118 protein-coding genes, 1 other RNA gene and 1 other annotated feature are annotated in these 109,770 nt (G+C 32.2%); of the genes, 9 read left to right on the forward strand and 110 right to left on the reverse strand.

Annotated features, from left to right (window positions below; genetic code table 11):
• Window positions 1–101: 101 nt before the first annotated feature.
• From ABG79_RS07535 to ABG79_RS07565, 7 genes are all read right to left on the reverse strand, one after another.
• The gene (locus tag ABG79_RS07535; protein WP_057978752.1) at window positions 102–1,682 is read right to left on the reverse strand and encodes a DEAD/DEAH box helicase; all 1,581 of its coding nucleotides are present in this window, start codon (window positions 1,680–1,682) and stop codon (window positions 102–104) included.
• 106 nt (window positions 1,683–1,788) lie between these two features.
• Complete coding sequence (gene uraA / locus ABG79_RS07540; RefSeq protein ID WP_057978754.1) at window positions 1,789–3,033, reverse strand: uracil permease; 1,245 nt, start codon at window positions 3,031–3,033, stop codon at window positions 1,789–1,791.
• A gap of 66 nt (window positions 3,034–3,099) precedes the next feature.
• On the reverse strand, window positions 3,100–3,636 hold the full coding sequence (gene pyrR, locus ABG79_RS07545) for a bifunctional pyr operon transcriptional regulator/uracil phosphoribosyltransferase PyrR (RefSeq protein ID WP_057978756.1): 537 nt from the start codon (window positions 3,634–3,636) through the stop codon (window positions 3,100–3,102).
• Window positions 3,637–3,783: 147 nt separating this feature from the next.
• Window positions 3,784–4,701, reverse strand: a complete 918-nt coding sequence (locus ABG79_RS07550) for an RluA family pseudouridine synthase (protein ID WP_057978758.1) — start codon at window positions 4,699–4,701, stop codon at window positions 3,784–3,786.
• Window positions 4,702–4,713: 12 nt separating this feature from the next.
• Window positions 4,714–5,160 (reverse strand): signal peptidase II, encoded by a 447-nt coding sequence (gene lspA / locus ABG79_RS07555; protein ID WP_057978760.1) that lies wholly within the window; start codon window positions 5,158–5,160, stop codon window positions 4,714–4,716.
• A 69-nt stretch (window positions 5,161–5,229) separates the two neighbouring features.
• Window positions 5,230–5,835 (reverse strand): TraR/DksA C4-type zinc finger protein, encoded by a 606-nt coding sequence (locus tag ABG79_RS07560; RefSeq protein WP_057978763.1) that lies wholly within the window; start codon window positions 5,833–5,835, stop codon window positions 5,230–5,232.
• Window positions 5,836–5,847: 12 nt separating this feature from the next.
• Window positions 5,848–6,126: a DUF5665 domain-containing protein gene (locus ABG79_RS07565; protein WP_057978765.1), complete on the reverse strand. Its 279-nt coding sequence runs from the start codon at window positions 6,124–6,126 to the stop codon at window positions 5,848–5,850.
• Between the two features lie 133 nt (window positions 6,127–6,259).
• Here ABG79_RS07565 and ABG79_RS07570 point away from each other — a divergent pair, with 133 nt between their 5' ends.
• Window positions 6,260–6,823, forward strand: coding sequence for an ECF transporter S component (locus ABG79_RS07570; protein ID WP_057978767.1), 564 nt, complete (start codon window positions 6,260–6,262; stop codon window positions 6,821–6,823).
• Window positions 6,824–6,949: 126 nt separating this feature from the next.
• Here ABG79_RS07570 and aroA read toward each other — a convergent pair whose 3' ends face one another.
• From aroA to aroB, 4 genes are read right to left on the reverse strand one after another with little or no spacing between them, the layout of a single operon-like run.
• The gene (aroA, locus tag ABG79_RS07575; protein ID WP_057978768.1) at window positions 6,950–8,254 is read right to left on the reverse strand and encodes a 3-phosphoshikimate 1-carboxyvinyltransferase; all 1,305 of its coding nucleotides are present in this window, start codon (window positions 8,252–8,254) and stop codon (window positions 6,950–6,952) included.
• A gap of 4 nt (window positions 8,255–8,258) precedes the next feature.
• Window positions 8,259–9,032: a 3-deoxy-7-phosphoheptulonate synthase gene (gene aroF, locus ABG79_RS07580; RefSeq protein WP_057978770.1), complete on the reverse strand. Its 774-nt coding sequence runs from the start codon at window positions 9,030–9,032 to the stop codon at window positions 8,259–8,261.
• Between the two features lie 8 nt (window positions 9,033–9,040).
• On the reverse strand, window positions 9,041–9,730 hold the full coding sequence (locus ABG79_RS07585; protein WP_057978772.1) for a 5'-methylthioadenosine/adenosylhomocysteine nucleosidase: 690 nt from the start codon (window positions 9,728–9,730) through the stop codon (window positions 9,041–9,043).
• A gap of 3 nt (window positions 9,731–9,733) precedes the next feature.
• Complete coding sequence (aroB, locus tag ABG79_RS07590) at window positions 9,734–10,801, reverse strand: 3-dehydroquinate synthase (RefSeq protein WP_057978774.1); 1,068 nt, start codon at window positions 10,799–10,801, stop codon at window positions 9,734–9,736.
• 104 nt (window positions 10,802–10,905) lie between these two features.
• Between aroB and ABG79_RS07595 the strand changes: the two genes are divergently transcribed.
• The gene (locus ABG79_RS07595) at window positions 10,906–11,178 is read left to right on the forward strand and encodes a hypothetical protein (RefSeq protein WP_057978776.1); all 273 of its coding nucleotides are present in this window, start codon (window positions 10,906–10,908) and stop codon (window positions 11,176–11,178) included.
• A 131-nt stretch (window positions 11,179–11,309) separates the two neighbouring features.
• Here the strand turns inward: ABG79_RS07595 and ileS are convergent, their stop codons facing one another.
• The 6 genes from ileS to ABG79_RS07625 form a co-directional block, all read right to left on the reverse strand.
• Window positions 11,310–14,105: an isoleucine--tRNA ligase gene (ileS, locus tag ABG79_RS07600; protein WP_057978778.1), complete on the reverse strand. Its 2,796-nt coding sequence runs from the start codon at window positions 14,103–14,105 to the stop codon at window positions 11,310–11,312.
• Between the two features lie 45 nt (window positions 14,106–14,150).
• Window positions 14,151–14,344: a binding site (T-box leader), on the reverse strand.
• A gap of 57 nt (window positions 14,345–14,401) precedes the next feature.
• Window positions 14,402–14,878, reverse strand: a complete 477-nt coding sequence (locus tag ABG79_RS07605; RefSeq protein ID WP_057978780.1) for a DivIVA domain-containing protein — start codon at window positions 14,876–14,878, stop codon at window positions 14,402–14,404.
• Between the two features lie 11 nt (window positions 14,879–14,889).
• Window positions 14,890–15,648, reverse strand: coding sequence for a YlmH family RNA-binding protein (locus tag ABG79_RS07610; RefSeq protein ID WP_057978781.1), 759 nt, complete (start codon window positions 15,646–15,648; stop codon window positions 14,890–14,892).
• 8 nt (window positions 15,649–15,656) lie between these two features.
• Window positions 15,657–15,923 (reverse strand): YggT family protein, encoded by a 267-nt coding sequence (locus tag ABG79_RS07615; RefSeq protein WP_057978783.1) that lies wholly within the window; start codon window positions 15,921–15,923, stop codon window positions 15,657–15,659.
• Window positions 15,924–15,943: 20 nt separating this feature from the next.
• A complete protein-coding gene (locus ABG79_RS07620) occupies window positions 15,944–16,378 on the reverse strand; it encodes a cell division protein SepF (protein ID WP_057978785.1) in 435 nt (144 codons plus the stop codon).
• The gene (locus tag ABG79_RS07625; protein WP_057978787.1) at window positions 16,378–17,079 is read right to left on the reverse strand and encodes a YggS family pyridoxal phosphate-dependent enzyme; all 702 of its coding nucleotides are present in this window, start codon (window positions 17,077–17,079) and stop codon (window positions 16,378–16,380) included. The genes ABG79_RS07620 and ABG79_RS07625 overlap by 1 nt, the downstream gene beginning before the upstream one ends.
• Window positions 17,080–17,540: 461 nt before the next feature.
• Between ABG79_RS07625 and ABG79_RS12745 the strand changes: the two genes are divergently transcribed.
• Window positions 17,541–17,666, forward strand: coding sequence for a hypothetical protein (locus ABG79_RS12745; protein WP_278287119.1), 126 nt, complete (start codon window positions 17,541–17,543; stop codon window positions 17,664–17,666).
• Between the two features lie 32 nt (window positions 17,667–17,698).
• Here ABG79_RS12745 and ABG79_RS07635 read toward each other — a convergent pair whose 3' ends face one another.
• The 30 genes from ABG79_RS07635 to ABG79_RS12260 form a co-directional block, all read right to left on the reverse strand.
• Window positions 17,699–18,181, reverse strand: a complete 483-nt coding sequence (locus tag ABG79_RS07635) for a 4Fe-4S binding protein (protein WP_057978791.1) — start codon at window positions 18,179–18,181, stop codon at window positions 17,699–17,701.
• Between the two features lie 75 nt (window positions 18,182–18,256).
• The gene (gene spoIVA, locus ABG79_RS07640; RefSeq protein ID WP_057978792.1) at window positions 18,257–19,738 is read right to left on the reverse strand and encodes a stage IV sporulation protein A; all 1,482 of its coding nucleotides are present in this window, start codon (window positions 19,736–19,738) and stop codon (window positions 18,257–18,259) included.
• A 90-nt stretch (window positions 19,739–19,828) separates the two neighbouring features.
• Window positions 19,829–20,350: a chromate transporter gene (locus ABG79_RS07645; RefSeq protein ID WP_057978794.1), complete on the reverse strand. Its 522-nt coding sequence runs from the start codon at window positions 20,348–20,350 to the stop codon at window positions 19,829–19,831.
• 2 nt (window positions 20,351–20,352) lie between these two features.
• Window positions 20,353–20,883 (reverse strand): chromate transporter, encoded by a 531-nt coding sequence (locus ABG79_RS07650; protein WP_057978796.1) that lies wholly within the window; start codon window positions 20,881–20,883, stop codon window positions 20,353–20,355.
• Window positions 20,884–20,892: 9 nt separating this feature from the next.
• Window positions 20,893–21,900 carry an NAD(P)H-dependent glycerol-3-phosphate dehydrogenase gene (locus ABG79_RS07655; RefSeq protein ID WP_057978798.1) on the reverse strand — a complete coding sequence of 336 codons (1,008 nt, stop codon included), beginning with the start codon at window positions 21,898–21,900 and terminating at the stop codon, window positions 20,893–20,895.
• Between the two features lie 2 nt (window positions 21,901–21,902).
• Entirely contained in the window at window positions 21,903–23,222 is a 1,320-nt protein-coding gene (gene der, locus ABG79_RS07660) for a ribosome biogenesis GTPase Der (RefSeq protein ID WP_057978800.1), read from the reverse strand.
• Window positions 23,223–24,539, reverse strand: coding sequence for a DUF512 domain-containing protein (locus ABG79_RS07665; protein ID WP_278287120.1), 1,317 nt, complete (start codon window positions 24,537–24,539; stop codon window positions 23,223–23,225).
• Window positions 24,540–24,632: 93 nt separating this feature from the next.
• The gene (gene pnpS / locus ABG79_RS07670) at window positions 24,633–26,360 is read right to left on the reverse strand and encodes a two-component system histidine kinase PnpS (RefSeq protein WP_057978802.1); all 1,728 of its coding nucleotides are present in this window, start codon (window positions 26,358–26,360) and stop codon (window positions 24,633–24,635) included.
• Window positions 26,361–26,368: 8 nt separating this feature from the next.
• Window positions 26,369–27,058 (reverse strand): response regulator transcription factor, encoded by a 690-nt coding sequence (locus ABG79_RS07675; RefSeq protein WP_057978803.1) that lies wholly within the window; start codon window positions 27,056–27,058, stop codon window positions 26,369–26,371.
• 5 nt (window positions 27,059–27,063) lie between these two features.
• A complete protein-coding gene (gene pgeF, locus ABG79_RS07680) occupies window positions 27,064–27,798 on the reverse strand; it encodes a peptidoglycan editing factor PgeF (protein WP_057978805.1) in 735 nt (244 codons plus the stop codon).
• Between the two features lie 190 nt (window positions 27,799–27,988).
• Window positions 27,989–28,444: a transcriptional regulator NrdR gene (gene nrdR, locus ABG79_RS07685; RefSeq protein ID WP_057978807.1), complete on the reverse strand. Its 456-nt coding sequence runs from the start codon at window positions 28,442–28,444 to the stop codon at window positions 27,989–27,991.
• 69 nt (window positions 28,445–28,513) lie between these two features.
• Entirely contained in the window at window positions 28,514–28,810 is a 297-nt protein-coding gene (locus tag ABG79_RS07690; RefSeq protein ID WP_057978809.1) for a YlmC/YmxH family sporulation protein, read from the reverse strand.
• A 138-nt stretch (window positions 28,811–28,948) separates the two neighbouring features.
• Complete coding sequence (gene sigG, locus ABG79_RS07695) at window positions 28,949–29,722, reverse strand: RNA polymerase sporulation sigma factor SigG (protein WP_057978811.1); 774 nt, start codon at window positions 29,720–29,722, stop codon at window positions 28,949–28,951.
• Window positions 29,723–29,817: 95 nt separating this feature from the next.
• Window positions 29,818–30,543, reverse strand: coding sequence for an RNA polymerase sporulation sigma factor SigE (gene sigE, locus ABG79_RS07700; protein WP_057978813.1), 726 nt, complete (start codon window positions 30,541–30,543; stop codon window positions 29,818–29,820).
• 11 nt (window positions 30,544–30,554) lie between these two features.
• Window positions 30,555–31,448 (reverse strand): sigma-E processing peptidase SpoIIGA, encoded by an 894-nt coding sequence (spoIIGA, locus tag ABG79_RS07705; protein ID WP_057978815.1) that lies wholly within the window; start codon window positions 31,446–31,448, stop codon window positions 30,555–30,557.
• Between the two features lie 175 nt (window positions 31,449–31,623).
• Window positions 31,624–32,715 carry a cell division protein FtsZ gene (gene ftsZ, locus ABG79_RS07710; RefSeq protein ID WP_057978817.1) on the reverse strand — a complete coding sequence of 364 codons (1,092 nt, stop codon included), beginning with the start codon at window positions 32,713–32,715 and terminating at the stop codon, window positions 31,624–31,626.
• A 20-nt stretch (window positions 32,716–32,735) separates the two neighbouring features.
• A complete protein-coding gene (ftsA, locus tag ABG79_RS07715) occupies window positions 32,736–34,013 on the reverse strand; it encodes a cell division protein FtsA (protein ID WP_057978819.1) in 1,278 nt (425 codons plus the stop codon).
• Window positions 34,014–34,094: 81 nt separating this feature from the next.
• Entirely contained in the window at window positions 34,095–34,811 is a 717-nt protein-coding gene (locus ABG79_RS07720) for a DUF881 domain-containing protein (RefSeq protein WP_057978821.1), read from the reverse strand.
• Window positions 34,811–35,170 (reverse strand): small basic family protein, encoded by a 360-nt coding sequence (locus ABG79_RS07725; RefSeq protein WP_057978823.1) that lies wholly within the window; start codon window positions 35,168–35,170, stop codon window positions 34,811–34,813. Before ABG79_RS07725 ends, ABG79_RS07720 begins: the two co-directional genes overlap by 1 nt.
• A gap of 7 nt (window positions 35,171–35,177) precedes the next feature.
• Window positions 35,178–35,885: a DUF881 domain-containing protein gene (locus ABG79_RS07730; protein WP_057978825.1), complete on the reverse strand. Its 708-nt coding sequence runs from the start codon at window positions 35,883–35,885 to the stop codon at window positions 35,178–35,180.
• 13 nt (window positions 35,886–35,898) lie between these two features.
• Window positions 35,899–36,642 carry a cell division protein FtsQ/DivIB gene (locus tag ABG79_RS07735; protein ID WP_057978827.1) on the reverse strand — a complete coding sequence of 248 codons (744 nt, stop codon included), beginning with the start codon at window positions 36,640–36,642 and terminating at the stop codon, window positions 35,899–35,901.
• Between the two features lie 5 nt (window positions 36,643–36,647).
• On the reverse strand, window positions 36,648–37,751 hold the full coding sequence (murG, locus tag ABG79_RS07740) for an undecaprenyldiphospho-muramoylpentapeptide beta-N-acetylglucosaminyltransferase (protein ID WP_057978829.1): 1,104 nt from the start codon (window positions 37,749–37,751) through the stop codon (window positions 36,648–36,650).
• A 14-nt stretch (window positions 37,752–37,765) separates the two neighbouring features.
• Window positions 37,766–38,854, reverse strand: a complete 1,089-nt coding sequence (spoVE, locus tag ABG79_RS07745; RefSeq protein ID WP_057978831.1) for a stage V sporulation protein E — start codon at window positions 38,852–38,854, stop codon at window positions 37,766–37,768.
• 9 nt (window positions 38,855–38,863) lie between these two features.
• Window positions 38,864–39,823: a phospho-N-acetylmuramoyl-pentapeptide-transferase gene (gene mraY, locus ABG79_RS07750; RefSeq protein WP_057978833.1), complete on the reverse strand. Its 960-nt coding sequence runs from the start codon at window positions 39,821–39,823 to the stop codon at window positions 38,864–38,866.
• Window positions 39,824–39,856: 33 nt separating this feature from the next.
• A complete protein-coding gene (locus ABG79_RS07755; RefSeq protein ID WP_057978835.1) occupies window positions 39,857–41,296 on the reverse strand; it encodes a UDP-N-acetylmuramoyl-L-alanyl-D-glutamate--2,6-diaminopimelate ligase in 1,440 nt (479 codons plus the stop codon).
• Window positions 41,297–41,381: 85 nt separating this feature from the next.
• Window positions 41,382–43,538: a stage V sporulation protein D gene (locus tag ABG79_RS07760; protein ID WP_057978836.1), complete on the reverse strand. Its 2,157-nt coding sequence runs from the start codon at window positions 43,536–43,538 to the stop codon at window positions 41,382–41,384.
• 11 nt (window positions 43,539–43,549) lie between these two features.
• On the reverse strand, window positions 43,550–44,008 hold the full coding sequence (locus ABG79_RS07765; RefSeq protein WP_152978226.1) for a septum formation initiator family protein: 459 nt from the start codon (window positions 44,006–44,008) through the stop codon (window positions 43,550–43,552).
• A gap of 34 nt (window positions 44,009–44,042) precedes the next feature.
• Entirely contained in the window at window positions 44,043–44,972 is a 930-nt protein-coding gene (gene rsmH / locus ABG79_RS07770) for a 16S rRNA (cytosine(1402)-N(4))-methyltransferase RsmH (protein ID WP_057978841.1), read from the reverse strand.
• A gap of 18 nt (window positions 44,973–44,990) precedes the next feature.
• Complete coding sequence (gene mraZ, locus ABG79_RS07775) at window positions 44,991–45,419, reverse strand: division/cell wall cluster transcriptional repressor MraZ (protein WP_057978843.1); 429 nt, start codon at window positions 45,417–45,419, stop codon at window positions 44,991–44,993.
• A 239-nt stretch (window positions 45,420–45,658) separates the two neighbouring features.
• Window positions 45,659–45,826, reverse strand: coding sequence for an aspartyl-phosphate phosphatase Spo0E family protein (locus tag ABG79_RS12260; protein ID WP_083490375.1), 168 nt, complete (start codon window positions 45,824–45,826; stop codon window positions 45,659–45,661).
• Window positions 45,827–46,074: 248 nt separating this feature from the next.
• Between ABG79_RS12260 and ychF the strand changes: the two genes are divergently transcribed.
• The gene (gene ychF / locus ABG79_RS07780) at window positions 46,075–47,172 is read left to right on the forward strand and encodes a redox-regulated ATPase YchF (RefSeq protein ID WP_057978845.1); all 1,098 of its coding nucleotides are present in this window, start codon (window positions 46,075–46,077) and stop codon (window positions 47,170–47,172) included.
• 130 nt (window positions 47,173–47,302) lie between these two features.
• Here the strand turns inward: ychF and ABG79_RS07785 are convergent, their stop codons facing one another.
• Both ABG79_RS07785 and deoC read right to left on the reverse strand, forming a co-directional pair.
• Window positions 47,303–49,639: a Lon protease family protein gene (locus tag ABG79_RS07785; protein WP_057978847.1), complete on the reverse strand. Its 2,337-nt coding sequence runs from the start codon at window positions 49,637–49,639 to the stop codon at window positions 47,303–47,305.
• A 119-nt stretch (window positions 49,640–49,758) separates the two neighbouring features.
• The gene (deoC, locus tag ABG79_RS07790; RefSeq protein WP_057978849.1) at window positions 49,759–50,436 is read right to left on the reverse strand and encodes a deoxyribose-phosphate aldolase; all 678 of its coding nucleotides are present in this window, start codon (window positions 50,434–50,436) and stop codon (window positions 49,759–49,761) included.
• A gap of 57 nt (window positions 50,437–50,493) precedes the next feature.
• On the opposite strand from deoC, the gene ABG79_RS12400 reads away from it, so the two are divergent.
• Window positions 50,494–50,643, forward strand: a complete 150-nt coding sequence (locus ABG79_RS12400; protein WP_152978227.1) for an FAD-dependent oxidoreductase — start codon at window positions 50,494–50,496, stop codon at window positions 50,641–50,643.
• Window positions 50,644–50,702: 59 nt separating this feature from the next.
• Here the strand turns inward: ABG79_RS12400 and orr are convergent, their stop codons facing one another.
• The 21 genes from orr to hypF all read right to left on the reverse strand — a co-directional run bounded on the left by orr (window position 50,703) and on the right by hypF (window position 66,091).
• Window positions 50,703–51,770 (reverse strand): ornithine racemase Orr, encoded by a 1,068-nt coding sequence (orr, locus tag ABG79_RS07795; RefSeq protein ID WP_057978851.1) that lies wholly within the window; start codon window positions 51,768–51,770, stop codon window positions 50,703–50,705.
• A 16-nt stretch (window positions 51,771–51,786) separates the two neighbouring features.
• A complete protein-coding gene (locus tag ABG79_RS07800) occupies window positions 51,787–52,632 on the reverse strand; it encodes a DMT family transporter (protein WP_057978853.1) in 846 nt (281 codons plus the stop codon).
• Between the two features lie 150 nt (window positions 52,633–52,782).
• Window positions 52,783–53,214, reverse strand: coding sequence for a 4Fe-4S binding protein (locus ABG79_RS07805; protein ID WP_057978855.1), 432 nt, complete (start codon window positions 53,212–53,214; stop codon window positions 52,783–52,785).
• On the reverse strand, window positions 53,211–53,654 hold the full coding sequence (locus ABG79_RS07810; RefSeq protein WP_057978857.1) for an NADH-quinone oxidoreductase subunit B family protein: 444 nt from the start codon (window positions 53,652–53,654) through the stop codon (window positions 53,211–53,213). Before ABG79_RS07810 ends, ABG79_RS07805 begins: the two co-directional genes overlap by 4 nt.
• Before the next feature lie 15 nt (window positions 53,655–53,669).
• Complete coding sequence (locus ABG79_RS07815; RefSeq protein ID WP_057978859.1) at window positions 53,670–54,632, reverse strand: respiratory chain complex I subunit 1 family protein; 963 nt, start codon at window positions 54,630–54,632, stop codon at window positions 53,670–53,672.
• 13 nt (window positions 54,633–54,645) lie between these two features.
• A complete protein-coding gene (locus tag ABG79_RS07820; RefSeq protein WP_057978860.1) occupies window positions 54,646–56,535 on the reverse strand; it encodes a proton-conducting transporter transmembrane domain-containing protein in 1,890 nt (629 codons plus the stop codon).
• The gene (locus tag ABG79_RS07825) at window positions 56,535–56,876 is read right to left on the reverse strand and encodes a sodium:proton antiporter (RefSeq protein WP_057978967.1); all 342 of its coding nucleotides are present in this window, start codon (window positions 56,874–56,876) and stop codon (window positions 56,535–56,537) included. Before ABG79_RS07825 ends, ABG79_RS07820 begins: the two co-directional genes overlap by 1 nt.
• A 25-nt stretch (window positions 56,877–56,901) precedes the next feature.
• Window positions 56,902–57,360 carry an MnhB domain-containing protein gene (locus ABG79_RS07830; protein WP_057978862.1) on the reverse strand — a complete coding sequence of 153 codons (459 nt, stop codon included), beginning with the start codon at window positions 57,358–57,360 and terminating at the stop codon, window positions 56,902–56,904.
• A gap of 1 nt (window position 57,361) precedes the next feature.
• Complete coding sequence (locus ABG79_RS07835; RefSeq protein ID WP_057978864.1) at window positions 57,362–57,691, reverse strand: hypothetical protein; 330 nt, start codon at window positions 57,689–57,691, stop codon at window positions 57,362–57,364.
• A complete protein-coding gene (locus ABG79_RS07840) occupies window positions 57,688–57,939 on the reverse strand; it encodes a Na(+)/H(+) antiporter subunit B (RefSeq protein ID WP_057978865.1) in 252 nt (83 codons plus the stop codon). Before ABG79_RS07840 ends, ABG79_RS07835 begins: the two co-directional genes overlap by 4 nt.
• A complete protein-coding gene (gene mnhG, locus ABG79_RS07845; protein ID WP_057978867.1) occupies window positions 57,932–58,270 on the reverse strand; it encodes a monovalent cation/H(+) antiporter subunit G in 339 nt (112 codons plus the stop codon). The genes ABG79_RS07840 and mnhG overlap by 8 nt, the downstream gene beginning before the upstream one ends.
• Window positions 58,267–58,521, reverse strand: a complete 255-nt coding sequence (locus ABG79_RS07850) for an MrpF/PhaF family protein (RefSeq protein WP_057978869.1) — start codon at window positions 58,519–58,521, stop codon at window positions 58,267–58,269. Before ABG79_RS07850 ends, mnhG begins: the two co-directional genes overlap by 4 nt.
• Complete coding sequence (locus tag ABG79_RS07855) at window positions 58,518–59,036, reverse strand: Na+/H+ antiporter subunit E (RefSeq protein ID WP_057978871.1); 519 nt, start codon at window positions 59,034–59,036, stop codon at window positions 58,518–58,520. Before ABG79_RS07855 ends, ABG79_RS07850 begins: the two co-directional genes overlap by 4 nt.
• Before the next feature lie 11 nt (window positions 59,037–59,047).
• The gene (gene hypB / locus ABG79_RS07860; RefSeq protein WP_057978873.1) at window positions 59,048–59,707 is read right to left on the reverse strand and encodes a hydrogenase nickel incorporation protein HypB; all 660 of its coding nucleotides are present in this window, start codon (window positions 59,705–59,707) and stop codon (window positions 59,048–59,050) included.
• A complete protein-coding gene (gene hypA, locus ABG79_RS07865) occupies window positions 59,707–60,048 on the reverse strand; it encodes a hydrogenase maturation nickel metallochaperone HypA (protein ID WP_057978875.1) in 342 nt (113 codons plus the stop codon). The genes hypB and hypA overlap by 1 nt, the downstream gene beginning before the upstream one ends.
• Window positions 60,049–60,055: 7 nt before the next feature.
• The gene (locus ABG79_RS07870; protein WP_057978876.1) at window positions 60,056–61,138 is read right to left on the reverse strand and encodes a hydrogenase large subunit; all 1,083 of its coding nucleotides are present in this window, start codon (window positions 61,136–61,138) and stop codon (window positions 60,056–60,058) included.
• A gap of 4 nt (window positions 61,139–61,142) precedes the next feature.
• Window positions 61,143–61,532 (reverse strand): NADH-quinone oxidoreductase subunit C, encoded by a 390-nt coding sequence (locus ABG79_RS07875; RefSeq protein WP_057978878.1) that lies wholly within the window; start codon window positions 61,530–61,532, stop codon window positions 61,143–61,145.
• A 17-nt stretch (window positions 61,533–61,549) separates the two neighbouring features.
• Complete coding sequence (gene hypE / locus ABG79_RS07880) at window positions 61,550–62,551, reverse strand: hydrogenase expression/formation protein HypE (RefSeq protein ID WP_057978880.1); 1,002 nt, start codon at window positions 62,549–62,551, stop codon at window positions 61,550–61,552.
• 9 nt (window positions 62,552–62,560) lie between these two features.
• The gene (hypD, locus tag ABG79_RS07885) at window positions 62,561–63,646 is read right to left on the reverse strand and encodes a hydrogenase formation protein HypD (protein ID WP_200956807.1); all 1,086 of its coding nucleotides are present in this window, start codon (window positions 63,644–63,646) and stop codon (window positions 62,561–62,563) included.
• Window positions 63,621–63,854 (reverse strand): HypC/HybG/HupF family hydrogenase formation chaperone, encoded by a 234-nt coding sequence (locus tag ABG79_RS07890; protein WP_057978884.1) that lies wholly within the window; start codon window positions 63,852–63,854, stop codon window positions 63,621–63,623. The genes hypD and ABG79_RS07890 overlap by 26 nt, the downstream gene beginning before the upstream one ends.
• Window positions 63,845–66,091 (reverse strand): carbamoyltransferase HypF, encoded by a 2,247-nt coding sequence (gene hypF, locus ABG79_RS07895; protein WP_057978886.1) that lies wholly within the window; start codon window positions 66,089–66,091, stop codon window positions 63,845–63,847. The genes ABG79_RS07890 and hypF overlap by 10 nt, the downstream gene beginning before the upstream one ends.
• Before the next feature lie 233 nt (window positions 66,092–66,324).
• On the opposite strand from hypF, the gene ABG79_RS07900 reads away from it, so the two are divergent.
• Window positions 66,325–66,735, forward strand: coding sequence for a hypothetical protein (locus ABG79_RS07900; protein WP_057978888.1), 411 nt, complete (start codon window positions 66,325–66,327; stop codon window positions 66,733–66,735).
• Window positions 66,736–66,749: 14 nt separating this feature from the next.
• On the opposite strand, the gene ABG79_RS07905 is transcribed toward ABG79_RS07900, so the two are convergent.
• Window positions 66,750–69,350, reverse strand: coding sequence for a calcium-translocating P-type ATPase, SERCA-type (locus ABG79_RS07905; RefSeq protein WP_057978890.1), 2,601 nt, complete (start codon window positions 69,348–69,350; stop codon window positions 66,750–66,752).
• Window positions 69,351–69,489: 139 nt separating this feature from the next.
• Between ABG79_RS07905 and ABG79_RS07910 the strand changes: the two genes are divergently transcribed.
• Complete coding sequence (locus tag ABG79_RS07910; protein ID WP_057978891.1) at window positions 69,490–71,112, forward strand: putative manganese-dependent inorganic diphosphatase; 1,623 nt, start codon at window positions 69,490–69,492, stop codon at window positions 71,110–71,112.
• Window positions 71,113–71,149: 37 nt separating this feature from the next.
• Here the strand turns inward: ABG79_RS07910 and speD are convergent, their stop codons facing one another.
• The 10 genes from speD to surE form a co-directional block, all read right to left on the reverse strand.
• Window positions 71,150–71,530, reverse strand: coding sequence for an adenosylmethionine decarboxylase (gene speD, locus ABG79_RS07915; RefSeq protein ID WP_057978893.1), 381 nt, complete (start codon window positions 71,528–71,530; stop codon window positions 71,150–71,152).
• 351 nt (window positions 71,531–71,881) lie between these two features.
• Entirely contained in the window at window positions 71,882–73,813 is a 1,932-nt protein-coding gene (locus tag ABG79_RS07920) for a bifunctional 4-hydroxy-3-methylbut-2-enyl diphosphate reductase/30S ribosomal protein S1 (RefSeq protein ID WP_057978895.1), read from the reverse strand.
• Window positions 73,813–74,403: a lysophospholipid acyltransferase family protein gene (locus ABG79_RS07925; RefSeq protein ID WP_057978897.1), complete on the reverse strand. Its 591-nt coding sequence runs from the start codon at window positions 74,401–74,403 to the stop codon at window positions 73,813–73,815. The genes ABG79_RS07920 and ABG79_RS07925 overlap by 1 nt, the downstream gene beginning before the upstream one ends.
• A 1-nt stretch (window position 74,404) precedes the next feature.
• A complete protein-coding gene (cmk, locus tag ABG79_RS07930; RefSeq protein WP_057978899.1) occupies window positions 74,405–75,073 on the reverse strand; it encodes a (d)CMP kinase in 669 nt (222 codons plus the stop codon).
• A 36-nt stretch (window positions 75,074–75,109) separates the two neighbouring features.
• Window positions 75,110–75,472 carry a chorismate mutase gene (aroH, locus tag ABG79_RS07935; RefSeq protein WP_057978968.1) on the reverse strand — a complete coding sequence of 121 codons (363 nt, stop codon included), beginning with the start codon at window positions 75,470–75,472 and terminating at the stop codon, window positions 75,110–75,112.
• An 11-nt stretch (window positions 75,473–75,483) separates the two neighbouring features.
• Complete coding sequence (locus ABG79_RS07940; RefSeq protein ID WP_057978900.1) at window positions 75,484–76,707, reverse strand: BaiN/RdsA family NAD(P)/FAD-dependent oxidoreductase; 1,224 nt, start codon at window positions 76,705–76,707, stop codon at window positions 75,484–75,486.
• Between the two features lie 108 nt (window positions 76,708–76,815).
• On the reverse strand, window positions 76,816–78,180 hold the full coding sequence (gene gdhA / locus ABG79_RS07945) for an NADP-specific glutamate dehydrogenase (RefSeq protein ID WP_057978901.1): 1,365 nt from the start codon (window positions 78,178–78,180) through the stop codon (window positions 76,816–76,818).
• Between the two features lie 160 nt (window positions 78,181–78,340).
• Window positions 78,341–79,222 carry a MurR/RpiR family transcriptional regulator gene (locus tag ABG79_RS07950; protein WP_057978904.1) on the reverse strand — a complete coding sequence of 294 codons (882 nt, stop codon included), beginning with the start codon at window positions 79,220–79,222 and terminating at the stop codon, window positions 78,341–78,343.
• A 122-nt stretch (window positions 79,223–79,344) separates the two neighbouring features.
• Window positions 79,345–79,533, reverse strand: coding sequence for a YpmA family protein (locus ABG79_RS07955; RefSeq protein WP_057978907.1), 189 nt, complete (start codon window positions 79,531–79,533; stop codon window positions 79,345–79,347).
• On the reverse strand, window positions 79,517–80,296 hold the full coding sequence (gene surE / locus ABG79_RS07960; protein WP_057978909.1) for a 5'/3'-nucleotidase SurE: 780 nt from the start codon (window positions 80,294–80,296) through the stop codon (window positions 79,517–79,519). The genes ABG79_RS07955 and surE overlap by 17 nt, the downstream gene beginning before the upstream one ends.
• A gap of 56 nt (window positions 80,297–80,352) precedes the next feature.
• Here surE and ABG79_RS07965 point away from each other — a divergent pair, with 56 nt between their 5' ends.
• Window positions 80,353–81,006 carry a hypothetical protein gene (locus ABG79_RS07965; protein WP_057978910.1) on the forward strand — a complete coding sequence of 218 codons (654 nt, stop codon included), beginning with the start codon at window positions 80,353–80,355 and terminating at the stop codon, window positions 81,004–81,006.
• Here ABG79_RS07965 and mnmM read toward each other — a convergent pair.
• The 10 genes from mnmM to ABG79_RS08010 all read right to left on the reverse strand — a co-directional run bounded on the left by mnmM (window position 80,969) and on the right by ABG79_RS08010 (window position 90,167).
• On the reverse strand, window positions 80,969–81,547 hold the full coding sequence (gene mnmM / locus ABG79_RS07970) for a tRNA 5-(aminomethyl)-2-thiouridylate-methyltransferase MnmM (RefSeq protein ID WP_057978912.1): 579 nt from the start codon (window positions 81,545–81,547) through the stop codon (window positions 80,969–80,971). The two genes, ABG79_RS07965 and mnmM, sit on opposite strands and share 38 nt — an antisense overlap.
• A gap of 12 nt (window positions 81,548–81,559) precedes the next feature.
• The gene (locus ABG79_RS07975) at window positions 81,560–82,264 is read right to left on the reverse strand and encodes a pseudouridine synthase (protein WP_057978914.1); all 705 of its coding nucleotides are present in this window, start codon (window positions 82,262–82,264) and stop codon (window positions 81,560–81,562) included.
• Window positions 82,265–82,350: 86 nt separating this feature from the next.
• Window positions 82,351–82,720: RNase P RNA component class A (gene rnpB / locus ABG79_RS08120), an RNA gene on the reverse strand.
• A gap of 99 nt (window positions 82,721–82,819) precedes the next feature.
• Complete coding sequence (locus ABG79_RS07980) at window positions 82,820–83,521, reverse strand: zinc ribbon domain-containing protein (RefSeq protein ID WP_057978915.1); 702 nt, start codon at window positions 83,519–83,521, stop codon at window positions 82,820–82,822.
• 57 nt (window positions 83,522–83,578) lie between these two features.
• Window positions 83,579–84,679, reverse strand: coding sequence for a Nif3-like dinuclear metal center hexameric protein (locus ABG79_RS07985; RefSeq protein ID WP_057978917.1), 1,101 nt, complete (start codon window positions 84,677–84,679; stop codon window positions 83,579–83,581).
• On the reverse strand, window positions 84,670–85,347 hold the full coding sequence (locus tag ABG79_RS07990; protein ID WP_057978919.1) for a tRNA (adenine(22)-N(1))-methyltransferase: 678 nt from the start codon (window positions 85,345–85,347) through the stop codon (window positions 84,670–84,672). Before ABG79_RS07990 ends, ABG79_RS07985 begins: the two co-directional genes overlap by 10 nt.
• A gap of 11 nt (window positions 85,348–85,358) precedes the next feature.
• A complete protein-coding gene (locus ABG79_RS07995) occupies window positions 85,359–86,090 on the reverse strand; it encodes an HAD family hydrolase (protein ID WP_057978920.1) in 732 nt (243 codons plus the stop codon).
• A 42-nt stretch (window positions 86,091–86,132) separates the two neighbouring features.
• Window positions 86,133–87,233 (reverse strand): RNA polymerase sigma factor RpoD, encoded by a 1,101-nt coding sequence (rpoD, locus tag ABG79_RS08000; RefSeq protein WP_423230094.1) that lies wholly within the window; start codon window positions 87,231–87,233, stop codon window positions 86,133–86,135.
• Between the two features lie 24 nt (window positions 87,234–87,257).
• Window positions 87,258–89,006, reverse strand: coding sequence for a DNA primase (dnaG, locus tag ABG79_RS08005; RefSeq protein ID WP_057978924.1), 1,749 nt, complete (start codon window positions 89,004–89,006; stop codon window positions 87,258–87,260).
• 156 nt (window positions 89,007–89,162) lie between these two features.
• On the reverse strand, window positions 89,163–90,167 hold the full coding sequence (locus ABG79_RS08010) for a deoxyguanosinetriphosphate triphosphohydrolase (protein ID WP_057978927.1): 1,005 nt from the start codon (window positions 90,165–90,167) through the stop codon (window positions 89,163–89,165).
• A 196-nt stretch (window positions 90,168–90,363) separates the two neighbouring features.
• Between ABG79_RS08010 and ABG79_RS08015 the strand changes: the two genes are divergently transcribed.
• The gene (locus ABG79_RS08015; protein WP_057978929.1) at window positions 90,364–91,434 is read left to right on the forward strand and encodes a CotS family spore coat protein; all 1,071 of its coding nucleotides are present in this window, start codon (window positions 90,364–90,366) and stop codon (window positions 91,432–91,434) included.
• 25 nt (window positions 91,435–91,459) lie between these two features.
• On the opposite strand, the gene ppdK is transcribed toward ABG79_RS08015, so the two are convergent.
• The 19 genes from ppdK to ABG79_RS08110 form a co-directional block, all read right to left on the reverse strand.
• A complete protein-coding gene (gene ppdK, locus ABG79_RS08020; protein ID WP_057978931.1) occupies window positions 91,460–94,093 on the reverse strand; it encodes a pyruvate, phosphate dikinase in 2,634 nt (877 codons plus the stop codon).
• Between the two features lie 83 nt (window positions 94,094–94,176).
• Window positions 94,177–94,809 carry a transcriptional regulator CcpN gene (gene ccpN, locus ABG79_RS08025; protein ID WP_057978971.1) on the reverse strand — a complete coding sequence of 211 codons (633 nt, stop codon included), beginning with the start codon at window positions 94,807–94,809 and terminating at the stop codon, window positions 94,177–94,179.
• 149 nt (window positions 94,810–94,958) lie between these two features.
• Window positions 94,959–95,480, reverse strand: a complete 522-nt coding sequence (locus tag ABG79_RS08030; protein ID WP_057978933.1) for a DUF4342 domain-containing protein — start codon at window positions 95,478–95,480, stop codon at window positions 94,959–94,961.
• A 4-nt stretch (window positions 95,481–95,484) separates the two neighbouring features.
• Window positions 95,485–96,231 (reverse strand): DNA repair protein RecO, encoded by a 747-nt coding sequence (gene recO, locus ABG79_RS08035; RefSeq protein ID WP_057978935.1) that lies wholly within the window; start codon window positions 96,229–96,231, stop codon window positions 95,485–95,487.
• Window positions 96,232–96,247: 16 nt separating this feature from the next.
• A complete protein-coding gene (gene era / locus ABG79_RS08040; RefSeq protein ID WP_057978937.1) occupies window positions 96,248–97,138 on the reverse strand; it encodes a GTPase Era in 891 nt (296 codons plus the stop codon).
• Entirely contained in the window at window positions 97,131–97,541 is a 411-nt protein-coding gene (locus ABG79_RS08045; protein WP_057978939.1) for a cytidine deaminase, read from the reverse strand. The genes era and ABG79_RS08045 overlap by 8 nt, the downstream gene beginning before the upstream one ends.
• Window positions 97,542–97,739: 198 nt before the next feature.
• Window positions 97,740–98,435, reverse strand: a complete 696-nt coding sequence (locus tag ABG79_RS08050; protein ID WP_057978940.1) for a diacylglycerol kinase — start codon at window positions 98,433–98,435, stop codon at window positions 97,740–97,742.
• 9 nt (window positions 98,436–98,444) lie between these two features.
• Window positions 98,445–98,930: an rRNA maturation RNase YbeY gene (ybeY, locus tag ABG79_RS08055; protein WP_057978941.1), complete on the reverse strand. Its 486-nt coding sequence runs from the start codon at window positions 98,928–98,930 to the stop codon at window positions 98,445–98,447.
• On the reverse strand, window positions 98,931–100,988 hold the full coding sequence (locus ABG79_RS08060) for an HD family phosphohydrolase (protein WP_057978943.1): 2,058 nt from the start codon (window positions 100,986–100,988) through the stop codon (window positions 98,931–98,933).
• 4 nt (window positions 100,989–100,992) lie between these two features.
• Window positions 100,993–101,919: a PhoH family protein gene (locus tag ABG79_RS08065; RefSeq protein ID WP_057978972.1), complete on the reverse strand. Its 927-nt coding sequence runs from the start codon at window positions 101,917–101,919 to the stop codon at window positions 100,993–100,995.
• Between the two features lie 48 nt (window positions 101,920–101,967).
• Window positions 101,968–103,128 (reverse strand): sporulation protein YqfD, encoded by a 1,161-nt coding sequence (yqfD, locus tag ABG79_RS08070; RefSeq protein WP_057978945.1) that lies wholly within the window; start codon window positions 103,126–103,128, stop codon window positions 101,968–101,970.
• A gap of 14 nt (window positions 103,129–103,142) precedes the next feature.
• Window positions 103,143–103,412 carry a sporulation protein YqfC gene (yqfC, locus tag ABG79_RS08075; protein ID WP_057978947.1) on the reverse strand — a complete coding sequence of 90 codons (270 nt, stop codon included), beginning with the start codon at window positions 103,410–103,412 and terminating at the stop codon, window positions 103,143–103,145.
• An 81-nt stretch (window positions 103,413–103,493) separates the two neighbouring features.
• Complete coding sequence (locus tag ABG79_RS08080; protein WP_057978949.1) at window positions 103,494–103,937, reverse strand: GatB/YqeY domain-containing protein; 444 nt, start codon at window positions 103,935–103,937, stop codon at window positions 103,494–103,496.
• 16 nt (window positions 103,938–103,953) lie between these two features.
• On the reverse strand, window positions 103,954–104,130 hold the full coding sequence (gene rpsU / locus ABG79_RS08085) for a 30S ribosomal protein S21 (protein ID WP_057978951.1): 177 nt from the start codon (window positions 104,128–104,130) through the stop codon (window positions 103,954–103,956).
• Window positions 104,131–104,238: 108 nt separating this feature from the next.
• Window positions 104,239–104,580, reverse strand: a complete 342-nt coding sequence (locus tag ABG79_RS08090; RefSeq protein ID WP_423230095.1) for a histidine triad nucleotide-binding protein — start codon at window positions 104,578–104,580, stop codon at window positions 104,239–104,241.
• A complete protein-coding gene (gene mtaB, locus ABG79_RS08095) occupies window positions 104,580–105,884 on the reverse strand; it encodes a tRNA (N(6)-L-threonylcarbamoyladenosine(37)-C(2))-methylthiotransferase MtaB (protein ID WP_057978955.1) in 1,305 nt (434 codons plus the stop codon). Before mtaB ends, ABG79_RS08090 begins: the two co-directional genes overlap by 1 nt.
• Entirely contained in the window at window positions 105,881–106,627 is a 747-nt protein-coding gene (locus ABG79_RS08100; protein WP_057978957.1) for a 16S rRNA (uracil(1498)-N(3))-methyltransferase, read from the reverse strand. Before ABG79_RS08100 ends, mtaB begins: the two co-directional genes overlap by 4 nt.
• A gap of 13 nt (window positions 106,628–106,640) precedes the next feature.
• Window positions 106,641–107,579: a 50S ribosomal protein L11 methyltransferase gene (gene prmA, locus ABG79_RS08105; protein WP_057978959.1), complete on the reverse strand. Its 939-nt coding sequence runs from the start codon at window positions 107,577–107,579 to the stop codon at window positions 106,641–106,643.
• A gap of 459 nt (window positions 107,580–108,038) precedes the next feature.
• Entirely contained in the window at window positions 108,039–108,887 is an 849-nt protein-coding gene (locus tag ABG79_RS08110) for a polymorphic toxin type 44 domain-containing protein (protein WP_057978961.1), read from the reverse strand.
• Window positions 108,888–109,770: the final 883 nt, after the last annotated feature.

The raw sequence follows: 109,770 nt of genomic DNA on the forward strand, positions 1-109,770 counted from the left end.
CAAGTAATATCATAAATTAAAAACTTAACCCCATGATAGATTTAATTTTACTAACTTAAAGTTTAAAATCCATCATGGGGCTATTCATATGTTTAAAATAATCACTTACCCTTAGCTACTTCTACATTTACCTTTTTACCCTTAATAGTATTGTCCTTCATTATTTCAAGAACTTCCTTTGCATATTCGGCCGGAACTTCTACAAACGAGAATTTTTCATAAATATCAATGCTTCCTATTAAATCCCCTGGAATTCTAACTTTATCTGCGATAGCACCTACTATGTCCCTTGGGCTTATTCTTTGGTTTCTACCTACATTTATAAACAACCTTACCATTCCAGGTTCTGCACCTGTCCTTTCAAATTCCTTATCAACATCGTCTGCCTTCTTGTCAAGATTAATTACCATTTTTAGTAAAGCTGCAGCAACGTCAAGCGAAGTATAATCATCTCCAACTATTCTTTCAACTATATCACTATACTTTTCAAGATTATTTTCATTTATCGTGGTCTTGATTCTATCTATAATTAGATTAGCTCTGGACTCCTCAACATCGTGTAAAGTTGGAACCTTTAGTAGTTTTATTTTTGTCTTAGCATATCTTTGTATATCTCTTAATTTATAAATTTCTTTTCCGGCTACAAAAGAATATGCTCTTCCTTCCTTACCCGCTCTTCCTGTTCTGCCAATTCTATGAACATAATACTCCTCGTCCTGTGGAACATCATAATTAAATACCATTTCTACATTTTCAACGTCTATCCCTCTCGCAGCGACATCCGTTGCAACCAACACGTCTATTTGTCCATTCCTAAACTTAGACATAACCCTGTCCCTTTGAGATTGTTTCATATCACCATGAAGTGCATCCGCTAGATAGCCTCTTGCCTGAAGGCTGTTTACTACATCATCAACTTTTTTCTTTGTATTGCAAAATACTAAGGCTAAGTTTGGATTGTGAATATCTAATAATCTAGATAATACTTCTATTTTGTCGCCTTCCTTAACTTCAAAATATCCCTGTTCTATCGTGGGAACAGTCAGCTCCTTATGAATTACTTTTATGTATTCAGGATTTTTCAAATATTTCTTTGTTAATTTCAATATCGGTTCTGGAATTGTTGCTGAAAACAAAACCGTCTGCTTATCTTCGGGTGTTTTTTCAAGAATATATTCTATATCTTCAATAAAGCCCATATTAAGCATTTCATCTGCTTCATCAAGCACGAACATTTTAACGTTGTCTAGTTTTAATGTTCCCCTGTCAAGATGGTCAATCACTCTTCCAGGAGTTCCGATAATTATTTGGACACCCTTTTTAAGGGCATGAATCTGTCTGTCAATTGACTGCCCGCCGTATATTGGCAATACGTTGATCCCTCTTTTATATTTAGATAGTTTTTTAAGTTCTTCAGAAACCTGAACCGCAAGTTCCCTTGTCGGACAAAGAATTATCGATTGAAGAGACTTTAATGTAGAATCAACTTTTTCCAGAACAGGTATTCCAAATGCTGCAGTTTTGCCTGTTCCAGTCTGAGCTTGCCCTATTACATCCTTACCTTCAAGAATAACCGGAATTGCCCTGGATTGAATAGGTGTTGCTTCTTCAAATCCTAACTCCTCTATTGCCCTTAAAATTTCCTTAGAAACATTTAACTCAATAAATTTTAATTTTTCCATTATATCACCTCATAATTTATTTCACAAAATTATTTAATATTATTTTGTGTTATTTTATTTTTATAATTCTAATAAAAACATAGTGCCGGATAATTCCGGCACTAAATCATTCATTCATTACACCTAATTTTTCAAATAGTATAAAGAACAAGTTTATAACTATAGCAACGATAGTTGCTAGTGCCATACCCTTAAGCTGAACCTGACCTATGTTTAAGTGGGCGCCACTTAAACCAATTGTCATAACAACTGAGGTTAAAATCAAATTCTTGGGTTTGCTGTAATCTACTTTTTCTTCTACAAGCATTCTAAATCCTGATGTAGCTATTACACCAAATAATAGAAGCGATACTCCTCCAATTACAGGCGTTGGTATGCCCTGTATCAATGCTGATAATTTACCAAAGAATGAAAGGATAATTGAGATAATAGCAGCTCCACCTATTACCCAGACGCTATAAACCTTTGTTATAGCCATAACTCCAATATTTTCACCATAAGTAGTCGTTGGGACAGAACCGAATAATCCTGAAATTGTTGTAGATAATCCATCTCCTAATAACGACCTGTGAAGCCCCGGGTCTTTTGATAAATCCCTTCCAACAAGGTTGCTTGTAACCACAAGATGCCCTATATGTTCAGCAAGCACAACAAATGTAGCTGGAACAATAGTCAATATTGCTATGGGGTTAAATTTAGGAGCATATATATGTGGCAATACAAACACATTAGCTGATAAGACTGAATCAAAATTGACCAATCCTAGCACAAATGCACTTACATAACCAACAATAATACCAATTAGAACAGGTATAACCTTCAAGAATCCTTTAAATACTACAGAACCCAATACAACAGTTATAAATGTAATTAGCGATACAGTTATAACCTTTATATCTAGTGCTTTGGCAGTAAATCCAGCCATATCTGCTGCAACTGGTGCCAATTCTAGACCTATTATAGCAACTATAGCACCCATAGAAGCTGCAGGAAACAATTTGTTTAACCATTCTACACCTGTATATTTTACTATTACCGCAACTAATATAAATATCAATCCACTAGCTATAAATCCTCCAAGCGCATATTCGTATCCAAACTTTTGCATTATATAGAAAGTAGGTGCAAGATATGCAAAACTTGAACCTAAATAGGATGGTATTTTGCCTTTAGTAATGAAAATATAAAGTAATGTTCCAATTCCATTGAAAATCAATACAAGAGATGGATCGATTTGAAATAATATTGGAACCAACACTGATGCACCAAACATTGCAAATAGGTGTTGAAGGCTAAGTGGAATAGCCTTACCTAAAGATGGTTTTTCGTTAACATCGATAAAATTTTTCATTTTAAGCTCCCCTTTCTTGTATTGGGGATTTCTCCCCTTATTAGCCTCGCTGGACTAATTTAAAGGTTATTTTTCAATAATAATAACCTTATCTTCGTTGTCTGTCTCATTAAGCCTAACTTCTATTACTTCGTTTAAAGAAGTTGGGACATTTTTCCCAACATAATCTGGTCTTATTGGCAGTTCCCTATGCCCTCTGTCTACCAATACCGCAAGTTGAATTGATTTTGGTCGTCCTAAATCCATCACTGCATCCAAAGCAGCTCTTACAGTCCTTCCTGTAAATATTACATCATCTACTAGTATTACTTTCTTGCCTTTAATGTCAAAGTCAAGTTTGTTTTTTTCAACATGTGGTTCTTCATATTTTTCAGTTAAATCGTCACGGTATAATGAGATGTCTACTGTTCCAACAGGAACCATAAACCCTTCAAAGGATTCAATATAACTGGCAATTCTTTTTGCTAATGGAACCCCTCTTGTTTTGATTCCTAAAAGAACAACATTTTCTACACCTTTATTTTTCTCAATAATTTCATGAGATATACGCACTAGTGCTCTTTGTATGCTTTTGTCATCTAAAAGCACCGCCTTTTCTCGCATCTTCTCACCCCTTTAATAAAAAAACTTCCTACAGGCAGCTGTAAGAAGTCGGCAATACTTTCATATTTTCTTATCCCACTCCTTACAGCCTCACTGGACTGTTTAAAGGTAACCTTTATATTAAAATACCACATATTTCTACAATAATCAAGTTATTTTTCTTAATTTTTCTATTAAATCTGTAAAATACTCTGGAAGTTCTGCTGAAAATTCCATATATTCTCCTGTTCTTGGATGAACAAATCCAAGTGTCTTTGCATGTAGCGCTTGACCCTGCAATTTATACTTTTGTTTTTTGTAACCGTAAACTGGATCTCCAACTAACGGGTGTCCTATAGATGCCATATGGACTCTAATCTGATGAGTTCTTCCAGTTTCAAGCTTGGCTTGAATCAAAGTGTTTTCCTTGAATCTTTCTAATACTTTAAAATGAGTTACTGCCCTTCTTCCATTTTCTACAACAGCCATTTTTTTTCTTAAAACAGGATGCCTTCCGATAGGTTTGTCTATAGTGCCGTAATCCTCTTTTACAACACCTTCAGTTAAGGCTATATAAATTCTATTAACTGAGTGTTCTTTTATTTGTTCTGCCAAATTTTGATGAGCCAAATCATTCTTTGCCACAACAAGAACCCCAGAAGTATCCTTATCAATCCTATGAACTATTCCCGGCCTTATCACTCCATTTATTCCAGACAATGATTTGCATTTTTTTAGCAGTGCATTAACTAATGTTCCAGTATAATTACCAGCGGCAGGATGAACTACCATCCCCTGAGGTTTATTTACAACTACAACGTCGTCATCCTCGTATAAAATATCGATATCAATATCTTCAGCCTGTATTTCCAACTTGACAGGTTCTGGTATTTCTACTTTTATTACGTCATTTAATCTTAATTTATAATTGCTCTTAGTTATTTTATCATTGACTATAATTTTTTCTTCTTCTATCAGCTTTTGAATTCTTGAACGAGACATATCTACTATTTTATCACTTAAAAAAACATCTATTCTCATCCCTACATCTTCTTGATTTACTATAAAGATTTTACCATCTGACATAAAATCACTCCATCATTCTTTTGTAAAAAGCATAGTTAAAGCAAGTAAAAAAGTTCCAATAACCACTGAAATATCAGCAATATTAAACACTGGAAAATCAAAAAAAGTTTTATAATAAACATGAATAAAATCGATTACATAACCCCTAAATACTCTGTCATAAAGATTCCCAATCGCACCTGCTACTATCAAAATCAGACTTGCTCGATACCATTTGTTTAATTCTTTATTTGTAAACAAATAGTAAAGCATTCCTCCGATAACAAATGTTGTTACTCCAACAAGAAAAAACTTCTTGTTTTTAAGAATTCCAAACGCTGCACCTCTATTCTCAACATACACAAATTCAAATACTCCATTAATAATATTCACACCGTTGGAATAAAGTAATTTTGTTTTTGCTAATATCTTTGTTAATTGATCGATTAAAAATATCAAGGCAATAAAAACTAGTTGCATAGTATCCCCCATTTCATTAAGTCGCTATTAAAATCATAAAACAAGACTTGCAATGTTGCAAGTCTCTTTTTATGGCAATTGATTTTTATACTGTTGATTGCTAATATTGTCTGTCTCCTCTACAGTTCCACTTATATATTCATCCTCGTAATTTCTTTTAAATTTTGGTATTTTATTAAACTCGTCAACATCCTGCCATGCGTCCTCCCCATCATATTCAACTGATTCGCTTATATCATTAAAGCTTCTTCCAAAGGGATAATTAAGAACTCCTTCCTCTACTGGTCTGTCGTATCTAAAGGTATTGTGATTAACTTTTTCATTCTCGCACTTTACGCATCTTGATGCATATGGCAGAAAGTCAAGCCTTTCCTCTTCTATCTCTTTGCCGCATACTTCACATACTCCATAGTTTCCATTCTCAATTCTTTCTAGAGCATTATCTATTTGAACTAACATGTTTTTTTCATTTGATAAAAGAGCAAAACCTCTTTCCTTATCAAACATTTCTGTTCCTACGTCAGCGGGATGATTATCGTTAACTGATAATTCACCTATTTCTTCCCTCTGTGGTGCGGCCAATCCACTCTCATACATCGAATTAATAGTCTTCATTAAATTTTCTCTTTCATTTTGCAATTTGCCTTTATATTTTTCAATTTTTGAAGCTTCCAAATTCATCACTCCTTATGGGACTCTATATTTAACAAGCCTTATTATTTCCGAAATAACACCGCTAATCAAAGGCAAGTTCAGAACTACCAACCTTTGTAGGACAAAAACAACGAGTGCACTTAATATAGTAAAACCTATACCTATTCCAAATCCCCTTGCAATTCCTGAAACAAAATTTAAGAAAATCATCCTTGAAGGGTTTTGCATTAAATCAATATATTCTCCGAACTTTGCCCTTTCAAGCTGAGAAGATATTTTATTAAGAACTTCTATTTCATCGTTATTAATCATATAAAACCCTCCATTATTAGTTTGCCTAATTTAATTTTTCTTATGTAATTTAAATTGATTATATTTCCATTTGCTGTTAAAATAAAATTATAATATGTCTGGACCTTTAAGGCCGGAACATGGAGGTGTTTTTATGCAAATTAATACTCAAATTAAAAGTCAAATTTCTGTAAAGAAATTGACGCGAATAGCCCTTTTAAGTGCTATTGCTATTTTTATGAGCTTTACTCCTTTTGGTTACATTCAGCTTGGAGCAATTAGAATTACTTTTATGCATATCCCGGTAATAATTGCTGCAATAGTTGAAGGAATGCTTGGCGGAATAATAGTTGGGTTAATTTTTGGAGTATCAAGCCTTATCAGCAATCTATCAGGTCCATTGGCGCCAGTATTTATTAACCCTTTAGTATCGATTTTTCCAAGAATAATGATAGGCATAGTATCTTCTATTGTTTACAAAAAAAGCAAAAATGCATCAGTTACAGCTGCTCTAGGAACTATAACTAATACCGTTCTTGTTTTGTCTATGATTTATTTTTTTGCAGCTTCAGCTTTTTCAAACATAAGAAAAATTGCAATAGAAACGTTAGGGAAATTCCTATTAATTATAGCATTAAAAAATGGAATACTTGAAATGCTTGTCGCAGTAATAATAGTTACTGCAGTTGTGAAAGCTTTGAACTTAAAAATAGAATAATTTTAGTTTTTAGACACGATTAAATAAATTAAAGCCCTTGAACGAAAAATAAAGCGTAATTAATTTATGAGATGATACCTTTATAATCGCTCAAGGGCTGATAATTTATTGTAATTAATTATTATATTAATAAATTGAATATATTTTTGCTCCTAATGAAGCCAATATTTGCACAAATTCAGGAAAAGAAGTTCTTACATTTTCACATCCTATAACTTTTGTATTACCCAATATCAATCCAACTAAAGAAAAAGCCATTGCTATTCTATGGTCGTCAAAGGATTCAAAATTGTATTCGTCTTTTTTAGTATATGTGTTCCCTCTTATAAGCATTCCATCTTCAAATTCCTCAACATGCGTCCCCATAATATTTAGATTATGTATTATCGATTTTATCCTATCGCTTTCCTTATATCTTAATTCCTTAGCATCATGAATTATAGTTTCACCATCTGCAAAGGCAGCTAATACTGAAATCAATGGTATCTCATCAATAAGCCTCGGAATAAATTCGTCGCTTATTTTTATTCCACGTAATTTGCTGCTCTTAATTATAATGCTTCCTGTTGGTTCGTTATTAGATATTCCATGTTGAATAATTTCTATTTCTCCACCCATCATTTTAAATATATCTATAAATCCTGTTCTTGTTTCATTCAGCAACACATCATGTATAATTATTTCTGAGTTCTCAGTTAATGCAGCAGCAGCAATAATAAATGCCGCTGAGCTTATATCTCCCGGAATGTCTATATCCTTTGCTAATAAATAATTACCAGATTTTATATTAATTATATTGTCTTCAATTGATATATCTGCTCCAAGAAATTTAAGCATTCTTTCGGTATGGTCCCTTGTTTTTTGTATTTCTTCAACTGCTGTTTTTCCTTCTGCAAATAAACCAGCTAACAGCAATGCCGACTTAACCTGCGCCGATGGAACTTCCATATTATATTCAATACCCTTTAATCTTCCGCCATCAATTATCAACGGTGCTAAATCATTATCGTAAAGAGACTTTATTCTAGCTCCCATTAAATTTAAGGGTTTAATAATTCTTTTCATAGGTCTTTTTTGAAGAGAATTATCACCATACAACACAAATTTGCCATCTAATGCAGATAATAATCCCGACAACAATCTAATCGATGTCCCAGAGTTTCCAACATACAATAATTTATTTGCTTTTTTTAGCCCATTTATGCCATTTGAATTTATGTGAATACCATTTTCTCTAATTTTAATTCTAGCATTGAGCATCTTCATCACATTCAAAGTATTAACAGTGTCCTCTGCAAATAAAAAATTATTAACCACTGCATCTCCATGACACAGTGGCAATATAATAGCTGCTCTATGTGAAATAGATTTATCACCAGGAAGCTTGACCTCTCCTTTTAGTTCATTTGATTTGTTAGAAATCAAGTCCATAAAATCACCTCTTATGAACACATTTAAATGTTTCATTCGCCCTTTTATATATAAGTTCAAATTCCTCAAAATTTACAGATTGAAAGCCATCTGAGAGAGCATTCTCCGGTTCTGGATGAACTTCAATCAATAGGCCATCAGCTCCTGCAGCAATTGATGCAAGGCTCATTGGATAAACAAGCTCTCTTCTTCCGGTTCCATGGCTTGGGTCTACTATAATGCGTAGACTGGTCCTTTCTTTAACGACTGGAACAGCATTTAAATCAAGCGTATTTCGAGTATAATTTTCAAATGTTCTAATCCCTCTCTCACAGAGTATTATATCATCATTACCTTCAAGTGCTATATATTCAGCCGCATTTAACCACTCTTCTATCGTTGCGGAAATGCCTCTTTTTAATAAAATCGTCTTATTAGTTTTGCCTATCTCTTTTAACAGTGGATAATTATACATATTTCTCGAGCCAACTTGTATAACATCGACAGAGTTAATCATTTCTTCAAGGTCCCTTATGTCTAAAACTTCAGAAACTATCTTAACACCATATTTAGTTTTCATATCCTTTAATATTTCAACGCCTTCCATTCCAAGACCTTGAAAACTATAAGGTGAAGTTCGTGGCTTAAACGCTCCTCCTCTAATGTATTCAACTCCTAAATTTTTTAAGAAAGAAACCGTTTTATCCATAACTTCATAGTTCTCAACACTGCAAGGCCCTGCAATCATCAATAGTTTTTCATTATTTTTTCTGGACCCCTTAGTAATTTTCTTTACCATATTACCACCTACAGTTGTTCAATCATATTGTTCAATATTGAAATAGAGTTTTCAATTGCAATATTAATATACTTATCATAATCGGCAGCATGATTTTCATCAGCAAAATCCGATATTGACCTAATAACCACAAACGGAACACCATTAACATAACAAGTATGGGCGATTGCCGCACCTTCCATTTCTACTGCAAGCGCGTCAAATGTATCTTTAAGCCAAATTAATTTTTTTGAATCTGCTATAACCTGATCGCCTGTTGCAATTCTTCCAATGTATACGTCAAATTCAGTAATGTCCTTTGTTGCCTTTAGAGCAGCATCAATTAACCTCTCATCAGCTCTAAAAAAGTAATCGACCATTCGAGGTATTTGTCCGGGTTTGTAATCTATACAAGTCCCATCTACATCGTGTTGAACTAAATCTTTTGAAATTACAACATCGCCAGGATTTAGTTTTTCATTTACTCTTCCAGCAACACCGGTATTTATAACATAATCTACATTAAAATCATCAATCAAAATTTGTGTGCATATTGCTGCATTTACCTTTCCTATGCCGCTTCTAACGACTACTATATCTTTATTTAAGAATCTTCCCATGAAAAATTCCATATTAGCCTTTTTCTCGATTCTTTCTACGACCATCATGTCTTTAATTTTTAATACTTCTTCTTCCATCGCTCCAATAATTCCTATCATAAATTAACCTCCCAGGCAGTTTTTTATCGAGTCCTTAATTAAAGCTTCATTTAAATCAGTTGTAATTATAGCATTTCCTATTCCTTTAGGCAAAGCAAATTTTAACTGATTTGTAGTTCTTTTCTTATCCATATTCATATATAAGAATAATTCATCATAATTCTCTAATTTTATATTAGTTGGTAATTTAAAATATCTAATCAAGGTTGCAATTCTGTCATATTCATCTCTTCTTAAATATCCAAGTTTATATGCCATGTATGATTCTACAAGCATTCCAATAGCTATAGCTTCACCATGCAGTATCTCGAAATTCATTATGCTCTCGATTGCATGCCCTATTGTGTGTCCAAAATTAAGAATATGTCTTTCCCCCAAATCCAGTTCATCCTTTTCTATAATCGATGCCTTGATTTTTGAAGTTTGATAAACTATATGAATTAGTTTGTCGCATTCCATCTCTAAAATTGCTCGCCTATTTTGAAACAAATATTCAAACAAATTCTTATCACTGATTACTCCATATTTTATAACTTCGGCTAATCCGTTTATAAATTGTCTTTCCTCCAATGTTTTTAATAAATTAACTTCTGAAAATATGAATTTGGGCTGATGAAAAGTGCCTATTATATTTTTTATTTTTAAAAAATCAAATCCATTTTTTCCACCAATACTGCTGTCGCACTGTGCCAGCAGTGTTGTTGGGATATGAATCAAATCTAAACCTCTCATATAGGTAGAAGCAACAAACCCTGCTATGTCACCTACGACTCCGCCTCCAAACGCTATTATTGAAGTTTTTTTACCTATGCCCAAATTTATCATTTTATCATAAATTCCCATAATCGTTTCAATACTTTTACTTTTTTCACCTGGCTGAATTATATATATTCCGCTTATTAAATTGCTGATGGTATCTAATAAATTTTTATGTAAATTATATACATTTTCATCTGTAACAATAAAGACTGAGTGTATTTTGTTAAGTTCAACAATTGTCCTCAACAAATTCGAATCTGAAGTGATATATATGCTATATTTTTTTGAGGCGTTCACCTTAATTTCCTTCATACTACATACCTCTAAAAATTATTTTAAGAATATTATACCACAAACTTGATAAAAGAATATATTTTGTAGGATAATATAAGTAAATTAAAAACAGAGGTGATCGAATGGGTAGATTTTTAACATTAATAGTTGCAACATCATTAATATCAGCTATATTGACTTATATGTTTTTTAGGTTATTTAAAAGAATTAGGCTTGTTAAATATATTCCAGGCTTAATCTTCATCTTAATTTCTATTTTAAGTTTTTACAAAGGCAAAACTGCAACTGAAGGATTTTTAGATATTGCAAACTTTTTATTTTCTTTAATTTTTGCTGTAGCTGCGATTACAAATTTTCTATTTTCTTTATTTTTGGACCATAAATATAAAGTCTAACTTTGCAATTTAAATTGCATAAAACGCCCCATGATTGATTTCGTCAGTATAAGCTCGTTCTTTTAATCGTTTAATTCATAAGTCGAGCTAATTGAAATCATATCATGGGGTATAAATTATTTCACCAAAATTTATAAGCTTCTAACAACAGTTGCACATCTTGAGCATAGAGTTGGGTGTTCAGCATCATTCCCTACTGTTTCGCTGTATATCCAGCATCTTTCGCATTTTTCTCCAGCAGCTTGAGTTACTGAAACTGCAATTTCTTTAATTTCTTCACCCTTATATGCATTTTCAGGTGCTGTTTTCATTCCTTCAATCAGGTTAACCTTTGAAACTATAAATACGGTTTCCAAATAATTTCTAATTTCGTTCAAGAAATTATAAGTTTCACCTTCTGCGTATATATCTACTCGAGCGTTAAGCGAGTGACCTATCACTTTGTTTACTCTTGCTTGTTCGAGGGCCTTTAGAACCTCTGCTCTTATTCTTTGAATATTATCCCATCTGTTCTCAAGTTCCTTATCAACGTATTTTTCTTCTACAGCTGGCCAATCAGCAAGATGAACGCTTACATAATCATTCTTGCTTGACTTAGGCATATACTTCCATATTTCATCTGCTGTGAACGAAAGAACAGGTGCAATCATCTTTACAAGAGCATCAAGTATATCATATAAAACAGTTTGTGCAGCACGTCTTTCTCTTGAAGATGGATTTTCTGTATACAATCTGTCCTTTATAATATCAAGATAGAAATTACTCATATCAACTACACAGAAATTATGAATATCATGATACAAAATATGGAATTCATAATTTTCATAGGCATCAGTAACATCCTTAATTAGATGTTGTAATTTTAGCAATGCCCACTTGTCAAGTTCGTTCATTTCCTCATAATTTACCATGTCCTTGTCAGGATTGAAATCTGAAAGGTTACCTAAAAGAAACCTTGCTGTATTTCTAATCTTTCTATAGACTTCTGAAAGCTGCTTTAAAATATCCTTTGACATTCTAACATCGCTCTTATAGTCTGCTGATGAAACCCAAAGTCTCAATACATCGGCTCCATATTCCTTTATTACATCAAGAGGGTCGATTCCATTGCCCAACGATTTAGACATCTTCTTGCCTTCTCCGTCAACAACCATTCCATGTGTAATTACTGTTTTATACGGAGCTTTTCCCCTTGTCGCTACTGAAGTTAGTAATGAAGACTGGAACCATCCTCTGTATTGGTCGTTTCCTTCAAGATAAAGGTCAGCAGGCCAGGAAAGGTCGCTTCTTGTTTCAAGAACTCCAACATGACTTGAGCCTGAATCAAACCAAACGTCCATAATATCTGTTTCTTTTCTAAAGCTGCTGCTACCACATGAACATTTAACTCCGTCTGGCAGCAATTCGTTTGGACTCATTTCAAACCATGCATTTGAACCTTTAGCTTTAAAAATTTCTGCAACGTGATAAATAATATCCTTGCTTACAAGTTCCTTTCCACAGTCTTCACAATAGAATATTGGAATAGGAACACCCCATGTTCTTTGTCTTGATATACACCAATCGCCGCGGTCAGCAACCATGCTTTCAATTCTGTCTTCTCCCCATTCAGGAATCCAGTTAACTTCCTTTATGGATTCAATTGCTTTATTTCTAAAACCTTCTATTGATGCAAACCATTGTTCAGTCGCTCTGAATATAATTGGATTTTTGCATCTCCAGCAATGAGGGTAGGAGTGGCTTATTTTTTCTTCTGCTAAAAGCATATTGCTTTCTCTTAAATCATGTAAAATTGCTTTATTGCCTTCTTTATAAGTCAAGCCAGCATATTTTCCTGCCTGTTCAGTAAATCTACCTTTTCCATCTACAGGATTCAAGACATCTAATCCATATTTTTGACCAATATAGAAGTCTTCTTCACCGTGTCCAGGTGCAGTGTGAACACATCCAGTTCCCGATTCTAAAGTAACGTGGTCCCCAACTATAATTATTGATTCTCTATCAAAGAATGGATGATGACAAACCTGTCCTTCAAGTTGGTTTCCTTTAAAGGATGCAATTATCTCTTCATTTTCAAGTTTTGCTACCTTCTTTAAAGATTCGAGCAGCTCTTTAGCAACTACATAAACTTCATTATCAAATTTTGCAAGAACGTATTCAAAATCCGGCCCCAAACAAATTGCAAGGTTCGCAGGCAATGTCCAAGTTGTAGTAGTCCAGATTACATAATATATATTATCTAAACTTAATCCTAGATTGCTGAATAATCCTTTATCCTCAAGCAATCTAAATTTAACATATATAGAATTAGAAGTTTCATCTTCATACTCTATTTCCGCTTCAGCAAGCGCAGTCTCACAAGAAGGACACCAATATACTGGTTTTAGTCCTTTATATATATACCCATTTTCAGCCATATCTCCAAATATCTCTATTTGCTTTGCTTCAAACTCTGGTGCAAGAGTTAAATAAGGATTATCCCAGTCACCAATAACGCCAAGTCTCTTAAATTGTTCCTTTTGTTTTTCAACTTGTTCAAGCGCATAATCACGGCACATATTTCTAAATTCGTTTGTTGAAACGTCATGCACCTTTATTCCAAGTTTTTTAAGCGCCTGAAGCTCAATTGGAAGTCCATGAGTATCCCATCCAGGAACATATGGCGCATAATACCCTCTCATTGTCTTATATTTGTTAATCAAATCCTTTAATATTTTATTTAGTGTGTGTCCGAGATGGATATCCCCATTTGCATATGGAGGACCATCATGAAGTATAAATGGAGTATTGTTCTTGTTCTTTTCCAATGCCCTCTTATAAATATTTAATTCGTCCCATTCTTTTTGTATATTTGGTTCTTTCTGTGGTAAATTTGCACGCATAGCAAATTCCGTTTGTGGCAAATTCAAAGTTTTGCTGTAATCCATATTATAACCTCCCTTTTATTTTTCCATAAAAAAAACAGACCTCCCCCATGGGGCGAAGTCTGCTCGCGGTACCACCCAAATTTGTCACTCTAATGAATAACGGCTACGCCGGCTCGGCTTACTTTTTTCAGCCTGCAACTCAAGGGTGATTTTCAATAGCTGGCAATTTATGGGCTTTCACCTTACCCCACTCTCTGTCAAATCCCATACTATTTACTCGTCCCTATCATAGTTTTTAACTAAATTTATTCATTAATATACTACAATATGTAATTCATGTCAATATAAATAATTTATTATTCAAATTTCTCAAGAGTTTCAAGCTGCGCATTTAATAGCCCAGTAAATCGTGATTTAAACATATTAAATTCCTGTTTCAACATTTCAAATTCTTTGTTTATGTTTAATACTTTTTGTTGTGCCTCAGAAACAATGCTATTAGCCTTTTCATTTGCCTGTCTAATTATTTCCTCAGATTTATCCTTAGCATTCTTTAAAATCATTTCAGATTCTTTTCTTGAGTTCTCCTTTGCCTGTTCAGCTGCTGTTTGTGCAAGAACAAGCGTATTCTGTAAAGTTGATTCCATATTTGAATAGTGTTCTATTTTATCATTAAGAGAACTTATCTTTTCCTTTAGAGTTATATTTTCCTTATAGATTCTTTCGTATTCCTCAACTATTTGTTCAAGAAAGTCATCAACCTCATCGATATCATAACCTCTAAATACTTTTTTAAACTCTTTATTCGCAATATCATTTGGTGTAATAGACATTTTTACCCCTCCTAAATTATCTTTTTTGCTTCAACCACAAGCCTTCCGCTTTTAGTTGCGCCTAAACACTCCCCAACTATAAATCTTCCATATCCTTTGATTGATATTGTTGAATTAGGCTCAACTTTCTTATCGGTCTCTTTAATAATCTTAAAATTAACCTTTACATTTTCATTCTTAATAATCTCAGAAGCTTTATTTCTGGATTCTCCTGTAAGCTCAGATATTATTGCATCTAATCTTAACGAAGGAACGTTTAAGCTTAAAGTTTTAAACTTAATCAACTTCTCACGGGCTTCATTCAAACCAATTTTTTTTATTTTGACTGTCGTATGTTTTATTTTTTCCAAATTAAAAATTACATAATCGCTCAATTCTTTTAAAATATATATTTCTGCTCCATCATCGAATACATTAATATCCCCTATCTTTTCTCTCTTAATCCCCAATGAGAGAAGGCTTCCTAAATAATCCCTATGTTCTACTCGTTCAAATTTAAAATTTCCTTCTACCTTTAATACATCTATTGGATATTCAGCGTAATCATTTAATTTAAATAATTTTGCCACAGTTCTTTCAAAATTATCATCGCCATAAAAATTAACATTTACATCATTTTGCCGGCAAAGGGCCAATAAAGCTGCCTTCTCTTCTGGGTTTATAAAATCAGTAAAAACAATTTGATAATTTTTAGCAAGTTCAATCTTATTTATAAAACTAAGATAAATATTTTTATTTATTAAATATCCGTCTACTTTTATTTGTTCCATTTTATCACCTAAAATAATATGTTAACTAAAATTCTTCTTATAAATTCAAGTGCTATATAAGCAAAAATTGGTGAAAAATCAATCATTGTGTTGGGCATTAATTTGAACTGAATACTTCTAAAAGGAGCCATCACAGGCTCAACGATTAAATCAATATATCTGAAAATTTGATTCCTTCTAATTTGTGGGAACCATGATGCAATTACCTGAATAAAAATTAACCATTCAAGCAAATCAATAAAAAGATTGACTGCTCTAAATAACGTGTATATCAAATTTACTCCTCCATTTCATGTTATAAACTAATAAAAGCATTCTTATCTAAATGCTCTCTTAGCTCATTTGTAATTTCAACCGCATCAGGAACGACAAGATATACAGATTTTGCTATTTCTTGTATATCGCCATTTAATGCGTAACAAGCTCCAACAATTATGTCAAGCATTCTCTGCGCTAGAGCGTGTTCAAGACTAACCATGTTTAATATTGCTATTCTCTTTGCTTTAATTGCCTCAATAATATCAATAGTATCTTCCAAATCCTGAGGCTTTTTTAGCAAAACCTTTGGAAATGAAGTTTTTATGCTGACCACTTTATTGTTATTCCTATTATTATGAACCGGCTCAATATCAAGTTCTTCCTCCTGTTCCTCAATTTCAAAATCCTCTTCTTCGCTAAGGCCTAAAACCCCCATTACTTTATTAAAAGGTCTTAATATCTTATTTGACATTATTCTCCCTCCCTCTTATAAATTCTTTTGCCGAATATTCCAGTTCCAATTCTAATTATATTTGCACCTTCTTCAATAGCTATTTCAAAATCGTCGGTCATACCCATTGAGATATATTTTATGTCAAAATTATCATATTTTAAATTTTTTATTTCATCAAAAATTTGTCTCATTCGTCTGAAATATTCTCTAGTTTTATCTGAATCAATATTTAGCGGAGGAATTGTCATAATTCCAGATACTATTAAATTTTTATATTTAGTTAATTCTTCCATAAAACTATATATTTCCTCTTCATATATCCCAGATTTTGAGTCCTCTTTACCTATATTTATTTCAATTAATACTCTCATCTTAATTTGATTTTTTTCCGCTCTTTTGTCGATTTCTTTAGCAAGTTCAATTGAATCAAGTGAATGAATCATATCAACTTTGTCGATAATATATTTTACCTTATTCTTCTGCAAGTGACCTATGAAATGCCATTTTACATCGTCGATAAGTGGATACTTTTGGATTAATTCCTGAGCCTTATTTTCTCCAAAAATATTTATACCACACTCCTTAGCCTTTAATATGCTTTCAATAGGATGTGTTTTACTTACAGCGACTAAAATAATTTCATCTTTATTTCTTCCAGCTCTGTTGGCAGCTTTTTCTATTCTTTCAAGTATATAAGCTATATTTTGTTCTATTCCCATAAAACCACTCCTTAAATTCTAAGGCATAATATAAAAATTCTACAAAAAATATTAAAATCCTTCATTTTTATTTTTGTTTTTGATATTTTTATAAATAAAATAATTCTAGCTCCATTACAAATACAATTTTAATATTAATTTTTTGAAAACTCAAGCATTTTACATCAAAGTATGTAGGAAAATCGAGAAGATTTAAGGAGATTTGAGGAAAAACAAAGCTATTGATATTAACGCTGGATAAAATGGATTAAACAAAGATAGCAATGAATAGCAACGTTTGTATTATACAACAGTTAGTGTTATTATATAAATATAAACAAACGGTTGCTGATTGGGAGGTTATAACATGTTAGCGTTAGGTGTGGCAGCCTTAAAAAAGGTCTTCCACAAAAATGATGAATCTTTTACCTAGAGCCGAACATAGCCCAGAAAAATTGAATTTGATAGAAAGGGATGATATTATGGAAATCGGCAATATTACAAAGGTAAAGGAAGATATAGTAATTAAAACTTCTAATAAGAAGGAAAAGAAAAGCCAGGTTAAAAATCAGGGTTGCATAAAGATGAATGACTACTTTTCATTTTAAATAAAGGTCCCAAAGGGACCTTTTTAATTTACCTATATTCCTACTTTCAAGCTGTTTACAGGGCATTCCTTTACGCATTCAAGACATTTAGAACATTTATAATTTTTGGCTGGATCCATTTTTTCATCTTTGTAAAGACTAAAATCAGGGTTTAAAGATGTTATATAACAGACTCTGTCGCATTTCCCGCAACTTATGCAGGTATTAGTATCTTTTTTAATTTTGAATATGCTGTATTTATTTAAAAAACCGCTAATCCATGCTATTGGGCATCCTGCTTTGTAATACATATACATCTGCTGCTTTCTTCTATCTTCACTTTCTTTAAACATTAACTCCATAATAAAACCAATTGGACAAATCCACCTGCAAAATGCCTTTCCAAATACAACACCTATCATACTTCCTGCAATTAAAATATAGATTAAACTTAAATGAAACATAGAAATTAATACATACAGCGTAACCCCTATAATTCCTTGAATCAAGAATCTTTTGTTAATAATATTTTTCATAATACCCCTCCCGCATACCTTGTAGGGGTATTATATCACAATCTAACAATAAAGAAAAGCCCCCAAATGGGAGCTTTATAGTATAATGCATATTAATCCACCATTACCCTCATTTATTATCTTTTGAAGTGTCTTTTGCAATTTATCTTGAACATCGTCAGGCATTTTATAAAGCTTGTTCTGTAATCCTTCCTTGACAAGCTCTTCAAGCGTCTTTCCGAACATATTCGCCTGCCATATCTTTTGTGGATTGTTTTCAAATTCATCTAGCAATGATTTAACTAGTTCTTCGCTTTGCTTTTCTGTTCCGACTATTGGTGAAACTTCGGTCTCTACATCAACTTTAATTATATGAAGCGACGGAGCACTTGCCCTAAGTTTTACTCCAAATCTATTTCCCTGTCTCACAATTTCAGGTTCCTCAAGCTTTAGTTCATCTATCTGAGGTGGAACTAGCCCATATCCAGTTTCTTTAACTTCGTTTAATGCATTTGAAATTCTGTCATATTCTCGTTTAGCCACAGTTAAATCCTTCATCAAAGTTAATAAATCAAATTCTCCACCGATTGTAAATCCAGAGATTTCTCCTAAAACTCTGTAGAATAGTCCTTCTTTAACTTTCATTGTCAAAGTAGCGCTTCCTTCTCCAAGGCGCATCTCGTCAAGCGATACATCTCCTACAAATTCATATTCTTTATATGTGTTAATCGTCGGTTTAATATCTCTAATTTTAAGGAGTGATTTAACTGAATTCTTGACAGCAAGAATAAAATCTCTCTTCAACCAATGTTCATTTTCAAGGTGTTCAACCCAATCAGGCAATTTGATTCCTATTTCCTTGACAGGGAATTCATGTAGAACCTTTTCAAATATATTGTTCAAATCCTCAATTCTCATATTAGCTGCATCGGTAATATAAACTGGAACTCCATATTTTTCTTCAATGCTCTTTCTTAAGTTAATAGTATCCGGGTTATATGGATGCGTTGTATTTAAAATTATTATAAAAGGTTTATTTAATGTTTGTAATTCCTTAATAACTCTTTCTTCTGCCTCAATATAGTTCTCTCTTGGTATTTCTGTTATGCTCCCATCTGTAGTCACCACAACACCAATTGTTGAATGCTCATTGATAACCTTTCTCGTTCCAATTTCAGCTGCTTCAGTAAAAGGTATTTCCTCTTCAAACCATGGAGTTTTAACCATTCTTATCTGGTCATTTTCTAAGTGTCCTGTAGCCCCATGAACCATGAAACCTACGCAATCAACCATTTTAACTCTCATTTTAGCATTATCACTAAGCTCAATTTCAACTGCTTCATCGCTAGGAACAAATTTAGGCTCTACTGTTGTAATAATTTTCCCTGATCCGCTCTGCGGAAGTGCATCCTTTGCTCTTTCTTTCTTATGAACGTTACTGATATTAGGTAAAACTAATAATTCCATAAACCTTCTTATGAATGTTGACTTACCTGTCCTTACTGGGCCCACTACCCCTACATAAATATCTCCCTGGGTTCTTTCAGCAATGTCTTTATATATATTGAATTCCTCCACAGTTCAACCTCCTAACACATTTTATCTAATTCATATATATTTATTTAAAATTTATTTTAGAACAAAAAAAATAGCTAATTATAAAATTAGCTATTTATACAAAACATATCCTAATATCCCGCCTATAATTGTAATAGCAATCGGGTCTATTTTAAACTTCAATGAGACAGCCAAAGCTGTTAAAAAAACTATAGCCCCCTTTATATCTACTACTGAACTTTGAGTAATTGAAAGTGCAGCAGCAAGAATTAATCCTAAAACTGTTGGTCTTAATATTGAAAATGCTGCTTCCATGTAGTCACTTTTTTTAAACTTCTCTATAAACTTAATAATCAACATCATAACTAAAACTGATGGTAATGATACACCTGTTGTTGATATTAATGAACCCCAAAAACCTCCAACCTTATAACCAATATATGTTGCACTATTAATTGCAATTGGACCAGGAGTAATTTGTGAAATTGCAACTATATCAATAAATTCACTCTGAGTAAGCCATTTATTTATAAAAACTACCTGTTGCTGTATCAATGGCAACATTGCATAGCCACCACCAAAACTAAATAGCCCTATTTTGAAGAAAGTGATAAAAAGTTTGTATATAATCATATTTATTTTCTCCCTTTTATAATTATACCAACAACCATAGAAGTTAAAATAATTAAAATAGGGGTTACTTTATAAAACCATACAGCTAATGCAACAATTGAAGGAATAAATATACTTCTAAGTGTAAATTTAATATCTTTGCCCATCTTTAATACCGAAGCAAATACCATTCCCGCAACAACAGGTCTTATCCCCTTAAAAATTAATTCAACATAATTATTATCTTTTATTTGGCTAAAAAAAGCTGCAATCAAAAGAATAGTAACAAATGAAGGTAATATAGTTGCCAGAACTGTGATAGATAGCCCAAGTATACCATATAAATTATATCCAACAAAAATAGCAGTATTAACTGCAATTGGTCCTGGAGCTGATTGTGCAACAGCAAGAAGGTCGATGAAATCTTCTTTTTTTATCCATCCCTTTTTTTCTACAATTTCGTTTTGAATCAAAGGAATCATCGCATAACCTCCACCTAGTGTAAAGGCTCCAATCTTGAAAAAAACCCAAAATAGTTCAATATATTTTTTCATTTTATCACCTTAATTTTGATTAACATCTTTTATCTCATCCTTCTTATCCCTTAACATCAACTCAGTAACTGCATATTTAGCATTCTTTCCTTCAAAAAGTACTTTATATAGTTCTGTAGTTATAGGCATTTCCACTCCAATTTTGTTTGCAAGTTCATATGTAGATTTTGTTGTATTTATACCTTCTACTACCATTTTTACTTCGTTTACAGCTTCTTCAACGTTTTTTCCTTGCCCGATAAGTATACCAGCTCTTCTGTTCCTTGAATGCATACTTGTGCAAGTCACTATTAAATCTCCAATTCCGCTTAATCCTGCAAACGTCAAAGCATCTGCTCCAAGAGCTACACCAAGTCGTGCAATTTCAGAAATCCCTCTCGTCATAAGTGCAGCCTTTGTATTATCTCCAAATCCTAATCCATCAGAAATTCCTGCCGCAAGGGCAATAATATTCTTAACTGCCCCTCCAATTTCAACGCCTATTACATCTTTATTTGTATAAACCCTAAACTTTGGGGTCATAAATACATCTTGCACAAAATTAGCAGTATCTTCATCAATCGATGCCGCTACAATAGCTGTAGGAATATCTCTCGAGACCTCTTCAGCATGGGATGGACCAGAAAGAACGGCTACTCTATTATTAGGGAAAAATTCATTTATTACTTGCGACATTCTCAATAGGGTAGAGTTTTCAATTCCCTTTGCTAAACTAACTAATATCTGTTCTTTATCTACAAACGGGAGAATTCTAGAACAAAGTTCCCTGACTGCATGCGATGGAACAGCAATTACAATAACTTTTGAATCTTTCAGAGCCTTTTCAATTTCAAACACACCATATACATTTGATGGGACGAGTATTCCAGGAAGATACCTTAAATTTTCTCTCTTTTCATTTATATCGCTTATCAAAACAGTATTCCTATCCCAAATATTTATATCATATCCTTTTTTAGATAGCAAAACAGATATAGCAGTTCCCCAGCTTCCTCCACCTAATACAGCTATTTTCATAATTAATCCTCCTTCTTAGACCTATAAACAATCCTTATAGGGGTTCCTTCAAATCCAAAATGCTGTCTTATCTGGTTTTCTAAATATCGCTCATAGGAGAAATGAACTATTTCCTCATCATTTACAAAGAACGCAAATGTAGGTGGTTTAGTTGATACTTGTGTAGCATAATAAATTTTGAGCGCCTTACCCTTTTCAACTGGAGGTTGCTTCATCATAACAGCTTCGCTAATCACTTCGTTTAATACACCTGTCTTAATCCTCATAGAATTTTGATCTGCTACATATTTTATCAATTCAATTAACCTTGGAATTCTTTGACCGGTTTTTGCAGAAATATAAATCACAGGCGCATATGTCATAAACGATAATGCATTTCTTACCTGTTTTGTATAATCATTCATCGTCTTATCATCTTTTTCAACAACATCCCATTTGTTTACAACTATTATAACACCTTTACCTGCCTCGTGTGCAATTCCTGCTATTTTTTCATCCTGTTCAGTAACACCCTCCGTTGCATCAATCATTATAAGGCAGACATCAGCTCTATCTACCGCAGTTAAGGACCTTATCACACTATATTTCTCAATTTCTTCCTTAATTTTACTCTTCCTTCTTATTCCGGCTGTATCAATAAACAAAAATTTATCCCCATTAATCTCGACAAGGCTATCGATTGCATCTCTAGTTGTTCCTGGAATATCACTAACGATAGCCCTCTCTTCTCCAGTTAATCTGTTCAATAAAGAAGATTTTCCAACATTAGGTTTGCCAACAATTGTAACTTTAATTAGCGCCTCATCTTCTTCATCTTCTTCAACTTTTTCAAAATGCCTTACTATTTCGTCAAGCATATCTCCGAGCCCCAAGCTCAAAGCTGCAGAAATAGTTATTGGTTCTCCTATTCCTAAATTATAAAATTCGTATTTATTGTCTTCGAGTTTCAAATTGTCAATTTTATTAACTACAAGCACAACTGGCTTGTTTACTTTTCTTAGCATTTCAGCAACTTCTATATCTGAACCTGTTAATCCTTCCTTACCATCAACCATAAAAACAATAACATCGGCTGTTTCAATAGCAATTTGTGCCTGGCGTTTCATCTGTTTTAATATAATGTCTTCACTTTCAGGTTCAATGCCTCCCGTGTCGATTAAAGTGAATTTTTGATTTAACCATTCCACTTCAGCATAAATTCTGTCCCTAGTTACACCTGGAGTATCTTCAACAATAGCAATCCTTTTGCCAACTAATTTATTGAACAGCGTCGACTTTCCAACATTTGGTCTTCCAACAATAGCTACTAATGGTTTAGCCATCTATACCACCTCTTTTGCAATTTTTTCTATTAAATCCTCACCAGTATATTTAACTTTGATAACCTTTGTTTTAAGAGTATCTTCAATTTCCTTTATAGTTACATCGTCTAAAAATGTATCTTCATCCGCCTTTAACACGTTTTGAGGAATAAATAATGTTTTTCCTGCTACTTTGTTTCTTAATTGATTTATTATATCCCTCCCCGTTAAAAGCCCTGCTACTGTTATTCTTTCTCCAAAAAAATCATTTGTCACAGCAAATACTTCGATGTTTAAATTAAATTTATCAGAAATCAATTTTGAATAATCTTTTAATTTATTAAAAAAGGATATTCCGGTAACAAAAGCAATTTTTTTGCCCTTTGCATCAAAATTAAATTCATTAATTTGTTCATATAAATTCAACTCAAAAAACCTTATCATGCCAATGCCATCTTCAAGTTGCTCAAAGTCATCATAATGCTCTGCCTCAGGAAGTTCCCTTTCAGCCATAACGTAGAATTCATCTGCAAGCCTTGCAAACGGAGTTCCAAGTGAATTAAGAAATTTTTCCTGAAGCGGCTTAACTAACTCAATAACTTGAAGCGCCCTTTCCTTAGTATATGGTTCAAGTTTAACTAACTTTTCTCTATATTTCGTAATTCCAACAGGAACTACCGCTACATTTTGAATGCTTGGATAATAACTAGAAAGATCTGTCAAAGTTTTATAAAGTTCATCCCCATCGTTTACACCATAGCACAAAACTATTTGACAATTAATTAAAATACCTCCATCAACTAATTTTTTTAACTGTTCATTAATTCTTCCTGCTTTATTGTTATGAAGCATTTTAATTCTTAAATCTGGATTAGTTGTATGAACAGAAATATTAATAGGACTAATTCTATATCTAATTATTCTCTCTAATTCTTCATCTTTCATATTTGTCAGGGTTATGAAATTGCCTTGTAAAAATGAAAGCTTCGAATCGTCGTCCTTAAAATACAAACTCTTTCTCATATTAGGGGGCAGCTGATCGATAAAGCAAAACATACATTTATTATGGCATCTTTTAGGATTTTCAATAGTAGAATCTATAATCTCAATACCTAAATCCTCTTCAAAATCCTTTTCTATTTCAATTTCCCACTCTTCTCCATCATGTTTCCTAACCAATAAATTTAATTCTTCATCATATATCAAATATTTATATTCAATTATATCTTTAACCTCTACTCCATTTATCTTTATTAGATAATCTCCAGGTTCAATACCTACCTCCTGTGCTATCGAACCCATAAATACATTTTTTACTACTAGTTCATTATTCTTCACCTGTTTCACCTCAAAAAATTTTTTCCATAAAAATAATATTAACATTAAGCTGCAATAATATCAAGAAAAACAAAACTTCGGTTGCCCGAAGTATTAATCAATAATTGGAAGTGTTATGGTGAATGTTGTCCCTTTCCCTACTTTACTATAAACATCAATTTTCCCATTAAGCAAGTTAACAACGTGTTTAACTATAGCAAGACCTAATCCTGTTCCTCCAAGGCTTCTTGAACGCGCTTTATCTACCCTGTAAAATCTTTCAAATAGTCTTGGAAGATGTTCTTTCGGTATGCCAATACCATTATCCTTAACGAACACTAATGCATTATCTCTTTCCAATTCCATACTAATTTCAACAAAGCCCCCGTCATTTGTGTATTTGATACCGTTATCTATAAGATTTATAAACATTTGTTTAAACTTATCCCTATCTCCTAATATATAAATTTCATCTGATGGTTTTATAAATTTTAAATCAATATTTTTATTATGAGCAACAGGGCTCATAATATTTATTACTTCTTCTATTGATTTAATAACATTAATCTTCTCAAAATTAATTGAGTATTCTCTGTTTTCAAGTTCAGAAATAATTAATATGTCATTAATCAACCTTGTTAACCTATCTGCCTCAATATTTATTATTTCTAAAAATTTTTTTCTTATATTTTCATCTTCAACGTCCATCAATGTTTCAGCAAAACCTTTAATAGAAGTTAACGGTGTCTTTAACTCATGGGATACATTAGCAACAAATTCTGTTCGCAAATTCTCAAGCATTTTCATTTTTGTAATGTCTTGTATAACCATTAATGTTCCTACTTTTTCATATTGCTTATCAGTGTTTAAGACCCTTGTTGTTTTAATTTTATAATATTTAGTTTCGGTTAAATTTAGCTTAATTTCAATTTCGTCCTCAATATTTTCTCTTATAAGATACTCAATATCTTTATTTCGTATAACCTCTAAAAGATGCTTCCCATAAACATCCTCTTTAATTTCAAACAATATCTTTGCTGTTGGATTTATAAGAATTATCCTTTCATTGATGTCAAATACAATAACACCATCACCCATACTTTTTAATATTGAAATCAGCTTGTTTTTTTTGTCCTCTAAATCATTAATTGTCTCTTCAAGCCTTGCCGCCATCCTATTAAATGCGTGCCCTAACTTTCCTAATTCATCCTTTGTATTAATATTAATTCTTTTATCATAACTTCCCATTGATATTTTTGTTGCAACCTTTGTAAGATCCCTTATTGGTTCAACAATTCTATTTAAAGATAAATATATTAGTAATATGGCAAGAGCTAAAACAAATAAAATTGTTAAAATAAAATAATGCAAATAATTATCTTGAGATGAATTTATTATGTTAAAATCCATAGATAAGCGTAAAACATATATTTTACCATTCAAACTGTATTTTAAAGCATAATAATAAAGCAACTTACCTAAAGTAGAACTTTTTCTTAAAACAAAAGATTCACCCTTTTCAATAGCCTCTATAAATTCCTTTCTATTTTTATGATTCTCTAAGTTTTTACTTGAAACGTCTGAATCACCGATTACTTTACCTGTCGAATCTATAATAGTAATCCGTTTATTTATTATAAACTTTAACTCAGTTGCAAAATTATCATAATCTTTTATTTCCTTTGATTTTATTAATTCAACGACTAGTTTGGCTTCTTCTTTAAAACGACCTTCAGTATTATCCATTATCTGCTTTTTTAAATAGTTAAATGATATAAAACTAATAATAGTTGTAACAAAAAACATTAATAAGGTAATATTAATTATAAGTTTTTTTCTCATTACATCACCTATTCTTTAAGTTTATAACCAATTCCTCTTACAGTTTCAATATATCTTGGGTTTTTGTCATCATCCTCAATTTTCTGTCTTAAATGTCTTACATGAACATCTACCGTTCTTGTTTCACCATAATATTCATACCCCCATACCTTATCTAGAAGATAATCTCTTGTCATAACCTTGCCTCTATTTATTGCTAGTAATTTTAAAAGTTCAAATTCCTTTAATGTTAAATCAATTCGTTTTCCATCCTTCAATACTTCATGTTTATCAAAATTCAAATAAAGATCATGTATTTGTAGTGTATTGTTTTTTTCTTCCTTTGTATTTCTTCTAAGAACAACCTTTATTCTTGCAAGCAATTCTCTAATAGAAAATGGTTTTGTTATATAATCATCTGCTCCAAGCTCAAGTCCTAAAATTTTGTCGAACTCTTCTCCTTTCGCAGTTAACATAATTATGGGAATCCTTGAAAGTTCAGCAGAACGTTTTATTTCCTTACAAACTTCGAATCCATCTAACTCTGGCAACATTACATCTAATAGTATTAAGTCAGGTTTTTTCTCTGCAGTCAGTTTAACACCTTCTTTTCCATTTAATGCGTAGATTACCTTGTAACCGTTCGCCTCCAGATTATATTTCAACAACTCAATTATATGAAGTTCATCATCTATTACTAATATTTTCTCACCAGCCATTGAACTCACCCCTTAATTTCAATTATGTTAATTTGTCTTCCAGCATCTTTTCCGATTTTTCTATAGGAATAAAATAAATCGTTACAATACGTGCATATGCCGCTCACAAATATATTATCATTACTTAGCCCTGCTTCCAATAGTTGATATTTGATTTCTCTCCAAAGGTCAACATAATATTTTTCATCCTTATAAAAAAAATTAAACTTGGTTGCGACTTCTAAACTTACGTCATAACAGCATGAGCCTATCGATGGACCTATAGAGGCTAAAATATCCCCAGGCCTTGAGTTTAAAGACTCTATCATGAACTTAGCAACTTTTTGTGAAATCTTTAAATTGGTTCCCCTCCACCCTGCATGAATAGCTGCAATATATTTTTTACTTAAATCAACTAAAAAAACTGGAACACAATCTGCAGTAAAAATCAATAATGGTATACTATTATCTATACATATAATAGCATCTCCCATCTTTCCTTTAATATCATCTTTGTTATTCTTATCAACTACATAAAACTCATTACTATGAACCTGCCTTAAAAAGACAAAATTTTTTATACTAAAGTCACTAAATGCAGAAACTGTTCTATCAGACAATTGTCCTGATTCAATTAAATGCTCATACTCGCTCATTGTTAATCCAAACTTTGCATTTGAATGCAAGTGATTAACAAAAACATTATTTAAAAAAAGCTTGTTTTTGATTCCTCTATCTTCCATTAAATAATCATTAGTCATAATATCACCACACAATTTATTTTATAATATTATACCAAAAAATAGTTTTACATTTCCACAATAATAAAACACCGCAAAAATTAAATAAATATTTCTTTCTAAATACAAAAGTTAAATGAGCCTCGTGATAAGATTTCACGAGGCCTAGTGAACATTAACTAACTATATTAACCTTATACAGCAAAAACTACTATTTTTCACGCAATAATTTTTGCAGCTCTTCGACAAATGAGTTTATGTCCTTAAATTGTCTATAAACGGATGCAAACCTTACATAAGCGACATCATCAAGCTCCTTTAACTTTTGAATAACAATTTCTCCAATGAAACTGCTATTGACTTCCTGTTTCATGGTATTATAAACTAACTTTTCAACTTCATTCGTCAAATCCTCAATTTGGTTTATCGAAACTGGTCTTTTTTCACAGGATTTTAATATGCCCATCATTATTTTTCGCTTATCAAACGGTTCTCTTCTACCATCCTTTTTAACAACATAAACTGGTATATCCTCTACCTTTTCATAGGTAGTAAATCTTTTGCCGCAATTTAAGCATTCCCTTCTTCTTCTTATTGATGTATTATCCTCTGTAGGCCTTGAATCTAATACTTTATTGTCTAAACTATTGCAAAATGGACATTTCATTTAACCACTCCAATTTATTTTTATCATATGATTAAATATTATAACATTTTAATGAAATAGTGTCTATTTCTATTCACTTTCCTGTTCTTTTACCTCATAGTGTTTCTTTGTAGTTTCTACAAGTATAACATCTATCCCAATATTTTTAATCTGTTCCCAGCTTATTAAATACTCATCCTTTCTTTTAAATAAAGAAAAAATTCCATTTTCAGGTGGAACTACTATGTATTCTATTCTTGTAAGATTTTCATCAAATATTATATCGCTAATAAAACCTAACCTCTTTCCTTGGCTTATGTCAATAATTTCCATTTGTCTTAATTCTGAGACTGATACAACGCTGTTTTCAAAAGCTTTTTCCCTCAATTACTTCACCTCCCTTTACAATATATATGCACAAAAAATAAATATTATGAAAGCCCTATGATTGATTTCAAAGTGGCATATCTAATTTATGAGTAAATGCCATTGAAATCATCCATAGAGCTTTTCATTAAGCTTCTATTATACATATTTTCTTAGGTGATTTAAAGCTGATTTTTCTAATCTTGATACCTGTGCTTGTGATATTCCGATTTCTTCTGCTACCTCCATCTGGGTTTTTCCCTCAAAAAACCTCATATTTAGAATCATCTTTTCTCTCTTGTTTAGTTTTTTCATGGCCTGTTTAATAGCAATATTCTCTATCCAGGTTTCATCATCGTTTTTATTATCGCTAATCTGGTCCATTACAAATATAGCATCACCACCATCGTGGTAAATTGGTTCAAATAATGAAACCGGATCTTGGATAGCATCCAATGCAAACACTACTTCCTCGCGCGGTATGTTCAGTTCCTTAGCTATATCTGATACAGTGGGTTCCTTATTATTTTCGTTAACTAACCTATCCCTTATCTGAAGTGCTCTGTAGGCTATATCCCTGAGAGACCTGCTTACTCTAATAGAGTTGTTATCCCTTAAGTATCTTCTAATTTCACCTACAACCATTGGAACTGCATAAGTTGAAAACTTCACGTTTTGCTCTAAATCAAAATTGTCAATAGCCTTTATTAGTCCAATGCAACCAACCTGGAATAAATCATCAACATTTTCTCCCCTATTATTAAATCTTTGGATAACGCTTAATACTAATCTTAAATTTCCATTGATAAATTTTTCTCTTGCAGTTTTATCACCTTGTTTCATTCTTGCAAATAGCTCTCTCATTTCCTCATTTGTGAGGACAGGTAATTTAGAAGTATTAACACCACAAATTTCAACTTTATTGTTTGCCATATCCCAGCTTCATCCCCTTCGGTTATAGTTGTATTATAATTATTCCCGAAGGGAGAATTTTTTATTCTTTTCATATTTTTACAAAATTTGCACTATTAAATCATTTTAGTTATCTCTTTTTTTAGCCTTTTAATTATTCTTTTTTCTAATCTTGATATATAAGATTGTGAAATTCCTAGTATATCAGCAACTTCTTTCTGAGTTTTTTCACCATCTCCAGATAACCCAAATCTTAACTCAACTATCTCTCTTTCTCTCTTGCTAAGTCTTGACATCGCATGATTTAAGAGTTGTTTTTCAACTTCATCTTCAATAAAATGATAAATTAAATCATTTTCAGTTCCTAAAATATCTGAAAGCAATAATTCATTTCCATCCCAATCTACGTTCAAAGGCTCATCAAATGAAATTTCACTTCTTACCTTGCTGTTTCTTCTTAAATACATAAGTATTTCATTTTCAATACATCTCGAAGCATAAGTTGCTAATTTTATCCTTTTTGATGGCTCAAATGTATTTACAGCTTTAATTAACCCTATTGTTCCTATTGATATTAAATCTTCAATGCTAATTCCAGTATTTTCAAATTTTTTCGCAATATAAACCACAAGTCTTAAATTTCTTTCAATTAATTTAGATTTTACTTCATTATTACCCCGTTTCAATTCTTCGACAAGATTCTTTTCTTCCTCATTTGTTAAAGGTGGAGGTAGGATATCTGTGCCACCAATATAGAAAATTGTCTTCTTCTCAAACAAAATTCTTTGTAACCATTTGATTATTCCTTTGAATAAATTAATAATTATTCTTATAATTCCCATAATTATCCCCCTTATCTAATTATTTCCGGGAACGCCAATGCATCAAATTCCCCATTTTCAGAAAGCGGCAAATTATAAATAGCTAAAATACAGTCATCGATTTTACTAAACTTTTTTTCCTTGGCAACTATAATTTTATCAGTTCTTATGGCTGCAATAAGTCCATTGTCTATTCCAAGAGCTTTATACGGTATTAATCTAACCCTTTGCTTAAGCTCTGAATTAATTAGAGCCTCTATTATTTCATCGTAGCTCTTTGAACTTTTCATCTTTCTAAATGTTGTCTCTGGCAATATTGCTTCTATTGCGTCTAAAAAAGTAACTATAACAGGTAAGTTTGTCAGCGGATCCCTCAAACTATTCCCAGTATCTATTAATGCTTTCAAAGAACAATGTTTATTATCTAAAAAAACTTCAAGTTCAGCCAACATTTTTCCCTTTAAAAAATATCCATCAATAAAGTCAAATCCAATCTTTACAAATATGATTCCAATTATACTTCCTAATAATAAATAAATTTGAGAAATTCTATTTAGAAGCATAATACCATTTACGTTACTCAGATCTCGATTTGCTAAATAAAAAATAGCCATTATGCTTCCACCTATTAAAAATGTTTCTAGATAAAATAGTAGAATAAGCTTTAACATTTCTCTAATTGTATATGGGAAAAATGCAATAACAATCATGAGTAGCGATACAAGGATTTTAATTGTTATATTAAGATATATCTCCATATTCGGTATCAGTATAATCACTACATACCCTGCTCCAACCAATGCTGAAAGGACTAATCTCCAATTAGGAGCCTTGGAACGAATCAATCTTTTTAAGAGATATAATAAAAAATAATTCATAAATAAATTTTCAAAAAAGACTATATCAATATATAGGATGTTCCCCATCCGTCCACCCCCGAATATTTATATAAATATTATAATTCCTTTATAAAATAAATTATGTCGGTTTATACTAATATAATTATAATAATTATTTACAGATTATTACTAAATTTTCTATATTATCTATACAAGAACTATTTTATGCCATAAAAAAACATCCAGTTAAACTGGATGTTTTTTAAAAGTTTCTATTTCTCTGATTTCTTAAAATCACAGGTATATCTAAATTATCATAATCATCTTCTGTTAATTCTATTGTCTTTTTTCTTCCATTATCTTTGACAATTTCTCTTTCCTGCTCCTGTTGAATCCTTGAATGTTCCTCAAATCCAGTTGCAATTACTGTGATTCTAATTTCATCGCCTAAAGCCTCATCTATTACTGCACCAAATATTATATTAGCATCTGGATCAGCTGCTTGCCTAACTTGTTCAGCAGCTTCTGCTACTTCAAACATTGTTAAATTTGAACCACCAGTTATATTTAGTAGAACTCCGGTAGCACCATTAATTGTTGTTTCCAATAATGGACTTGATATAGCCTGCTTTGCAGCATCTGCTGCTCTACTGTCGCCAGTAGCTTTGCCAATACCCATATGTGCTAAACCTTTGTTAAGCATTATTGTCTTAACATCGGCAAAATCCAAATTTATTAGTCCTGGAACAGTAATTAAATCCGATATACCCTGAACACCTTGTCTTAAAATATCATCTGCAATTTTAAAAGCCTCAGTCATTGGCGTTTTTTTATCAACAACTTGGAGTAATCTGTCATTTGGTATAGTTACTAGAGTGTCAACCTTTTCCTTAAGTCTCATTATTCCATTTTCTGCATTTTTCATTCTCTGTCTACCTTCAAATATAAAAGGCTTTGTAACAACCCCAACTGTTAAAATGCCAAGTTCCTTTGCTATTTCTGCTACAACTGGTGCTGCTCCGGTTCCTGTTCCTCCACCCATTCCGGCTGTTATGAAAATCAAATCAGCTCCCTTAAGAGCCTGAGTAATTTGTTCTATACTCTCCTCTGCTGCCTTTTGTCCGATTTCAGGATTAGCACCTGCTCCAAGTCCTTTAGTAAGCTTATCTCCTATTTGTATTTTTGTAGTAGCTCTTGAGTAATTCAGTGCTTGTCTATCAGTATTTACAGAGATAAACTCAACACCCTTTAATCCAAATTCAATCATTCTATTAACAGCGTTATTGCCACCGCCACCGACACCTACTACCTTGATTTGTGCACCTGTTTCAACATTGAATTCAAAATCTAGCACGATAATACCCCCTTTTATAATTAAAAGAAATCAGCAAAGAATTCTTTTATTCTTTCTAGCCATCCAAATTTCAATTCATCATCTTCCTTTTCAGTTGTTGAAGCAGTTTCTTCATTTAAAGAGTCTTTATACTTTATAGTTTTCTTATTTTCTGCAGTAACTGTGCTTGTCCTCTTTTGTTTTAATACATACATAGCAATGCCAGCAGAAGCTGAATATGTTGGATTAGCTACGCCTATGTAATTTGGATATCCAAACCTAACTGGTAATTCAAAATGATTTTGTGCAGTTTCCTGTATACCTCTTATATTAAATAAACCTCCACCGGTAATGACAATACCTGCACCTAAATAACCTATCAAACTATTTTTTTCAAGTTCATTCTTGATAATATATAACATTTCGCTAATTCTTGCTTCCATTATTTCAGCTATATCTGTAAGATATATTTCCTTTTCGCCTTTTCCTGCAATATTATTTATTTTAATCGTCTCCTCGCTCTTTACTAATTTTGAATTTGCAACACCATATTGCCTTTTAATTTTTTCAGCATCGTTAAATGTAACTTTACACAGAACTGATATATCATTAGTTATATGATTGCCGCCTACAGGAATAACCTTTGAAAAAATTAATTTTTTCTTTCTAAATACTGAAATATCCATCGTCTCAGCGCCAATATCCACAAGTGCAACTCCAAGCTCTTTTTCGTCTTCATTAAGAACAATTGCTGAAGTTCCTAAAGGTTCAATAATTATACCATCAACGCTTAATCCTGCTTTTTGAACCGTCCTAATAATATTTTGAACATTTGTAGTTGAAGCTGAAATCAATTTTGCATCAACTTCAAGCCTAACTCCAACCATTCCAATTGGATCCCTAATTTCATCATATCCATCAATAATAAACTGTTTTGGTATAATATCAATAATCTCTTTATCAGGAGGAAGCGCAACGACTTTAGCTGCTTGAATAACTCTATTTACATCCTCTTGAGTAATTTCCTTATCTTCCCTTGATACTGCTACAACCCCTTTGCTATCAATAACTGTAGTATAGCCACCCTTGATGTTTACAAAAGCAGATTTAACTTGAATATTAGACATTTGCTGTGCCATTTCAACTGAATTCCTAATAGCCTCCACCGTAGCATCTATATCAACTATTACACCTTTTTTTACACCTTTGCATTCGGAGGTTCCAACACCTATTATATTAAACTGCTTTTTATTAATTTCTGCTATAACTACACTTATTTTTGACGACCCTATATCAAGTGAAACTACTACATTGTTCATCAAACACTAACCTCCTTGTTATGTTGTCTTAATAAATAATTCAACAAAAAAGTCGAATTTCCTTTTAAAAATAAATAAAAATTATTTGCTAATTTTAGCAAACCTAGGTGCAAAATTTTTCTTATAACCATTTATATATAAATTTACCTCTTTAGTCATTTTAACATAAAGTTGTCTGAATTGTAACTCTTTTATTTTACTTTCAGGCATAGTCATAGCATAATAAAGCGCATCTGGATCCCCAATTGCCAAAATCTCGAATGGTGGAACAATGTACTCTCCATTAATTTTAATAATAGGTCCTTCACAAGTAATTTCAGAAATAGAAACTATTCTTTTTCCATTAACCGAAATTGCCTCTGCTCCGGCATTTTTCAAATCAAATACAACATATAAAATATCTGAATTATGTGTAATATAGTCTAATATATTATCATCGCTTGATTCGTAGTCATGATTATCATCGATTAGAATTCTTATTCCATTTCCTTTAACATCATCATATCCTGAAAATAGCTTAACGTAATCTAATTCTTTTTTTAAAGTAGATATGACATTATCATTTATTTTTGTATTTTTATTGTATTCTTCAAGTTTTTTGTTATATATATCAATATCTCTAATCATCGTATTTATCTGAGCTTTAAGTTGTTCTACCTCGATGCTTTTCTTCTGAAATTGGTCATATGTTAATATCATTGAAGGCGTAAATGGGTTAGATATAATAAATGATGTTAAAATTACTCCACAAATAATTCCCAAAAAAAGCAGGAAGAATTTTTTTGAATCTAGTTTCATCAGTTTTCACCCCTGCTTTTCTTTTTACCTCTTGCCTTTTCAATAATTAACCTTCTAATAATTGCGAAATTATTAAATAATCTACTCCCAAAAACCAAAACTGCCGCCAAATAGATAGGAACATTAAGCCTATCACCTAGATAAGCTAACAACGCAGCTATAATGACATTACCAAAAAATCCCGAAATAAAGATGTCTGACTCAAATTTGCCATCCAATGATGCTCTTAAACCTCCAAAAACTGAGTCTAATGCAGCAAGAATTGCAACTGGAACATAAGTTGTATATGCTGATGGAATATCAATTTTAACAAAAACACCTATTATTATTCCAATTATTAATCCAATAATCGGTAACATAATTCACCTACTTTCTCTTAACGTATTTGTATTCAAGCAATTTGTTGTATTTTAATATTTTTATATTTTCAGATCTGACTATTTTTATATCAAATCCGCCTAATTTCCTTAACAATTCAATGACGCTATCAGGCATTTTAAAAGCACCTTCAAGAATTGAAGGATCTCCTATAGCTTTTATTACAAATGGCTGTCCTGGATTAAATTTGCTATCGTTAATTTTAATTGAAAGGCCTGCCTGCCTTATTTGTGTTCTTCCTACATAGCGTTCATCGTTAATCGAAATAGCTTCTGCACCTGCAGAATTTAATTCATTAACAATATCAATTATATCCTTATAATAAACCTGAGAAGCTTGCTTGTTAGCGATATCGTTTATCGGAGTTATTGTTATTTCTATTCCAGGACCCTCCAAATCTGTCAGTCCTGATAAAAATCTTAAACTGTCTATTTCTTCTTTTAACTGACTAGCTATTTTACTTGAGCTTGTTACTGACTTTTCAATTTCTTCAATCCTAGCCTGTGTTTCATTAAGTTTTTTTTGAAGCTCATCCCTTTGCTTTTTTAAATCCTCAGCTTCTTTTACAAGATTCTCAAATTGTCTTGACGAATATTTATATCGTGGACTTTTAGTATATTTAAATTGATAACTAATCATAAAACCTAATATAATACAAATAATTCCAATCCAAACTTGAGAGGACCTATGTTTCATACTTTATCTCCTTTCAATTCTTCTTAAATACTGCTACTCCATCCGAATGGAGTTCAATTATCCCCTTCTGGCCTCTAACCGAAGGATTAGTCATAATTGAATAAGCATATCCAAGCTTATAATCTAAATTCATATAATTCCCAATATGAATTTTTATTCCGCTTTTAGTCTCTAAAATAATATCTTCAGGGTTATTCATATTTACTTTAACAACTCCAAGTTTATTGTTAATCTGTGAAATTTTCAAAACTTCTATTAGACAACTTTGTAGTTTTTCATCTTGAAAAACATTAACTCCTGGATAATACTGATTAGATTTTGTCCCCTCTATCATTAACAACTTATTATTTGGAAATTTATCCAATATCTGAACCATTTTACCCTTATCGTCAATATTAATAAATGAATTTTCGACTTTAATAACACCTCTTATCTTTTTTTCAATTACATTTACATTAACAGAGGAAGGCAGTCGTCTATCAATTATCACATCTTCTACATATGGATTATTTTTAATTAGTTCTTCAGTCTTTCCCTTGTTAATTAAAAATATATTTTTCCCCTTTAACTGAGAAAGTAAAACAACTTCCTCCTTCGACAAAAAAATGTTTCCAGTAACATTTATCGTAACAATATTAAAAAAACTTGATTTTAAAGCTATTGCAAAAAGAAAAAAAACAAAAACCAATAATATTAACAATTTCACAGCCTTGAATTTGTTTCTGTTACCAAATTTATATTTTTCAGTATGACTCATACAAATCATCCTTTGTTGGTTAATTCTGTAATTATATCATAAATCTTATCAGTAGCATCTAAAACTGCTAATTTTTTTGCATTTGAAGACATCTTGCTTAATTTTTCTTTATTAAGGATTAAATTAATTACCTGATCAGCAAAGACATTAGTTTCCAATTGACTCTCTTTAATGACTATTGCAGCTCCATTCTGCTCCAACGCAAGAGCATTGTATTCCTGATGATTATTAGCAACATTTGGAGATGGAATTAATATAGACGGTATGCCTAAAGCAGTAATTTCTGAAATTATTGTTGCCCCTGCTCTGCTGATGATTAGGTCTGCAGAATTTAGTGCCATATCAATATTAAACAAATAAGGCTTAATAACTATTCTCCTGTCACTTTGTATATCCATTTTTTCAATCCTTTTAATTATTTTATCATATTCTTTTTCACCTGTAACAAATAACAATTGTATGTCATTTTGGATTAATTTAGGTATAATTTCTACAATTGTGTCATTTATTCTAGTAGCACCTCTGCTTCCACCTACAACTAAGAGCATCGGTTTATCAACACTCAATCCCCAATAAGATTTATCAGCTTTTTCTTTTTTTATTATTATGCTCTCTCTTATTGGATTACCCGTAAAAACAACTTTGTTCTTTGGAAAATATTTTTCAGTTTCCTTAAATGTTATTGCTATTTTATTAACAAAATGTGCAAGCAATTTGTTAGTCATTCCTGGAAAGGCGTTCTGTTCATGAATAATTGTCGGTATTCCCCTTAACGATGCAGCTAGAACAATAGGTCCACAGACATATCCACCAGTTCCAATAACGATATCCGGTTTAAAGTCTTTTACTATGTCTATTGATTGAACGAATCCCTTAAACACATTTTTCAGTGCTGAAAAAGTTTTTAGGCTTATTTTTTTATTTAATCCTTCAACAGAAATAAATCTAATTTCAAATCCCTCATGAGGAACAAGTTTTTTTTCAAGTCCATTTTCACTACCTACAAAGATGATTTTTGCTTCAGGATTATATTCTTGTATTTTCTTTGCTATGGCAATTCCTGGGTATATATGTCCACCCGTTCCTCCACCTGAGATTATTATTCTCATTTAATCACTCCATTCTAAGAATCTCTTGATATGTTTAATAAAATTCCTAGCGATGCAAGTGTAAACACCAGCGATGAACCCCCATAACTAATTAATGGCAATGTAACCCCTGTTACAGGCATTGATGATGAAACAACTAGGAAATTGATGCTAGTCTGTATAGCCAATAATGATGTTATACCAGTTGCTAATAATGTCCCAAATTTATCTTTACAATTTAATGCTATTTTAATACCTCTCCATACTAGTATTGTAAATAATAATATCACAAAAAAAACTCCAATAAAACCTAATTCTTCACCTATTATTGAAAAGATAAAGTCATTTTGAGCTTCAGGAATATAATAGTTTTTTTGCCTCGATTGTCCAAAACCAACTCCAAACAAACCTCCAGCTCCAAGCGCATATAATGATTGTATAGCTTGATATCCGTCGCCGAGAGGGTCAGCCCAAGGATTTAAAAAGGCAGTAAATCTTCTGAACCTATATGAAGCTGCTAATATTCCTACAACACCTAATCCAACTCCTGATAAAAATAGCAGAGCTAAATGCCAGAATTCCGCTCCTGATACAAATAGCATTGCAAATGCTGTTGCAACTATTATAACTGATGTGCTCATATTAGGTTCTGCTATAATTAGACCAGCAAAAAGACCTGCTACTAAAAGAATCGGAACCACACCTTTAGTAAATTTTTTTACTTTGTCTCCCTTTCTACTGAGATTGTCTGCTGTATAGATAACAAGCATTAGTTTAGCTAGCTCTGATGGCTGTATCCCAAAACTCCCGATTCCAATCCATCTTTTTGCTCCCTTAACTGCAGGTAAGAACAAAACTATAACCAATAGCACAATTGTAACTATCATACCAAATGCTATAATTTTTCTATTCTTATATATCTTGTAATCTATTTTCGAGGTAAAAAACATTGCAATTAATCCAAGACCTGCCCATACAGCTTGCTTTTTAAAATGATAAAAACTATCTCTATAAAGTTCTTTATCTATATACATGCTAGCGCTAAAAACCATATTGATTCCAAATGCTAACAAAACTATTATAACTGCAAACAAAATAAAATCATAGGGACGCTTTTTGCTCATAAGGCCCTCCTATAAACTAATTGATAAGAATCCTATTAAACAAAGAACAGCTGTTATTATCACAAACCATGCTACTATTTTAGTTTCATGATTTCCCTTTTGTTCAAAATGGTGATGTAGTGGTGCCATTTTAAAAACTCTTCTTCCTGTCATTTTAAATGAAATAACTTGAATAATAACTGATAATGTTTCTATAACATAAATTCCACCTACTATTACTATGATAAATGGCATTTTAAGTAGAACAGCAAGAGCCGATATCGCTCCTCCTAGAGCAAGAGACCCTGTATCACCCATGAATACCTCTGCAGGATAAGAATTAAATTTTAAAAATCCCAATAAACCACCTGCAAGTGCTCCGCAAAATATTGACAGATCAGTTTTTCCAAGTCCATAGGTAACTACTGCAAAGAAAACAGAAACAATCAAAGTTACAGATGAAGCTAATCCATCTAAACCATCGGTTAAATTAACAGCATTTGTTGTTCCAACTATTACAAAAATCATAAACGGTATATACCAGATTCCAAGGTCAAAAATTATATTAGTAAAAGGGACATGAACTCCGCTCCCTATTAGGGGATTTTTATATGCATATATTGTTAAAATAATTGCAAAAGTTAGCTGCCCTATTATTTTTTGGTATGCTCTTAACCCTAAGTTTCTTTTCTTGATTATTTTTATGCTATCATCTAATAAACCAATAAAACCAAATCCTACTGTAGTTAAAAGAGCTATAAAAAGTGCACCAGTTATTCTTTGTGATACAACTAATGAAGTTAAAAGTAAGCTGATAATGAATATCAATCCTCCCATTGTTGGAGTTCCAGCCTTTGCAAAATGAGTTCTAGGTCCTTCATCCCTTATGCTCTGTCCAAACTTAAACTTCCTTAATGCAGGTATTACAATAGGCCCTAATAATAAGGCAACTAAAAAAGAAACTATTGTAGAATATATTGTAATTTGCATTTTATTTCCCCTCTTCCTTTAAGTCTAATCAATTCATTCGTTTAAAAGCTCATTAATTATTTTTTTTTCGTCAAATTCGATAGTTTTATCCTTAAGTATTTGATATGTCTCATGTCCTTTACCTGCTATAACTATTACATCTCCTTCTCTTGCAATTTCTAATGCATACTTAATAGCATCTTTTCTATCTACAATGACTTTATATTCGCATCCAGTTTCATATATACCCAGCATAATATCTTCTATAATTTTTTCAGGTTCCTCTGAGCGTGGATTATCTGATGTAATTATACAAAAATCCGCAATTTTTCCTGCTGCAAATCCCATTTTAGGTCTTTTTGATTTATCTCTATCACCGCCAGCTCCAAATAAAGCAATTAATTTTCCCTTAGTATATTCTCTTGTTGATTTTAAAATGTTTTCAATACCATCAGGAGTATGTGCATAATCAATTATAACTGTAAAGCCCCTTTTAGAATTTATCTTCTCACTTCTCCCAGGAACAAATTTTAAATTTTCAAGTCCTAATTTAATTGTCTCCAAGTCTATTCCTATTGAAATAGCCGCAGCAGCACATCCAAGCGAATTATATACATTAAACTTTCCGGGCATATGTAAATTGATATCTATTTCATCTGAATTGTAATAAAGCTTATATTTTGTTCCCTCATCAGAAATAATTATTTCTTTTGCCATAACATCGGCCATTGCATCAATCGCATAGGTAGTCTTTCTTTCATTTATTAGTTCTACCAATTTTAAACCATAATCATCGTCTAGATTAATTATAGCATTTTTTGATGTATAAAAAAGCTTTAACTTGGCATTAAAATAATTTTCCATTGTTTTGTGAAAGTCAAGATGGTCCTGTGTTAAATTTGTAAAAATCCCAACCTCAAAATTTATTCCATAGACTCTTTTGAGTTCAAGTGAATGAGAAGATACTTCCATTATGCAGTATTCAACGCCTTCGTCTACCATTTTTTTGAAATTTCGCTGTAAATCCATTGATTCAGGTGTTGTCCTTTTTGCTACCTCCATTTGATCCCCAAACACATTGAAAATTGTTCCAATTAATCCCGTTTTAAATCCAGCAGCATCTAATATGCTTTTCATCATAAATGTAGATGTTGTTTTTCCATTTGTTCCTGTTATTCCAATAACCTTTAAGCTATTTAATGGATTTCCATAAAAATTTGCAGAAATCAACGCCATTGCTTTTCTCGTGTCTTTAACTTTTATAATAGTAACTTTTTTATCAACATCAACGTCTTTACTAACAACTAAAGCAACAGCACCATTTTGAACTGCTTCTTTAGCAAATGTATGTCCATCTGCTGAAAACCCTTCAATACAAAAGAATAAGCCATTGTCAGTGACATTTCTACTGTTATAATTAATGTTTGTAATATTATAATCATTGCCTGACAAAGTATAATCATTCAATCCTTTTAATAAATCACTAATTTTCATATTAATACCTCCATTTTAACAATGAAAAACGGAGCCATGTCAATAGTCAAAGAATATTCTTCGACCTTTGACATTGACTTCCGCTTTAATCTTCTGGAATCTCAAGTATTACTTTTACAGTAGTTCCTTTATTAACTTCGGTATATGGGGAAACGTCCTGTGACGAAGCTATACCATCACCAAGAAATTCTATACTAATTCCTATACTATTTGCAATATCAAGTATTTCCTTTTTTGTCATTCCCATAAAATCAGGAACAACAACTATTGGCTTTTTGTTAACATTTGTTCCAAGATAAAGAGTTATCTTTGTGTTCTCCTTAACTATAATACCTGGTTTAGGACTAATGTCATAAATGATATTACCATTGCCCTGAATTTCATAGTCTATTTTCTTTGTCTTCAATATTCCTATAGCCTCATCAACTGATTTCCCTCTAACCTCAGGTATCATGACCTCCTTAGGTTGTAAATTACTAACTAAATTAGGCTGAATATTAAGGTATCTTAATATATCCTCGAGAAGTGACTTTGTTAGTGGTGCTGCTGTGCTACCAGCATAATAGTTTGATGGGTCTGGTTCATCTATTGATACAAAAACTACTACTTTCGGATCATCAATAGGGGCAATCGCAGCAAAGGAGGAAATATATTTTCCTGGAGCATATTTACCGTCAATAACCTTTTGAGCTGTTCCTGTTTTACCTCCGATTCTATAACCATCAATATATGCCTTTTTAGCAGCCCCATTTTTGACAACGCTTTCAAGCATTAATAAAAGCTTTTTGGCATTTTCCTGAGAAATAGTTTGTCTTAATAATTTGGGATGAATATCCTCAATCACCTTTGTATTTCCTTCATCATCTGTGTTAATTATTCTTTTTACAAGATGTGGTTGCATCATCTTTCCATTATTTGCTATTGCTCCCAGTATTGAAATAAATTGTATTGGCGTTACTGAAATACCCTGTCCAAATGATTCTGTAGCTAATTCAACAGATTTAACCTGACTTACATCTCTTACTTGTCCTTTAGCTTCCCCTGGAAAGTCTATCCCAGTCTTTTTGCCTAAATTGAAGATATTAAAATATTTATGCAGCTTTTCTTTTCCAAGCTTTTCACCCAGCATGACAAATCCAACATTACAAGAATTTTCTAATATGTTCGTAAAATTTTGAATACCATGTCCTGTTGTTTTCCAACATCTTATTATTCTATTGGCAACTTTTATTGAACCATTACAAACGAACTTATCATTTGAATCTACAATTCCTTCAGAGATTGCAGCTGCTGCCGTCAATATTTTTAAAACTGAACCAGGTTCAAAGCTATCGTTAACAGCCCTATTTTTCCATGACTTAACTGATTCCTGAACATCCCCCTTTACTGGTGTGTTTGGGTCATAGTCAGGTTTATTCGCCATAGCAAGTATTTCGCCAGTTTTGGGATCCATAACAATAGCAGTGATTTGTTTTGCTTTATACTCCTGAAGTCCCTTTTCTATAGCCTTTTCAGTGTAGTATTGAATATATTCATCAATTGTTAAAACTATATCATTACCATTTTGTGGAGGAACATAACTTGCTAATCTAAATGGTAACTCTCTAACAAACTTGTCAGTTTCACCCATAAATCTTCCTGGGACTCCCTTTAGCTCATCATTATAATAAAACTCTAAACCTGCTCTACCGTTTCCGTCTATATCAGTGTTTCCTAAAACATGTGCTAAAAAATTGCCATTTGGATAATATCTCTTTGTATCCTCAGAAACAACTATCCCTGGCAATTCTAACTCTCTAATCTTATTCCCTTGTTCTTTTTCAATTCTTCTTGCAATAATTACACTAGCAACTGGCTGACCATTAGGTAGTTTTTTGTTAAGTTTTGCTAGGACCGATTCTTTGCTCATTCCTAGTATTTGTGATAACTTTTCTGCATACTGCTCTAAAGTAAACTTTTTTTCTTCAACAGCGTCGTGCACATCCTTCATAAAAGCATCTACTCTTTCTACATTACCACTTACAGCAAGTGGATTACCATTTCTATCTAATATTCTACCTCGTTTTGCATCAATTTTTATATCATGAGTCCATTGTTCATAAGCCCATTTCTGCAGTTCAGGAGACCATATAATTTGAATATATGCAAATCTTAAAACTATACCTAATTGCATTAAAAATATAATTGCTAAAAGAAAAACAGCTCTTTTTTTATTAGTTAATGTGGTCTTTTGACTTGACAATTAAATACCCCCTAATAAATTAGTCCAAGCAACTTAAATAAATATCCTAATCCTACTTTTTCTTCTTTTTCATCATTAGCCTCAAGATCTAGCGGTTTTACATCTACATATTTAACATCACTTGGATGGGGAATAATCATCCCATATTTCTCAACTGCTAATTTGTCTACTTCTCTAATTTTATTTAATCCAGCAATTTGAACATTTATATTTTCATTTTCGTCCTGTAGCATTTTAATTTCCTTTTTTATACTTCTTATTTCAGCATTTAATTTCAATATATTAGCATACCTAGCCAATGTAAAAATTGACAAAATAGAAACTGCAATAACTATACTCAAGAATTTTTTTTCCTTTGGTTTTGGTCTTCTAACCTTGTTTTGCTTTAATAATTTATTTTCAGAAATTTCGACTTTATTTGGTAATTTATATGCAGCAGTTCCCTGAACATAGTTTTTGTTATTTGCCATTATCAATTTATTCACCCCTCAACCAGTTTAGAACTTATATTTTTTCGGCAATTCTTAGTTTAGCACTTTTTGATCTTGAATTTTCTTTTAGTTCCTCTTCTGATGGAAGAATAGGCTTTTTTGTTATAACTCTTAAGTCTGCAATATTACCACACGTGCAAACAGGAAAATTAGGTGGACATACACAAGGATTTTCTCTTTTTCTAAAAACATTTTTGACTATTCTATCTTCAAGCGAGTGAAATGTAATAATACAAATTCTTCCTTCTGAACTTAAAACATCTACGCAATCATTTACTGCGCTTTCTAATATTTCTAGTTCTTTGTTAACTTCTATACGTATTGCCTGAAAAACCCTTTTAGCCGGATGCCCTCCTTCTCTTCGAGCTTTAACTGGTATAGCATCCTTAATAATATCAACAAGTTCGTATGTTGTATTAATATTTTTTATTTTTCTCCTCTTTATAATTAAATCTGCTATTTTAGATGCAAATTTTTCTTCACCATATTCCTTTAATATTCTAATTAAATCTTCTTTTGAATACCCATTAACTACATCCCATGCAGTTAAGTCGTCATCTTTATTCATCCTCATATCAAGCTTTGCATTATGCATATAGCTAAAGCCTCTATCTGGATTGTCTAATTGATATGATGAAACCCCTAAATCAAGTAAAATTCCATCAACTTTCTCAATTTTCAAATCTTCTAATATCGATTTAATCTTTGAAAAATTATTATGTATAAACTTAACATTATTAAAATCTTTTAATCTTTCCATCGAGGCATTTAAAGCATCCATGTCCTGATCAATACCGATGAGTTCACCGGTTGTTAAGTGTTTAGCAATTTCAATAGAGTGTCCTGCGCCTCCCATTGTTCCATCTACATAAATACCATCTTCCTTAATATTTAGTCCTTCAATACATTCATTAAGCATTACTGAATAATGTTTAAACTCCATATATTTCACCTTTTTCTACTATATTCCCAGCTCTGACATCTTTTCAGCTATTTCGTTAAAATCAATATTCTTCTCGTTATATTCTTTCCACTTATCCTTGCTCCATATTTCTATCCTACTTAATACTCCTATACTTACTATTTCCTTATTAATTGCCGCATATTCTAATAAATTTTGCGGGATTAACGCTCTACCTTGTTTATCGATTTCTATTTCTGCTGCCCCTGAAAACATAAATCTTACAAATGCTCTTGCATCTTTATTAGTTAATGGTAAAGACTTAAGCTTATCCTCTAATTTTCTCCACTCTTCCATAGGATAAGCATAAAGGCATCCATCTAGCCCTTTAGTCATTACAAACTTGTTTCCTAGTTGCTCTCTAAATTTTGATGGGACGATTATTCTATTCTTATTATCAAGAGCATGATGATATTCACCGATAAACATAAATTATAATCCCACCTTAACCACTTTACTCCACTTTCCACCACTACATATATAATTCTATATCATTTTTAAATTTCCTGCTATATTTTTAAAAAATTTATTTAATTTTTTATATCACAAATAAGTATCTCATGAATTAATATATGACATTAGAATTTGGGAGTTATTTAATTATTTCAGTCTTTAAAACATTGATGAAAAAACAAAAAAGTTAACTGAAAAACAGTTAACTTTTTACATTAATTGTCATTTTTTTCTTTACTTAACCAAAAATACTTATTCAAATAAAAATCATAAATCAACTTATCAAGTTCCTGGCTAATCTGAATAATAATATCATAGTCAGCATTCGAATTTAAGTAATCATATAATTTAGATCTCATAATTTCTATTTCAGCATTTGCCATAATATCACCACCATTGCATTTTGTGAGTGGAAAGTGGTGATATATTAATATTACAATATCTGTTATTTTTTGTCAAGAAGCTTTATTAATTTTACTTTTGCACTTTCTTTTTCCATATTTTTTCAATTTATTTATTTTTCATCTATCTTTTTTACACAGAAATCATTTTTTTGCTTTACTTGAAGAAAGTCTTATGATAATGTATAATCTTAATGTTAAAAAAGTAAATTAGGAAAGGAAGAATTGATATGAAGCTTGGTATAGTAGGTTTGCCTAATGTAGGCAAAAGCACATTGTTTAATGCAATTACTCAAGCTGGAGCTGAGTGTGCAAATTATCCATTCTGCACCATAGAGCCTAACGTCGGCGTAGTAGCAGTTCCAGATGAAAGATTAGATAAACTTGCACAGATGTATAATCCTGAAAAGGTAACTCCAGCAGTTATAGAATTTTATGATATCGCAGGACTTGTTAAAGGCGCAAGCAAAGGTGAAGGGTTAGGTAATAAATTTTTATCACATATAAGAGAAGTTTCAGCAATAGTTCATGTCGTTAGATGTTTTGAAGATTCAAACATTGTGCATGTTGAAGGGTCAATTGATCCTATCAGAGACATAGAAACAATAAATTTAGAACTTGTTTTTTCTGATTTAGAAGTATTAGAAAGAAGAATGGATAAAACTAAAAAGGCTGCTAGATCTGGTGATAAAAAAGCCCAGGAAGAGCTTAATTTCATGGAAAGGTTGTATTCGCATCTAGAGTCAGGAAAACCAGCAAGGACTTTAGCAATGAGCCAAGAAGAAGAAGAACTCATTAAACAGTTTTTCCTTTTGACATCGAAACCTGTTCTTTACGCTTGCAATATATCTGAGGATAACCTTTTAAGCGGTAATATGGAAAACATATACGTTAAAAAGGTAGAAGAATATGCAGCATCTGAAAACTCAGAAGTCGTTGTGATTTCTGCAAAAATAGAAGAAGAAATTTCAGTTTTAGAAGGTGAAGAAAAAAAGGAATTCTTACAAAGCTACGGCCTTGATGAACCTGGACTCCACAAACTTATAAAGGCTAGTTATAGATTATTAGGTTTAATTAGTTTTCTTACGGCTGGTCCAAAGGAAGTTAGAGCTTGGACCATTAAAGAAGGAACTAAAGCCCCTCAAGCAGCTGGAAAAATTCACTCAGATATTGAAAGAGGGTTCATCAGAGCGGAAGTAATATCTTTTGAAGATTTAATTGCTGCAGGCTCAGAAGTCACCGCAAAGGAAAAAGGACTAATTAGACTTGAAGGAAAAGAATACATCATGAAAGACGGAGATGTTGTAGTCTTTAGATTTAATGTATAAAAATGTTCCATCAAAATTATTACATTATTTTTATAAAACATATTGGAACCTTAAATCCCCATGAATGCTGATTTCATGGGGATTATTCTTTAAAAATCATCAAAAAATTTTATAACGTTGCCTTTTATTCCTATTTTTGTGAAACATCGTTATATCTTTTGAGCTTTTCCTCAACTCTCTTTTTAATAACTTCCATTAAATCTTCATTTTTTCTAATAAAATTATCACTGCATAATATTTCAAAGCATTCTTCTATATTGTTAACAAGATATATGTTAAATAATCCCTTTTTAATAGCATTTAATACTTCATCCTTTAGTACTAAATCATCATAATTACTAAATGGAATTATAACTCCATGGCTTCCATCAAGCCCAAACATATTACATATATCAAAAAATCCCTCAATTTTCTGGTTTATTCCTCCAACAGGCTGGATTTCTCCCCTCTGATTAATTGAACCTGTTATAGCTATGCTCTGCTTAATTGGTATATCTCCAAGGCTGGAAATAAGAGCAATCAACTCTGCAGCGGATGCACTATCTCCTTCAATGCCACCATAAAGCTGTTCAAAACATATGCTTGCATTAAAAGAAAGTGGAAATTTTTGACCAAAAAGTTGGCCAATATACCCAGAAAGAATTAATATACCTTTGTTGTGAATTGTTCCTGACATATTAGCCTCTCTTTCTATATTTATTACACCTTCTTTACCCATATAAGTCGTAACAGTTATTCTATTTTGTTTTCCAAAAGAATAATCGCCTAATTCTAATACAGATAATGCATTAATTTCTCCAATTCTATATCCATTTAGCTGAACTAAATACTTGCCATCTTTATACATATCAAGAACTCTGTCTTTATAAAAAGAGTGCCTTTTTTCATATTCTGCTAATGCAGCCTTAACATCTTTTTCATTAATATAGTTTCCATTTCTGCTAATGCAAATTATCGCTGATTCATCAATTATTTTAATTATATCCCTAAAGCATGATGTCAAATATTTTCTATTTTCAGAAAGTCTCATTGAAAATCTAAACAACTCGAATACAGCCTTTTTAGTGACGTGTGGCAAATTGTTTGATGCACAATAAAAACTTATAAACCCTAAAAATTCATTTGCAATTTTATCATTTAATTTTATTTCGCTTTCAAATTCAGCTTTTATATTGAATAACTCTTTAAAGTCCTCATCATATAAATATAAAAAATAATAAATGTATTCGTTTCCTAATAGAATCACCTTTACATTCAATGGTATTCTTTCTGGCTTCAATGCAACTATAGGGATAATATCGAATTGATTTTTTAAGTTTTCTATTTGAATATATTCATTCTTCAATGCATTCTTTAAGGCTTTCCATCCTTGATATGTGCTTAATAACTGAAGTGCATCAATAATAAGATAACCACCATTTGCTCTATGAAGACTACCTGGTTTAATCATAGTAAAATCTGATACTAGAGAACCTCTTTCATTTTCATATTCAATTACACCAATTAAATTTTGAAATTCAGGGAAATCGTCAAAAACAATTGGAGCACCTTTTTTTTTATTACAGGTTATAACATTGACAAAATACCTCTTAAAAAAGGATTCATCAATTTGATCATTCTCACCTCCAAGAAATGCATCGATATTCTCAATCACATCTTTTTGCAGGTCATCTAAATACTTAACTATTTTTTCATTATACCCATATTTATTTTTTAAATTTAAAATTCTTTTACTTATCGTCTCATATGCACTGTTATCATCAAGCCGTCTTAGTTGCTCTGACATCTCCTTTTTTAAGAATTTTGTTTTTCTCAAAACTTCTAGTGCTAAAAACTTTAAACTTCTTACATCTTCAGTGATTTTTTCCTTATCTTTTTCATCAAGTTCATTATACTCTTGTTCAGTCATTTCTTCATTATTTCTTATAGGTATGAAAGCAAAGCCTTCTCTTGTAGATTTTACAACGAAATTTTTTCCCTTAGCTTCATCGTATAACTTTTGAATAAGATCAAAACTTTCTTTCTGAAATTTTTCAATAATGAGCTCTCTTGCCTTTTCGTATTCCTCTTCAGAAAACAATCTTGGTATTTCATCGAATAACGAATCGATAAAATTATCTATATCATTTTTAAATCCTTCAGAAGTTCCAGGCTTAAGGTTTAAAGCAATTGGACTAAAACTATCAGAAAAATTATATACATAGCACCAATCATCGGGAGTTTCTTCATCACTTGCTATCTGTATTAATTTTTCAAGAATGTATTTTTTTCTTCCACTTCCATTGCTTCCACAAACAAAAATATTATATCCAGATTTTTTTAGTTTTAATCCTGTTTCTATCGCTCTGATGGCTCTTTCCTGTCCTATTATCTCCTTATAATTTATTATTTCCTGAGTAGTTCTAAAATCTGGTAAGGATTCGAGCCTAATGTTCAAATCTTCATATTTCAATTTCTTATACTTCACCGATATATCCCCCCTAAAAATATTCGAAAACAAAAGTCGGTGTTTACTATATAATATTCAGACAATTAATTATGGATAACTTCTTTGTTAAAAAGAAAAGCTGCAAAATCTGCAGCTTTTTAATATGCCTTTTCTTCAGTTGATTTTCCGATTATCTTTAAGGATGAACTTGCTCCGATTCTATTAGCACCAGCTTCAATCATATTCACTGCATCTTGAAAGCTGTGAACTCCTCCTGAAGCTTTGACACCCATTTCAGAACCTACTGTTTCTCTCATAAGCCTAATATCCTCAACCTTAGCCCCCCATTTGCTAAATCCAGTTGAAGTTTTTACAAAATCTGCTCCGGCCTCTTTAGCCAATTTACAAGCCATAATTTTTTCCTCGTCGGTTAAAAGACATGTCTCTATTATCACCTTAACAAGTGCCTTTCCTTTTGCAGCATCAACAACGGTCTTAATATCATCTCTTATGTAATCATAGTTTTTTGCTTTTAGCATTCCAATGTTAATTACCATATCTACTTCAGTCGCACCTTCTTCTATAGCCTTTTTTGTCTCAAAAGCCTTTACTTCCTTATTAGTTGCACCTAGTGGAAAGCCTATCACCGTGCATACTTTGACATTGCTGCCCTTTAATTCTTCAGCTGCTAAATTTACATAGCATGGATTAATACACACCGATGCAAAGCCATGTTCCTTAGCTTCACTGCATACTTTTTTTACATCCTCAGGAGTAGTTTCTGGTTTTAAAATAGTGTGGTCTATTATTGAAGCCACATATTCTCTTGTAATCATAATAGCCCTCCTTTAATATCTAAATAAGTATTATAATTTTAACTTAAAGATTTAAAAATGTCTATAGCAGAGATAATTAACAATAAAGTTTTATTTGCAGGTGAGCACGTTTCAGGAAAACATGGATGGATCCAGGGAGCACTTCATTCTGCTATGATTGCAGCTAATAATATAGCATATTTAATAAGTACTGATAAACATAAATAGTATGTATATAATACTTTTGGCTGCTCTTTTAAATTGTTTGATTGAGCAGCCAATTAATTTTATATAATTCTTTTATATATATATTTTGAAGTCATAGCTGATAATAATCCACCATAAGTAAGCTTAAACTCTAACGTATCGCCTATTTTATAATCTACGCATGAGTCTGTAGTATCTAAAAGCAAGTGATCGCTACTTGCTCCAAGAATTTGTATGTTTTCGTCAATTGGAATTAAATGTTCTGGATTTACATCCTGTTTTCCAATTGCACAAATAGCTCTTTTACGAATACCTTTATCTTCAAAATGCGGTTTATTTCCAAAAGCATCAACACTTATTTCTCCAATTGGTTTAGATGGTTTTTGTTTTATTTCGATTATTTCGGATTTAAGTTTTACGGTGTCTTGATAAAGATTTTCTAAAGGCATATCATAAAGCCCAATTCCTAGTGCAATTGATGCCCCAAGCCTTAGTTGATTTATGCCCTCCGGCATATTTCCTGTTCTCATAAGAGGAATAGTTTCTGAGTTGCCACCTGATATAAATTTTATTTGTTTACCAAATTTCTTCTCGATTTCTTTCTTTAATTCTACTAGAATCGATAAATTATCTGATGTTGGGATAATTCCACCGTAACAAGTAAGATTAGTTCCTAATCCATACAGTTCTACATATTTCATTTTGCTTATTTCTTGGATTGCACTATGAATCTCGTCTTTGTTTTCAAAAAATATTCCTTCTCTTAGGTCACCTATGTCAACCATTAAAATAACCTTATACTTTTTATTGGCTTTTAATGCAAACTTATTAATTTCTTTAACAATTTCAATTTCAGAAACAAGGGCAATATCTGTATATTTTACTAAATCTCTGATTTGGCTTTTCATGGGAATTCTAATAAGCATTTTAGGTATCTTATAATCCTTAAAGCTTTTTAAATTTTCAATTCTTGAATCTGCCAATATATCTATTCCCGCATCAACGATAGCCTTAACTATTTTTTTATTACCACTGAACACCTTTGTTACTCCTGCTATTTGAATTCCTTTATCATGACATTCGTCAATTAACCTTTTAGCATTTTCCTCGATTTTTTTACTTTCTATTTCCAATAATGGATATCTCATTCCCCGTCCCCCCTTATTATTTAATCTCAACCCAAATTACACTAAATAAAAGTATAATTGCACCTATGTATCCTCTAATACTAAGAGTTTCTTCAAGAAAGGTAAAAGAGAATATGGCCGAAAAAACTGACTCTAACGATAAAATCAATCCTGTATGAGATGCAGATACATATTTTTGAGCATAGGTTTGAGCAATATAACCAAATGCAGTGCAAAATATGCTTAGTAATATAACCACTGCCCATGTTAGACCATTTCTTGGTAGCATTGGTTTCTCAACTATTATCGCTATTATACTGCTAAGTAACCCTACAAATCCTAGTTGCAATGTCCCAAGAGCAATTGAATCTACTTCTTTAGTAAAAATATCAGTTAGCACTACATGAAAAGCATAAAGAATTGCACATGAAATGATTAAAATATCTCCCTTACTGATTTCAAACCGCCCATTTATGGTTAACAGTGCTATTCCTATAGTTGCCATTAATACACCTATTATAACTTTCCTTTCAATCATTTGCTTAGTTATAAAAAATGATATCATAGGTATTAACACAACAGACAGACTAACCAAAAAACCAGCATTAGAAGCAGATGTATATTTTAACCCTATGGTCATCGAGATAAAAACAAAGAATAATAACAATGACAAAGCAATTGAAAATTTCAAAATTTTTTTATCTGATTTGATTAATTGTTTGTAAAATACAATGGCAGCTACCAGAAATGCTATTACAAATCTTAGTGCTATTAGTGTAAAGGGTTTTACATCGTTAAGCCCAAGCTTAGTTAAAAAATACGTTGCTCCCCAAAACATAGTGACGATTATAAGAATTACCGTTGCTTTTAAATTTGTTGTCATCGTATCCCCACCTAAAGCATTTCATTATGATATATATTCTATTAATTTTTCAAGATTCCTTCTCTAAATATAAATAATATTTTTGAAACTTAAATTTTCCTGTTTAATATGCATAAAAAAAGCCGTCTCGGAAGAGACAGCTTTAAAATATTATTCAGTTTTTTTATCAGCAGCTGGGGCTGCAGGAGCCTGAGGTGGAACAGGAGGCTTTGGTGGAGCCTTCTTTATAAATGTTCCCGAAACAATCAAATCATCTCTGTCTGTAACTGCAAGATGATAGTCTTGTGTTAATTCGATCGCGTCCTTTGGACAAAAGTCAGCACACATAGAGCAGAATGTGCATTGCCCTTGATAGAAATTAAATGTTATTTTATCTCCATCCTCAACCTTTTCAATAGTTCTTGTTATACATCCAGGAGCACAAACCCTAATACACATACCACAATTGATGCACTTATCTGCATGATAAACTATTTTACCTCTGTATCCTACAGGAGCAACTTTGTTTACAATAGGATATATTTCTGTGCTTGGCTTTTTAAACGCTGATTTTACAGCCTCTTTTAAGTAGGGAAATTTCATTTCATCTCCCTCCTTTTCCTCTTTAATATTTCTATTGCCTTTGCTATACCATCGATTATTGCTTCAGGTTTTGGTGCACAACCCGCTATTGAAACATCAACATCGATATATTTGCTAAGTGGTCCTTCTACAGAATAGCTCCCATTGAATACATTTGTTGATGTAGGACAGGAACCAATTGCTATAACAACCTTTGGGTCCGGAACCTGTGCAAGAGTTCTTACAAGTCTATCCTTGGATTGTGAAGTTACAGGACCAGTAACAAGAACTATATCAGCATGTCTTGGTGAACCTGTAAGTTTAACTCCAAGTCTTTCGGCATCGTATCTTGGTGTTAAAACCGATACTATTTCTATATCGCATCCGTTGCAAGAACCTGTATTCAAATGAAACACCCATGGAGATTTTTCGAAACTTTTCTCAATTAATTTCTTAAACAAATTTAACACCTCCTGTTAAAAACCAAACCAAACAAGAATCATGCTGATTACCGCCAAAGCTGTTGGATAGGTCCAGAAAAATTTTAATACCTGCTCAACCTTTAATCGCGCTGTAATAGCCTTTAAGGTTGAAATAGATATTATTACTATTATAGCACTTAATATTATTTGTAAAATTATATCAACTATAACTATACCTGTTCCCTTTCCACTCAAGAACAAAGTTACAAACAGTGAAGTCATTATAAACATTTTTATTGCATGGTTTAACTTAAATACTGCTAGTGGTGCACCACTGTATTCAACAAGCGGTCCTTCACATATTTCGATTTCTGCCTCTGCAATATCGAAAGGAACACTACCTACCTTAATAGGAATAACTAGAAGCAATGCTAAAGCTGCTGGTATCAGGCTCCATTTAGTTATCAAAGCCCCAAATTGAGCCTGGTATTCTACAATTTGTGAAAGTGAAAAAGTCAATATTCCGTTGTTTAATTCCATCCCAACCTTTTTTCCTATTGTTAGTAAAACAATTACCAGTGGCAATTCATATGATAAAATAGCTACCATTTCCCTGGAAATTCCAACTCCAGCATAAGGTGAACCAGACGCTGCTCCCCCCATTATCATAGCTACAGCTGGAATTGTTAAAAGGTATATGATAACTATTATGTCAGCAACAGTTGAAAGTGCAGTAAACTTAAACATTGGAATAAAAAGAGCTACTGTGACAAGTGCTAATAATCCAACTACAGGAGCATAAAGGAATGTTCTCCTTGAAGCAGCCCTTGGTACTATTGTTTCTTTGCCTAATAATTTAAAGAAATCATAAATAGGCTGAATTAATGGAGGTCCCATTCTCTTTTGCATCCTCGCTACAACCTTTCTATCTATACCCGATAGCAAAAGCCCTACTATAGAAGAAAACAACAGACCTGGAAAAACTAAAACATAAAATAAATATTTTAAAACTACCAAATTCAGTCCCTCCTTATGGAACAAGTAAGAAGATATAAATTATAAATATTGATGTAGTGAATATTGCCCATAAAGCATAATCATTAATTACTCCGCTGTGTGCATCATGCATAAAGCCAAAGTAATGTCTTAAATCATGCTTTAATCCCCAGAAAAGGTCATTACCCTTTACATGTGAAAATTCATTAGCTTCTCCACTGAAGAATACATCATATTTAGGATTATCTTCTTCTACCGGAATTGATTGATGATTAAATCCACCTGCAAGTGCAACAAGGGCAACTGCAATCAGTAAAAGTCCGAATAAAACTAACCAGGCAATTGGATTCCAGTATCCTGCAAGAGTATAATCTACCTGTGGGATTTGAACTGGTTCGCCTATTATTTTTTGTGCATAGCCACTACCCATCATTGTATCTATATAATTGCCTATATTTAATACAGCTGATACTGCTGGGTTAATTAAATATTTAGTTACAAATTGTGGCATTATACCTGTTATTATACATAGAATAGCCATTATCCACATTGGAATTCTCATTGATAAAGGAACTTCCTTTACATCCTTAAATTCTTCAGGCATCTGTCCAAAGAATACAGATTGTGCAACCTTGATAAATGAAGCTAAAGTCATTACGCTGACTAATAAAGCTATTATAGTTACGATTGCCATATTCGCTTGATAAGTTGCTTGATAAATTAACCACTTTGAAACAAACCCATTGAATGGTGGCAGACCACTTATTGAGAATGCTCCTATAAGGAATATCGCTGCGGTCTGTGGCATTTTCTTTGCGAGTCCACCAAGTTTGTTTAAATCAGTTGTTCCTGTTGCAAAGAATACCGCTCCAGCACTTAAGAACAATAAACCTTTAAATAATGTATGATTTAACGCGTGGTATAGACCTCCTGTTAATCCTAAAGCAGTTGAGAGACCAATTCCAGTTATAACATACCCTATCTGTGATATACTATGGAATGCAAGTAGTCTTTTAAAATCATTCTGTGCAAGAGCCATAGTAACGCCAACAAACATAGTTATTGTTCCTATCACTATTAATAGCATTTGCATTGATTTTAAATCCATACTATGGAAAAGAACGTATACCAATCTTAATATAGCATATACCCCTGCTTTATTAACCATTCCAGAAAAAGCCATTGATATTGACGATGGAGCAGCCATATACGCATCAGGTGCTGCCGGATGGAATGGAACAACAAAGGCTTTTAAAGAGAATCCAGCTAGAAGTAGAGCAAAAGCAAATAGGGCTGAAGGTGTTAGATTGTTAAATAACAGCGCTGAAATTTGTGCCATATTTAAAGTGTGAACTTGTGAATATATTGTTATAGTCCCTGCTAATACCAATGAAGAACCAATTGAACCTAACACAAGGTATTTAAGCGCAGCCTCTAGTGCACCTTCTTGGTAATTTCTAAATGCAGTTAAGCCCACTGCTGCAAATGTCATTATTTCAATCATAACAAACATGTTAAAAAGGTCGCCTGTAAATACTAAGCCCAAAACAGAACCTGCAAGCATCTGAAATAATACATAGTATTTATCCTTTTCAACATCTTTTTTAATATAACTATATGAAAACAATGTTGAAAGGAAAACAGTTAAAACTACTATTATCCCAAAGAATAATCCAAGAGCATCAACTTCAAGTCCTATTCCTATTGCCCAGTCATGAACAGGCCTCCAGTTTCCTAACCAGTAATTAATAACATTTCCTTCAATCATTATTGGCTTTATTAGAAGCAGAACCAAAACAAGCGAAATCCCTGATGATATTGTAGCTATGAACTTTCTTACAGCATCATTTTTACTACCAAAGATAACCGTAAGGAAGGCTCCTAAAAACAAAACAACTATAGATAATATAGGATAGTGTTGCATTACCCATTCAACCTCCTTACTTTATCAGCATCAAGAGTTCCATATTTTTCTTTAATTTTAATAACTAATGAAAGTGCCATCGCAGTTACACAGGCTCCTATAACAATTGAAGTAAGGGTTAGAGCCTGTGGAACAGGGTCAACAAAGAATGAATCAGGCTTTAATTCGCTGAATGTAAATATTGGAGCAGTTCCTCCGGGATTAAAACCTATGCTTATAATCAAAAGGTTTATTCCATAATCGATAAGACCCATACCGATTATAATCTTTAATATATTTTTTTTAGAAAGAATTACATAAAATCCTAAAACAATTAAAACTATGCAAGTTATATAATTCATTAAAATCAAATTTCTTCACCCCTTTTCACTTTTCACTATCTGGAGCCAAAAGACCTATCATAAGAAGAATTAAAAAGCCAACACCTGTTAAAACCTTATAGCCAACTGAATTATTCATAAACATTATTGTTCCGGCACTTATTAGATCCCCTGGATTTCCTATCCCTGTAAATACATTTGCAAAGAAAACTGAGCCATAGAATAAACCACAAAGACCAAATACTGTAAATAATATAGCTCCAAGTGCCTCGTTTTTCTTTATAAAGTCCATATTAAATTTCTTTGAAACTTCACTATACCCATAACCTAAATATATCAAAATAACAGCAGCTGCAACTAAAACACCACCCTGGAATCCTCCACCTGGGCTTAAGTGACCATGCGTTATTACATAGAACCCAAAAACAAGTGCAATTGGCGTAAAAACGTCTGCGGCTGTTTTAATTATTAAATCCTTAACAGTTCCCTTTGTTTTAGCCTTCATTCTACTCACTTCCCTTCTTGTGGCTCTTTAGAATAACTACTGAGCCAGCTATTGCAGTTAGAAGAATGAATGATTCTCCTAATGTATCGTATCCTCTATAATCAAAAACTACAGCTGTTACAGCATTGATAGCCTTTGTCTTACTTAAATTTTCTCTTATAATAACGTTTGATACTCCATCTGGTTTTTGCATATCATAACTAACGTTATTCTGGATATCTTCTAATTTAGTCCCTGAATAAGTTCTTCCCTGAGTAGAAGAATAATACATCGCATAGGAACCCATAATCAGGAAAACAACTAAAGCAAAACTCATAGCAAATTTCTTCATCTTTCCTTGCCCTCCTTTACTTTTTTGAGGGTAATTATAAATATTACTGGTGATAATACCGCACCAACTGCTGCTTCAGCAATAGCTACATCAGGTGCATGCAATAGTATAAACTCAAGTGCCACAAATGCTCCTGTAATCCCTAACGCAATTATAGACGAAAGCAAATTATCGAATTTTACAGTCAAAATAGCAGATATAATAATACCAATCAAAATCAAGCTATTTAAAATAACAATACTATTCATTAGGATTATCCCTCCCGTATTCATCAACAACCATATTGTCAGGCTTTATTCCATGAATATATCCTGCCTTCATGATAGCATGTCCAGCAACAGCTGTAGTTAAAACTATAAACACACCTATTAAAATTGCCTTTGTCCCGAGTGCTGTATTGCCATTTGTAAAGGCATATATTGCCGCTCCAATGCAAGTCCAAATAACACCAAAAGTAGCAATGTTTGTGCTTGACTGCATTCTTGAAAATGAATCTGGCATTCTAATCATGCCAACTACTCCAGCAAATGCAAAAAAGCAACCTAAAACAAGGAATATATCAATAACTATTCTTATCATAGTCTTCCCTCCAAATATCTTGCTATCAGAACAGTTCCTATAAACCCTAATATAGCAATTACTAAGGCTATATCGAGATAGATACTTCTGTTGCTAAATACTGCAAATGAAATAAGTGCTACAGCTGTTAATATGTCAATGCTATCTCCTGCAACTGCTCTATCAACAACGCTAGGTCCCTTTAAAACTCTAAAAAGCAATATAATCGCTAAAATAGCATAAAATATACCTACATAAACAAACTCTATCACTTCCAAATCCTCCTTATCCAGCTTTCTAATTTTCCTTTTATCATTTCGCCAGCTTCTTTGCTATTTCTTGAAGCTACATCTATCCAGTGAATATAGAAAAAGTGTTGACCCTTTTCTTCAATTATTTCCATAGTTATAGTTCCTGGAGTTAATGTAATAGAATTAGCGAGCATAGCAAGTCCATACTCCGACTTTAAATCTACAGGAACCTTTACTATACCTGGATTGATTGGAAGTTTTGGATTAAGAGCTCTCTTAGCTACATCAACGTTTGCCTTCCAAAGTTCTATTGGAAATACAAACAATACATAAATGATTAAATTAATCAAGTTGCTTGGTTTAAATAAGTGTATTGCGTCTTCATGAATTAAATATTTTGCAGTAAATAATGCTACTAATAAAGACACAACCGCTCCTGCTATAAGCTCCTGTGGAGTAAATGTAAGAGTAAACAAAATCCACATTACAAAACATAATACGAATGTTGAAAATACAGATAAAGCTTTATTTTGCATCCTACTCCCCCCTATCCTCTAAATTTTTCCTGAATGTTGCTTCTTAAAAATTCATAGAATTTAGCATTATCAAAGGGTTTTCTTGATGAGAACTGAAAAACATTAATTTCAGGATTTAAACCCTTTGAATATTCAACAACCTTATCATAGTCAAATTCAAAATAATCCTTCATGTCGTATTTATTTATAATCAGTGCATTCGCAACTGAGAACATTAAAGGATATTTCTGAACTTTGTCATCTCCCTCTGGAACGCTTAGGATTGCTACTTTTAAGTCTTCACCTAGGTTAAACTCTGCAGGACAAACAAGATTTCCTATATTCTCAATTAGTAACACATCGATATCATTTAGATTAAAGTAATTTAATATATTTTTTATAGACATTGCTTCAATATGGCAAGCACCATCGGTATTAAGCTGAACAACTGGAATCCCAAGTTCACTTATTTTTTCAGCATCGATTTGACCTGTTATATCTCCTTCAATAACTGCTATTTTATAGTCCTTTGAAAGAGACTTGATTATTTCTATTATAACGCTTGTTTTACCTGCACCAGGAGAACCCATTATATTTACCATAAACACTTTTTTGTCACCTAATTCTTGTTTTACTTCATTGCTTACGTCCTCATTCCACTCCATTATCTGCTTAACTACTTTAATTTCCACTATTCCACCTCCACTGAGTCTATAAAAAATTCCTTGCCGCCAATTATCCTGTAATTGAAACTACCACAATTAGGACATTTGATGTTGCTCTTTTCAATAACATTTTCAGTGTTACAATCATTGCAAATGATTGATATAGGTATTCTTTCAACTAAAAGTTTAGCGCCTTCAGCTAAAGTCTCCTTGGATACGATATCAAAATATTCATGAATTAATTGGGGAACGACCCCCGAAAAATCCCCGCATTTGATTTTGATATTTAAAATTTTATTAGCGCTATTTTGTTTCGCCGCATCAATGGCAATTTTAATAATACCTTCAGTTATAGCCAACTCGTGCATATCAATCCTACCTATCCAAACAAGAGAAGCATGGGTCTATGCTTGCAATAATTAGTCCAGCATCTGCTACTGTATTGTTTCTCAACATATATGGAACTGTAGGCGCTGTTTTATACGTTGGAACATGTATGCTTAATCTATAGTTAGTTTGACCACCATCAGTTACAGCATAGTGTATTAATTGTCCTCTTGGTGCTTCAATTCTTTGAGTAAATTCGCCAGCAGGAACCCTTGGCAGCTTCATCCCCTGATTTATAGGACCCTCAGGTAGGTTTTCAAGCGCTTGTGTAATAATTTTTATGCTTTCATCTACTTCTAACGCTCTTATCAATACTCTTGCAAATACATCTCCATCTTCAACAACGGGAACATCAAATTCAAAATCTTCATATGAGGAATATGGAGCATCCTTTCTAACATCAACTTTAATTCCTGATGCTCTTGCATGAGGTCCTATCGTTCCTAATTGAATTGCAACATCCTTAGGAAGCACTCCTACACCCTTAGTTCTCATTGCAAGTGTTTTATCATTTACAACTATTTGCTTTATCTTTTCGTGTTCAGCTTTAAAATCCTTCAATATTTCTAATATGTTTTTTCTTAATTCATCGTTTATATCTCTTCTTGCACCACCTATAATAACCATTCCGTAATTTACTCTATTTCCTGAAATGGCCTCGAGAATATCCATAACCTTTTCTCTAACATTCCATATGTGCATAAATAAACTGTCATAGCCAACTAAATGAGCCGCAATTCCTAACCATAGATAGTGTGAATGTATTCTTTCAAGTTCAGCTATTACATTTCTTATATATTGTCCTCTTTTAGGAACCTCTATTTGTGCTATGTTTTCTATGGCCTGTGCATAAGCAAATGGATGCGAGTGTGAACAAATACCACAAACTCTTTCTACTAAAACAAGTGTTTGTATAAAGTTCTTTTCAGTTGCTAATTTTTCAATACCTCTATGGTTATAACCTATAAAGACTTCAGCATCTTTAATTATTTCGCCTTCAGTATACAATTTAGCATGAATAGGTTCCTCTAATGATGGATGATAAGGACCTATTGGAATTACATAACTCATTCTATCACTCCTTTTCTACCTTTGTCTTTTTTCTTAACTCGTTTAATGGAGTAACAATTATTTGACCTTTTCCATCGAGCATAGTATCAGGTAGGAATAATCTGCCCCTCATTTTTAGCCCTTCAAAATTAACTCCTAAAAGCTCGTGTATTTCTTCCTCTGGCCAGGCAGCAGCTACATCATAGATGTGTGATATAGTAGGCAAATCATTAACTCCTTTAATAGTGTAGGATTCAACTGTTTCTCCTAAATCATACTGGTAATTTACTACTATATTTCCTTCCTTGTCAACGAATCCGTGAATCATCAAGAGTCTTCTTCCTTCTTTTTTCATTCTTTCTGCTAATGGAACTATCTCTTCCTTTGTTATTTCAAAGGATTTAAAATTTTGCATTTAACCACCTCCAAAAATTAACATATCCTTGGTAATTGAGCCCCAGTTAATTTGGTTAATATCCTTGAACCTCCAATAGGAGTTTTTAAAACAACTAAACCTTTATGATTTTTTGTAACTTTTCCGATAATTGCTGCGTTTTTCCCCTCTTCTAGTTCTTTTAAATCGTTAAGTAACTGTTGCTTAATTTCATCTGCTGCAATAATTACTATTTTACCTTCATTAGCGCTATACAAAGGGTCAATTCCTAATATTTCACACGCATAATGAACATTGTCCCTAATAGGTATTTCTTTTTCATTAAGCTCTATTGAAAAATCTGTATCCTCGACAAATTCATTTAATGTCGTAGCTAGACCTCCTCTAGTTGGATCCCTCATTATTTTTACCTTGGTTCCATATTTAAATATAATCTTAGCTATATTTATAAGGGGCATGCAATCTGAAATAATATCTGTTTCAACGAAAAAATTATTTCTTGCAGACATAACAGCAATACCATGATCTCCTACAAAACCTGTAATTATTACAGCATCCCCTTCTTCTATTTTATCTTTTCCATAATGCTCAGTTTCAATTACTCCAATTCCCGCAGTATTAATGTAAATTCCATCACCTTTGCCTTTCTCAACCACTTTAGTATCACCTGTGACTACATTTACACCACATTCTATTGCAGTATTTCTAATAGATAACAATATTTTGCTCAAATCGTTTGTTTTGAATCCTTCTTCTATAATTAAACTTAAGCTCAGATATTTAGGGATTGCACCACACATCAAAAGGTCGTTTACAGTTCCACAAACTGATAATTTACCTATATCCCCTCCAGGGAAAAAGTAGGGAGCTACTACAAAACTATCAGTTGAAAATGCAATATGGCCTTGGATAGGCAAAATTGCGCCATCCATAAGTTTTAACAATTGACTATTATTAAAATTTTTTAATATAAGCTCATCGATTAATTGAGATGTCTTTTTGCCGCCACTGCCGTAATCCAGGGTTATAATATCGTCCATATGTTCACCTCAGAATCTCAAATATTTGTAGAATGCTGCACATGCGCCTTCGCTTGAAACCATGCAGGGTCCAATCGGATTTTCAGGTGTGCAATTAATTGCAAACAATTTGCATTCATCGGGCTGTATTTTTCCCTTGATAATTTCCCCACATTTGCATGCAGTCGATTTATCTACGAAATCAAGATTAATATTAAATTTCTTAACTGCATCAAATTTAGAATATTTATTTCTAATTGCCATCCCACTTTTATTTATAACACCAATACCCCTCCAAAGATCGTCATCTGGATAAAAAACTTCATTTAACATATTTTGTGCCAATTTATTACCTTCATAACTTACAATTCTTAGATATTCATTTTCTATACTAGGGTTATCCCCTGTAATTTGGTTTAGTATTTTATATATAGCAACTAATATATCCTCAGCTTCAAAACCAGTTATAACTGAAGGTATCTTGTATTCTTCAACTAAAAATTCAAATCCTCTTATTCCAAGTATAGTTGAAACATGACCTGGACACAAAAATCCATCTATATCAAAATCATCTGATTCAATTAAAGCCCTAAGAGCTGGTTCAACATACTTGTGCATTGAAAATACTGAAAAATTTTCAATGCACTTTACTGCTGCTTCTTTTATCGCCACTGCAGTTCCAGGAGCTGTAGTCTCAAATCCTATACCCAAAAATATTATTTCGTTTTCTTTGTTATTCATTGCTAAATTCAATGCATCCATAGCTGAATATACTATCTGTATATTTGCACCCTGGGATTTGAGCATAGACAAATTAAAGCCCGCTTTGCTTCCAGGAACCTTTAACATATCCCCAAATGTAGCAATTATTGTATCATGTCTCTTTGCAAGTTCAAATATTTCATCAATTCTGTTTATTGCCGTTACACAAACCGGACATCCTGGTCCAGAAATCAACTTAATCTTTTCTGATAAAAGCGTTCTTATTCCGCTTCTTGCAATCGACATTGTATGAGTCCCGCATACTTCCATAATTTTCACCGCAGGACCATTATAATTTCTTAAATAATTTACTATATTTGACATCTTATCATAATCCTTGAATTTTAGCTGCATCTGCAACCTCCTTAAAAAGCTCTAAATTTTCCTTTGCAAGTTTTTCATCTAACTTATTAATGGCAAACCCAGCATGGACATAAACATAGTCTCCAATGTGCACATCTTTAATAAAATCAACTCTTATCTTCATTTTCACACCATCGTGTTCGGCAATCGCATCATTGCCGTTGACTTCAACAATTCTTAAAGGAACTGCTAAACACAAATTTCTCCACCTCCCTTTGCTGCTACAGCAATTTGACCTAATGGTATTCCTTCATCATTAGTAGAAATTTTATTGTGAATATACACTTTGAATTGAAGTTTCTCCAATTCTAATTTCATTCTACGCAAAATATAGATGTTTTGGAAAACACCACCGGATAATACAATATTTCTTATTCCATATTCATTACTAATAACTTTCACCATATCTGATGAAACCCTAACAAGTGTATTCATAAACTTAGCAGCTATTTTCCCAATTTCAACTTTTTTTCTAACATCATAAACTACATCAAGAATTGTATCTTTCCAATCAAAATAAATAATATCATCTTTAATTATGTTAAATCTGTAATAATCATCACAGACCGTAGCCAAACTTTCGAGTAAAATTGCCGCTTGACCTTCATAAGACACCTTATCCTTAATGCCAATAATACTTGCAACTCCATCAAATAATCTACCCATACTGCTAACCCTTGGAGTATTTAGTTCTAAATCTATCATTTTGTTTATCATATCTTTATCTCCAGATACCACAAAATCATCTGGAATATTACCTAAAGAGTCTTTTAACAAACTATATTTTATCTTATAGATTTCTTTTGTTGCTCTATCTCCTCCGGGAAGTGCTATTTTTTTAATGCTACCTACTCTTTTAAAATCCTTATAATCGCCAATTAAAAATTCTCCACCCCAAATTGTGCTATCTAATCCATAACCTGTTCCATCCCATATTATGCCTATAACTCTTTCATTCAAATTGTTATCAGCCATGCAAGCTGCCATATGAGCGTGATGATGCTGAACCTTTATTAAAGGTGTTTTATTCTCTTTGTGTTTATTAATTGCATAATTTGAAGATAGGTAATCTGGGTGCATATCACACACAATTATAGATGGTTTTATATCAAATATTTTTTTATAATGCTCTATTGCCTCAGAATAATGTTCAAATGTCTCAATATTTCTCAATTCTCCTATATGCTGACTTGAAAATATAAACCCTGATTTGCTCAATGCAAATGCTCCTTTTTGTTCTGCCCCGCAAGCTAAAATATGTTCATCTACATCAAATTTTATTGGAAATGGAACATATCCCCTTGACCTTCTTATAAAATACTCTTTACCTTCAAAAACCTTAACAATCGAATCATCACATCTTACATGTATATCCCTATTATTCATTAAAAATCCATCAGCTATATTTTTTAATCCTTCTACCGCATCTTCATTTTTATAATAAATAGGTATATCATGTTCATTACCACTCGTCATAACAAGAACATCAAAATTTTCCATAATCAAATAGTGAAGCGGAGTATAAGGCAGCATAACACCCAGACTATCATTATCGGAAATATAGTCAAGCAGATTGTTCTTTTTCTTCAACAAAACAATTGGTCGTCTAAAGCTGCTTAAAATTTCTTTTTCTTCATCTGTTATAATGCAAAATTTTTCTGCTGTTATGATATCTTTAACCATTATCGCAAATGGTTTTTCTTCTCTTCCCTTTCTTAATCTCAATTGAGTTACAGTTTTTTCATCCAACGCATCACAAGCTACATGAAAGCCACCTAATCCCTTTATAGCAATAATCTTTTTTTGTTTAATAAAGTCAATAGCTTTTTTTATTGCAACTTCTCCACTGACTATTTCATTATCATAACTAAAAAATACTTCAGGACCACAAATGTAACAACAGTTTGGTTGTGCATGGTATCGTCTATCTTCTATATCGACATATTCATTATAGCAGCTATGGCACATCTCAAACTGCCTCATTGTCGTTTTTTCTCTATCATAAGGAACATCCTTTATAATTGTAAACCTTGGACCACAATTAGTACAATTTATAAATGGATATCTATATCTTCTATCATTTTTGTCAAACAATTCAGCCAGACAATCATCACAAATTCCAACATCTGGTGAAATAAAGGTGAATTTTTTATCAAATTGATGACTTTTCTCTATTTGAAATTCATTATAAAATTTCAAATTTTTGCAAAATTCATATTCTATTTTTTCTATATAAGCCAATTTTGGAGATTTATTTTTTATATCGTTTATAAAATCATAAATGCTGTTTTCATCCCCTTCGACCTCTATCATAACGCCTTGCGATGTGTTTTTGACCCATCCTTTAAGACAATAATTTGTAACTAATTTGTTAATAAATGGCCTAAATCCAACACCCTGAACAATTCCATTTATGTTTATTCTTGATCTTTTCATAATCTTTCACCTGTATTATATAATTAGAACAGCTGCTTTTTTCTTATATAACAGCCCTGTTAAATTGTTGTAACAACAACTTTATTTAAGTATAACACAATTTTATCAAATTTTAAATAGACAAATTAGGTTAATTAATTAACAATGAATACCCTCTCGACTATATTTTAATTTATTGTTATAATAAATAAGGTAATCATATTTTTCTAAAATTTTCAAGAAGGAGAATGGATATGGGATTCAGAGATAAGATTAATAAAAAAATTCAGGATGTGTATTGGGAAAGATATAAAGACCGCATAACTCAGGTTCACGGTCATATTTTAAGCGTTAAAATTGTTGAAAAGGTATTCTTAGGTTTTATTCATACTTTGAGAGTTGATATCGTTGTAAAACCTGAAAGAAGCAAAACTGTTGTAAAATGCCAATATAAAAGAAGAAGATACTTTAAAAAGCCAGAGTTTATTCAATTAAATCAAGGTCATTTGGTTTTATTCCAGGGGCTTAAACCTGTGAAAAAGAAAAATAAAGATTCAGACGTCATTGAAGTTATGAATATAATAAATATGACAACCAAAAAAGAATTGGTTCCTGTAGGACTAGACTTGAAAAAACTTCAGCAAAAACAAATAATTAGAAAATAAGGGAGAAATCTCCCTTATTTTTTATACCAATATAAACTTGATATTATAGAAACCATACTAGAAAAAACTATTACAATAAACAATTGCATTAAATTCAAACTTCGAGTATAAAAGATTTTCTGCATGAATGGGATATATATAACAAACAAGAGTATTATTAATGATGAAACTACTGCATATACAAGATATAAATTGGTAAAAATACCCAATTCAAAAACTGATTTTCTTTCTGATCTACACTCAAAAACGTGTAAAAGTTGAGATAAAATCAATGTCCCGAGAGCAATAGTTCTTGCAACAATAATATTCCCAAAATAATAAAGACTGAAGGCAAATGAAGTAATTGTGCAAAGTCCAATCAGCGTTCCTCTCATCATAATTTTATAAAGAAGTCCATCCGAAAATATGCTCTCATTTTTATGACGAGGTCTTTTTTGCATTATGTCTGCCTCACCCTTTTCCAAGCTCAAAGCCATCGCAGGAAAACCGTCGGTTGCCAAATTAACAAGCAATATTTGAATTGGTAATAAAGGTATAGGCAGCTTCAATATAGAAGCCAAGAACATTGTAAGAACTTCTCCGAGATTACAAGATAATAAATACCTAATAAATTTTCTAATATTGTCATATATAATTCTTCCTTCTTTAACAGCAGAAACAATAGTTGTAAAATTATCATCCATAAGTATCAGGGACGCTGTTTCTTTTGTTACGTCAGTTCCTGTTATGCCCATAGCAATCCCTATATCTGCTTCTTTTATAGCTGGAGCGTCGTTAACTCCATCACCAGTCATAGCCACTACTAACCCCTGTTTTTTATATGCCTTTACAATCTTATATTTGTGAGATGGATTAACTCTCGCAAAAACCTTAACTTCTTTTATTATTTTTTCAAGTTGGTTATCTGTTAGTTTGTCTAAATCATCACCTGTTAATATTCTATCTCCTTCTCCTAATATCCTAATTTCACGAGCTATAGCTTCTGCAGTTAATTTATGATCTCCAGTAATCATTATAGGAATTATTCCTGCCATCTTGCATTCAAGTACTGCGTCAAAAACCTCTTCCCTCGGTGGGTCTATCATGCCACACAATCCGATAAATATCAATTCATCCTCTGATTCATTTACTGTTATCTCTTTATATGCAAGGGCTAACACTCTTAATGCTTTTTTTGCCATCAAATCATTAGCCATCAAAATATTTTTTCTTAACTGGTTATCAAAATTGACTATATTATTATCCAAAAGATAATATTTGCATTTGTTTACGACAGCCTCTGCAGCACCTTTTAAATACATATATTTTTTGCCGTTCTTTGAAACTATTACAGACATCATTTTTCTATTAGAATCAAAAGGATTTTCTTTTACTTTAGAATAAAAACGACTAAGGTCCTTTTTAATATAACCCGATTTTGCACCAAGTACTAGCAGAGCTATTTCAGTGGGGTCTCCTATAAATTTATTATCTTCTATATCAGCGTTATTGCAAAGAACTGAGCATTCCATCATTTTGTTAAATGCAAAATTGCTTTTTAAATTAACTTTAACAGAATCGTATAAAAAAACTCCATTTAAATCATAACCTTCGCCAGACACCGAGTATTCTCTACCTGATATATATATTTTTCTTACAGTCATCTTGTTCTGGGTTAAAGTTCCAGTTTTGTCTGTGCAAATTACATTTGTACATCCTAAAGTTTCAACAGCAGGAAGTTTTTTAACTAGAGCATTTCGTTTCATCATCTTTTGAACACCTAGTGCTAAGGATACAGTTACTATTGCAGGTAGCCCTTCTGGAATCGCAGCAACTGCAAGACTTACTCCAACAAGAAACATTTTATATAAGTTTTCCCCTCTTAACACTCCCATAACTGTGACTACGACGCATATGATTAGAATAATATAAACAAGGTATTCACCAAGTTTATTCAATTTCTCTTGGAGTGGTGTCTTTGTTTCTTCAATCTTTTCTAACATATCTGCAATTTTTCCCATCTCAGTTTGCATACCTGTAGCAATTACCCTTCCTATAGCACTTCCATTTGTTATCATACACCCCATGTATAATAGATTCTCGTTCTTAATTTTTCCACCATCATGTTTTAATTTTTCCACCGGAACAGATTCTCCCGTTAAAATAGATTCATCACTTTGAATAGAATTTGATTCAATCAATATTATATCCGCAGGAACTCTATCTCCTGTTTCAAGAACAACTATATCTCCAAGAACAAGTTCACTTGCCTTTATCAGTTCTTGCTTCCCTTCCCTAATAACTTTTGCTGTAGGTGCCGCAAGCTCTTTTAAAACCTCGAGTGCCCTTTCGGTCTTATATTCCTGAATAAATCCCAATATAGCATCCATAAAAATAATTACAAATATAGATATTGCGTCTGCAATTTCTCCTAAAAAAGAGGAAATAATAGTCGCAGCAAACAAAACCCATACTATAAAATCATTAAACTGAGATAAAAAAATCAATAATGCAGATTTCTTTTTTTTCTGTTTAATTTCATTGAGGCCATATTTTTCTAATCTTTTTTTAGCTTCGTGCTTACTCAAACCATACTTATAGTTTTCCTTATATAAATCACTTTCTTTAATTGCCATTCTATTCTGCCCCCCATATAATTTCATCTATATAAGTATATTTATTAAAAATATTTTATATCACAAAATATTATTTAAAGATATATTTAAAAAACTACGTCTATTGGGTATAATATAATAAGACTAAGGGGGTGCTATCTTGCTAGATTTAATTTATATTTTTGGCCACAAAAATCCCGATACTGATTCAATAGCAGCGGCAATAGGATATGCTGAACTTAAAAGGAGATTAGGATTTAATGCCGTTGCAAAACGTTTAGGTGATATTAATAGAGAAACTGAATTTATTCTAGATTATTTCAATGTTCAGCAACCAGAATTGCTACAAACAGTAAAAACGCAGCTCTCTGATTTAAATTTAGATACTGTAATACCTATTTCTCCTGATGCATCTATTAAAACAGCATGGATGCTTATGAAAAAAAACAATGTGAAAACGCTAGCTGTAATTGATGAAAACGAAAGATTTTTAGGCCTAGTAACTTTGTCAAATATAACCAATAAATATATGGATACTTTGGAGAACAATATTATAAAAACTCCATTAAGAAATATTCTTGAGACATTAAATGCTAAATTGATTTTAGGAGACGAAAGCAAGTTTAACTCTAATGGTAAAATTGTTGTAGCAGCCCTTTCTCCTGATAGCATGGAACCTTATATAGAAAAGGGAGACATAGTTATAATAGGTAATAGAAAGGACTCGCAAATAAAGGTATTGGAGCTTGGTGCTAATTGTCTGATAATAACAGGTGGTTATGGAGTAGATGAGGAGATTTTAAAATTAGCTAAAGAACAAAGTTCAATAATAATGACGACAGCTAATGATACTTTTACTACAGCAAGGCTTATAAATCAAAGTATTCCTGTCAAATACGTAATGACAACTGAAAATATAATTAGTTTCCATATAGATGATTTTGTAGACGAAATAAGAGATAAAATGCTCCAAACAAGATACCGCAGCTATCCCGTTCTTGATGAAAACAATAAAATATATGGTTTTATATCAAGATATCATCTGATATCCCAAAAGAAAAAATTAGTCATACTACTTGACCACAACGAAAAGTCACAAACTGTCCATGGCATCGATGATGCAGAAATACTTGAAATAGTGGATCATCATAGGGTTGCAGATATTCAAACAGGAAAACCAATCTATTTTAGGAATGAACCTGTTGGAAGCACTTCAACAATTATTGCTGGCATGTATTTTGAAAATGGCATTAGACCGCCTAAAAATATCGCCGGCTTGTTATGTGCTGCAATTATATCCGATACTATCAAATTCAAATCTCCAACAAGCACATATATTGATAAGATAACTGCTGAAAGATTAGCTGAAATAGCAGGAATAAACATAGAACAATTTGCTTCTGAAATGTTTAAGGCAGGCACATCGCTTCAAGGAAAAACGCCTGAAGAGATATTTTACCAAGATTTTAAAGAATTTAAACTTGGTAAATATAATATAGGTATAAGTCAGATAAACACAATGGATGCAGAAAACCTTGGGGAAACAAAAAATAATATATTAAACTTCATGAATAAGCTATGCAATCAAAAAGGATATGACCTTTTGATGATAATGCTGACGGATATCATAAAGGAAGGTTCTGAGATACTTTTTGTTGGAGAAGAAAAGGAATTAATTTCAAGAGCATTTAATGTAAAAATAAATGAAAATAATGTATTCTTGCCAGGGGTTATATCTAGAAAGAAACAAGTAGTTCCGCCGCTTTCACAAATTATAGAATAAAAAATGCGTCCTACTCTTTAAGGGCGCATTTTCTTATCTACAATGATGAAACTTTTACTTGAACAGGTTGGTCAAACAAACCTCTTTTTACCTCTGATGCAGTAATATGAGATGCGCCTAATCTTTCCGTCAAATAATTGCAGGCATCCCATGGATTTATATGATCGCCGCAAGTAAAAACATCAACTGCAGCGTATCCAAGTTCCGGCCATGTGTGAATAGTAAGGTGAGATTCAGAAATAACAACAACACCGCTTACACCAAGAGGACTAAACTTATGAAATGCTACTTCTCTAACCTCAGCACCAGAATGAAGTGCAGCTTCTACCATTATTTTTTCAATTTTATCCCTGTCATTTAAAATTTCAGCATCACATCCATAAATCTCTGCCAAAATATGACGTCCCAATGCGTTCATTCTAACTCTCAACCTCCTTTTCTATTAACAATAATTAAATTTTATCAAAAATCATCGAAAAGTCAAGTATATTTGATAAAATTCTTTATTTTTTTGAAATAAGTCTAAAACATGCTGGTTTTTCTCTTTTTTTCTCTTATTTTTATGCTAAGTCATATATGCTACTAACTATATTATATGCTTATTTTTCTAAAATGCAATATAATTATATTTGATTACATAAGATTAATTTTATATGGGAATGATACAAAGCCTCATAAATTATTTCAGGTCATTTCAACTTTGAAATAATTCATGAGGCAAAATATCTATAACTTCATATATAATTCTTATTTTGATGTATCAAGTTTATTAATTCTTAGCATCTTTAATTGAAAGCGATAGTTTTTTATTTTCGGTATCTATTCCTATTATTTTAACTTTTACCTTTTGGCCTATTCTTGCAACATCCTGTGGTTTATTAATTCTTATATGAGACATATTTGAAATGTGAACAAGACCCTGGACTCCCTCTTCTAATTCAACAAATGCTCCGAAGTCAGTCATATTAACTATCCTTCCCTCTACTATATCATCAACTGAATATTTTGAAACAAAATTTTCCCAAGGAGTTGCCTGAGTTCTTTTTATACTGCCTGTAACCTTTAATTCTTCTATATTTACCTTAATTATTAATAGTTCAATTGTTTGATTTAACTTCAATACATCTTCAATTTTCGATATTTTTTTCCAAGAAACTTCTGAAATAGGAATGAATACATCTACATCTCCTACTTCAACAAAGGCACCTGATTCAATGATATTTTTAACTCTTCCATTTAAAACTTGGCCTTCTCTAATTAACTTAATAGCTGCCCTAGCTCTTTCATGTTTCTCTTCTCTAACCTGTGCCCTTCTTGTTAGTATTAGGTTTGCATTTCCTTTTTCGAATTTTATTTCCAAAATATTAGCCTGCACCTTTTTGCCTAAAATTGATTGAGCCTCACCTTCGTTAACTCCTGAGTGAGAAATAGGCATAAAACATCTTAAATCCCCAAACTTGCATTCATAGCCGCCTTTAACTTCCTTAGTAATTTCTACCTCAATAGGCTTTTTCTCATCTTTATACATTTTTAATTTTTCGAAGAATTCTTCTTTTTCTAATTCTTTTCTACTTAACAATACATTGCCTTCACCATCATTCATCCTAATTACTTCAACTTCAATTACATCCCCTTCTTTGAAGTGTTCTCTTAAATTTATAGGAATATTTGAAGCTTCATCAGCCGGCATAATACCATCTGATTTGTAAGATATATCTAAATATACTTCCTTATCGGTTACATGAATAACTTTTCCTGTTATAATATCTCCTACTTCTAGTCTTACAAAATCAGCAAAATAATCTATTTCATCTGAAATTTTGATTTCTTCCTTTTTAATATCGTTTTTTTCAAACCTTTTATCTTCAAATCCTTTAATAATTGTAACTACCTCATCAATGATGAATTGTGGGGTAGATGCTCCTGCAGTAATACCTATTTTATTAAATGACCTTAGTTTTTCAACTTCAAGTTCCTTTGCATTTTCTATAAAAATAGCCTCTTTACAGTATTGCTTTGATATTTCAAATAGTTTTTTTGTATTCGAACTTTCTTTTCCTCCAACTACAATCATCAAATCTACATTTTTAGCTATTTCCATTGTTTCCCTTTGCCTAATTTCAGTTGCATTGCAAATTGTATTGATAATAAGTGCTTCCTTAGTCCTTTTAACAATCTCGCAAACTAATTGATGCCATTTATTTGAATTAAATGTTGTCTGAGCTACAACGCATACTTTTTTATTCTTAAATTTATCGTCATCTATATCATTTATTTCATTTACAATAATAGCTTTTTTCTCGCACCATCCATTTATACCAGTAACTTCTGGATGAACTGCATCTCCAACTATAACAATTTGGTAACCATTTTTATAGTTTTTTTCAACGATATTATGTATATTTTTTACATATGGACAAGTTGCATCAATAATCTCAATATTCATGTTGTTCATCTTTTCCAATTCATCTTTACCAATTCCATGGCTTCTAATAATTACCGTTTGCCCATCCTGAATTTCATTAATGTCCCTTAGAGTTTTAACACCATTTTTTTCTAACTGCATTACTGCATCTTCATTATGAATAATTGGACCTAATGTCCTAACGTTTTCCCTTTCATTTGATGCTTTTATAGCTTCGTCCATAGCTTTTTTTACACCAAAACAAAATCCTGCATTTTGAGCAACTAAAAGCTCCATTATTTAGCCCCCTCCTTTAAATTCCTTATCTCATCTATAACAATCTGACTGAGTTCAAAATAATCCTCACCAGTCATCTTGTCCTTCTTATAAATTGAAAAATCTATAGGTTGTCCAAATATAACCTGCATTCTGGAAAATGGTTTGTAACTTCCTGAAATATAAGTTGGGATAACTGGCTTATTTGACTTTAAAGCAAAAACTGCAACTCCTGAATGAGCTTTTCCAAGGTCGTTTCCTTTCACTCTTGTCCCTTGTGGAAACAATCCAACAAGTTGGCCTTCCTTTAACAGTTTCAATGTATTTTTGACTGCTGTTAAATCTGTTTCACCACGTCTTACAGGATATGCCCCTACGTTTTCTAGAAGGAATTTCATTAATGGATTGTTAAAAGCTTCAGCTTTAGCCATAAATCTTATAGGTCTTTTTGTTACTATGGCAACCATCACTGGATCTGCCCATGTATAATGGTTCGGACAAATAAGCGCCCCCTCATTATCTGGTATGTTTTCAATTCCTTTTATTTCAATTTTATAAATTAAATTAAATAAAAATTTTGCAATGGGTTTAATAATTTTATAAAGTAACATATCAACACCCCGCACATTTATTTCTTATAATGAGTAATATATCCTCCACAACTTCATTAATCGTTTTGTTACTGCTGTCAATTGTAATTGCATCTTCTGCTTTTCTTAGCGGATTTATTTTTCTTGTAGAGTCAATATAATCTCTATTTTCAATTTCCTTATATATTTCATCAAATGAAACTTCTATACCCTTTTCGTGCAACTCAGTATATCTTCTTCGTGCTCTTTCTTCAGCGGATGCTATCAAAAATATTTTAACGTCAGCATTCATCAAAACATTTGTCCCAATATCTCTTCCATCCATTATAACGCTCTTTTTTAGAGCAATTTCCCTTTGAAGCTTGACTAATTTTTCTCTAACCTCTGGCATTGCAGCTACTCTAGAAACATATTTTCCTATTTCAGGCAATCTAATTTCTTCAGAAACATCCTCATCATCAAGATATATTTTCCCTTTTTCAAAATTAATATCAGTATAAGATAAAATGTTACTTATTTTATCATAATCATTATCTAAATCAATTCCTTTTCTTAGAAATTTTAAAGTAACAGCTCTATACATTGCTCCAGTATCAATATACTCTATATTCAATTTGTCAGCTATTATTCTAGCTATCGTGCTTTTTCCTGCACCAGCTGGTCCATCTATTGCTATTGAAATTCTTCTCATGAAAATTCCTCCACATAATAATTTCTACAAAAGTTTTCATTTTCCTTCTAATATATCTGGTCTTAATATTATAGAATCTCTTAAATATATGTTTTTTACTTCTGTTTGATTTTTATCACCATTTACTAGAAGCATTACTCTAATGCATCTTTCCAAGCTATTTTCAACTTCCATCTCCTGGAGACACATCAAAGAAGCATTTGTAATTCCCATTTTCCTTGCTCCTTCTGCAGGGTAAACACTTTTTATATCCTTTGTTGCAGAAAAGATTATGGATATTATTTTTTCTTTATCAATATTATTTGCTTCTATTATTTTTGATAATAACTCTTCAACAGAATTCAATATTTCATCCTTCATGTCCTCGTTAATAGTTGTTGCGCCTCTAATTGTAAACATCATATCACCACCTAAGAATAAAGTCCTGCACAATACCCTGTTGAAAATGCAATTTGAAGATTAAATCCACCTGTGTATGCATCAACATCCAATAGTTCTCCTGCAATAAAAAGGCCCTTTATTAGTTTAGATTCCATAGTCTGAGGGTCTACCTCTTTAACAGAAACTCCACCTCTTGTTATTATAGCTTCTGCAATTGGCCTTGTTCCAATCACAGTAACCTTAAACTCCTTTATAAGTTTTACAAGCCCTAATCGTTCTGCCTTAGTTATTGAGTTAACCTTTTTATTTGGATTAATATTAGACAATTTAATCACAATTGGTATCATTTTTTTGGGCAATAGCTCTTCCAAGCTATTTTTAAAATCCTTATTCTTAAACATTTCAAAGTCCCTTAATATTCTTCTGTCCAGTTCCTCAAATGTCAATGCTGGCTTTATATCTATAAATACCTCAACTTCATTTGGAAGCAGGTCAACAACGCTTCTGCTAGCAGATAACACTATTGGCCCTGAAATGCCAAAATGCGTGAAAAGCATCTCCCCAAATTCCTGGTAAATGGCTTTATTTTTATTATAAATCTTAATTTCAACATTCTTTAAGGATAACCCCATCAAATCTTTAACCCATTCTTCCTTAGTTACTAAAGGAACAAGTGAAGGTTTTAAATCGGTTATTTTATGTCCAAGTTTTTGAGCTAATTTATGTCCTTCTCCATTAGAACCTGTTCCAGGATATGAAACTCCTCCAGTAGCTAATATTACGGAATCGCATTTTATAATATCTTTTCCATTGAGCTCAATCCCTGCTATATGATTGTCCTTTACAAAAATATCTGTTACTTTTGAGTTTAATATTACCTTTACATTATAATCATCTATGTATTTTTCAAAACATTTTATTATGTCGCTTGATTTATCACTTTCCGGAAATACTCTATCCCCACGTTCAATTTTAAGTTTAATGCCTTTTTTTTCTATAAAATTAATCAAATCGACGTTTGAAAAGGTGTTTAAAGCTCTATACATAAATTTGCCATTACCCGGTATGTTTTTTATTATCTCTTCAATTGGTTTGCTGGTTGTAACATTGCACCTACCCTTACCAGAAATAAAAATCTTTTTTCCTAATCTATCGTTTTTTTCTATTAATAAAACTTCTTTACCATTCTTAGCTGCTATAATTGCCGCCATCATTCCTGATGCTCCTCCGCCTACTACTACAACCTTTTTCATAGCAACCTCCTATTCATTTATTACAGTTATATTATTATATCATAAACATTATTTTTAAACCAATATAAAACATAAAAAAAGAACTCTCCGTGGAGAGTTCTTTTTTTATCAATAATTTCCTTGCGCGTGCATTGCATCAGCAACTTTTATAAAGCCTGCTATGTTAGCCCCAGCAACAAGGTTGTATCCAAATCCATATTCTTCAGCAGCTTTCATAGCATTGTTATGAATATTAACCATTATTTGATGTAATTTCTGGTCTACTTCTTCAGCAGTCCATGCCATTCTCATGCTGTTTTGTGACATTTCAAGAGCTGATGTAGCTACTCCACCTGCATTTGCAGCTTTAGCTGGTCCTACAATAACTCCATTTGCGAGGAAGTATTCAATAGCTTCGTTTGTGCATGGCATGTTAGCACCTTCTACAACATATTTAACACCATTAGAAACAATCTGCTTTGCATGCTCTAAATGAATATCGTTTTGTGTTGCACAAGGCATTACTATATCGACTTTTACGCCCCAAGGCTTTTGACCTGGGAAGAATTGGACTCCATACTTGTCAGCATAATCTTGAACTCTATCTCTTCCTGAATTTCTCATCTCTAATAAATAATCAATCTTTTCTCCTACAACTCCATCTGGGTCATATATATATCCATCTGGTCCTGAAAGGGTAACAACTTTTCCGCCTAATTGAGCAACCTTGATACATGCTCCCCAAGCAACATTGCCAAACCCTGATACTGCAACAGTCTTTCCTTCAAACGTTTCCCCTTCATGTTTTAATACCTCTTGAGCAAAATAAGTAACACCATATCCTGTTGCTTCTGGTCTAATTAAGCTTCCACCGTATGACAAACCTTTTCCTGTCAATACTCCGTTTTCAAATGCTCCTCTAATTCTTCTATAGTGTCCATATAAATATCCAATTTCTCTTGCTCCAACACCTATATCCCCAGCTGGAACGTCAACATCTGGACCGATATGTCTATATAATTCAGTCATGAAACTCTGGCAAAATCTCATTATTTCAGCATCCGACTTTCCCCTTGGGTCAAAGTCTGAACCGCCTTTACCACCACCAATTGGAAGGCCAGTTAGTGAATTCTTTAATATTTGTTCAAATCCAAGGAACTTTATTATGCTTAAATTAACTGAAGGATGGAATCTTAGCCCCCCCTTATAAGGTCCTATAGCTCCATTGAATTGAACTCTATATCCTCTATTGACGTGAAGATTTCCTTCATCATCAACCCATGGAACTTTAAACATAACCATTCTTTCTGGTTCGCAGAATCTTTCGAGTAAATTTTCCTCTATGTATTCTGGATGTTTTTCCAATACTGGTTGTAATGTAGGTAAAACTTCTTCAACGGCTTGTAAAAATTCCGGTTCGTTTGGATTTCTCTTTTTAACAACTTCAATTACCTGTCTGATGTAATCCGCTGGAGCTATATTTTTCTTTGCCATTATATGACCCCCTTAAATTTACATTGGTTATATCTCTATTATGCATGATTTCTTGCAAAATATCAAGCTTAAAAAATAAAATGTTTCATGATTAACAACCGTTATCAGCAATTAAATTCTGTTTTCGCTATTTTTCGAAAATTTCCAAAAGTTTTAATAATTAATCATTGTTATTTTTTGAACGATTTGCGTATACGCCATATTCTTCCCAAATATTTTCAAGTGTTCTAAATGTCTCTGAAATTACTTCTTTTTCTTTGCAACCAACAGCAACTATTAGTGCGTTTATTAGACTTAAAGGTGCAACAAGTGAATCAACGAAGGATACCATATTGCTTTGAGCAATCAATGTAAAATCAGCATGTGACGCTAACGGTGACAATAAACTATCCGTAATAGCAACAACTTTTGCATTCCTGTCTTTTGAGAATTTTAAAGCTTCTACTGTTCTTGATGAATATCTTGGGAATGATATTCCTATAACAAGGTCTCCTTCTCCCACTCTTAATAGCTGTTCAAAAATATCGCTGACACCTCTTGAAACAACCCTTACATTATCGAGTATTAGATTTAGATAAAATCCTAAAAATTCTACAATAGCCTGAGAACTTCTAAATCCAACAATATATATTCTCTTTGCCTTAAGAATTTCCTCGACTACATCCTCAAATACATTAGCATTGATTTTTTCAAGAGTAACTCTGATATTTTCAATATCAGCCTTGAGAACACTTCTTAGCGGATTTTCTTCGTCAATCAGGTCATTTGAAATTTCGATTCTCTGAACAGAGGTGAGTTTGTTCTTAATAAGTTCCTGCAGTTCCTTTTGAAGAGTTGGATACCCGCTAAAACCAAGCTCATTCGCAAATCTTACAACTGTGGATTCACTAACCCCAACTGTTTGTCCGAGCTTTGCTGCAGTCATAAAAGCTGCCTTGTCATAATGCTTTAAAATATACTCTGCAATTATTTTTTGTCCCTTACTTAACCTTGGAAATCTAGTTTGAATAAGTTTCATTAAATCTTGTCTGTTTCCTTCCATACTATACCCCTTTTCCTATTTATTCCCCAAAATTAACATTAAATTAATGTCATACTATATTGCAATTTTCTAAAAATACAATTATATTGTATCATTTAACAATCAAATTTGCAACATATCTTTCATTTTCTATTGCTTTTTTCTGCATCATAAATTGAAATTGAATCTTTCCCATTGCTACTTGTAAGTCCAAATATTAGACCATAATGTTTAAGATTCTTATTCAAAAAATCAACTATCATATACATTTCGTCATAAGCTTTGAATTCTTTTACTGCAATTAAGTGCAGACCTTCATGAATCTTTTTCATCAGTATTACCCCCATCGATTATTTCTTCAACTTCCATTAAAATTTTAAAATTAGTTAAATCATAATGAAGTGGCGTTATTGTTATATAGTCTTGTTTGATAAAGTATACATCAGTGTCTCCGTCATCTCCATCCTTAACTGTTCCAGCAAGTTGAAATATCCTTTGATTTGTTCCATTTTCAACTTCCTTTTCTATGTAGGCATTTGTGTAAACTCTATTTCCAAGATTGCAAACCTTAATACCCTTAATCTCCTTTGCATAAGGAATATTTACATTCAAAACAACGTCTTCCTTTATTTTATTTTTTGTCATCTCAACTATTTTCCTCGCATAGTTAGCAGCCATTGAATAGTATTCGTCGTCACCATGAAAGTCTATTGAAACAGCTATTGATGGGATTTTATAAATTGCTCCTTCTACCGCAGCAGAAACAGTTCCCGAATAAATAACATCAGTTCCAAGATTAAATCCATCGTTTATGCCTGAAATAATTAAATCTATTTTTTCTTCTAGGAGTTTTTCAAGTGCAACCTTAACGCAATCAGCTGGTGTTCCGTCAACTGTATATGCCCTTGAATTTATACCGTCTAATTTGTGCAGTTTAACAACAACTGGTCTGTGCAATGTAATTGAATGTCCTGCAGCACTTCTTTGTTTGTCAGGTGCAACAATTATACATTCAAAATATTTTTCTAATTCTTTTGTTAAAAAGTATATTCCTTTTGCCATAATGCCATCATCATTAGTTATTAATATTCTCATAATTAACCTCCTCTTTTGGAATTATAATAGTAAGACATTACGAAAGGAGTTATGCCATGATTCAAATTGACGATGCAGGTAGCGGTAGTTTAGTTGGAGGAACTATAATAGGCGCATTGCGCGTTGAAACAATGGAATTTTTCAACTATTTAATTCCCGTTAAATATTTTAAGTCACCTTATTTTAAGCAAAAAGAGTATGAATCCTACACAGTCAAATTGATTGAAAAGGCTATTAAGGATTTAAATATAACTAAGTATGAAGAAATACAAATTTGCAGAGGTTATTTGTTCAATAAAGCTATTAAGTATTTAACCGATAAGGGATACAATGCAACATCGACTAAAATCTCCGAACCCCTACAAAGTTTGATTGAAGATACATTTAAAAAATATGTTATAGATATAGGAATCCCGGAAGATTATATAAACTTCACTAAATACCCGTTCCATTTTCATAAAATGCTAAGATGGGTCTTGGCCGACCCTAAGGATAGGATTAAATATTGTAAAACAGGCTGGGATAGTTGGCAGAAATATATTTGTAATTTAAATTTAACCAAAAGCACTGACTATATCTTTTCAGGCCATTATGTGTGTTTAAAATGCGGCCAACCAATAAAAACTCCAGGTAAAATAAAGGTAATTAAATATACTACAAATAAGGATTATTTTATTTACCTTCATCAAAATTGTCATTTTTCTCAATAACGATTAGATAAGGTGCTGTGTTTCTATTCGTAAATTTTATAGTCATCGTAGAATATTTTTTTGGATTTAATTTGCCAACAAATTCATCAATTGCCTTAGCTTCGACTTCTCCACCGTCATGGCCTGAATAAACTGCAATTGTAATTATTCCGCCTGGTTTTAATAATTCCAGAGAATCAGTCAGAGCTTTAATAGTTGTCTCAGGTTTAGTTATTATTTTTTCATCTCCTCCCGGCAAGTAACCAAGATTAAACATTACAGCCTTTACTCTTGAAGTAATATATTTTTTAATGTTTTCATGCCCGTCGTTGATTAAATATACATTGCTTATTTTATTTTCATCCATATATTTTTTAAAGTTATCTATCGCCTGTTTTTGTATGTCGAATGCATACACCTTTCCATTCTTTAAGCGGCTTAATAAAAATACAGTATCATTTCCGTTTCCTAACGTTGCATCAATTGCAGAATCATCTTCCTTTAAAACAGATTCAACAATATTCTGTGCCATCTTTGTTGCTTTTAATATAACTCTATACATAGCTTACCCCCACTAAATTTTATTTATGAAATCGATCTCTTCTTGTTTTAAAAATCTCCATTCCCCGACCTTTAAATTTCCTAATTTAATTTTCCCAATCTGTATTCTTTTTAATTCCAGAACTTTATGCCCAATCTTTTCGCACATCCTTCTTACCTGTCTATTTTTCCCCTCATGAATTGTTATTCTAACAATCGCATTCTTTCCTCTTTTTTCTATCAATTTAAAATCAGCTGGGGCAGTAATGTAATCTTCAATCTTAAGTCCCTTTTTAAATCTTTCAATTTCTTCTTCAGTTGGAATTCCTTCTACAAGCGCTATGTACACCTTATCAATCTCCTTTGAAGGGTGAGTCATCTTATATGCAAAATCACCATCGTTGGTCAAAATCAAAAGTCCCGAAGTATCATAATCAAGCCTTCCAACAGGGTAAACTCTTTCTCTAACATTTATTAAATCCAATACAGTTTTGCGCCCCTTTTCATCCTTTGCTGTAGTAACGTATCCTACTGGTTTATTTAACATGATATAAATCTTGCTTTCTTCAGGACTTATTATTTTTCCTTCAACTTCAACTATGTCATTATCAGGATTTATTAAAACTATATCATTTATAATCTCTCCATTAACCTTTACCTTTCCATTAAAAATCAGCTCTTCGGCTTTCCTTCTTGATGCTATCCCGCATCTAGCGATATATTTTTGTATTCTCTCCACTTTCTCACCTTCCCTATGCGTAATAATTATACATATAAAACCAAAAAAATACAATAAAAAAGCACCTGTATTAACAGATGCATATGGTATTGAGTAAGCCTATAAGCCGAGTTCTGTCTTAGACGGTCATCTATCTAGGCAAATTGTTACCAATTGGCTCAAGCGACACTACCCGGGAGCACGCCGGGCCAGCGCTTTATGCTCCCCTATTTGGTCTTGCTCCAGGTGGGGTTTACAGAGCCACACTGTCGCCAGTGTGCTGGTGAGCCCTTACCTCACCTTTCCACCCTTACCAGGCAGCATTAGCTGCATTCATCAATCAATGATTGATTCTGGCGGTATATCTCTGTTGCACTTTCCTTAGAGTCGCCTCCACTGGGTATTACCCAGCACCCTGCCCTATGGAGCTCGGACTTTCCTCTCCCGCAAAGCGGCAGCGACCATCCGGCTTACTCAACAATTATTCATTTACAACACATATTATATTAACACGATATTTAAGTTATGTCTACAATTATTATTTGGTAATTTTAAATATTATCTCCACCAACTATCTTATTCAACAATTAAAAATCTCCTGCAATTTGGACATTTAGTTAATGTTTTTTTATTCTTTAATTCTTCAACTAACATCAATGGCAGTTGCATTCTACACGCGCTGCAGTAAGAACCATTTATTAATGTTGCTGCTCCTTTTCCGGTTTTATTTTTTAATTCTTCATATTCTGATATTATCCCTTTATCAATCTTTTCAACTATTTTTTCTCTTTTTTTCATAAGTTCTGCAATGCTATTTTCAATCTCTAACTTCTGTTCATTCAAATTCTCCTTTACCTCTTCAAATTGCTCCTTTATGTTTTTTAGTTCAGCGCCTATATGCTGTGCATCTTTTGTGATTTCCTCTATTTCAAGCAATAATTCAAAGGCATCATCCTCTAACTTTTTAATCTGACTTCTGGTATATTTTATTTTTTCTTCAAGCTGATTTAGTAGTTTAATATTGCTGCTTGAATATAATTCTCCTTCAGCCATATCAACCTCGTGATATAACTTCTTAATTTTTTCTGCTATTTCCTTTTGCTTGATATGTTTGTCCTTAATCATCAAAACTAATTGTTCATACCGCCTTTTGCTCATGTCATACTTTGCTTTGAATTCACTAATCTTTTTGGTCATTTCCTGTATTTTATTGTTCTTCTTTAGCTCTTCAAGCCTACTGTCGATGATAAATATTTCGTATAAAAGATAGTTATCCATTCTATCAACTCCTAAAAAATAATTATATATAAAAAAAGAGTAAAGGGCAAAATAAGCCTATACTCTTTTAAATGGATTAGTATTAATATTCGTAAGCACTGTTTCTATCCCAAATCTTTCTTCAATTAAATCTTTTAAATAATTCATAGCAGCAAATTCGCTACCATAGTGTCCAATGTCGATTAAACATAATCCAGCTGAAATAGCGTCTAAAGCATCATGGTGTTTAATATCGCCGGTTATCAAACAATCACATTCCATTTTAATTGCATCACTAATAAAGGAGCTACCACTCCCCCCTACAACGGCCACCTTTCCTACAATTGTATCCTCTTTACCACAAATTGCAACGCTATCAAGTTTAAATATTTCCTTTAGCTCAAGTGATAATTCCACTAAAGATTTTTCTTTGTCAAGGAAGCCAACTCTTCCAGTCCCGTATTGAAGTTTGTTCCACAATGGATAAACATCATATGCTACTTCTTCATAAGGATGAACCTTTAGCATATTGGATATAACATAACTTAATTTTTTCCCTGGAACTATAGTTTCGATTTTAAGTTCGTCAACATATTCAATCTTATTAATCTGGCCGATGTATGGATTAGAATCCTTCAATGGCATAAAAGTCCCTGTGCCAACAGTGTTAAATGAACAGTGGCTATAATTTCCTATATGTCCTGCACCGGCTTCAAGTAGTGCCTCCCTTACAACTTCGGCGTGCGTTTGAGGAACATAAACAACTAATTTATATAGTTTAGTCTCCTTTGAAGGTGATAGCAAAGATATATCATTAAGATTTATTTTTGAAGCAATAAAATCATTAAGCCCATCGTTAGCATTATCAAAATTTGTATGTAAAGCATATATATTAATATCGTTTTTGATGCATTTGCTAATCATTGAGCCCAATATGCTTTCAGACATAATTCTTTTTATTGATTTAAATATCATAGGATGATGAGAAATGATTAGATTGCAATTATTTTGTATCGCCTCATCTATAACCTCATCGGTTATGTCCAGAGTAAATAAAATTTTGTTAATTGCAGCATGTCTTGTTCCTAATAACAATCCTACATTATCAAAATCCTCTGCTAATTCAATTGGATATTTGTTTTCTAAAAAAGAAATAATATCTAACACACTTAAAGACATTCTTTCACTTCCTTAAATTCATTAAGTAATTTTTCCACTTCATAATGCCTTGGATTTTCCGTCGGAATACTACTTAAAATTTCCTCTAGAACATTTATCTTATCTGAAATATATTCCTCAATAAGAGGATGCTTTTTTTCAATAAGTATTTTACCAGTATAGTAATACACTTCTTTTTCGAATGGTTGCATTCTGTTGTTTGAAACCTTAAGTATATGATAATACTTATTTTCATCTTTAACAATATCTTCATCGATTATTGAGAAATTGTTTTCAACAAGATACTTTCTTAATACTTCAGGATACTGCATAGGTTGGAGCAGGATACATTTAAAACTACGTGCTAATTCAATGTTTTCATTCAATATATTACCAATCAAGTTTCCTCCCATTCCAGCAATTACAGAAACATCTGCTTCTCCAATCTTTAGTGGCTTCAGGCCATCTCCAATTCTTGCCTCAATTTTATCAATTACTCTATATTTTTTAAAATTTTTAATAGCCGCATCTATCGGACCTTTATTTATATCGGTTGCTATAGCCCTTTCTGATATTCCATTCAAAACTGCATAAATAGGTATATAACCATGGTCAGTTCCAATATCCGCTATGCATTTGCAATTTGGAATCATACTTACAATATGCTTTAATCTTTCAGATAAAATCATACATTCCTCCGTTACGCTCCTAATTCTAAATTGACACTTGCCTGTGGCAGTTTGATTACAAAGTTATAAAAATCCTCGTAATTTCCTTCAAAATCGCATACATACTCTAAATTTTTTCTATTTAAGATATTATCTTTTATTAAAAAAGTCTTAATACCAAGCTTTGAAGAAACCAAGTCCTCCTCTACATCATTTCCAACCATCAAACATTCTTCAGGTTTTTTATTTATATTATCTAATACTTCTTTATAAAAATTTAGATTTGGCTTGCAATAATGCATCTTTTCAAATGATGAGATAAATATAAAGTCCTCTTCATCAAGACCAGCCCATTTAATTCTTTGGACTATTGCTTCGATTGGAAAAATTGCGTTCGTAGCAACCACAAGATTATATTTCTTTAGTTTTAAAATATTTATCGCTTCTATGATGTATTTTGATGGAGTGCAAATCTTAGAAATATTTTTATATTCATTATTGTAAAAATCACTAAATGCATTTTCACAAGTTTCATAATCCATGTTTGTTAATTTACAAAACTTTCTCCAAAATGCTTCTTTATTTGTCTGCTCTCCATTGTTGACTATCATGTCAAGTGTAGCTTCCCAAACGTATTTTATTAACCTCTCTGGCGGAAAATAATTAATAAATTTTTTGCTCAGCAGTGTAAAATATTCCTCCTCAAATCTATGCATATCAAGTGGCAACAAAGTCCCATCCAAATCAAATAAAACAGTATTCATAAAATCACCTCAATTAAAAAATTTGGCTTACAAACGTAAGCCTTAATCCAAATAATCCTTTAGTTTTTTACTTCTGCTTGGGTGTCTTAATTTTCTCAATGCCTTTGCTTCAATTTGCCTTATTCTCTCTCTTGTTACCTTAAATTCCTTACCTACTTCCTCCAATGTTCTTGCCCTTCCATCGTCAAGTCCAAATCTTAATCTTAACACCTTTTCTTCTCTTGGAGTTAGAGTATCAAGGACATCCATAAGTTGTTCCCTTAACATTGTAAACGCAGCAGCTTCAGCAGGTGCAGGAGCGTCTTCATCAGGAATAAAGTCTCCAAGATGGCTATCTTCTTCCTCTCCAATTGGAGTTTCCAAAGAAACAGGTTCCTGTGCAATCTTCATTATTTCTCTTACTTTATCAACTTCCATATTTAATTCCTTAGCAACTTCTTCTGCCGAAGGTGCCCTCCCAAGTTCTTGAAGTAGCTGCCTTTCTATCCTAATCAATTTATTGATTGTCTCAACCATATGGACTGGAATTCTAATAGTTCTTGCCTGGTCCGCTATAGCTCTTGTAATGGCCTGTCTAATCCACCATGTCGCATAAGTTGAAAATTTATATCCCTTTCTGTAATCAAATTTTTCTACTGCCTTTAATAGTCCTAAATTCCCTTCTTGAATTAAATCAAGAAATAACATACCTCTGCCGACATATCTTTTAGCGATACTTACAACAAGTCTTAAATTAGCTTCAGCTAATTTTTTCTTTGCTTCCTGATCGCCTTCTTCAATTCGCTTTGCTAAATTAATTTCTTCATCTGCAGATAACAATGGAACCTTTCCTATTTCCTTAAGATACATTCTAACTGGGTCATCTATGCTGATTCCCTCAGGCAATGTTAAATCGATATCTTCTTCAAGCAATTGTTCCGGATTAAAATCATCCATGTCATCTAATACTTCGATACCCATTGATTCAAGTATTTCGTATATCTTTTCTATTTGGTCTGGAGATAAATCTACATCCTCTAGGGAATCCATGATCTCTTTATATGTTAGAACGCCGCTCTTCTTGCCCTTTTCTATTAAGTGCTTTACAATAGACATTTTTTTGGAATTATTGTTTGCCTCACTCTTTTGATTTTCCTTTTTCAAGGAATTCAACCTCCCTTCAAGACGCTATAGCAACGAAAGCTGCCTTTGTAGCTCAACTAATTTACTGGTTAATTCTATGGACGTTGTAAAGTCATTTTTACTTTCATATTCTTTTATCAGTCTTGTCAAATCATCTATTTGATGTTCAATGTTGTATTTTTTGATGCTCTTAATATAATCATCTATGAGCTCTTTATTTATATCTAAATTGTCGTTATTGACAAATATTTTTGCTATATCCGAAACTTCTCCTGGCTCAATAAATCTTTTTAAAATAATATCCGACTCTAATATGCCTTCATCTAATATAGTAACAGCTACTTTTTTATAGGTTTCTGTTATGAAATGCTTTGATGACAATCTTTCCTTAATATAATTTAACCAATCCTTATTTTCTATGCATATTGAAAGTAAATTTCTTTCTGCTTTTCTGTATCCCGGCTCAATGAAAATATTTCCACCACTTATATTATTTCTAATATTGGAATTCTTATTCCAATTTTCTTTATTATCAGTGTTAGAACGTTTAAATTCATCAAGCAGAACGGCAATATCGATTCCAGTCATATCAGATACTTTTGAAGCATACATATGAACATCAACTTCACTTTTTAATAATTTCAGTATTGATACCGCTTCCTTTACAAACCTGCTCTTATCCCTGGGCTCATTAAAATTCTTCCCATTTTTAGCAGCAATAATCAAATGTTCTATAGCAGGCAAAGCTTTTTCCTTTAGCTTTATAAATGCTTCTGCACCAAATTGTTTAACATATTCATCTGGGTCCTTCCCCCTTGGAATATTGATTATTTTTACATTCAAATCTTCAGAAAGCAATACATCTATTCCCTTCAATGTTGCTGCCTTTCCAGCCTCATCTGAATCATAACATAAATAAACATCCTTGCAATAACGTTTAATTAACTTAGCTTGTTCCTTTGTAAGGGCTGTTCCAAGCGACGCAACAGCATTATCAATCCCATATTGATGAAGCGAGATACAGTCCATATACCCTTCAACTATGATAAGGTCCTTCGGTGACCCATTCCTTAATACAAAATTCAAACCATAAAGATTAGTTCCTTTTTTAAACACTAATGTTTCAGGTGAATTTAGATATTTGGGTTTTGAATAATCCAAAACTCTCCCGCCAAAGCCTATAACTCTTCCTTTGTAATCGAATACAGGAAACATTATTCGATTTCTAAATCTATCATAAACTCCCTTTTCGCTTTTGCTTGCCAATCCTCCCTTAATAATTAAATCCTCACTATATCCTTGCTTTTTCAAGAAATTCAATAGTGACGTAAAACTGTCTAAACTATAACCTAATCCAAATTTTCGAATAGTCTTTATATCTAAGTTTCTTTCCAAAAGATAATTTAATTTTTCTTTATTAAGTTTTAAATTTTCATAATAGAACCTGGCTGCTCTAATGTTCATCTCCAATATTTTTTCATACGTAGAATCCTTTGAAACGCCATCATCAATTGGTATATTAGCCCTATCTGCTAAATACCTTATGGCATCTGCATATTCAAGGTTTCTAATTCGCATGACAAACCCTACGACATTACCAGCAGCTCCACAACCAAAACAGTGAAATAACTGTTTGTCAGGTGAAACACTAAGGGATGGGCCCTTATCATTATGAAACGGACAAACTCCCATAAAGCTATTTCCAGTTCTCTTGAGTGAAACATAATCAGATATAATATCGACTATATCACTGCTTTGCATTACTTTTTCAATGGCTTGCTCCGAAATCCTCATATAAAACATCACCTGACATATAAATATTTATTTCTACATTTGAATCAAAAAATCCTTCTTATTAACAAAAAATTAATAAGAATAATTTTTATACATTGACACAAATATATATAATTCGACACTAATTTTAAAAATCCTTCTATTTTTTAGATCTTTTTAAAAATATTTTTGCCATGGAGAGGGTATAAACAATCTATTGAACTCATGAATTGCATATCTGTCAGTCATCCCAGCTATATAATCGATTACTGACTGTTCTAACCCAAATTCTATAACCCTTTGATTATATTCCTTAGGCATTTCTTCAGGTTTTTTCATATAATATTCAAAAAGACTGATTACAAGATTTTGTGCTTTGTCCTCTTCTTTTTTGGCTTCTGAGCCATAATAAACATTTTCAAACATAAACCTTCTTAATTCCCAGGTAGCTTCGCCTACCTCGCCTATTAACTTGATTTCTCCATAATTTATGGCATGCATAATAACTGCCATAATCATCTTATTTAATCTCTCAGAGTTTGTCTTTCCAAGAACTTTAATGCATTCCTTTGGCAAGTCATCATTTTTTAAAATGCCAGCTCGAATTGCATCATCTATATCGTGATTAATATATGCAATCTTATCAGCAAGTTTTACTACCTTTCCTTCATTTGTTGCAGCAGTTAGTTCCCCAGAATGAGACAGTATACCGTCCTTCACTTCATGTGTTAGATTTAAACCTTTACCCTTTTCTAAATATTCGACAACTCTAAGGCTCTGGTAATTATGTTTAAATCCATTAGAAGTTACTTTGTCAAGTGCAAATTCACCTGTATGACCAAATGGTGTATGACCTAAATCATGTCCTAGTGCAATTGCTTCTGTTAAGTCTTCATTTAACCTAATAGCCCTTGAAATAGTTCTTGCTATCTGAGATACTTCCAGTGTATGAGTAAGTCTTGTCCTGTAATGGTCTCCTTCAGGTGCAATAAAAACCTGTGTTTTATGTTTTAATCTTCTAAACGCCTTAGAATGAATTATTCTATCCCTATCCCTTTGAAAGTCAGTTCTAATATCACATTTTTTCTCATCTTTCTCTCTACCCTTAGAATTTTTGCTTATTGTTGCAAGCGGGGATAATATTTTTTCTTCCAACTCTTCGTATCTTTCTCTTAAATTCATAAAATCACCCACAAATAAAATATATTATATATATTCTACACATTTGTCAATAACCCTGCTAAATATTCTTAAATTTCAGCTGTATATTAGATTATAACAAATATTGTTATTTTTTATACTCTATATAAGTGTATTTCAGTTATTTAAGTTGATATTCATACATATAATTGAATAGAAATCGTTTAAGGTGATTAAAATGGAAGGATATGAAATACTCTCAAGAAAAATAATAGGCCACGATGATTTGTTAAATAACATATTAATCCATTATCCTTATAAAATTATTTCAATAGAAAATATAAAGTATAAGGAAACGGATAAGGAAAGAGCCGTATACAAAATATCGACTAACAAAGGTAATAAATGCTTAAAAAAAGTCTATTATGATGAAGCTACATTATTGTTTATATATTCAGTAATCGAATGGTTAAATATTAAAGGAGTTAATGCTCCAAGGCTTTTGTCAACTAAAAATGGTTTAAAGTATGTTAAATACCAGGATGATATTTATATGCTCACTGATTGGATAGACGGACGAAAGTGTGAATACGACGATTTGGAGGATATTAAAAAAATATCAGCAAATCTTGCTAAAATTCATATATCTTCAAAGGGTTTTTTCCCTATTCAAGGTAGTAAATTGCTGATAGGTGAAAAAGACTATATCACAAGCTTGAATAAGCATTTTAAACATCTTTTAGAATTTTCAAATACCGCATTTAGACTAAAGGATAAGTTTTCTAAGTTGTATTTGGAAAACTTTGATTACTATATTAACTGTGCTAAAGAAAGCATTTATATAATATCAAAGATAGACTTTCAAAACTTAGGTGATGAGGTCAGCAGTAGGGCTATTTGCCATTTAGACTATGTGAATAAAAATTTGATTTTCACCTCTGACAACAAATTATATGTTATAGACTTTGATAAAACACGGCTGGATATGCCAATTCATGACATAAGCAGCTTTTTACACAGAATTCTAAAACGCAAAAAAACTCCCTGGAAATTCGAAATATTTAAAGAGGCCGTTGAGTGTTATGAAACGATAAGGCCTTTAAGTTATTATGAGCATTTAGCAATATTTTCATTATTGATGTTCCCTAAAAAGTTTTGGAAAATATCAAAGGATTATTTCAAAAATTATAAATTTGTAAATAAAAATTATTATTTAGAAGAATTACATGATGTGGTCGATTATAAAAAGGAGCATAGAGAGTTTTGTAAATTAGTTAATGATTATATAGAAACAAAATTCAGGGGATAGCATCCCCTGAATTTTTATAGGTTTTTTACTTTCTTGGGTTTTTAACTTGTGCTTGTGCAGCTGCAAGTCTTGCTATTGGCACTCTGAAAGGTGAGCATGATACGTAGTCTAATCCAACGTTGTGGCAGAATTCGATAGATGCTGGGTCTCCACCATGTTCTCCGCATATACCAAGCTTAATGTCTGGTCTTGTTGCTTTTCCAAGTTCAGCAGCCATCTTAACAAGCTTACCAACACCTGTTGCATCAAGCTTAGCAAATGGGTCAGATTCAAATATCTTCTTGTCATAGTAGTCATTTAAGAACTTACCTGCATCGTCTCTTGAGAATCCAAATGTCATTTGTGTTAAGTCGTTAGTTCCGAATGAGAAGAATTCAGCTTCTTTAGCAATTTCATCAGCAGTTAATGCTGCTCTTGGAATTTCAATCATTGTTCCAACTTTATATTCAAGCTTCATTCCTTCTCTTTCGATTATTTCGTTTGCTGTCTTTACGATTACGTCCTTAACATATTTTAATTCCTTAAGTTCTCCAACAAGTGGTATCATTATTTCTGGAACTATATCCCAGCCTTTTCTCTTCTTAACGTCTATAGCTGCTTCAATTATCGCTCTTGTTTGCATTTCTGCTATTTCTGGGTAAGTAACAGCAAGTCTGCATCCTCTGTGACCAAGCATTGGGTTGAATTCCTTTAAGCTTTCAACAGTAGCCTTAAGGTCTTCAAATGTTAATCCCATAGTTTCTGCAAGAGCCTTTATATCTTCATCTTCATGAGGTAAGAATTCATGTAGTGGTGGGTCTAGAAGTCTTATAGTTACAGGTCTTCCTTCCATTGCTTCATAAATTCCAATGAAGTCTTCCCTTTGCATTGGCAATAGCTTATCAAGAGCCTTTCTTCTTTGTTCTTCGTTCTTAGCAACTATCATTTCTCTAACTGCTGGTATTCTGTCTTCTTCGAAGAACATGTGTTCAGTTCTGCAAAGACCTATACCTTCAGCACCAAACTTAACAGCCTGAGCTGAATCCCTTGGTGTATCAGCATTAGTTCTAACCTTAAGAGCTCTTATTTCATCAGCCCACTTCATGAAAGTTTCAAAATATCCAGTTATTTGTGGTTCAACAGTCTTAATCTTTTGAGCATAAACGTTTCCAGTTGAACCGTCGATTGATATATAGTCGCCTTCGTTAATTTTTAAATCTCCAACTGTGAAGAACTTAGCTTCTTCGTTTATCTTAATATCGCCACAACCAGCTACGCAGCACTTACCCATACCTCTTGCAACAACGGCTGCGTGTGAAGTCATACCACCTCTTGCAGTTAGTATACCTTCAGCTGCTATCATACCTTCGATATCTTCTGGTGAAGTTTCAATTCTTACAAGAACAACCTTTTCACCTCTTGCTGCAGCTTCCTTAGCTTCTTCAGCTGTGAAGTATACCTTACCACAAGCAGCACCAGGTGATGCTGGAAGTCCCTTTGTAACTGCTTTTGCAGCCTTTAATTCTGCAGCATCAAAATTTGGATGTAGAAGTTGGTCTAACTGCTTAGCGTCAACCTTTAGCATTGCTTCTTCTTTTGTTATTCTTCCTTCTTCAACAAGGTCAACAGCAATCTTTAATGCCGCTGGAGCTGTTCTCTTTCCATTTCTAGTTTGTAGGAAGTATAGCTTTCCTTGTTCTATTGTAAATTCCATATCTTGCATATCTTTGTAGTGGTCTTCAAGAAGATGTGCAATTCTTACGAATTCTTCGTAACAATCAGGCATAACTTCTTTTAATTGGTCAATGCTTTGTGGAGTTCTTATACCTGCAACAACGTCTTCACCTTGTGCATTCATTAAGAATTCTCCGAATATCTTGTTTTCACCAGTTGCAGGGTTTCTTGTAAATGCAACACCTGTTCCTGAAGTTTCTCCCATGTTACCAAATACCATTGTTTGAACGTTTACAGCTGTTCCCCAATCGCTTGGAATGTCGTTTAATCTTCTATAAACGATAGCTCTTGGGTTGTTCCATGACCTGAATACAGCTTTAACTGATTCTAACAATTGCATCTTTGGATCTTGTGGGAAAGCTTCTCCCTTTTCCTTTATGTATAATTCCTTAAATCTTCTAACAACTTCCTTAAGATTTTCAGCAGTTAAATCTGTATCAAGAACTGCTCCATTTTCTTCCTTAACTTGGTCTAGTATGTGTTCGAATTTATTCTTTTCTATTTGCATAACAACGTCGCTGAACATTGTTATAAATCTTCTGTAGCTGTCATAAGCAAATCTTTCATTATTTGTAAGTTTTGCCATGCCTTCTACAGTTTCATCATTTAAGCCAAGATTAAGAATTGTATCCATCATACCAGGCATCGATGCTCTTGCACCTGAACGAACTGATACAAGTAATGGGTTTGATGGGTCACCAAATTTCTTACCTGTTATTCCTTCAAGTTTGTGTAGAGTTTCAAAAATTTCTTCGACTATTTCGTCTGCAATTCTTTGACCATCTTCATAGTATCTTGTGCAGGCTTCAGTTGTTACTGTGAATCCTGGTGGCACTGGTAATCCTATGTTTGTCATTTCTGCAAGGTTAGCACCTTTTCCACCTAAAAGGTTTTTCATACTAGCGTTACCTTCGTTGAAAAGGTAAACATACTTTCTCTTTTCCATTGCTTCTACCTCCCAATCTATATTTTGTCACCATAGGGACAATATTTGTCCCAGATGTGTATAATAAACAATCCAAACCTATATCAATCCCTAGCAAGCTCTAAAAAGAGCTTTGTGATTGTTGTTTTGGAAACCTTACCAGTTATCTTACAATACTCCTTGCCATCTTCTGTTCTTACTTTTTCAACAACCGGTATACTGTCTATTTCGTGTTCAATAATTCTTTTTGCTGCTTCAAACGCACTATCTTCATCACTTATGGTGATGATGTTAGGCATTCTCGTCATTATAATACCAATAGGGACCTTATGTATATCTGTATTTCCAAGGGTAATTTTCAAGAAATCCTTTCTTGACACAGCACCAGTTAAGTAACCCTTATTTTCAACAAATAATGTCCCTGTATCATTAATAAAAAGTTGAATTATTGAATCATAAATAGACATATCCTCTGGAACAACTGTAGGTTTGGATTTTATTTCAGCAACTTTTATTTCTTTAATCGGTTTATGTTTAAAAGCAGTTTCACCCTTTGAAGAATAAACATAGCCAACCTTAGGACGCGCTTCAAGTATGCCTGTCATTGTTAAAATAGCAAGATCAGGCCTTAATGCTGCCCTTGTTAAGTTTAGTTTATCAGCGATTTGCTCGCTTGTAATTGGCTGATTAACTTTTACAATCTCTATTATTTCTTCCTGGCGTTTTGTGAGTTTAATAAAAATCACCTCTGTACAAAGTATTATTATATTTATTATATATTGACAGAGGATTCAATACAATATTAATTCATAAATATTTTATTACATAAACTAAATATTTTCAATATTTAACAAAAATTTTTGATAAAAATGAATAAGCAAAATGCTTATTCATTTTTATCAAATTCATTCTTAACATCATTTACAGTTTCATTTATATCATCTTTCATTTCCTCAGCCTTTTCCATCACCGTCTCCTTAATATCGTTAACCTTTTCTTTTATTATGTCTTCAACAATCTCAACTCTTCCGTCAGGCCTTTCTATCTCTATTTTAACCTTTGTTACAACTGCTGCAACTGCGCCAATTGCAAGCAGTGCTGGACTAAATAAAGTTAATGCACCTGCAGCTATCCCAGCTGTTACCGGAATGTCTACTAGAATCTTATCATCCTTTTTAACTTTAATTCTGTTTACATTCCCCTTTCTGATAATGTCTCTTATTGTTTCGACTAAATCATTGCTAAAATCGGTAATCTGCTCCCCAAACTTCTTTTGATTTTGCTCGATGTAAATTAATGCATCGATAACATTTCCGTTGTTCTTTTCAAGTATTTCTTTTGCTTCTGCATAACCTATTCCTGTTCTTTGTCTTATTATGTCAATTTTTTCAAGAGTTATTTCTTCCATACAATCAACTCCTTTTTATTTCTTTTATTAAATTTAAAGATTTAAATTCTCTTTCTGTATAATATGATATGTATTTTTCCATTATTTCATCCAATCGTTTTAAGTTTAATTTATTATAATTAATATTCCTCAAATCTTCAAGTTTTATGTTTCTAAGTGTCCTTAACAAATCCAATTCTGAATTATTTAATTCATAAACCATTCCCTTATTGACAAAACATTTATCACAAACCATTCCTCCATCAGTTATGCTAAAAAAGTGCAACTCTTCATTTGACTTACACTTAACGCAATTTAATACAGATGGTTGATATCCTGACAGTGAAACAATCTTATACTCAAACGTGGTTTTCAATAATTCTAAATCGACATCGCTATCAGATAACAAATATAGTGATTTTAATAGCAGCCCAAGCATATATACATTTTTTGCTTCTTTCTCATTTAATACGTCGATCATTTCTAATATGTAACTTCCAAGCGATAATTTTTCAAGGTCCATTATTATCCTCTGGAATGATTCTATTATCTGGCTTTGGCTTAAAGTATACAAATTTTTGCCCTTATATATTGAGAACTTGCAGTAACAAAATGGCAGAGTGGATGACGCTATTTGGCTTTTAGGCTTTCTTGCGCCATGTGCAACTACATCAATCTTTCCAAGTTTGTCAGTAAAAATGGTGATGATTTTGTCACTTTCACCAAGGTTTATGCTCTTTAATACTACTCCCTGGACGTTACCTAATGACAAAACCATCACCTCCTAATTATTGATAGCCTAAAGTCTTTAATACAGAAGGGCTGTCTCTCCAATCTTTTTTTACTTTTACCCAAAGCTCTAAGAATATTCTGCTTCCCAGTAGCCTTTCAATTTCAAATCTTGCACTTGAGCCTATCTTTTTTAACATTTCACCCTTCTTGCCAATTATAATCGCTTTATGAGTGTCCTTTTCGCAGAAAATAGTTGCATTAATATTTATTAAATTCTTGCCCTCCTCAGCCTTCATAGTAACAACCTCTACCGCAGTTCCGTGCGGAACTTCTTCCTTTAAATTTTGCAGCAATTTTTCTCTGATTATTTCAGCTACTATGAATTTTTCAGGCTGGTCTGTTAACATGTCTTCAGGAAAATATTGAGGTCCCTCAGGCAGATTAGAAATAATAACATCAAGCAGTCTGTTTGTATTATCGCCCTTTAGCGCAGATATAGGAACAATTTCTTTAAAATTAAATACTTTGGAGTAATTTTCAATTGTTTTAGCAAGTATTTCCTTGCTAACCGTGTCAACCTTGTTAATCACTAATATAATCGGCGTTTTAACATTTTCAAGCTGTTTTATTATATGCAAATCACCTTCGTTAACCTTTTCTGATGGATTAATTAAGAATAAAACGGCATCTACTTCGTTTAGTGTCTCTTTTGCAATTTTAACCATATATTCTCCTAGTCTTGTCTTCGGTTTATGTATACCTGGAGTATCTAAAAATACCACTTGATAAGTGTCTCTAGTCAAAATTGCCTGTATCTTATTTCTTGTTGTTTGCGGTTTATTTGAAATAATTGATATTTTTTCACCTAAAAAATGATTCAACAAAGTAGATTTACCTACATTAGGTCTACCAATTATGGTTACAAAACCTGATTTGAAATTACTCATTCACATTTCTCCCTTCTAAATCCTCCTGCGTAAATGCGAATGGCAATAGTTCATAAAGTTTATATATCTTATATTCGCTGTTCTTATTTGCAACAATAATTTCCATATTAAGACCAAATTCAGAAAGAACCTGCCTGCATATTCCGCAGGGAAAAGTTAAACTATCGCTATCGCTTGTTATTGCAATCATCTTAAAGTCCTTATACCCTTCTGATATCGCTTTAAATAATGCTGTTCTTTCAGCACAATTTGTCCCTCCAAAGGATGCATTCTCAATATTACAGCCAGTAAAAACTTTATTATCAGAGGTCAATAATGCAGCACCTACTCTAAAATTAGAATAAGGAACGTATGCGTTTTCTTTTGCCTTTTGTGCTATTTCAACTAATTCTTTGTAGTCCATCTATATTCCCCCTAAAGTTTATTACATCAATATTTTATGCATTTTTCGGTAATCTTAATTATACCATTTAATAAACTATTGTAAAGAAAGATTTTAATGATTAAACTGTTGAAATATCAAAAAGCAAAACATTTATGCAATAATATGTTTTAGAGCCCCATGATCACAAATCATTCATGGGGCCCAATGACCTAATAATTATAAAAGCTTAAAAATGATAATTGCAATTAATATACCTAAAATAGCACCAACCGTAACTTCGTATAGAGAGTGAATCTTGCCTTCTACTCTGCTCTGTGCAACTACGAATGCAAGGAAGAAAGAAAGTGTAATTATCAGTGTATCCTGTGTTAATAGTGATATTGCTGTTGCAGTCCCAAACGCAACGGCACTATGTCCGCTTGGCATACCACCTCTAAGTGGTGTTCCTTGTCCATAAAACGCTTTTATAATTACTGTTGCTATTACTACAAGTAAGAGACATATAAAGACAACCGTTGGGTCGCTTTGTTTTATCTTAAATATTACAGTATTGGATAATACCTTCAATTTGTCATAGAATATTAAATAGCCAACTAATATTGAGTTTAATGCAGCTATCAATACTGCACCTGCTGCTACATTTTTTGCTATTTTAGCAAGGGGATGATAATAATTAGCGTTTAAATCAATCGTAACTTCTATAGCAGTATTAACCATTTCCAATATAATTACAAGCGCTACGGTTAAAAACAAAAGCAAAATTTCAATCTTGCTAAGATCGAAAAATAGGCTTCCAAAAAGAACAGCTGTTGCAATCAAAAGATGAATTCTCATATTTCTCTGTGTCTTAATTGCATAAACTATGCCCTCAATTGCATGATTGAAGCTCTCAGTAATCTTTCTTACTTTCATTTTATTCACCTATCTTACAAGTCCTAAATTGTTTAAGATGTCTTCTTCCTTTTCCCTCATTACTTTTCTTTCTCCTTCATCCTCGTGGTCATATCCTAAAAGGTGCAAAGTGCTGTGGACTGTTAAAAAAGCTATTTCTCTTTCAAATGTATGCCCATATTCTATTGACTGTTCCATTGCCTTTTCTAATGATAATATCATGTCTCCAAGTAGAACACATCCGCTTTCGGGATTTTTATCATCTTCAAATACTTCATATTTGTTTCTCAATTTAAAATCAATCATAGGAAAAGAAAGGACATCTGTTTCCCTGTTTATATTTCTGAATTCGTTGTTTATCTCTTTTATTTCATTATTGTCCACTATATAAACATTTATTTCAAACTCATGATTAAAACCTTCGCTTTTAAGTGTTTGAGAAATTGAATTGATTATTAAATTCTTTAAAGATTCATCAAAATGCATTTTATCCTGGTTATTCTCAAAGTATATCATTTAATTCACCTTCTGTTCAGCTATTTCTGGATATTCTATTCTACTGTGAAAAATCCCTTGTAATACGTTTATAAAACTCTTCTTAATGATTAATATTTCTCTCAAAGTTAAATTGCATTCATCAAACTGCCCTTCATCCATCTTTTCCTTAGTTAGTTTGTTTACCATATTTTCAATATCCGCTACCGTTATATTGCCAAGGGATCTTAAAGCTGCTTCTACACAATCAGCAAGCATAACAATAGCTGCTTCTTTGCTTCTCGGTTTAGGTCCGGGATATCTGAAATTTGATTCATCAACCTCTTCAAGTGAATTGTTTTTCTCCATCACATAAAAATATTTAATCAATGTCGTCCCATGATGTTCCTGTATTATCTGTTTTATAACCTCCGGCAGTTTATAGTGATTTGCAAGTTCTATTCCGTCCTTAACATGAGCTGATATTATCATTGCACTAAGCTTTGGAGTTAAATTATCGTGAGGATTATCGTTAGTAATTTGATTTTCCTTAAAAAAGTAAGGCCTTTTTATTTTTCCAATATCATGATAATATGCCCCAACTCTGGCAAGTAATGAATTGGCTCCTATTGCCTCTGCTGCTGCCTCTGCAAGATTACCAACAAGTATACTATGGTGGTAAGTTCCAGGTGCCTCAAATAAAATCTTTTTTAGAAGAGGTAAATTAGGATTAGAAAGCTCCATCAATTTAATTGGAGTCACTATGTCAAAAATTTGCTCAAATATAGGCATTATACCTATAGATAAAATGGATGAAATTAACCCTCCAGCAATTCCATAGGACATGTTAATTATTATCTGTGTTATTTCAATTCCATTAAGTAATCCAATAGATAATATGATTAATGAATCAAAAATGCCTATTAAAAAACCGCTTAGCATTATGTTGCTTCTATCGTGAGCTTTATAAATATAAATCGTTCCTATCAATCCTCCGAATAAATATACTACAAATGTTTCAAGATTAAAATTAGTCAATACAGCAGTTATCATTGAGGATATAATAAAAACATACATTGCTAAATTCTGCTCAAAAATTAGTGTAAGCAAAATTGGCATAAGTGCAATCGGTATTAAATATGGCGAAATTGCATAAGTCGCAATAACAAACAGCGCGTTTAATGTTAACGTTAGAAATATCATCGTGAATTTATTTATACTTTCATAAGCTTCTTTCTTAAATTTAGTTAAATACAATAAAATAAGTATTTCAACAATTGCCACTAAGGCCAAAACGCTTATATAAATATTTATGTCCGATATAGAGTTGCTCTTTAGAACTCCTGCTTTATTTAACAAATACATCTGGTAAGAATTAATAGTATCTCCCTTTGAAACGATAATCTGATTTTTCCTTATAACTACAGGTTCCACCTGCTTTTTGACTAAATCCTGTAATTCATTAGTCTTTTTAACGTCAAAAAACATGTTAGGTTTAATTGAACTTGCACCAATTGTATAAATGATCTCTTTTATATTATTTTCAAAAGCAGTCTTATCCAGCGACGATTTGAATTCCAATCTAATATTTTCGAGAGTAGCTTCATCGTTCTGCATTATGTCTTTTTTTGATATATCACTAATTGAATTAATTATATAATTTGAAATCGATTTAATTTTTTCGCTATCAAGCTTTATTAGGACTGTTAAGTTTGACTCAGTCAAATTATAGAATTTAGTTTCCTTTAATTTATTTATTTTTTCAAGTTCAGAAAGACTGCTTGTATTGATATCTAAAACCAATGAAAAAAACTGATTTATTTTATTTATAGCCTCATTTTGCAAATCATTATCCTTAGTATATTGCAGTGGGACTCCTGAAACAGCCATCTGCGATTTTTCCTGTGTTGCTATCTCATCCACAAATTCCCTAGGAGATTTTATATCTACCGGTGATTGCTGCCCCTCCTGCAAATCATATTTCTGTGGAATTACGCTTTTAAAACTTATTAAGGACAATAATACAAATGTTAAGAACAATACTAAAAATCTCTGGAATTTATCATTTTTTAATATCTTTGGTGCAGTTATCTTAAACATTTAATCACCTTTTTCCATTATCAAATTTATCATACGCCTTAATTATTTCAGTAACAAGTTTATGCCTTACGACATCTCTATGTGTAAAATAAATAAACTCAATTCCTTCTATATTTTTTAAAATGTTTGTTACCTGCTTCAGACCTGATGTTTTTTCAGGGCCTAAATCAATCTGAGTTAAATCTCCTGTTACTACTATCCTTGAGCCGTATCCAAATCTTGTTAAAAACATTTTCATCTGCTCTGGGGTAGTGTTTTGGGCTTCGTCTAAAATTATAAAACAATCGTCCAAAGTTCTTCCTCTCATATATGCCAATGGGGCTACTTCAATTATTCCTGCTTCCATATATTTTTGGAATGTTTCAGCGCCCAATATATCGTATAACGCATCAAACAATGGTCTTAAGTATGGATTTACCTTTTCCTGTAAATCCCCTGGCAAAAATCCAAGCCTTTCACCAGCCTCAACCGCCGGCCTTGTCAATATTATTCTGCTAACCTTTTTATCCTTTAGAAACTTGACTGCCATTGCAATTGCCAAATATGTTTTACCGGTTCCGGCAGGTCCTATTCCAAATACAATATCATTCTTTTTAATTGCTTCTATATACTCCCTTTGTCCAAAAGTTTTGCATTTAACGTATTTTCCCCTAGCAGTAACCACAATAACATCTTCTAATATCTTTTCTAAATCGGCAGGAGCATCCTCCATAACCAATCCAATTATATAATTAACAGTATGAAGAGTAATGGTTTCACCTTTTTTGGCTACTTCCAAAAGCTTTAAAACAGTTTTTGTTGCAAGCTCTACCTTCCCCGGTCCTGTTATCTTTACCTCTGTTCCTCTATTTACAATACTCACATCAAATGTTTGCTCTATAATTTTTATATTTTCATCAAATTTACCAAACAAATTCATAATTTGCTCCATATTTTCAATTTCAATTCTATTTTCTGTCTGCAAGACTTTTCCTCCAATCTAATTAATCTTTTTTTCCGCCGAAACCTTTTCCTCCGTAACCCAAAGGTTTCTAACCCTAACCTTATTTTTCATTATAACTTTTTCGATTTTCTTTTCCAATACCTTTGCATCCTTTGGAACCTTTTTTTCTAATTCATTATTTGTAATTTCTATTCCCGTATCCAATGCTTCTCTATAATTCAGTATTTTTATTCGTTGAATTTTTTCTTTATATGTTTCAGTAATTTTTATAATATTGGTTCCAAACCCTGCAATCTTTATTTTTTCTTTTTCTTCTATTTTATCATAAAATTGAAATTTGTTAACTCCAGGTTTTAAATATATTCTTTTATTGTTGGGCGTCAGTATATAAATAACCTTTAACTCGTTCCCAGTGAATTCAAAATATTTATACTGCAAATTAATCTCCTTTATCGACTCATACCATGTTTTGGCATACACATCGCCTATTGCCCTAGTGGCTTTCAATGGCAAATTTTGAGAATCTGTTATAACTCCTGATATTAGAACCTGGTCCTTCTTTACAAAGTCGCCCTCCTTAACAAGAGCCTGACCTTTAAGTGCCGAGACCTTTGTTATTATTCCCTCTTTTGTAGCTATGATATTTGTAGGTAATTCATTGTCTATTATTTCAGGAGGCATGGTTCTTTCTACAATCCTGACCTTTGCCTTTGTCCCATCGAAGCTTATCGTAATCATTGATAATTCAGTTATAGCCTTCACCATATTTTTTTCAACATCTCTTGGTTTTATTTTACTTTTAAAACTTCCTATTGTAATTCCATTTTTCTTCAATTCATTAAATATTATTTGTTCGTTGATTTTTTTATTTCCTTCTATTTCTATGCTCCAAACCATATTTGACATTAAGTATAATATTATAAAAAACACCAGTATTCCAGCAATAAAAAATGCTCTTCTAGCCATTCTTTTAATTATAAATATAATCCCATTTTTTCTTGCAATTCTTACCCTACAGCTAGTTTTTTTTGCAATTTTCCTTAAATCCTTAAACTGTTTACCACTCATTTTAAATCCCATTTCAGTAAAACTTATTCTTTCAATATCCCATAGATTTATTCCATTAACTATTGCAAGATTGATAAATTTCTCAGGATTCAATCCTTCTATTACCACATTTATATAATTTCTGTTCATATACATCCCCTAAATCACTTGATGATGCTTATAGAAGCAATAGTTCCATGAATGCTTATCTCGTCCTGGTTTATTTGCTTTATTATCAAATCGCTGCCTCTTATTAAAATTATTCCAATTCTGCTGTTTATTCTTATCTGTTCTTTTGTATATTCAATTATTCCTTTATGGTTTTCTATTAAAATTTCTATATCCCCTAAAATCTTAATAGCTGGGTAATCCAAAACTATTTCCTGTGGTATATCAAATGCTTCAGAAATTCTATTTTTTATTTCTTTTTGCATATTATCACCATATAAATTCATCTAATTAATTGTATGTAAAAGATGTCAAAAAAATTAAAAGACCTGCATAAGCAGGTCTAATTATTGTAAGAATTTTTTAACCATCTCGCTAACCATCTTGCCATCAGCTCTTCCTTTAACCTTTGGAGCTACTATGGCCATTACTTTTCCCATGTCCTTAATGCTATTTGCTCCAACCTCATCTACAGCACCCTTTATGATTTCAGCAATCTCTTCTTCAGTTAGCTGCTGAGGAAGGTATTCAAGCAAAATCTCAATTTCCTTGTTTGTTTGATCAACAAGATCTTGCCTGTTCCCTTTTTCAAAATCTGCAATTGATTCTTTTCTCTTTTTTACTTCCCTTGATATAACAGCTATTATCTGTTCATCATCAAGAGCTTGACCATTAGTCTTTTCATCATAAAGGATTGCAGCCTTAGCCATGTTCAAAACACTTGCTCTAAAGCTATCCTTTGCCTTCATCGCATTTTTCCAATCTTCTTGAATTCTTTCCTTGAGTGACATATTCACCCTTCTTTCATTATTTATGCTTTCTCTTACGAGCAGCTTGTGCCTTCTTCTTACGTCTTACGCTTGGGCTTTCATAGTGTTCTCTCTTTCTAACTTCAGCAAGCACACCTGCAGCCGCACACTTCTTCTTAAATCTCCTAAGAGCACTTTCTAATGATTCGTTTTCGCCTACTCTTATTTCTGACACCGTTCTCCCTCCCTCCGCTATACAGAATAACAGTGCTGCGATGAACTATATGCAAATAGCACATAAACATTATATATTATCAAAGTAAATTTTGTCAATGATTATTTATCAACCGGGTGGCCATTGCATATCTCTTCCTCCAAGCAGATGGAAGTGGATGTGCATAACAGTTTGTCCTCCTGCTGTCCCACAGTTATTTACAATTCTGAACCCATTTTCACTTATTCCTAAATCATTAGAAATCTTCTGTGCAACTTTAAAAATATGTCCAACAAGCGAGAAATCCTCTTCTTGCAAGTTCATGACGGATTCTATATGTTTTTTAGGAACTATTAAGACGTGTTGAGGAGCAACAGGATTTATATCCCTAAAGGCCACAACCTTATCGTCCTCATACAAAAAATCCACTTTAATCAATCCATTAGCAATTTTGCAGAAAATGCAATCCATTATTTCACCTCCATTTCTACCCTTCCTATTGCCTTATTTTCCCTACTCTCTAATATTTTAACATTAAATATCTGCCCTGACAAATCTTTGTTAAATGAAGTTCCTACTCTAATATAGTTTTTTGTATAACCCCAATAATAGCCATCGTTGTATTCCTCAAATAACACATCCATGGTTTTTCCTATAAATTTATTGATAAATTCTTCTTCAAGTTTTTTATCAAGTTCTATTAGTTTATGGCTTCTATTTTCTTTTATGCTCTCTTTAACCTGTTCCTTCATTTCGGCAGCCTTTGTCCCTCTTCTTGGACTGTATTTAAATATGTGCATCTTTGATAGATTAATTTTGCTTAAAAATTCATAGGTCTTTGCAAATTCATCATCAGTCTCTCCTGGAAATCCCACGATTATATCGGTTGTTATAGACACATCCTCGAACGTTTTTCTTAAGTTTTCAACTACAATCTTATATTCTTCAGTTGTATAATGCCTGTTCATCCTCTTTAAAGTTTCATCGCAGCCGCTCTGAAGGGAGAGATGAAAGTGAGGACAAAATTTCTCAATATTTTTCAGCCTGTTTATTTTATCCTCCGAAAAGAACGTAGGGTCAACAGAGCCAATTCTAATCCTTTCTATTCCATCAACCTTTTGAATCATCTCAATTACATCTACAAGGTCTATATCCTTTAAGTCCTTCCCATATGATGCAACATGGATTCCCGAAAGTATTATTTCCTTGTAGCCATTTGAGGCTAATTTTTCAACTTCCTTTAGTATATTTTCAGGCTTTCTGCTTCTTACAGGCCCTCTTGCAAAAGGAATCAAGCAATATGAGCAAAACCTGTCGCAGCCATCCTGAATCTTTAAAAATGCCCTGGTTTTGTCTTGATATTCATCTATCTCAAGCTCCTCAAACTGTCTTATGCTCATTACATTTTCAACGTGTTTAATTTTTCTCTTATTTCTTTCAAACTCTTCAACAAGCTCAATTATCTTGCCCTTATCCTTTGTTCCAATTATAATGTCCACATCTTCTAATTTTTCAACCTCTTCAGGGGCAACCTGAACATAGCATCCTACTGCAACTACACAGGATTCTGGATTAATCCTCTTCGCCCTTCTAAGCATTTGTCTTGATTTTTTATCTCCTATATTTGTAACAGTGCATGTGTTAACAACATAAACATCAGCAAATTCATCAAATTCTACAAGCTCATAATCGTGTTTTATAAAGGTTTCTGCTATTGCTTCTGTTTCATATGTATTAACTCTGCACCCTAATGTATAAAATGCTACTTTTTTCATCTAGCTCCTCCTAAATCTCCAAATTCATATAGTATTAAAGCTGATGCAACAAATCCCGCTGTTTCTGTTCTAAGTATTCTTGGTCCTAATGTAACTGGAATAATTCCATTTACTTTACAAATCTCAATCTCTTCCTCTTCAAATCCGCCTTCGGGTCCTATAAGTATTCCTACGTTCTTTACATCATTTCTGCTTGTTAAACTTTTTATTCCATTCCCCTCTTCATTTTCGTAGGGAACAATGCTCAAATCCATGTTTTTTAATCTTTCTATTGTTTCTTCAAAGGATATGGGATTTAAAACCTTTGGAACAATTCCCCTATCGCTCTGCTTTGCAGCTTCGTAGGATATTCTATTCCATCTTTCTATTTTATTGCTTATATCCCTATCCTCCGTTTTAACTACAACTCGTTTAGTTATAACCGGAACAATTTCTACAACCCCAATTTCAACGCACTTTTGAACTATCAAATCCATTTTTTGAGCCTTTGGCATCCCTTGAAACAGCGTTATTTTTAATGGAGGTTCAGTTTCATTTCTGTAACTTTCTAAAACATTGCAATACACAGTTTTCTTATCATTTGCATCTATCTCGCATATATATTCATTTCCTTCGCCATCAGAAACTTGTATTTTTTCTCCCTTTCTTAATCGTAAAACCTTAAGGATGTGGTTTACATCCTCCCCCTCAATATTTATTTTATTGCCATTGATATTATTTGACTTAACAAAAAATTTATGCATACTTCATCTCCCTTTACTCTGGTTTAGAAACTATTCCAACCCATTCGCCCATTTCTTTGATTTCTATAATTTTTAGATTATTGTTTTCAAGTTCCTTCAATACATCGTTTTTTCTATCCTGAATTATTCCTGATACTATAAATAAGCCTTCTTGCTTTATAAAATTCTTAATCGATGAAGTCATATTTATTATTATATCAGCTATTATATTTGCAACAACTATATCAGCCTTTTCAGTTAAAACATCAGTTAAATTTCCATGCCTAATTTCCACATTTCCTATGTTATTATATTCAACATTTTCCCTTGCTGCATCAACTGCTACTTCATCTATGTCAACGCCCACAACTTTTTCAGCTCCAAATTTTGAAGATGCTATTGCAAGTATCCCAGAACCTGTTCCTATATCAAAAACCGTTTCTCCACCCTTTAGATATTTTTCTAAAAGCTCAAGGCAGAGAATTGTCGTTTCATGAGTCCCAGTTCCAAATGCCATTCCAGGGTCAAGTTCAATTACAATTTCGTTATCTTCAGGAGTATATTCCTCCCATCTTGGTTTAACAACTATTCTTTTTCCTAATTTAGTCACCTTGTAATACTTTTTCCATGATGTAGCCCAATCTTCCTCATAAACCTGGTTTACTAAAATTTTTCCTTCACCAATATCAAATCCATCACTCTTTAGCTCTTCTAATCTTTCATTTATGTATTTTAATATTTCATCAATATTATCCTCATCGCTAAAATACCCTTTAACAACCGCAGCTTTATCACCATACTCATACAAATTCATATCAACATAATCCCAGCTCGGTGTGTTTAACTTCTGCAAAATATCATTTGGGTCCTCTATAGCTACTCCCTTTACATCCAAAGAATAAAATATCCCACTTACCATCTCTATTGCATCAGGACTTGTAATTACCTTTATCTCAATCCACTTTCCCTTCATAAAATCAACTCCTTCGTTTTTTGTTAATTATACAATAAAGCAATAATTTATTCAAACTGTTCGTATCACATTATGTTTATCTCCAATCACAAATCTGTTGCCATAATTTTTTTATTAAAACCCATCTCCCCCGTCTCCATTATTCATCCCCAAAGACAAAAAAACCCTGATTTCTCAAGGCTTCACATACATTGTATCAAATTAATAGTTCAAATATATCTTTGGACGATGATTTTGATACAAGATTTTATTTATATAATGATTAAAAATATATACATTATTTTCACTCCCTAAACAATACATCATCATTCAGCACCATAAAATTTTTTTAATCATTTTTATAATAAATTATTTATGTTAACTTTTCTGCTATTTTAAAGTTCCTCTTATGTTAATTATACTAAACTTTTTTAATGAAATATACTCAGCTTTATAAATAATATTGTCCTACATAAAAAATTAATGTTCTGCATTATACGTATCTATTCCCCATTGAATATCCGCTGTATCTCTAGGATCATCAAAATAACTACTCCAAAAACTAATATCAGAAGTACCGCTTATTATTTGAACTAGACCCGCAGCAGATTTAAGAGTTGTTGGTCCAAATACTGCACTTCCAACATAGCCATAATGAAAATTTCCTATTGTTTCTCCGCTAACATGTGCTCTCAAACCTTCATCATAATAAATAGTTTTTGTTCCTAAGTAAGTTTTATAGTCCCATATTCCTCCACTCTTTACCCTTTCAGTAAAATAAACTCCTGCTACAATATGTTTTGTTCCAAAAATAGCATTTTCATAAACTTTTTTTAGCTCATCTGCATGAATTCTCGCTTCAGGTAATATATCAATTACTGCTGCTTTAATTGAGAAAAAATTTTCTTGTTGTATATTTGTAACAACTGAAATTTCTAAGTTGCTATTTATTTTAACAGCATTAAGTTTAATTAATATGTTCAATCTATTTATAAAGCTATTTAATTTTTCTAATTCAATTGAATCAAATTTATATAATTCTGAAATTTTTTCAACGTTTACAAAAATAGTATTATCGCTTTTGAATATAACATTTTCAAGATTATTTAATAATACTGAATATGAATCATAATCATTTTCTATTTTAGAAATATTTTTATTTTGAGACTGTTTATATATTTCTTTAAACATAGCGTTCGCGTCTGAAGATATTTTTTTAACATCTCTATTATAAGCTAGATTAGCATATACAATTTGATTAAAAGGTATAAGTATAACTATTAAAAAAGCTAATACGAAATTAATTATCTTTATAATAATACCCTTCATAAATAACCCCTCCATCTTTCACTTAATTTAATTTAATCTTTAACGGTAAAATTACATAAGAATATAATATTTTGACTTTTTTATATGTCACCTCCCTTGAATTTTTCAAATAACTTACATATGAATTTATAATGAAACAACCTTATCATTATTTCTTCATGACTAACTTCTCTATAATAACAACATAATTACTCTATAGTTTAATTAGAACGTATATTAACAAAAAAATATCAAAAAAACATCTAATTTACTACGAAAAGAACAAAAAACATATTAATGCTATATAACTTAATTTCAGAATACTAATGATTGTAATTAAGTTAAAAATAATATCCCAAAATTGAATTCTTCTTTTTTGACTTTTTATAAAGAATTTTCTAAGATAATCAAAATAAATAAAAAGCACTAATATCAGAAGTAAAGAAAAAATTACACCAGAGTAACTTTGTTTAATTTTTATTAAACTATTTTCCAAATTATAATTTACCAGTATTAAAATTGCAATTAAATCAATAATAAGAACTATAAATAAGCTTTTAATTTGTTGTTTTAATAACATAAAAGCTTACACTCCCTTCCCTGAATAAGCAATAACTGATTTTCATTTTAACCTTCTTTGCTGTAACAAGGTATAGTCAAAAGTTTTAGGGTACTTTTGACGATAACCCCTTGATTTTATTAATTTTTTGTATGATAACTTGCTCCCCCTCTTTTTCGAGGTATTTTTTAGTTACGTAAGCGTCAAAACAGGACCACCTTTACAAAAAAGCCGCATTTTAATGCGACCTTTTACTTCAGCATGGCTCTGCATTTGTCTGGTAATTCCTTTGACCATGGAAGCAATTTATTTAGTTCTTCCTCTTTTGTAATATCAACGTTTGGC

The organism is Caloramator mitchellensis, from assembly GCF_001440545.1.
In the GTDB taxonomy this organism is placed as follows: domain Bacteria; phylum Bacillota; class Clostridia; order Clostridiales; family Caloramatoraceae; genus Caloramator; species Caloramator mitchellensis.

Bases quoted from the DNA above. Each gene is read 5' to 3' on its own strand.
- ABG79_RS07535 (WP_057978752.1), bottom strand. From the start codon at position 1,682: ATGGAAAAATTAAAATTTATTGAGTTAAATGTTTCTAAGGAAATTTTA.
- uraA (WP_057978754.1), bottom strand. From the start codon at position 3,033: ATGAAAAATTTTATCGATGTTAACGAAAAACCATCTTTAGGTAAGGCT.
- pyrR (WP_057978756.1), bottom strand. From the start codon at position 3,636: ATGCGAGAAAAGGCGGTGCTTTTAGATGACAAAAGCATACAAAGAGCA.
- ABG79_RS07550 (WP_057978758.1), bottom strand. From the start codon at position 4,701: ATGTCAGATGGTAAAATCTTTATAGTAAATCAAGAAGATGTAGGGATG.
- lspA (WP_057978760.1), bottom strand. From the start codon at position 5,160: ATGCAACTAGTTTTTATTGCCTTGATATTTTTAATCGATCAATTAACA.
- ABG79_RS07565 (WP_057978765.1), bottom strand. From the start codon at position 6,126: ATGATTAATAACGATGAAATAGAAGTTCTTAATAAAATATCTTCTCAG.
- ABG79_RS07570 (WP_057978767.1), top strand. From the start codon at position 6,260: ATGCAAATTAATACTCAAATTAAAAGTCAAATTTCTGTAAAGAAATTG.
- aroA (WP_057978768.1), bottom strand. From the start codon at position 8,254: ATGGACTTGATTTCTAACAAATCAAATGAACTAAAAGGAGAGGTCAAG.
- aroF (WP_057978770.1), bottom strand. From the start codon at position 9,032: ATGGTAAAGAAAATTACTAAGGGGTCCAGAAAAAATAATGAAAAACTA.
- ABG79_RS07585 (WP_057978772.1), bottom strand. From the start codon at position 9,730: ATGATAGGAATTATTGGAGCGATGGAAGAAGAAGTATTAAAAATTAAA.
- aroB (WP_057978774.1), bottom strand. From the start codon at position 10,801: ATGAAGGAAATTAAGGTGAACGCCTCAAAAAAATATAGCATATATATC.
- ABG79_RS07595 (WP_057978776.1), top strand. From the start codon at position 10,906: ATGGGTAGATTTTTAACATTAATAGTTGCAACATCATTAATATCAGCT.
- ileS (WP_057978778.1), bottom strand. From the start codon at position 14,105: ATGGATTACAGCAAAACTTTGAATTTGCCACAAACGGAATTTGCTATG.
- ABG79_RS07605 (WP_057978780.1), bottom strand. From the start codon at position 14,878: ATGTCTATTACACCAAATGATATTGCGAATAAAGAGTTTAAAAAAGTA.
- ABG79_RS07610 (WP_057978781.1), bottom strand. From the start codon at position 15,648: ATGGAACAAATAAAAGTAGACGGATATTTAATAAATAAAAATATTTAT.
- ABG79_RS07620 (WP_057978785.1), bottom strand. From the start codon at position 16,378: ATGTCAAATAAGATATTAAGACCTTTTAATAAAGTAATGGGGGTTTTA.
- ABG79_RS07625 (WP_057978787.1), bottom strand. From the start codon at position 17,079: ATGGGAATAGAACAAAATATAGCTTATATACTTGAAAGAATAGAAAAA.
- ABG79_RS12745 (WP_278287119.1), top strand. From the start codon at position 17,541: ATGGAAATCGGCAATATTACAAAGGTAAAGGAAGATATAGTAATTAAA.
- ABG79_RS07635 (WP_057978791.1), bottom strand. From the start codon at position 18,181: ATGAAAAATATTATTAACAAAAGATTCTTGATTCAAGGAATTATAGGG.
- ABG79_RS07645 (WP_057978794.1), bottom strand. From the start codon at position 20,350: ATGATTATATACAAACTTTTTATCACTTTCTTCAAAATAGGGCTATTT.
- ABG79_RS07650 (WP_057978796.1), bottom strand. From the start codon at position 20,883: ATGAAAAAATATATTGAACTATTTTGGGTTTTTTTCAAGATTGGAGCC.
- ABG79_RS07655 (WP_057978798.1), bottom strand. From the start codon at position 21,900: ATGAAAATAGCTGTATTAGGTGGAGGAAGCTGGGGAACTGCTATATCT.
- der (WP_057978800.1), bottom strand. From the start codon at position 23,222: ATGGCTAAACCATTAGTAGCTATTGTTGGAAGACCAAATGTTGGAAAG.
- pnpS (WP_057978802.1), bottom strand. From the start codon at position 26,360: ATGAGAAAAAAACTTATAATTAATATTACCTTATTAATGTTTTTTGTT.
- ABG79_RS07675 (WP_057978803.1), bottom strand. From the start codon at position 27,058: ATGGCTGGTGAGAAAATATTAGTAATAGATGATGAACTTCATATAATT.
- pgeF (WP_057978805.1), bottom strand. From the start codon at position 27,798: ATGACTAATGATTATTTAATGGAAGATAGAGGAATCAAAAACAAGCTT.
- nrdR (WP_057978807.1), bottom strand. From the start codon at position 28,444: ATGAAATGTCCATTTTGCAATAGTTTAGACAATAAAGTATTAGATTCA.
- sigG (WP_057978811.1), bottom strand. From the start codon at position 29,722: ATGGCAAACAATAAAGTTGAAATTTGTGGTGTTAATACTTCTAAATTA.
- sigE (WP_057978813.1), bottom strand. From the start codon at position 30,543: ATGGGAATTATAAGAATAATTATTAATTTATTCAAAGGAATAATCAAA.
- spoIIGA (WP_057978815.1), bottom strand. From the start codon at position 31,448: ATGGGGAACATCCTATATATTGATATAGTCTTTTTTGAAAATTTATTT.
- ftsA (WP_057978819.1), bottom strand. From the start codon at position 34,013: ATGAACAATGTAGTAGTTTCACTTGATATAGGGTCGTCAAAAATAAGT.
- ABG79_RS07720 (WP_057978821.1), bottom strand. From the start codon at position 34,811: ATGAAACTAGATTCAAAAAAATTCTTCCTGCTTTTTTTGGGAATTATT.
- ABG79_RS07725 (WP_057978823.1), bottom strand. From the start codon at position 35,170: ATGTTACCGATTATTGGATTAATAATTGGAATAATAATAGGTGTTTTT.
- ABG79_RS07730 (WP_057978825.1), bottom strand. From the start codon at position 35,885: ATGAAACATAGGTCCTCTCAAGTTTGGATTGGAATTATTTGTATTATA.
- ABG79_RS07735 (WP_057978827.1), bottom strand. From the start codon at position 36,642: ATGAGTCATACTGAAAAATATAAATTTGGTAACAGAAACAAATTCAAG.
- murG (WP_057978829.1), bottom strand. From the start codon at position 37,751: ATGAGAATAATAATCTCAGGTGGAGGAACGGGTGGACATATATACCCA.
- spoVE (WP_057978831.1), bottom strand. From the start codon at position 38,854: ATGAGCAAAAAGCGTCCCTATGATTTTATTTTGTTTGCAGTTATAATA.
- mraY (WP_057978833.1), bottom strand. From the start codon at position 39,823: ATGCAAATTACAATATATTCTACAATAGTTTCTTTTTTAGTTGCCTTA.
- ABG79_RS07755 (WP_057978835.1), bottom strand. From the start codon at position 41,296: ATGAAAATTAGTGATTTATTAAAAGGATTGAATGATTATACTTTGTCA.
- ABG79_RS07765 (WP_152978226.1), bottom strand. From the start codon at position 44,008: ATGGCAAATAACAAAAACTATGTTCAGGGAACTGCTGCATATAAATTA.
- rsmH (WP_057978841.1), bottom strand. From the start codon at position 44,972: ATGGAGTTTAAACATTATTCAGTAATGCTTAATGAATGTATTGAAGGA.
- mraZ (WP_057978843.1), bottom strand. From the start codon at position 45,419: ATGTTTATCGGTGAATATCATCATGCTCTTGATAATAAGAATAGAATA.
- ABG79_RS12260 (WP_083490375.1), bottom strand. From the start codon at position 45,826: ATGGCAAATGCTGAAATAGAAATTATGAGATCTAAATTATATGATTAC.
- ychF (WP_057978845.1), top strand. From the start codon at position 46,075: ATGAAGCTTGGTATAGTAGGTTTGCCTAATGTAGGCAAAAGCACATTG.
- deoC (WP_057978849.1), bottom strand. From the start codon at position 50,436: ATGATTACAAGAGAATATGTGGCTTCAATAATAGACCACACTATTTTA.
- ABG79_RS12400 (WP_152978227.1), top strand. From the start codon at position 50,494: ATGTCTATAGCAGAGATAATTAACAATAAAGTTTTATTTGCAGGTGAG.
- orr (WP_057978851.1), bottom strand. From the start codon at position 51,770: ATGAGATATCCATTATTGGAAATAGAAAGTAAAAAAATCGAGGAAAAT.
- ABG79_RS07800 (WP_057978853.1), bottom strand. From the start codon at position 52,632: ATGACAACAAATTTAAAAGCAACGGTAATTCTTATAATCGTCACTATG.
- ABG79_RS07805 (WP_057978855.1), bottom strand. From the start codon at position 53,214: ATGAAATTTCCCTACTTAAAAGAGGCTGTAAAATCAGCGTTTAAAAAG.
- ABG79_RS07820 (WP_057978860.1), bottom strand. From the start codon at position 56,535: ATGCAACACTATCCTATATTATCTATAGTTGTTTTGTTTTTAGGAGCC.
- ABG79_RS07825 (WP_057978967.1), bottom strand. From the start codon at position 56,876: ATGAATTATATAACTTGCATAGTTTTAATTGTTTTAGGATTTTATGTA.
- ABG79_RS07830 (WP_057978862.1), bottom strand. From the start codon at position 57,360: ATGAAGGCTAAAACAAAGGGAACTGTTAAGGATTTAATAATTAAAACA.
- ABG79_RS07835 (WP_057978864.1), bottom strand. From the start codon at position 57,691: ATGAAGAAATTTGCTATGAGTTTTGCTTTAGTTGTTTTCCTGATTATG.
- ABG79_RS07840 (WP_057978865.1), bottom strand. From the start codon at position 57,939: ATGAATAGTATTGTTATTTTAAATAGCTTGATTTTGATTGGTATTATT.
- mnhG (WP_057978867.1), bottom strand. From the start codon at position 58,270: ATGATAAGAATAGTTATTGATATATTCCTTGTTTTAGGTTGCTTTTTT.
- ABG79_RS07855 (WP_057978871.1), bottom strand. From the start codon at position 59,036: ATGCAAAATAAAGCTTTATCTGTATTTTCAACATTCGTATTATGTTTT.
- hypA (WP_057978875.1), bottom strand. From the start codon at position 60,048: ATGCACGAGTTGGCTATAACTGAAGGTATTATTAAAATTGCCATTGAT.
- ABG79_RS07870 (WP_057978876.1), bottom strand. From the start codon at position 61,138: ATGAGTTATGTAATTCCAATAGGTCCTTATCATCCATCATTAGAGGAA.
- ABG79_RS07875 (WP_057978878.1), bottom strand. From the start codon at position 61,532: ATGCAAAATTTTAAATCCTTTGAAATAACAAAGGAAGAGATAGTTCCA.
- hypE (WP_057978880.1), bottom strand. From the start codon at position 62,551: ATGGACGATATTATAACCCTGGATTACGGCAGTGGCGGCAAAAAGACA.
- hypD (WP_200956807.1), bottom strand. From the start codon at position 63,646: ATGCAGCTAAAATTCAAGGATTATGATAAGATGTCAAATATAGTAAAT.
- hypF (WP_057978886.1), bottom strand. From the start codon at position 66,091: ATGAAAAGATCAAGAATAAACATAAATGGAATTGTTCAGGGTGTTGGA.
- ABG79_RS07900 (WP_057978888.1), top strand. From the start codon at position 66,325: ATGGGATTCAGAGATAAGATTAATAAAAAAATTCAGGATGTGTATTGG.
- ABG79_RS07905 (WP_057978890.1), bottom strand. From the start codon at position 69,350: ATGGCAATTAAAGAAAGTGATTTATATAAGGAAAACTATAAGTATGGT.
- speD (WP_057978893.1), bottom strand. From the start codon at position 71,530: ATGAACGCATTGGGACGTCATATTTTGGCAGAGATTTATGGATGTGAT.
- ABG79_RS07920 (WP_057978895.1), bottom strand. From the start codon at position 73,813: ATGGAGCTTTTAGTTGCTCAAAATGCAGGATTTTGTTTTGGTGTAAAA.
- ABG79_RS07925 (WP_057978897.1), bottom strand. From the start codon at position 74,403: ATGTTACTTTATAAAATTATTAAACCCATTGCAAAATTTTTATTTAAT.
- cmk (WP_057978899.1), bottom strand. From the start codon at position 75,073: ATGAGAAGAATTTCAATAGCAATAGATGGACCAGCTGGTGCAGGAAAA.
- aroH (WP_057978968.1), bottom strand. From the start codon at position 75,472: ATGTTTACAATTAGAGGCGCAACAACTATTAACGAGGACATGAAGGAT.
- ABG79_RS07940 (WP_057978900.1), bottom strand. From the start codon at position 76,707: ATGAAAAAGGTTGTAGTAGTAGGCGGAGGAGCATCAGGAATGATGGCG.
- gdhA (WP_057978901.1), bottom strand. From the start codon at position 78,180: ATGGCAAAGAAAAATATAGCTCCAGCGGATTACATCAGACAGGTAATT.
- ABG79_RS07950 (WP_057978904.1), bottom strand. From the start codon at position 79,222: ATGGAAGGAAACAGACAAGATTTAATGAAACTTATTCAAACTAGATTT.
- ABG79_RS07955 (WP_057978907.1), bottom strand. From the start codon at position 79,533: ATGAAAAAGATTCATGAAGGTCTGCACTTAATTGCAGTAAAAGAATTC.
- surE (WP_057978909.1), bottom strand. From the start codon at position 80,296: ATGAGAATATTAATAACTAATGATGATGGCATTATGGCAAAAGGAATA.
- ABG79_RS07965 (WP_057978910.1), top strand. From the start codon at position 80,353: ATGATTCAAATTGACGATGCAGGTAGCGGTAGTTTAGTTGGAGGAACT.
- mnmM (WP_057978912.1), bottom strand. From the start codon at position 81,547: ATGTATAGAGTTATATTAAAAGCAACAAAGATGGCACAGAATATTGTT.
- ABG79_RS07980 (WP_057978915.1), bottom strand. From the start codon at position 83,521: ATGGATAACTATCTTTTATACGAAATATTTATCATCGACAGTAGGCTT.
- ABG79_RS07985 (WP_057978917.1), bottom strand. From the start codon at position 84,679: ATGTCTTTAAGTGTGTTAGATATTATTTCTTTTTTAGAAAACAAATAT.
- ABG79_RS07990 (WP_057978919.1), bottom strand. From the start codon at position 85,347: ATGATTTTATCTGAAAGATTAAAGCATATTGTAAGTATGATTCCAAAT.
- ABG79_RS07995 (WP_057978920.1), bottom strand. From the start codon at position 86,090: ATGAATACTGTTTTATTTGATTTGGATGGGACTTTGTTGCCACTTGAT.
- dnaG (WP_057978924.1), bottom strand. From the start codon at position 89,006: ATGAGGATTTCGGAGCAAGCCATTGAAAAAGTAATGCAAAGCAGTGAT.
- ABG79_RS08010 (WP_057978927.1), bottom strand. From the start codon at position 90,167: ATGAATTTAAGAGAAAGATACGAAGAGTTGGAAGAAAAAATATTATCC.
- ABG79_RS08015 (WP_057978929.1), top strand. From the start codon at position 90,364: ATGGAAGGATATGAAATACTCTCAAGAAAAATAATAGGCCACGATGAT.
- ppdK (WP_057978931.1), bottom strand. From the start codon at position 94,093: ATGGAAAAGAGAAAGTATGTTTACCTTTTCAACGAAGGTAACGCTAGT.
- ABG79_RS08030 (WP_057978933.1), bottom strand. From the start codon at position 95,480: ATGGAAGAAATAACTCTTGAAAAAATTGACATAATAAGACAAAGAACA.
- era (WP_057978937.1), bottom strand. From the start codon at position 97,138: ATGAGTAATTTCAAATCAGGTTTTGTAACCATAATTGGTAGACCTAAT.
- ABG79_RS08045 (WP_057978939.1), bottom strand. From the start codon at position 97,541: ATGGACTACAAAGAATTAGTTGAAATAGCACAAAAGGCAAAAGAAAAC.
- ABG79_RS08050 (WP_057978940.1), bottom strand. From the start codon at position 98,435: ATGAAAGTAAGAAAGATTACTGAGAGCTTCAATCATGCAATTGAGGGC.
- ybeY (WP_057978941.1), bottom strand. From the start codon at position 98,930: ATGATATACTTTGAGAATAACCAGGATAAAATGCATTTTGATGAATCT.
- ABG79_RS08060 (WP_057978943.1), bottom strand. From the start codon at position 100,988: ATGTTTAAGATAACTGCACCAAAGATATTAAAAAATGATAAATTCCAG.
- ABG79_RS08065 (WP_057978972.1), bottom strand. From the start codon at position 101,919: ATGGAGCAAATTATGAATTTGTTTGGTAAATTTGATGAAAATATAAAA.
- yqfD (WP_057978945.1), bottom strand. From the start codon at position 103,128: ATGAACAGAAATTATATAAATGTGGTAATAGAAGGATTGAATCCTGAG.
- yqfC (WP_057978947.1), bottom strand. From the start codon at position 103,412: ATGCAAAAAGAAATAAAAAATAGAATTTCTGAAGCATTTGATATACCA.
- ABG79_RS08080 (WP_057978949.1), bottom strand. From the start codon at position 103,937: ATGTCACTCAAGGAAAGAATTCAAGAAGATTGGAAAAATGCGATGAAG.
- ABG79_RS08090 (WP_423230095.1), bottom strand. From the start codon at position 104,580: ATGGATTGCATTTTCTGCAAAATTGCTAATGGATTGATTAAAGTGGAT.
- mtaB (WP_057978955.1), bottom strand. From the start codon at position 105,884: ATGAAAAAAGTAGCATTTTATACATTAGGGTGCAGAGTTAATACATAT.
- ABG79_RS08100 (WP_057978957.1), bottom strand. From the start codon at position 106,627: ATGCATAAATTTTTTGTTAAGTCAAATAATATCAATGGCAATAAAATA.
- prmA (WP_057978959.1), bottom strand. From the start codon at position 107,579: ATGAAGGGAAAGTGGATTGAGATAAAGGTAATTACAAGTCCTGATGCA.
- ABG79_RS08110 (WP_057978961.1), bottom strand. From the start codon at position 108,887: ATGAAGGGTATTATTATAAAGATAATTAATTTCGTATTAGCTTTTTTA.